Source organism: Alcaligenes sp. GW821-FHT11D07 (assembly GCF_058808495.1).
The window spans coordinates 864,740-980,082 of sequence record NZ_JBXART010000002.1; the positions used below are offsets into that span (position 1 = coordinate 864,740).

The window sequence follows — 115,343 nt, forward strand, 5'->3', positions numbered from 1 at the left end:
GTGTAGCAGCCTATGTGTTCTCGGGGCATGCAGGTATCTATCATGCGCAGCGCGTGGGGCATCGCAAGTTCAAGCGCTGTCGGCCTGTTTGAGCTGAGTCCGTCCGTCAGCTAGTTAGTTAGTCGGTCTGTTGATGAGTGGGAGGCGGGTGACACCTTATATGCATGCTTTAAAAAAGAGCCTCTTTTTTAAGCTGGCTTCCAGCCTCCTCGTTTCGCAAACTACTATATGGCTTGAAATTAAAAGACAAAGGCAAAGCGATGGAAGGCCCCAAGTTCAAAGATCACTTTTCCCAGGTTGCGGCCGACTATGCCAACTACCGCCCCAGCTATCCACAAAAGCTGGCTGATGTATTGGCCGAACTCAGTCCCGCACAAGATAGAGCACTGGATTGCGCCTGCGGAACAGGGCAGCTTTCTGTGCTGCTGGCCAAGCGATTCAAGGAAGTGATCGCCACGGATGGCAGCGCCGATCAGATTGCTCAGGCGCAGCCGCAAAAGGGTGTGAGCTATCGTACCGCCCTGGCTGAAAACAGCGGTTTGGCCGGTGGTAGTGTGGATTTGATCACCGTCGCGCAAGCAGCTCATTGGCTGGACCTGGAGCTTTTCTACGCCGAGGTTCAGCGTATTGCCCGACCGGATGCCGTGCTGGCTTTGATCACCTACGGCGTGCTGCATGTGGAGGGCGAGGTGGATAGCGTGATGCAGCACTTCTACTATGAAACCATTGGTGCTTATTGGCCGCCGGAGCGTCGTCATGTGGAGGACGGTTATCGCAGTTTGGCCTTTCCTTTTCAGGAGCTGAGCTTGCCTCCTTTGGCTATAGAAGTGGATTGGAGTCTGCCGCAGTTATTGGGATACATCAGAACCTGGTCTGCTGTGAAAGCGGCGGAGAAGGCGCTGGGCAATAGCGTCTTGAGCGAGGTGGAAGCAGAACTGCGTCAACAGTGGGGCGATCCCGATCAGCGGCGTCGAATCGCTTGGCCTTTGTCTGTGCGCGCAGGGCGAGTGCAAAAGTAGACTGCTTACGTGTCCAGAGGCATATAGAGTTGTCTAGAAACAAGCCTGTACGCACCTTCTGCACGCCAAGCGTCGTAACCCATCAAACAATCCAAAATAGATCAATTTGATTGGAAATGAAAAATAATTGATTGGATCTGGTGTCTTGGGCGAAAGCCTGCGTTCTTAGAATAGTTATCTGTTGTACGCAGAGCGGTACAACATCAACTATTCAACAAGCACCAGACGAAACTTCACATGCAACTTATCAGTCAAAGCTTCCAAGACGGCCAGGCAATTCCTGGCGAATTTGCTTTTGCAGTGCCAGATGCAAACACGCACGTTGCGCAGTCCTCCAATTGCAATCCGCACCTTGCCTGGAGCGATGTTCCCGCAGGCGCTCAATCCTTTGTCATCGTTTGCCACGACCCAGACGTGCCAAGTCGCGGGGACGATGTGAATCAAGAGGGCCGTCAAGTGCCTGCTGATCTGCCGCGAGTCGACTTTTTTCACTGGCTGCTGCTCGACATTCCCGCCAGTACGACGGAGATCGCACCTGGCTCGCATTCCAGCAGCGTTACGCCGCGTGGCAAGCCCGGCCCTGATACTGAGGGCGGTTTGCGCCACGGCATCAACGACTACACCGCCTGGTTCGCCAGTGACGAGCAAATGAAGGGTGATTACTACGGCTATGACGGTCCATGCCCGCCCTGGAATGACATACTCGTTCATCGCTATATCTTCACGGTCTATGCCTTGGCTACACCTGTACTTGAGGTGGACGGGCCAATCACAGGCGCCAGCGTGCGTGCGGCACTGGCCAACGCTCCGGTGCTGGGACAAGCCAGTCTGACCGGCTTGTATAGTCTCAACTCAGCCGTGCCACTTGGCTGAGCGGTGAGTCAGCTCAAGTGGGGCAGGGCAGAGCCACGGCAAGCTGCTCAAGCAATCGCCAAGGCAACTGCACAATCTGAGCCTTGCCGTCACTGGCTGCTGCCATCTGGCACGCCAGTGCTTCGGCGTGGTTTGTGCGCGTTGGCGCAGCCAGTGTTGACGCAGGTTCAGCACACACCACGCTTTTTGTTCCACGACGCCACCGTACTGCTTGTTGCTGCGGGGCAGCTCGACTTGAATGACCATATCCAGCCGCTCACGATTGACACACCAACGTCGCTGTTGCTCATCGAGCCGGGCACCTGCGTTGACTTGTTGAAAACGCCAGAAGGCCCGGAGAAGCGCTTTCGCTCCATCTTCTTGACGCTTTCGATAGGCTTATTGGAAGCATTTCGGCGAGATCGAGCCGCTCCAACGCCAGCTAACGGCAGCCTAGCGCCTTATCAGCTGACAGCGCTGGACGAGGACCTTGAATCAACGTTCAGTCGGGTACTCGACAGCGTGGATGCCAAGCGTGTGAGCGATGAGCGGCTCCAGTGCCGACTGATGGATTTCCTCTTTGCGCTTGCTGAGCGCGGGCATGTCTTCAAAGGCGTGAAACAGATCGGGACCGCCGGGCGCTTGCGCACCTTGATTGGCGAAGCACCGGGCCAAAGCTGGACAGCGCACGAAGCTGGCCGAGCATTGGCGATGAGCGAGGCTACCTTGCGGCGACGTCTTGCCGGTGAAAGTGTGCGCTTTGAGGAGCTGCTGATCGACACTCGCATGCACCATGCCCTGATGTTGCTCCAGACGACCTCCTGGACCATTCCGCACATTGCACAGGCCTGCGGATACCAGTCCCGTGCCCGTTTCTCCGACAGATTTCGCGCCCGTTTTGGTTATTTGCCATCTGCTGTCCGCTGACGGGTATCGATCTACTCAGCAACCTGCGCGAATCTGCGATATTGCTTTCTTATGGATTGCCCGTCGGGCTGCGTCAGAGCCTGCGACATGAGCACTTCGCGGCTGACGGAGCGATCTTGCTCAAGATGCCGGGCACCAGGTAGCCCGGAGAGAGAGTGCGTGCCTGTGCTGTGTCCAGTGTGAGCTGAACGAACTTGATCTTGACTATTGATACCTCTGATCAGACGACAGCTCTGCTCATTGAAACTGGGTGCTGGAGTCAACAGGGAATAAAAAAAACCGGATGCAGCGTAAAGCCGCATCCGGTTTTTAGTTAGCTAAACAGGATTAGCTGTTTTGCTGGGCTTCTTGCTGAGCATCCACAACAGCCAGGGCTGTCATGTTGATGATGCGACGCACAGTCGCGCTGGTGGTCAGGATGTGGATGGGGCGAGCCGCACCCAGCAGGATGGGGCCCATGGCCACACCGTTGCTGCCTGTCATCTTCAGCATGTTGTACGTGATGTTGCCAGCGTCCAGATTAGGCGTGATCAGCAGGTTAGCCGAACCGCGCAGCGTGCTGTCAGGGAAGGCTTTCAGGCGGATCTTCTCGGACAAGGCGGAGTCAGCATGCATTTCGCCGTCCACTTCCAGGTCTGGAGCACGTTCGGCCAGGATCTGACGAGCCTTGGCCATCTTGCGGGAAGACTCGGTCTGGCGGCTGCCAAAGTTCGAGTGCGACAGCAAGGCCACGCGAGGCACCACACCAAAGCGACGAACTTCCTCGGCTGCCTGGATCGTCATGTCGGCGATCTGTTCAGCGTTGGGGTTTTCGTTGACGTGCGTATCGCAAACAAACAGGGTTTGCGTAGGCAGCATCAACACGTTCATGGCGGCAAAGGTTTGTGCTTCCTGCTTCAAGCCAATTACTTGCTCAACGTATTGCAGTTGGCTGTCGTAGTTGCTGGCCACACCGCAGATCATGCCGTCCGCATCGCCGCGTTGCAGCAGCATTACGCTGATCAGCGAGTTGTGCTTGCGAATCATGGCTTTGGCGATGTCAGGAGTCACGCCTTCACGAGCCTTGAGCTTGTAGTAAGCGGTCCAGGTTTCGGTGAAGCGATCATCGTCCTCTGGGTCAACGATTTGCACGTTTTTACCAGCTTCCAGACGCAGGCCCGCTTTCTTGACGCGCATCTCGATCACGCTGGGGCGACCCACTAGGATAGGCTGAGCCAGCTTCTCGTCCACCACCGTTTGTACTGCGCGCAATACGCGCTCGTCTTCGCCATCGGCGTAGATGATGCGCTTGGGAGCTGCCTTGGCCTGCATGTACAACGGACGCATCAGCGGGCCGGTGTGGTAGGTCATGGCGATCAGTTTCTGACGGTAGGCGTCCATATCTTCGATAGGACGGGCAGCAACACCCGAATCCATCGCAGCTTGGGCTACGGCAGGAGCGATCTGAACGATCAGGCGGGAATCAAACGGCTTGGGAATGATGTACTCAGGACCAAAGCGCAGATCTTCGCCGCCGTAAGCGGTGGCCATGTCGTCGCTTTGCTCGACCTGGGCCAGTTCGGCAATGGCTTTCACGCAAGCCAGCTTCATTTCTTCGTTGATCACGCTGGCGCCAACGTCCAGGGCACCACGGAAAATGAAGGGGAAGCACAGCACGTTGTTGACCTGGTTCGGGTAGTCCGAACGGCCGGTTGCGATGATGCAGTCAGGGCGAGCAGCCTTGGCCACTTCAGGGCGGATTTCAGGTTCTGGATTAGCCAGAGCCAGAATCAGGGGCTTGTCAGCCATGGTCTTGACCATGTCGGCAGACAGCACGCCAGGAGCCGAGCAACCCAGGAACACGTCAGCGTCAACGCAAGCATCAGCCAGCGTACGGGCATCGGTGTCTTGAGCGTAGCGAGCCTTGTTGGGCTCCATGTTTTCGTCGCGGCCTTTCCAGATGATGCCACGCGAGTCAGCTACAAAAATGTTGCTGCTCTTCACACCCAGGGCAACCAGCAAGTCCAGGCAAGCAATGGCAGCAGCGCCAGCGCCCGAGCAAACCAGTTTGATGTCGCCGATGTTTTTGTTAACGACTTTCAGGCCGTTCAGAACAGCGGAAGACGAAATAATCGCGGTGCCGTGCTGGTCGTCGTGAAAGACGGGAATGCTCATGCGTTCGCGCAGCTTCTTCTCAATATAGAAGCACTCGGGAGCTTTGATGTCTTCCAGATTGACGCCGCCCAAGGTGGGCTCCAGCGCTGCAATGATATCGACCAGTTTGTCAGGATCGGTTTCGTTCAGCTCGATATCGAACACGTCGATGCCGGCAAACTTCTTGAACAGGCAACCTTTGCCTTCCATGACAGGCTTGGCGGCCAAAGGACCGATATTGCCCAGACCCAGTACAGCGGTACCGTTAGTGACGACGGCCACCAGATTGGCACGCGAGGTGTATTTTGCTGCGGCTTCTTCACCTTCAGCGTAAATGGCCATGCAAGCAGATGCGACGCCGGGAGAGTAGGCTAGCGAGAGGTCATCTTGATTGGCCAGGGTCTTGGTGGGAACCACCGAGATTTTCCCGGGAGTGGGATACGCGTGATAGTCCAGCGCAAGTTTGGCCAGATCGGCGTTGGCATCCATTTTGGTAAAGCTCCTGATAGGATTTTCTAGTGTAAAAGTGAATCTAATTTATAAGAAATACAGTCACCAGGTAGGTGCTGATTTGTTATAGGCAGCATATGTCATGGCAACGCTTAGTACCCGCCAGAGGATGGTCAAGGGCAAAGTGGGCTCGGTTTGGTGGAAAAAGGGCCCGCGAAGCGCATACGTGCTGCACCCGATTAGCATATCGGAATTTTTCCTTCATGTGGGGCAGCCAAGGGGCGTCAATCATGATTTGGAGTCGTTCTTTTGTAAGAATTCGCCCCTGTGATAGATCGATGTGTTTGTTAATGCCAACGGTCTAGTGCCCCGTCCAAGCATTTTAGATGTCATTAATTGCGCCTTTTGTGTGCGGCGTTATACTAGATCAATACGGCTTGTATAAGGCGTCATACGTTGCCTTCTGCTCCTGCTATCCGCTAACCGGCGAGGTCCGTGTCGCGGAAGGTTTTCCTGCATCTCAACACGAGTGAAACACTCGGCTAGGTGAAGCGTAATAATGTCATCGCAAAAAGAACTGCTCAGTAACTCCTATTTGTTCGGGAGCAATGCTCCTTACGTCGAAGAACTCTACGAGTCCTACCTCGACAATCCAGGCTCCGTCGCCGACCAGTGGCGCGAGTACTTCGATCAGCTGCAGCATCAGCCTGCTACTGACGGCCGCGATAGCACACGCGACCAAGCTCATGCTCCTATTGTTGAGTCGTTCGCCCAACGTGCCAAAGCCAATGCCTTCCTGACCAGCGCCCAAGCACCGGACCTGACAGTTGCCATGAAGCAAGTGTCGATTCAGTCCATGATTGCTGCTTACCGCTCGCTGGGTGCACGCATTGCGGATCTGGATCCCTTGAAGCGTTCCGAACGCCCCAGCATCCCTGAACTGGACCCTGCTTTCTACGGTTTGACCGAAGCAGATCTGGACCAGGTCTACTCCGCCACCAATACCTACTTCACCAAAGCTGACACCATGACGCTGCGCGACATGCTCAAGGCCTTGCGTGATACGTACTCGCGTTCGGTGGGCGCAGAATTCATGTACATCTCCGACCCTGTCGTCAAGCGCTGGATTCAACAGCGCTTGGAGTCGGTGCATGGCACAGGTTCTTTTGACGTTGACCAAAAACGCAACATCTTGCAGCAGTTGACCGAGGCCGAAGGCCTGGAGCGCTTCCTGCACACCAAATACGTTGGTCAAAAGCGTTTCTCCCTGGAAGGTGGCGAGAGCTTCATCGCATGTATGGATGAAGTCGTGAACCACGCTGGCGAGAACGGCGTTCAGGAAATCATCGTGGGCATGGCTCACCGTGGTCGTCTGAACATGCTGGTCAACATCATGGGCAAAATGCCCGCTGACCTGTTTGCCGAATTTGAAGGCCGTCACGCAGAAGGTTTGACCGACGGTGACGTGAAGTACCACAACGGTTTCTCCAGCGACCTGTCCACCCGTGGTGGTCCGGTTCACCTGTCCTTGGCCTTTAACCCATCCCACCTGGAAATTGTGAATCCTGTGGTTGAGGGTTCGGTTCGTGCTCGCCAGGATCGTCGTAGTGACGAAGACGGCAGCCAGGTTCTGCCTGTGCTGGTGCACGGTGACGCGGCATTTGCCGGTCAGGGCGTGGTAATGGAAACACTGAACCTGGCCCAGACTCGTGGCTACGGTACCGGTGGCACACTGCACATCGTCATCAATAACCAGATTGGTTTTACCACCTCTGACCCCCGCGATACACGTTCTACGCTGTATTGCACGGACGTGGTCAAGATGATTGAAGCTCCTGTCTTCCACGTAAACGGTGACGATCCTGAAGCCGTCGTGTTCGTGACTCAGCTGGCTCTGGATTTCCGCCGCGAGTTCAAGCATGACGTCGTGGTTGATATTGTTTGTTTCCGTAAACTGGGCCATAACGAGCAAGACACTCCCTCGATGACCCAGCCGCTGATGTACAAGAAGATTGGTCAGCACAACGGTACACGCAAGCTGTACGCTGAAAAGCTGGTTGCCCAAGGCATTCTGTCCGAGAACGAGCCGGAAGATCTGGTCAAGGCCTACCGTCAGTTGATGGAAGACGGCAAGCGCACGGTTGAACCTGTTCTGACTGACTACAAGAACAAGTACGCCACTGACTGGTCCGCATTCCTGGGCGCCAAATGGACTGACCAGGCTGACACCGCCTTGCCACTGTCCGAATTGACACGCATCGGTGAAAAGCTGACCACCGTTCCTGAGGACTTTACAGTTCACCCGCTGGTTAACCGCATGCTGAACGACCGTCGTGCCATGGCACGTGGCGAAGCTCAGGTTGACTGGGGTATGGGCGAGCACTTGGCCTTCGCCACCTTGGTGAACAACGGCTACGCCATTCGTATCACGGGTCAGGACTCGGGTCGCGGCACGTTTACGCACCGTCATGCTGTATTGCATGATCAAAAGCGTGAACGCTGGAACGACGGCACCTACATTCCTTTGCAGAATGTCTCCGAAAGCCAGGCCGGTTTCACGGTGATTGACTCGGTCTTGTCCGAAGAAGCCGTGCTGGCATTTGAATACGGCTACGCTTCGGCTGAACCTAACATTCTGACTATCTGGGAAGCCCAGTTTGGTGACTTCGCCAACGGCGCCCAGGTTGTGATCGACCAGTTCATTACATCCGGTGAAGCCAAGTGGGGCCGTCATTGCGGTCTGACCTTGATGCTGCCACACGGTTACGAAGGTCAAGGTCCAGAGCACTCCTCGGCCCGTATCGAGCGCTTCTTGCAATTGTGCGCAGACAACAACATTCAGGTTGTCCAGCCCACTAACGGCGCCCAGATCTTCCACGTGCTGCGTCGCCAGATGATTCGTCCTTTCCGCAAGCCCTTGGTCATCATGACACCCAAGTCCTTGCTGCGTAATAAAGACGCTACATCGCCACTGAGCGATCTGGCCGAAGGCCACTTTATGCCTGTGATCGGTGAAGTCGATCAGGCTATTGATGCCGCAGCCGTCAAGCGCGTTCTGGCGTGTTCGGGCAAGGTCTACTACGACCTGGTCAACCACCGCAAAGAGCTGGAGCGCAACGACATTGCCATTATCCGTGTGGAGCAGTTGTATCCGTTTGCCCACAAGGCTTTCCAGGCAGAGCTGGCGAAATACAGCAACGCCAAGGAAGTGATCTGGGTTCAGGACGAACCTCAAAACCAGGGTGCATGGTTCTACGTTCAGCATCACATCTACGAGAACATGACCGAAGGTCAGAAGCTTGGTTACGCCGGTCGTGCCGCGTCCGCTTCGCCCGCTGTTGGTTACCTGGCCAAGCACCAGGAACAACACAAGGCGCTGCTTGAGCAGGCTTTCGGTGTTCGCAAAGGCTTCATGCTGACCAAATAACGCATCCCAAAATTTAAATACGGAAAATATAATCATGGCAATTACCGACGTTCTGGTTCCCCAACTCTCTGAATCCATCTCCGAAGCCACTTTGCTGGAGTGGAAGAAACAACCTGGCGAAATGGTCCAGGCCGATGAAATCCTGATCGAAGTTGAAACCGACAAGGTTGTGCTGGAAGTTCCAGCTCCTGCCTCGGGCATTCTGAGCGAAATCGTCAAGGCTAACGGCAGCACTGTTACCTCCGGCGACGTGTTGGCTCGCATTGACTCCGAAGGCAAAGCCAGCGCAGCCGCTCCTACTGCCGCCGCTGAAGAAGCTGCTCCCGCTGCTGCTGCGCCTGCCGCTGCTGCACCTGCTGCCGGCTCCGCTGCGTCGTCCGTCGCATCGCCTGCTGCTGCCAAGATCCTGGCAGAAAAAGGCGTGGAAGCCAGCTCCGTGGAAGGTTCGGGCCGTGGCGGTCGCATCACCAAGGGTGACGCACTGCAAGCCGCTGCTCCTGCTGCCAGCAAGCCAGCTGCCGCTCCTGTTGCTCCTCCAACACTGTCCCTGGACGGTCGTCCAGAGCAGCGCGTGCCCATGAGCCGTCTGCGCGCTCGTATCGCCGAGCGTTTGCTGCAGTCGCAATCCGAAAACGCCATGTTGACCACGTTCAACGAAGTCAACATGCAAGCGGTTATGGATCTGCGTAAAAAGTACAAAGATCAGTTTGAAAAAGAGCACGGCGTCAAACTGGGCTTTACCTCCTTCTTCGTTAAGGCTGCAGTTGCTGCCCTGAAGAAATTCCCCGTACTGAACGCCTCGGTTGATGGCAAAGACATCATCTACCACGGCTACTTTGACATTGGTGTGGCAGTGGGTAGCCCACGCGGTCTGGTGGTGCCTATTCTGCGCAACGCCGACCAACTGACTATCGCTGAAATCGAACAGCAAATCGCTGACTTCGGTGCCCGTGCTCGTGACGGCAAGCTGACACTGGAAGAGATGACTGGCGGTACCTTCTCGATCTCCAACGGTGGTGTGTTCGGCTCCATGCTGTCCACTCCCATCATCAACCCACCTCAGTCGGCCATCTTGGGCATTCACGCTACCAAGGACCGCGCTGTTGTGGAAAACGGCGAGATCGTAATCCGCCCCATGAACTACCTGGCCATGTCCTACGACCACCGCATCATCGACGGTCGCGAAGCTGTGCTGGGCCTGGTGGCCATGAAAGAAGCGTTGGAAGATCCTCAGCGTTTGCTGCTGAACGTCTAAGCACGCGGTAGTTTCGGTCTAGTATGTTTACGGCCAAGTGCTTGCTTCTAAGCCTTGGCCGGCTTTGTTTAAGGCCCTGGGGGTTGGCGTGTGCCACCTGATTATTTCCCGTCTGATATTCGGATGGTCCAGGGTGCCTTTTCACATTTATGGGATTTTTTATGGCTAAGCAATTTGATGTTGTCGTAATTGGTGCGGGCCCTGGTGGGTACATTGCCGCCATTCGTGCTGCTCAATTGGGTATGAGTGTTGCTTGCGTGGACGCTTGGTCCACCGCTGATGGCAAACCCGCTCCTGGCGGTACTTGCACCAACGTAGGTTGCATTCCTTCCAAAGCGCTGCTGCAGTCTTCCGAGCACTTTGAGCACGCCAACCTGCATCTGGCCGACCATGGCGTGGATGTCAAAGGCGTTTCGCTGAATCTGGACAAGCTGGTTGGCCGCAAAGATGTGGTCGTCAAGCAAAACAACGACGGTATCTTGTACCTGTTCAAAAAGAACAAGGTCACCTTCTTTCACGGCACTGCTACCTTTGGTGCCAAGGTTGACGGCGGTTGGTCGGTGAACGTGGCAGGTGCTGCTGCAGAAGAACTGGTTGCCAAGAACGTCATCATCGCCACCGGTAGCTCGGCACGTGCCTTGCCAGGCGCCGAGTTCGACGAAGAGCAAATTCTGTCCAACGACGGTGCACTGCGTCTGCCCAAGGTTCCCAAGAAACTGGCCGTTATCGGTGCTGGTGTGATTGGTCTGGAACTGGGTAGCGTGTGGCGTCGTCTGGGTGCCGAAGTGACCATCCTGGAAGGTGCTCCCGAGTTCCTGTCCGCCGTGGACCGCGACGTTGCCAAAGAAGCCTTGAAGGCCTTCACCAAGCAAGGTCTGAAGATCAATGTTGGCGTGAAAGTTGGCGAGATCAAAAAGACGGCCAAACAAGTCACCATCAACTACGTGGATGCCGCTGGTGCAGAGCACAAGCTGGAAGCCGACAAGCTGATCGTATCTATCGGCCGTGTGCCTAACACGGCTGGTCTGGGTGCAGAAACCATTGGTCTGAAACTGGACGAGCGTGGTTTCGTAGTCGTGGACGACGATTGCGCAACCAGCCTGCCTGGTATCTGGGCTGTGGGCGACGTGGTTCGTGGTCCTATGCTGGCTCACAAGGCCGAAGAAGAAGGTGTGGCAGTGGCCGAGCGTCTGGCTGGTCAGCAGCCTCACGTCAACTTCGACACCGTGCCTTGGGTTATTTACACCTCGCCCGAGATCGCTTGGGTTGGCAAGACCGAGCAGCAGCTCAAGACCGAAGGCCGCGCTTACCGCGCTGGTAGCTTCCCCTTCCTGGCTAACGGTCGCGCGCGTGCCTTGGGCGATACCACCGGCTTTGTGAAGGTGTTGGCCGATGCCAAGACCGACGAAGTTCTGGGCGTCCACTTTGTGGGTCCTGTGGCTTCCGAGCTGGTTGCTGAAGCCGTTGCCATCATGGAATTCCGTGGCGCGTCCGAAGACATCGCCCGTATTTGCCATGCACACCCCACCTTGTCTGAAGCACTGAAAGAAGCTGCTTTGGCTGTGGACAAACGCGCTCTGAACTTCTGATAGACTTTCAGGGTGTTGTTGGAAAAGGGCGGGCACGGGCTCGCCCTTTTTTTCGTCGTATGTCTGGCTTGTTTCAAGCCTGGCTCTTGATAGGTGATGGCGCGGGATCGTAAGCAGTATTGCGTATCCACACTTTGCGGGATGAATGGCACAGGTTTTGCCCTGGCACCTTTGTCGCAGACCCATACCTGTCATGGACAGCTTATTTTATTTTCAGTGATATGAATGTTCGCGAGTATTACCATCAGGCTTTAGCGGAAAAAGGCTACCGTGCCGACAGTGCGCAGGAGCAAGCCATTGACCGTCTGCAACGCTATTACGATGATTGGCTGCAGTATCGCCAGCAGCGCTCCAGCACCTTGCGTCGCATGTTCTCCCGTCCAGAAGTGCCGCGTGGCGTCTACCTGTGGGGTGGAGTTGGGCGAGGCAAAAGCTTTTTGATGGACGCCTTCTACCTGACGGTACCGCTCAAGCGCAAAACGCGAATTCATTTTCACGAGTTCATGCGGGGCGTGCACAAAGAGCTGGATCTGGTCAAAGGCATGAGCGATCCGCTGGATGAAGTTGCCAAGCGTATCGCCAAGCGTTACCGCTTGATCTGTTTTGACGAGTTTCACGTCTCTGACGTGGCCGATGCCATGATTTTGTACAAGCTGCTATTGGGCTTGTTCGAGCGTGGAACCTCCTTTGTCATGACCTCCAACTACGAGCCCTCCACGCTGTATCCCGATGGCTTGCACCGCGATCGCATTTTGCCTGCCATTGCCTTGATCCAAAAAAACATGGATATCATGAACGTGGACACTGGCGTGGACTACCGCCGCCGCGCCCTGGAGCAAGTCAAAACGTATCTGACACCGTTAGGGCCGGAGACCACCGCAGAGCTGCAGTCCATGTTCTCAGCTTTGTCGGACACAGCACCGCTGGAACCCGTACTGACGGTTGAAAACCGCGAGCTAAAGGCAGTGGCCTTGTCCGGTTCGGCTGTCTGGTTTGATTTCGAGACCTTGTGCGTCAGCGCCCGGTCACAAAACGATTACCTGGAATTGGCTAACCGGTTCCAGACCGTGATTTTGTCTGATGTGCCGCGCATGACGGTGCGTGATGCTTCCGCCGCGCGACGCTTTACCTGGCTGGTCGACGTTTTTTACGATCACAAGGTCAAGCTCATCATGTCCGCCGCGGTGCCCGAAGAAGAATTGTATGTGGATGGCCCGATGGCCAATGAATTCCACCGTACTGTCTCGCGTTTGATGGAAATGCAATCGCGAGAGTACCTGGAGTCAGAACGGCGCCAGGCAGTTATTTTGTAGGGTTCGGGCGCGGCCGATGGCCAATGTGCCTGATCCCTGAACCCTGACACGTAGTTTTATAAGCGTATTTTTTATCATGACGACACGAGTACTGACCGGCGTTACCACGACCGGTATTCCACACTTGGGCAACTATGCTGGGGCGATTCGTCCTGCTATCCGTGCTAGCCAGCAAGCCGATGTCGACGCATTTTTCTTCATGGCTGATTACCACGCCTTGATCAAATGTGACGACCCGGAGCGCGTAGCCATCTCTCGCCGCGCTATCGCGGCGACCTGGATTGCTTGTGGCCTGGATGTGGAAAAAGTAACGTTCTACCGTCAATCCGATATTCCAGAAATTCCGGAACTGTCCTGGATGCTGGGCTGTGTGACCGGCAAGGGCTTGATGAACCGTGCCCACGCGTATAAAGCGTCTGTCGATAAAAACGAAGCGGCTGGCATTGAGCCTGATGATGGCGTCACCATGGGCTTGTTCAGTTACCCCGTGCTGATGGCTGCCGACATCCTGATGTTTAACGCGCACAAAGTACCGGTGGGCCGCGATCAGGTGCAGCATCTGGAAATGGCTCGTGACATCGCCAAGAGCTTCAACCACTTGTATGGCCGTGGCAAAGATTTGTTTGTCTTGCCCGAAGTGCAGGTCGAAGAAGATGTGGCACTGTTGCCTGGCCTGGATGGTCGCAAGATGTCCAAGAGCTACGACAACACCATTCCTTTGTTCGAAGGTGGCGCGAAGGCCTTGAAGTCAGCGATTGCCCGTATCGTGACGGACTCCAAAGGCCCAGGCGAACCTAAAGACCCGGACGGTTCGCATTTGACGGCCTTGTACAAGGCGTTCGCCACTCCCGAGCAAACCCAGGCTTTCCGTCAGCAGTTGATCGAAGGTATGGCTTGGGGTGAGGCCAAAGAGGCGTTGCATCAGGTGCTGGAAACCATGATCGCCCCGATGCGCGAGCGTTATGAAAGCTTGATGGCTCGCCCTCAAGACATTGAAGAACTGTTGCAAGTGGGTGCTCGCAAGGCACGTGCTCATGCAACCCCCTTTATTTACGAACTGAAGGCGGCGGTTGGCCTGCGTGATCCTTTGACCGTGGCGGCCACCAAGTCTGAGTCCAAGGTTCGCAAAGCCCGCTTTGTGAACTTCCGCGATGAGGATGGCACCTTCCGCTTCCGTTTGCAGGACGCAGCAGGCCAAGAGCTGTTCCTGTCCCGCTCTTATGCAGACCCTAAGCAAGCTGGTGTGGCGATCAAAGGCTTGCAGACCGAAGCCTTTGCCGATGTGGTCAAGCAAGACGGCCAGGATCTGCAAATTCATTGTGCCGGCGACGAAGTGGCACGTGTATCGGCAGATCTGCGTGATGCAATCGAAACCGCCCTGGATTCGATGCGCGACTAAATAGTTTGCTCTTGGCCCCGCCTTTTGATTGAAGGCTGGGCCATAGCCAACGCCAAAGCAAGAACCAGAACCAGAACCAGAACCAAAGCAGTAGGGGACGAACGCCTTTGTTCCCCTGCTAGCTAAGTTTCAGTACAGGCAGTAGTTAAAAAAGCCCTGACAAACAGATACTTATCTGTTTGTCAGGGCTTTTTACATCGCTCATGGCTAGCGTATAAAACTGCAGTCCAACAAGCCTAAAAGTGAGTACTCTAAGGGGCATTGGATCACTTCAAGGCCCCGTTTTTGAGTCGAGCCTATCTCTTTAGGTGCTCTGCCGCTGGTCCCAATCCTGACTGGCCCGTTCCAGAGCCACAATATCTTCAGCGCAGATTACTTCACGCAAGGCAGTGAATTTTTCTTCTGGCCACTCGTAGATTTTCAGAGTCAGTAGCCGCGCTATTGTGGCCTCATCAAAACGTGTGCGCACTGGGACAGCAGGGTTACCCGCCACGATCGTGTAGGGAGGCACATGCTTGGTGACGATCGCGCCTGATGCGATCACAGCACCTTCACCAATCACTACGCCTGGCATGATCATCGCCCGCATGCCGATCCAGGCACCGTCATGGATATGGGTGTCGCCCTTACCCACATAGGCATCGCTAATTTTGTCCACAAACGGATAGAGGCTGAACCAGTCCATGCGGTGAGTGTGATTGCCGCCCATCAAGATGACAGCCTCTGCACCAATGCACACATAGTCGCCAATATGCAGCTCGTCCACGTGCCACAACGAGGTCCAGGCTTTACGACTGTACTCATCCCCGTACAGGTAGCGCACCACGCTTTGTTCAAAGGTCCCGGTCCAGGCACCGCTGTAATAGCTGTGGGTCCCACGTACGTGAATATGCGGGTTGGAAACGGTTTCGTGCAGGAGCTCGACCTGCGACCAGTGCTTTTGCAACATGCTTCTCCTTCTGGACCTTGCCGCGCTGGTTCTGGCTTTGCGCCAGTCACGGCAAAGTGGGATGTTTCTGTTTGGGCCAAGCAGCCAGGCAAGTACAGGAGGCTCGCTTTGTTGAGGCTGATGGCGGGACTAGTCTAATGCGCTTTGAAGCGCTTTGCATTCAAGCGGGCCAAAAGCATCAAGCCCCGCATGAATATTCATGCAGGGCTTGATGAAGGGCTTGGGCCAGAAGTAACGGCCTTATTCGGCAAGCTGGGCGGGAATACCTAATTGCTCGCACAGGCTCAGAATTTCATCCAAATGCTCGCGCTTGATGACGATCAGTTGGAATTCTTCGTCATAGCTTTGGGCAAATTCCAGCAAGCAGTAAGCAGGGTGAAACTCCTGCAATTGCTCATTGGCCCATTGGAAAAAGCCATCAACATCCTGAAAAGGCATGTCCTCGTAGGGAAAGGCGGGTAGCTCGCGGTTTTCAAACGCAGCCAGGATCTCTTCCCACAGTTCGTCCACCGTGTCGGCCAACGCCAGGTAGTCGTCCAGTTCGTAGCTGATAGCCAAGATCAAAGCGCCCTCAGGATCGTGCTCCATCAGGTTCTGGGCATGTTTGCCGTAGGTTTCCCCCATAGCAGTCGGGCTGGCGCTGGCGGTCAGCACGGCTTGGCTGATGGTTTGAATATCCTGTTCCTTCTGATCAAATCCGGTCAGCAGATTGAGCAGACGCGTCAGTTGGGAAAGGCGCTCGGTCTCAGTCATGGCTTATCTCCGAAGTTTGCTAAAGGCGGCTGCCATCGCACCGCTAGGTGCCGCTTCAGCTTGCCGGTTAGGGCGGTTGTTTCCGGAGCGGCGCGCAGGAGCGTTATTAGCGCTGCTGGAACCACGAACCGGGGCACTGTCATCGTTCAGGCGCATGGTCAAACCAATACGCTTGCGGGCTACATCCACTTCCTGGACTTTAACCTTGACGGTCTGGCCTACGCGAACCACATCACGCGGATCTTTGACGAAGGTGTCTGACAGGGCCGAAATATGCACCAAGCCGTCCTGATGTACACCCACGTCCACAAAGGCACCAAAGTTGGCCACGTTGGTGACTACGCCTTCCAGAATCATGCCAGGGGTCAAGTCTTTCAGGGAGTCAATGCCTTCCTGGAACTTGGCCGTAGTGAATTCAGGGCGAGGGTCGCGGCCGGGCTTTTCAATTTCGTTAAAAATATCACGCACAGTCGGTAAACCAAAGCGTTCATCGGTAAAGTCGGATGGCGACAGGCCTTTCAGGGCGCCGGATTTACCCATGATGGAGCTGGCCTCGACCTGCAAACGCTCCAGAATACGGGCAGCAACCGGATAGGCTTCGGGGTGAACCGAGGAAGAGTCCAGGGGGTTTGCCGCACCAGGAATGCGCAAAAAGCCAGCCGCCTGTTCAAAAGCTTTTTCGCCAAAGCGGGGAACATCACGCAATTGCTTGCGGCTTTGGAAAGCGCCGTTTTCATCACGCCAGGTCACGATGTTCTTGGCCAGGGTGTTGTTCAAGCCAGACACACGAGCCAGCAAGGGAGCCGAGGCGGTGTTGACGTCCACACCCACCGCGTTCACACAATCCTCAACCACAGCGTCCAGGCTGCGAGCCAATTCGCGCTGATTGACGTCGTGCTGGTATTGGCCCACACCAATAGATTTGGGGTCGATCTTGACCAGTTCGGCCAAGGGGTCTTGCAAGCGACGGGCAATGGAGACCGCGCCACGCAGGCTTACGTCCATATCCGGGAATTCCTGGGCCGCCATTTCGGAGGCCGAGTAGACCGATGCACCCGCCTCAGAGACCACGACACGGGTCAGGGGCAACTGCGGGAATGCCGACTGCAGGTCAGCCACCAGTTTTTCCGTTTCGCGGGAGGCAGTCCCGTTACCAATAGCCACCAGCTCAACCTGATAGCGGGTAGCCAGGCCAGCCAATGTGCGGATCGACCCTTCCCTGTCACGGCGGGGCTCAAATGGATACACCGTTGCCGTGTCCAGAACCTTGCCGGTCGCATCGATCACAGCGGCTTTCACGCCAGTACGAATACCGGGGTCCAGGCCCAGCACGGCTTTATTGCCAGCCGGGGCAGCCAGCAGCAGATCGCGCAGGTTGGCCGCGAATACGCGGGTTGATTCTTGCTCTGCTTGTTCACGCAGGCGACCAATCAGCTCGGACTCAAACGCTGTCAGCAATTTCACCCGCCAGGTCCAGCGGCAGACTTCGGCTAACCAGTGGTCACGTGGGTTGGCGTCGGCGGAGAAGTCGGCACCAATATCGGTCAATTCAGCCACTTTCAGCACACACGGGTGTGGCAGCAACTGGTCTTGCTCGGGGTTCAGGCCCAGACGCAGGTCCAGAGCACCTTGCTGGCGGCCGCGCAGCAGGGCCAGAACGCGGTGCGAAGGCAATTGGCGCAAGCCTTCATTAAAGTCGAACCAGTCGCGGAATTTGTCGCCGTCTTGTTCCTTGCCTTCGGCTACCTTGGAATACAGGTGGGCAGACTTCCACAGGAAGTCACGCATGGACTCCAACAGGTCGGCCTGTTCAGCAAAACGCTCGGCCAGAATGTCGCGGGCTCCGTCCAAAGCGGCTTTTGGGGTGTCGAACTTGGCTTCGGCATTCAAGTAGCCTTCGGCCAGTGCCAGGGGATCTGCGTCCTGCTGCGCCAGAATGGCATCAGCCAGCGGCTCCAGGCCCGCCTCACGTGCAATCTGGGCACGGGTACGGCGCTTGGGCTTGTAAGGCGCGTACAAGTCCTCCAGACGCTGCTTGGTGTCTGCGGCCAAAATGGCCTGCTCAAGCTCGGGCGTCAGCTTTTCTTGCTGCCGGATCGATTCCAGAATGGCATGACGACGCGATTGCATATCGCGCAAATAGATCAGGCGCACTTCCAGATCACGCAGGACATTATCGTCCAGGCCTCCGGTGGCTTCCTTACGGTAACGTGCGATAAAAGGGACCGTGGCCCCGTTGTCCAAGAGCTCAACGGTAGCGTCAGCTTGTTGGATGCGGATATTCAGTTCAGAGGCCAGTAGCGCCAGAATCTGCTGGTGATCCTGTTGCTGGGCGAGGGTTTCCACAGTCATTTCAGTCATGGGTCCATCGTTGTAAAAGGGTCTGCAAGCGCCGCATTTTGCCATAAAGACCGGCAGCGACACAGGATTGGCAGGTATCATCTTGTATGTATTCCACTGTGATTGTAGACAGTTCTGTCAGACGTCACCTATCCCTTAGCGGTTTTGCCCCATGTTGTTGCAGGATTATTCCGATATATTTTCCCCTCAAGGCCCCCTGGCGGAGTCTGTCTCGCACTATCGTCCGCGGCAGGCCCAACTGGAGCTGGCTCAAGCCATTAGCGAAACGGTCGCCGACTCGGGCGTGCTGATCGCCGAGGCCGGTACAGGAACAGGCAAAACCTGGGCCTATCTGGTGCCTGTGTTTATGCAAGGTGGCAAAGCGCTGGTCTCAACCGGTACGCGCACCTTGCAGGACCAGTTGTACCGTCGCGATATTCCTCACCTGCGCAAAGCACTGGCATTGCCGGTGGATGTGGCTCTGCTCAAGGGCAGAAGCAATTACGTCTGTCACTACCATCTGGATCGCCTGGGGCAGGACGACCGAGCCTTGAAATCCCGGGCCGAGATTGCCTATCTGCGCGCTATCCAGCTTTTTACAGAACGCAGCCGCAGTGGTGACAAAGGTGAACTGGCCGAAGTGCCCGAGGACGCCGATATCTGGCACCGGGTAACCTCCACCCGAGACAACTGCTTGGGGCAGGACTGTCCTTTTGTGCGTGACTGCTTTGTGATGAAAGCCCGCCGCCATGCGCAGGATGCGGATGTGGTGGTGGTGAACCATGCTTTGTTCATGGCCGATCTGGCCTTGCGTGAAGAGGGCGTTACTGATTTATTGCCCAACGTGGATTTGGTCGTCTTTGACGAGGCGCATCAATTGCCGGATGTCGCGACGCGCTTTCTGGGCAGCAGTGTGTCCTTGTATCAGCTAACTGACCTGTGCCGGCAGATCGAAGCGGCTGGTTTGGCCCAGGCTCGGGAAACCGTGGACTGGAGCCAGGTCGCCCGCAAGCTGGAACAAGCGGCTCGCGATCTGCATTTGCGTACCGCTGCTTTGGCGGCGCAAGGTGGCCGAGCCACCTTCCAGGCCTTGCCAGAGCCAGAGCGCTTTGATGAAGCCTTGGAGAACTTGCTCGAAACGTTCGATAAGGTCATCAAGATGCTGGCTATGGTGGCGGAGCGCCACCCGGATTTGGCAGCAGCCCATAAAAGTGCTTTGGAGATTCGTGCGCGCTTGTTCCAGTGGAGCCAGCCGGACCGCCAAGGCCGCCACGCCTATTTGCCGGACAGCGAAACAGATGAAGACCAGCCGGACGAATTTGTGCGCTGGGTAGAAAGCGGCCAGCACTATTTGCGTCTGCACAGTGCACCTTTGTCGGTGGCAAAGATCTTCTCGCGGTACAGAGGCAAGGAGCAGGCCTGGGTGCTGACTTCGGCCACTTTGTCCGTACACGGGGATTTCAATCACTTCAAACGGCAATTGGGCCTGTTTGATGCGCGCACTGAATCCTGGGCCTCGCCCTTTGATTACCCCAATCAGGCGCTGTTCTATGTTCCCAGCACCTTACCCCTTCCTAGTCACCCTAATTTCAATCAGGCCTTTGTGGATGCGTTGATGCCGTTGATCAAAGCCGGACAGGGTGGTGTGCTGGTGCTCTGTACGACATTGCGCTCGGTGGAGCGGATTGCGGACATGCTTCGGGATCGATTCGACCAAGAGGATATAGAACGTAATGTGCTGCGCCAGGGTGAGCGGTCCCGGCAAGTCCTGCTGGACGAGTTCCGTGCCCGTGGGAATGCGGTACTGGTCGGGAGCGCCAGCTTCTGGGAAGGCATCGACCTGCCCGGTGACGCTCTGACCTTGGTGGCTATCGATAAACTGCCCTTTGCGCCACCCGATGATCCTGTGCTGGAAGCGCGGATTAAAGAGTGCAAGGATAGGGGCGGTAATGCGTTTATGGAATATCAGTTGCCTGAAGCGGCCATCGCCCTGAAACAAGGGGCAGGGCGCTTGATCCGTACCGAGCGTGATTGGGGTGTGCTGATGGTGGGGGATACTCGCATTGTCGAGAAACCTTATGGCAAATTGCTGTGGCGCGGCTTGCCGCCCTTTGCCCGCACGCGTGATCCCTCTCGCGCCTTGGCGTTTCTGCGTGAGCAGAAGGCCAAGCGGCAAAATGCGGATCTTCCTGATGTAGGCGTGGAAGATGGGGCAGAGCAGGTTTGACGGCCAACGCCCGACACCACGCGAACTTCTGAGTACAATCACGGCTATGGCTACTCTTGCTTACCTCACACTAGCACCGGTTAATTACCGGGGCTCAGCCATGCCTCGCGGACACTTCCACTCCGTTACACCGCCCTAAGCGGGCACCGACGCCGCAAGAGCGATCTCTTCTTGCAAACCCACATTTGTTGACTTGTCCGTGGCCTTTTCTGGCTTCGGACTTGTTCTTGTTTGTCTAGCGTCCCCCGCTTTTTACAGAGCAGGGTTTGTGGGCGCGTCTATCCCTTTTTTGCCAAGGGTGGTGTATCTATGTTTATTGAAAAAATTCGAACGGAGTGGTTCTCTAACGTTCGGGGTGACTTGTTGGCGGGCCTGGTGGTGGCTTTGGCACTCATTCCTGAAGCCATCGCTTTCTCCATCATTGCAGGTGTGGACCCTAAAGTTGGTCTGTACGCATCGTTTTCTATTGCCACGTTGATTGCTTTTGTGGGGGGGCGACCTGGAATGATTTCGGCGGCGACCGGCGCGATGGCCTTAGTGATGGTGACGCTGGTAAAAGAGTATGGGCTGGACTATCTCTTAGCTGCGACTATTCTGGCGGGCATCCTGCAAATGTTGGCCGGGTTTCTGCGTCTGGGCCAGCTCATGCAGTTTGTCTCTCGCTCGGTGATAACCGGCTTCGTTAATGCCTTGGCCATTTTGATTTTTATGGCTCAATTGCCCGAGCTGACCAACGTAAGCTGGCCGGTTTATGCCATGACGGCGGCTGGACTGGTGATTATTTATGGGCTGCCGTATCTCACCAAAGCTATCCCTTCGCCCTTGGTCGCCATTGTGGTCTTGAGTGTCGCCTATATGGTTTTGGGGCTGGATATTCGTACCGTTGGCGATATGGGAGCATTACCCGACAGCTTGCCCAGTTTCCTGATTCCGCAGGTTCCATTGAGCTGGGAGACGCTGACCATCATTCTTCCGTACTCGGCTACGCTTTGTGTAGTCGGGCTGCTTGAGTCTTTGATGACGGCCACGATCGTGGACGATATGACAGATACGAGCAGCAATAAGGACCGAGAATGCGTGGGTCAAGGTATCGCCAACATTACGACTGGCTTTGTAGGAGGCATGGCAGGTTGCGCCATGATTGGTCAGTCCGTTATCAACGTGAAGTCGGGTGGCCGTGGCCGTTTATCCACCTTGACGGCAGGGGTGGTGCTTTTGATTCTGGTCGTCTTTCTGGGAGACTGGGTTGCACAGATCCCCATGGCTGCCTTGGTTGCCGTGATGATTATGGTCTCTATCAGTACCTTTAATTGGGGCTCAATCAAAGACTTGGTGACGCATCCCAAAACATCCAGCGTGGTTATGCTGGCAACTGTTGTTGTCACTGTGGCAACACATGATCTGGCTAAAGGCGTGCTCACGGGCGTGTTATTTTCCGGCGTGTTTTTTGCTCACAAGGTGCGCCGCATCCTTCAAGTCAGCTCCAGTCTTAGTCCGGACGGACAGACGCGTACCTATGTTGTTCTGGGACAGGTGTTTTTTGCATCGTCTGAAATCTTTGCGACTCAGTTCAATTACCAAGAACCTGTGGCGCGCATCTGCATTGATGTCAGTCAAACACGATTTTGGGACTTAAGCTCGGTCGCGGCTTTGGACCGGGTAGTGCTCAAGCTGCGCCGTGGCGGTGCCCATGTCGAGGTATTAGGTCTGGATGACAGCAGCACCACGCTGGTGGAGAAGTTCGCGTATTACCCCAGGAAAGACAGCACGGGCTACGTGAACCTTCATTAATTCAAAAATCCGGAGTCACGTACTCCGGTTTTTTTTGCCACTTCAGTTCCCCAGCAGCGCCTCAGAAAACCATTCAGGTTTAAACCAATTGCCGACCTGAACGCAGGGTAATCCCCATCTCCCACTGCATTGACGCCTCAAATTTGGCTCTTTATTATCACCACATACAGATATGTATGTTCTAAATCCACTTGTGTTTGGTGATCCTAATGACTATTGAAAAGACCTTGCCTCGGGTGATGCGTTTTGCTGATCTGGCGTTCCAGCCCCGACAGGAAAAACCGGAGATGGCGCAGTTGGCGGAGATTGTCGGGGAACAGGATGGCACCCCTCTGAGCGCCGGTTATGCCCGTCTGAGCAATGCCCGGATTGAATGGACCGTGTTGTATGACGAGGTCGTTACGGTGATTGAGGGCAGCGTCAATATCCACACGCCGCAAGGCGTGTTGACAGCGGGGCCTTTGGATTGCATTTGGTTGCCTGCTGGCACGCCCTTGATCTACGAGGCGGAATCCGCCCTGATCCATTACTGCTTGCACCCCAGTAACTGGGCCAGCGCCAGGGCGGCTGCATGACAGTAAAAAGAATCAAACAGCTTCCCGAGAACGATAAGACCAACGGTTGGAGCCGCTTGCTGGCCCCTCGTACTCCCAACGCAGCACTGACTCAAGATGTGCAGGCGGATTGGGTTGTTGTCGGGGGCGGCTTGGCGGGTCTGGCCGCTGCGCGTCGCCTGGCAGAGAACCGCCCTGGGGACAGCATTGTGGTGCTGGAAGCGGACCTGGTTGGGGAGGGTGCCCAGGGTCGGAATTCAGGTTTCGCAATTGATAGTCCTCATAACGTGGGCAGTTCCATGGGGGAGCTGGATGCTGCGCGCTCGCATCTACGTTTGGCACGTACCGCTATCGCTTATCTGAAAACTCAGGTGGAGCGCTACGACATCAAGTGCGATTGGAGCCCGATCGGTAAGTTCCATGCTGCCGTGTCGCAGGAGGGGGTAGAGAAAACCTTGAAGCCGACCCGTCAGGTATTGGAGTCCCTGAAAGAGCCCTATGAGTGGCTGGACGGCAAAGCCTTGCATGACAAGCTGGGTTTTACGCATTTTCGCACCGGCATTTACACCCCCGGCACCGTGCTGCTGAACCCGGCAGGTTTGTCCCGTGGCCTGGCTGACAATATGCCCGCCAATGTCACTGTTTATGAAAAAACACCGGTTTTGTCTTTAGAGCAGGGCGATGGTGTCACGCTGGAAACACCGGGCGGCAAGGTGCGTGCAGGCAAGATGATTTTGGCCGTTAACGTTTTTGCGGAACAGTTTGGTTTTTACAGCGGCAAGTTGATGCCTATGGCCGCTCATGCCAGCTTGACCCGCTGCCTGACTGAAAGTGAACAGCGCGAACTGGGCGGTTTGCCTAGCTGGGGTCTGACTCCTGCCAATGCGTTTGTGGGCATCACCATGCGGCGCACCAATGATCAGCGCATTTTGATTCGTCAGCATATGACTTACGCGCCCAATCTGCTCAGTGATGATGAGAGTCGTCGGCGGGTTCGCATCGAACACAAAACCCTGTTTGACGAGCGCTTCCCAAATCTGAAGAACGTAGAGATGGAACACACTTGGACTGGCTTTATCTGCTTATCCCGTAATGGTGCACCGGGTTTTGGGCAGGTGGCGCCGCATGTGTATTCCGCCGTGTGTCAAAACGGGGTGGGCCTGACCAAAGGCACCATCTCCGGCATGCTGGTGGCCGATTTGGCTTGTGGATTGGACAACCCTTTGATTCAAGAGATGCAGGCCTTGGGAGAACCTGATGCTTTGCCACCGCGTCCATTTCTGGATGTAGGGGTGCGGGCTCGTTTGGGTTGGGAGTTGTGGCGGCACCGGGCAGAAGCTTAGTACAGATTATTGAACAAGAAATTTAAAAAATACCCAGGAGGAGTTATGAAATTGTTGAGCAAGACATTGCTGACGGTGATGTTCAGCCTGAGCGCGGCCACCGTGTCCGCACAAACCATGCGCATTGCGACGGACTCGGGGGCGCAAGGTTCACCCAGTGGCGCGGCCATTGAAAAGTGGGCTTCCTTGATCAAGGAGGGAACCCAAGGGGCGGTGGCACCACGAGTGTTCTATCAAAATCAGCTGGGTGGGCAGGAGGAAGTGTTTGACCAGCACGTCGCCGGGGATGTGCAGTTGATGCTGAACTGGCCCATGACGTCTTACGACAAACGCATTGCGGTGATCTACACCCCCTATATGTTCACCACCTGGGAGCAGGCCTTGGCCGCCTATAAACCCGGCGGCTGGCTCAATGAAACCTTGGGTGGGATTTACAAAGAAAACGGTCTGAAGTTTTTTGGTGCCTGGCCGGAAGGTTTTAACGGGGTGGCGACCAAGGGCAAACATGCTCTGACGGTAGAGGGAGCCAAAAACATCAAAGTGCGTGTGCCTCCTATCTCCATGATGCAGCAGTCCGTGCAAGCCATGGGTTATCAGACGGCGGCCATTGATTGGGGCGAAGTGTTTACGTCTATTCAGACCGGTGTGGTCGATGGGGATGCGGCCAACGTCATCTTCTACGACTACGAGTACTTTCGCGACACGCTGGATTATTACGTGCGCAGCAAGCAGCAGTTCATCACCGGCGTGCTGTCCATGAATCTGGAAGCCTGGGAAGCCTTGTCGCCCGAGCATCAGAACGTCGTGGAGGCATCTGCCCTCACCATCATGGAAGAGCAGTTTGCGAGTGCTCAAGTGGCGGATGATGCCATCGTTGAAAAATGGAAAGCCCTAGGCAAGCAGTACATCGAGCTCGATAAGGATCAGTTGGCAGAGCTGGGTACGCAGGTGCGCGCCAAGGTCTGGCCGGCGATGCGAGCAGAGGTAGGCGAGGGCATCATGGCGCATATCGAGAAAAATGCCTCGGCTCTTCAGTAAACACCTTGGATCAAGGGAGTATGACCATGAGTGAGGACATTCCGATTAGGCGCGGCCCGGCCTTGATCGCCCTGGAATGGCTGGCCATTGCGTCCAGCATTGTGGTGGCGGCGGGCCTGGCCTATGTGGTCGCGGCTCGTTATTACCTGAATTGGCCGGCTACCGGTGTACATACCATCGTGATGGTGGCTGCGATCTGGCTTTATATGACCGGGGCGCTGATTGCCAGCCAGTCGCGTCAGCATCTGGTGGTGGATTATCTGTCGCATCGTTTGCGCACGCCCAGGGCGCGGGACATTCACCGTTTCATCGTTTCGATATTGGTACTGGTGATTGTGGCGGCCTTCGCCTATTGGACCTTGCGCATGTTCATGTGGGGCTCGCGCTTCTCGACCACCATGCCGGAGCTGGGCATCCCAATCTGGGTGCCACAAATGGCAATTGGCTTGAATGCGGCAGGCAGCCTGTTGTATGCGCTGCGCGATTTGTATCAGTCTTTGATGGCCTTGCGCCGTGGAGGCCATTAATTATGCATGCGGGATTCTCTGTTCTCTTGCTCTTGTTCCTCCTGGGCGTCGGTGTGCCGGTGGCCTGGTCTTTTGCCGGTACGCTTTTGATGCTGACGCTGGTGTATGACGTCAATCTGAACACCTTGATGCTGCAAGGCTTTCGTTCCTTGAACTCCCTTGTCTTGCTGGCCTTGCCGCTGTTTATTATGGCGGGCTACTTGATGCAGGCCGGGGGCATTGCTCATCGTCTGGTGGGCTTTGCGGAAATGCTGGTGAAAAATCGCCGGGGCGGTATGGGTGCCAGCATGGTGCTGGCGTCGGGGGTGTTCGGGGCGATTTCAGGCACGGCCTCGGCTGCGGTTGCCTCGATAGGCACGATCCTGGTGGACCCGATGGAGCAGCGTGGCTATCCGCGTCAGTATTCGGCTGCCTTGCTGGGAATTTCCTCTTTGCTGGGCATTTTGATTCCGCCGTCCATCACCATGATTTTGTTCGCCGTGGTGACGCAGCAATCAGTTGTGGCTTGTTTTGCAGCCACCATCGGCCCGGGCATGCTTTTGATGGTCGGTTTGATTCTGTTCAATTATGTGGTGGCAGGACGCTGGTTCAAGGAGCTGCCAGCACCCGAAGTAGATCAGAAAGATCGTCGTTCCTCCCTCAAAACCTTGTTGTATGCGGTCCCGGCCCTCTGTATTCCAGCGTTGATTCTGGGTGGTATTTATGGCGGCGTGTTTACGCCAACGGAAGCTGCTGCGGTTGCCGTGGTGCTGGTGATTGGTATCGGGTGTTTTGTGTACCGCGAACTGACTCTGCGCAAACTGTGTACCAGCTTTGTACGCACGGCTGAAACCACGGGAACGGTCATTCTGATCCTGCTGTTTTCGTTTCTTATTGGGCGGATTTTAGTGGCCCAGGGTGTGCCGCAGGATTTGACGACATTTGTGACGGGTCTGGTGGATAGCCCGATCGGCATTCTCTTGATGGTTAACGTTTTTCTGATTGTCGTGGGCATGATTATTGACGATGTGTCGCTGACGGTGGTGGTGGCCCCCTTGCTCTTGCCTTTGGTGGGAGTAGCGGACGTCAATCCGGTGCAGTTTGCCGCCATCGTGGCTTGTGCGGTCATTGTTGGCTCCAACAGCCCGCCTATGGCCCCTGTGCTGTACATGTCTTGCCGCATCAGCAAAGTCGCTGTGCATCGCTCTTTTGGCCCCGCCATTGCCATGATTGTGTTTGTGGCTATTCCGATTCAATTGATTACCACTTTCGTGCCCGCCGTCTCCTTGGCGTTTCCACGAATGCTGGGCCTGTTATAGAGGAGCGCCGTTATACTTTGGCGACTAAAGCGACTCGACAAGCAGGTGATATGAGCGATAAGGAACTGATTGAAAGCGTGGCCCGTGCGGGAGCTCTGACTGAGCCGAATGTGCATTTGACACGGGCGGACTGGCTGGAGGCAGCCATTCGCCTGTTTATGCGCGAAGGGGTAGAGGCAGTTCGGATTACCCGTCTGGCTCAAGTCATGGCCGTGACACGTGGCAGCTTTTATTGGCACTTCAAAGACCGGGACGATTTGCTGGACGGACTGGTGGGATTTTGGGAGCAAAAGAATATGCGCTCCACCATGCTGGCACTGGAGGATGTGGACAATTTGCAGGATGGCATGTTGTCCCTGTTTTCCACCTGGCTGGATGTATCCCGTTTTGAGCCCGGTCTGGATATGGCCATGCGCGATTGGGCCAGGCGCTCGGAGCGTGTGCGTCAGGCGGTCGTGCGGGCGGATAAAGCCTGTATGGAGGCCCTGGCCAGTTTCTTTCGTCGTATGGGGATTGAAGCGATTGAGGCCCAGGTTCGGGCGCGTACTACCTACTTTTGTCAGATTGGGTATTACTTGATCGGCTTGCAAGAAAATCTGCAGGACCGCATGGTGTATCTGGACGACACCATGAAGATCTTGAGCGGTCAGCCTATTGATCCGGCTAAAGCCAAGGCCTTTGCAGAACGTATGTACAGTTTGCAGCAGAACAACGCCCAGAAAACTGAGTGACTATACGACAGCAAGGTCTATGGGCTTAGAAATATCAATATGAAGCAGGCAAGAAAAAGGCCGAATCCATCATTGGATTCGGCCTTTTTCTTTGTGGCTTGCTTGTCTAGCGCTTACTGCCAGCCTGACCAAACAAGCCCATGTCCCTGCCGGGGCGAATGCCACTAGGCTTAGAACCAGTTAATGGGGTTCCAGTAGTTCACCTTAACGGACAGACCATCCTTGAAGTAATTCGAATCAGGGAAGTTCTGGTCCATCACACGCTTGGTGGTGTCACGCAGATCGGTCTGACCCATCTTGTCGTAGGACAGATACATCAGGTACAGGGCGCGTTCTGCAATAGGCACGCCTTTGAAGTCCGTGATCACGGCTTGGGCACGGTTCACCGCAGCCACATAGGCACCACGCTTGTAGTAGTACTCGGCGACGTGCACTTCGTTCTGGGCAATCGTGCTCACCAACCAGGTCAGGCGCTTGGCGGCATCGGGCGCGTAGCGGCTGTCAGGGTAGCGTTGCAGTAGTTCGTTAAATGCCTCGTAGGATTCGCGCAGACCTTTGGGGTCACGCTCGCTGGGGTCTTGTTTGGTGATGTTCGACAAGGCCGCGCTAGGAGGCGTAAACGAAATCAGCCCCTTCAGGTACAGCATGTAATCTGTACCGGGGTGGCTGGGGTATTGCTTTTGAAAGCGATCAATGGCGGCCAAGGCTTTGGCAGGCTCTTCGTCCTTCCAGTTGATGTAGGCTTGGTCGATCAGCGATTGTTGCGCGAAAGTGCCAAAGGGATAGCGGGACTCGACCGCTTCCAAACGGGCGCGGGCATCTTTCCAGTTGCCAGCCGACATTTCTTCGCGGGCATCTTTATACAAGCGCTCGGCCGTCCAGCCCGAGGTCGGGTCAACTTCTTTTTTGGTCGTGCCGCAGCCAGCAAGCAAAGTGGCAGCCAGCATTAACGCGGCTACGTGGGCCAGCTTGGTACCACGAATGCGTGGCAAGTTCAGGTTCAGGCGAGTCACAAAAGCGTCCTTGGTGTTAGCATTGCTGCTCAATTATATGATTTGTCGCCATGCCTGACACAGATACTGAAAAAGATAGTGTTGTTTCTTCTGACGCACTGCGTTTTATCCTTCCCATTACTGCATCTCCAGACCGACTGGACAAGACTTTAGCGCGTTTATTGCCGCAGCATTCGCGCAGCCGTCTACAGTCCTGGGTCGAGAGCGGGCATGTTCTCGTTAACGGCCAGGCCGTCAAGGTCAAGCATACGGTTTACCCCGGTGACACCGTGCTGGTCTGGGAGCAACAAGCTCCCGAGGACATGGCTTTCGAGCCCGATGACGTGGACTTTGAGATTGTGGCCCAAAGCGACTCCTGGTTGGTCGTCAACAAACCCGTGGGTTTGGTGACACATCCTGGAGCCGGTAACTGGCGCGGCACCTTGCTCAATGGCCTGCTGTTTCGCTTTCCCAATTTGCGACAGGTGCCCCGTGCCGGTGTTGTACACCGGCTGGACAAAGACACCTCTGGCTTGCTGGTAGTGGCCCGCACAGAGGTCGCTCAAACTCACTTTGTCCGACAACTGCAAGAGCGTAGCATGGGACGCCAGTATCTGGCGTTGGTGCATGGCGTCTTGCCTGGGCAGGGCACCGTGGATGCCCCTATCGGACGTGATCTGCGCGTACCGGTTCGAATGAGTGCTGGCCCGGCTGTCGCCCCCAAAAATGCTTTGACGCACTATGAGATGCTGCGTCAGGGGTATCTGGGCGAAGAGGCGGTAACGGAAGTGGCCTGCCGTCTGGAGACAGGCCGCACGCACCAGATTCGTGTGCATTTAAGCTCGATCAAGCATCCGCTGCTGGCCGATACCTTATATGGTGGGCGGACGGTGGCAGGTGCTCAGCGTCAAATGTTGCATGCCCATGTCTTGGAGTTTGATGATCCTGATACGGGCGAGCGTCGCCGTTTTTCGGCAGCCCCTCCGTCTGACTATCAGTCTGTTGTAGAGACTATCGAATGGCACACTCAACGCTGATCCCTTCTGTTAGCGGCCCCGAACAAGCGGGGCTGCTTTATTTTTGTACGACACGTGCGGGCGGCGTTAGCCAGCATGAGCGCAACAGTCTGAATCTGGGTCTGAATACGGGCGATGAGCCGGAGCGGGTGCAGCGTAATCGCCAACGTGTCGCTGATTCCCTGGGGTCAGAACCGATCTGGCTGGCGCAGGTACATGGTACGGATGTGCTGGATGCCGATCAGGACGTTTTGCCGGATGCGCCACGGCAGTTCGATGCCGCAGTGACCACGCGCCAAGACCGTAGCCTGGCGATTTTGACGGCTGATTGCTTGCCCGTGGTGATCTGGGACGATCAAGCTCAGGTGCTGGGCGTGGCACACGCTGGTTGGCGCGGCCTTCAGGCCGGTGTGCTGGAGCGAACCTGGCAGGCCATGTCGGCACGTTGCCCCCAGGCTCAGTCCTGGCAAGCCTGGATAGGGCCTGCCATCAGCCAGGCGCATTTTGAGGTGGGGCAGGAGGTCTTTGATGCCTATGTCTTGCCCAACCCCTCATTGGCTGCCTTTTTTATTCCCGGCCAGCGCCCCGGTAAATGGCAGGCTGATTTACCGGGAATAGCGCGCCATCGATTAGAGCAACTTTGCCCCGGTAAGATGACCGTGCATTTAAGTGGCTTGTGCACATTTAAACAAGATGATGTGTTTTATTCCTACCGACGCTCGCCCTTAACGGGTCGGCAGGCGACCATTGCTCGCTTGGGCGCTGCGTAAGGTTTTTTGCTCCTGCTAAAGACCAATACTGGATCTTTGCTTCTGCCTATTGGCGTATCAGCCTAATTAATTACCCCAATTGACTGGTTTTGTTACGAACGTCATGCTCTAAGCGTATTTGCAATTCGTTTACAGGTGGCAGATGTCGAGTAATAACCGCGCTTTTCAAGGTTTTGGCAAACCGATGGATGCCGCCCGCTGTGCTGAACTTCAGGCTCGTTACATGCAGCAGTGGCAAGACTTGTGGGATCAGGCTCAGCGTGGTGCTCTGCCGCCGCCGCAAGATCGCCGTTTTGCGAATGCTGCCTGGCAAAACAATCCCAACGCTTTGTTCAATGCCCATATCTGGCAGCTCAGCGTTCAGGCCATGAACGAGATGCTGGACCAGATGGATCTGGAGCCAGCTCATCGCGAGCGCTTGGGCTTTTCCATGATGCAGTGGGCCGAGGCCATGTCGCCCAGCAATTATCTGATGTGCAACCCCCAGGCCTTGCAGACCATGATGGAGACCGGCGGCCAGTCTGTGCTGCAGGGTATGTCCAATTTCATGGACGACTGGCAAAAAGGGCGCATGACCCAGACGGACGAGAGCCAGTTTCAGCTTGGCCAGAACGTGGGAACCACGTCTGGCGCCGTGGTGTTTCAGAACGATATTTTTCAGCTGATTCAATACACCCCCACCACCAGCATGGTGCATGCGGTGCCCTTGCTGATTGTCCCCCCTTGCATCAACAAGTTCTACATTCTGGACTTGCAGCCCGAGAACTCTTTTGTACGCCACGCCCTGGATCAGGGGATGACGGTGTATTTGATGTCCTGGCGTAATCCACAACCAGACGACGAGTCCCATATCCAGAATCTGGGTTGGCAGGACTATCTGGAGCAGGGGGTGCTGGAGGCGGTTCGCGTCAGCCAGGAGCTGTCTGAGCAGGAAAAAATTAATACGCTGGGCTTTTGTATTGGTGGCACCTTGCTGGCCAGTGCCTTGGCACTGGCGCGCGACAAAGGCCAGGACCCGGCCGCATCCATGACCTTGCTGACTACGATGCTGGACTTCACGGACGTAGGCATGCTGAACGTCTTTATTGACGAAGCCCAGGTTGCGTTTCGTGAATGGCAACTGGGGCAGGGCGGTTTACTTAATGCGCGTGAACTAGCCAGTACCTTTTCCTTTTTGCGGCCTGCCGAGCTGGTCTGGAACTACGTCAACAGCAATTACTTGCAAGGCAAAAAGCCGCCGGCTTTTGACCTCTTGTACTGGAACTCCGATGGCACACATCTGCCCGGCCCCTTCTTTACCTGGTACTTGCGCAATACCTATTTGGAAAACCGCTTGATCCAGGATGGTGGCGTGCCTGTGGGTGCACATCGTGCGGATCTAAGCCGCCTGGACTTGCCTGTGTATCTGTATGGCTCCAAAGAGGACCATATCGTGCCCTGGCAGTCTGCCTACGCTTCGCTGCGGGCTTTGCCTGCGGCTCAGCATCGCTTTGTATTGGGGGCGTCCGGGCATATTGCTGGCGTGATCAACCCGCCAGCCAAACAGCGCCGTAATTACTGGGTGCTGCAAGACGGTGAGCCGGTCGCCACTTTGGACGCACAGCAGTACATGGAGCGGGCCCAGTCCGTTCCCGGAAGCTGGTGGTCGGACTGGATCGCTTGGTTGACTCCCTTGTCCGGCTCGCGCCGCCGTGCCAAACGCCGTCTGGGTCATCCCCGTTACCCGGTGTTGGAAGAGGCACCGGGCAGCTACGTAAAAGTGCGCGCCAGCTAAGCATTATCAAATTAATCAGGATTGGAAGAACGGGCGATCAGCCTGCTTCCTGAGTCCCGGTGTTGGCTTTTTAAACAAGCCCAGGCCAAGGGCGGGATTCGAGCTTTGTCACCCCTATCAGGAGAGGTCTATGAGCAGCAAAGTAGCTTACGTAACAGGTGGTATGGGAGGGATAGGGACAGTCATTTGTCAGCGTCTGGCCAAGGACGGTTTTACCGTGATTGCCGGTTGCGGGCCTAATCGTGATTTCCAAAAATGGTTAGGCGAGCAGGCTGATCTGGGCTACACGTTTCATGCCTCGGTAGGCAACGTGGCCGACTGGGACTCCACCGTCGAAACCTTTAAAAAGGTGTTTGGTGACTTTGGCCGTGTCGATGTGCTGGTCAATAATGCGGGCATTACGCGTGACGGCACCTTCCGTAAAATGAGCCAGGAAGATTGGCGCAGTGTGATCGATACCAACCTGAACAGCCTGTTTAACGTGACCAAGCAAGTGATTGATGGCATGGTAGAGCGTCAGTTTGGGCGCATCATCAATATCAGTTCGGTGAATGGGCAAAAAGGACAGTTTGGCCAAACCAACTATTCCACGGCCAAAGCCGGTATTCACGGCTTTACCATGGCCTTGGCACAAGAGGTTGCCAATAAGGGGGTGACGGTCAATACTATTTCCCCCGGTTATATTGGTACGGACATGGTGCGTGCGATTCGTCCCGATGTTCTGGAGAAAATTGTGGCAACCATTCCGGTTGGCCGTCTGGGCACACCGGATGAAATCGGCTCCATGGTGGCCTGGCTGGCATCGGGCGATTCGGGCTTTGCTACCGGCGCAGATTTCTCTTTGAACGGCGGTTTGCACATGAGCTAATTCTGGCTCACCGCTGTGCATTTCGTTTGTTTTTGTTTTATTGATTAGGAAGTAAGCACCAGCATGGGATCTCCTCGACTCATCAAGAAATACCCCAACCGTCGTTTGTACGACACGCAGGCCAGCGCTTACATCACCATGGTCGATGTCAAGCAGCTGGTGCTGTCAGCAGAGGACTTCGCGGTCGTCGATGCCAAAAGCGGCGAGGACCTGACGCGCAGTATTCTGTTGCAGATTATTCTTGAGGAAGAAAGCGGGGGGATTCCCATGTTCTCGACCCCGGTGCTGATGCAGATCATCCGCTTTTATGGCCATGCCATGCAGGGGGTGATGGGCTCGTATCTGGAAAAGAATATCCAGGCTTTCATGGAAATTCAGGAACGCATGACCGAGCAGTCCAAAGGCATGTACGGCGGGCAGTTTGGCCCGGAGGCCTGGGCGCAGTTCATGAGTGTACAAGCACCGGTCATGCAAACAGTCATGAACAGCTATATAGATCAAAGCAAAAACCTGTTCGTGCAGATGCAAGACCAGATGCAGGATCAGACTCGGCAAATGTTTTCGGTCTTTCCCTTTGTGCCGCCCGGTAAAGACAAAAAAGACTGATCTTTTTTTTAGCCTGCCAGCGTTTTAAACGGGGTGTGGCTGCTTAGCTCTTCCTGATAGCGGGCCACATGGCCCGCTTCTTCATGCAGGAACTCTTCGATCGCGTGGGCAAAACGCGGATCGGCAATCCAGTGTGCGGAGCAGGTTGACGTGGGCAAAAGCCCGCGTGACAGCTTGTGTTCTCCTTGAGCACCGCCCTCAAAAAAGCGTAGTTGCTGCGCAATGCAGAACTGAATCGCCTGGGTGTAGCAGGTTTCAAAGTGCAGCCCTGGAACGTACTGTGTACAGCCCCAATAGCGCCCGTATAAAGAGTGTCCGTCGCTCAGCGACAGGGCACAAGCGACGTTCCGCCCCTCTTGCCGAGCCAGAATCAAAATCATGGCCTCTGGTCTTTGGCTATGAAGATGAGCAAAAAAGTCCCGATTCAGATACGGGTGCTGACCACGTTCCTGGTAGGTATTGGCATAGCATTGATAGAAATAATCCAGGTCTTCAGACGCAATGGCTTGGCCTTGCTTGTGCTCAAACACGATGCCGTGCTCGTGAATCTTGCGGCTTTCCTGCCGCATTTTCTTGCGTTTTTGCTGGGTCAGGGAAGCCAGAAAATCGTCATACGTCGTGTAGTCCTGGTTCTGCCAGTGAAATTGCACATCGTGGCGAATCATAAAACCAGCCTGCTCCAGCGCCTGCATGTCGTCTGGGTTCGGGAACAGGACATGCACAGAGGACAACTGGTTGCTCTGCGTCAGCTGGATGAGTTGCCGGGCCAATAGAACGCGATCTTCCTGAGTACGAGCCAACAGGCGTGGCCCGCTGACAGGCGTAAAGGGAATGGCACAGAGCAGCTTGGGGTAGTAGTCCAGTCCATTGCGCTGATAGGCCTGGGCCCAGCCTTGGTCAAACACGTACTCTCCCCGAGAGTGGTGCTTCAGGTACAGCGGCACGGCACCACACAGATCCTGTCCGCGATGCATCAACAGGTAATGTGGCGCCCAGCCTGTGCGCTGAGTGGCGCAACCGGTTTCATGCAAGCTTGCCAAAAAAGCATGGCTGAGCAAGAGGTGATGGCCGGATAGTGCGTCCCAGTGTCCCGCGTCGAGCTGGCTCAGTTCTGTGCAAAGTGAAAATCGGATCGGTTCAGTGCTGACCATGGCAATAGGGGCGTCGAAAAAACCATCTTGAAACAGGGGCTGGGTATAGGCCCTGGCGGCTTTGTATACTAGCCAGCGTTTCATGCAAAGGGAAGGCTTATTCGGCATTGTTGCCAAGGCTCGCCCAATATGAGGAATTCATGAAGAAAATTGCTTTGACGCTGGGTGTCATGATGGTGCTGGCGGGTTCCGCTCAAGCAGGGCCTGCCTGCGAGTATTTGCGTAACTATGTCGCTTTGCAGCCGCAGTCTGGTACCGAGCTACAGATGCAGGACGAGGATGGGGTTTGTCGAGTTCAGAACGCTCAATGGTCGACAGGTTCTTCCTTGATGTTGTTGGCCTTTGACGAGTTGGTTTTACGTGATGCGGGTTTAGCAACAACTTCCGAGCAGCAAGAAATTCCTTCGTCTATGGAGTTAGCGGTAAGCGGCATTTATATTTTGACGGGGCAGATGCCGGCGCAAGACTACGTGATGCGTCTGCAAGCTAAGCCGATGGATTTTTCCCTTAAATATCGGTGGGATTCGGCCTCGGCGCAACTGTACCTGGAACAGGCTCGGCTGCGTAGCCAGTCCCTGCGCGAGGTTCGTGTTCAAGCGCAGTTGGGGCTTGAAGCGGCAGCAGGGCGTGCATTGAGCATGGACGATTTTGAACAGGCGCAACTTAAAAGTCTGAGTCTGTACCTGGATAATCAAAGCCTGATTCAGTCCATGATTATGCCCGCAGTGGTACTAAACATGGATAGGTACGAGGACCCGCGCCCTGGCATTGAGAAGGCTCTGTTAGCCGCACGCAGTTCTGTACAGCTTATGCCTGACTCGGTGGCAGACCGGGACAGTCGCGATGCCTTGCTGGCATTTATCGCTCAACTGCCCACACCTGATGGGCGTTTGTCACTGGACATCAAGATGGATCCGCCTTGGTCTGTGGCGCATCTTGAGTCGGGCTTGTCTGTGAAGCAAGTGCGTCAATTGCTGTCTGGCCTGAGCCTGCAAGCCAGGTTCGATACAGGGGAAGTTCCCGCGGCGTATGTCTGGTTGCGCGATTACCTGCGATCTGGCTTGCACTTGCTGAGTTCTCGCAAGGCTGCCGCATTGCAATAGTCGGCGCTAATTCTTATTGGCTTGTTTTGGTCTTGCAGTGCTTTTATGGCGTGCAGCATGAAGAATGCTGCTGCCTTCAAAGATCTGCGGGCTTGGCTCGGGGCACATAGCGTGCCCGAGTCTTGCAAAGAGCCCATCGCGTTGTGAGCCGCATATTAGGCGAGCGCCTAAAAGCTAGACGAAAAAAAACCGCCGCATAAGCGACGGTCTTTTAAATTTGGTTGCGGGGGCAGGATTTGAACCTACGACCTTCGGGTTATGAGCCCGACGAGCTACCATGCTGCTCCACCCCGCGTCAGAAAAGTAACTATAACATGATTTCTGATTATGTACATAGTGTTTCGGGTTTATTTCGCTTTTATTCGCTTTATGGCCGAAATAGGTAGATAAATCGGTCCTTCAATTTTCTTGCGTCTTGCCGGTCGCAATGGTGTAATAAGGCTTGTGCTTACAGGTTCAGCCGGATTGGCATTTCTAATAGTTCAAACGCGCAAGCGGCTCCCTGTATAGCGACCAGATCTTGATGGTCTGGCATCTAGCTGTAATGGCAGTCGGCTCCCCACTAGGCGGGATGTCCCGGCAAACGAATTTCTCTGTTTCTGGCTCTACTTCAGGTTTAGGCAATCGATGACCCATGCTGTGGTCCTTCGTGCCTTGATGTTGGCATTTGACAATGTAGACCTGTACTGCCCCGATCAGTTATTGCCCCAAAAGTTGTTGTGCGGTTTTCGCGTTCTTGAATTAGAAACGCCAATTCAACCCAGTCCGTTAGGGCTTGCGGACATACTCATCATCAGCATGTGTGCTTACACAAACCTTTTGCTCGTTATTAGTGCAGCCTTTTCTGGTGTGAGCCAGGGCTGTGTCGCCGTGCGTGCTGCAAGCGTTGCGGGTGGTGGTTTTGTGGGTGCCTGGTTCAAGGCGTCGGCACAGGCGGGTGCTGTTGTGGCTACTGCCGCGTTTGCCGCTGTGCGTGTTGTGATGGTTGCGGCCCTGCGTGTGCTGTCCGCAGGATTGGCATTTAATTTTTCGGGCAAGGCTGCTGCTATTCAAAACAGCGGGCAACAAAAAAGCCAGCACGTAATGGCTGGCTGTTTCGATGTATCTGCTAAGCAGTTCTGGCTAGTGGTTGCGGGGGCAGGATTTGAACCTACGACCTTCGGGTTATGAGCCCGACGAGCTACCATGCTGCTCCACCCCGCGCCAGAGAAAGTAAATATTAACATGGAATTTTCGTTTTATGCAAGTACCGCTAGTAAGTGAGGCTTCCCAGCAGTGACTGAAAGTGAAATAATCCGAGTCTTGGAGACGGCTTTGCTGTGTGCGCAGCAGCCTATGAACAGCGCCGAGTTGCGCAAAATGTTTGTCTCTCCGCCGCTTGGCGCGGATGATCTGCGCCGATATCTGGCTATCTTGCAACTGGATTGGAAAGAGCGTGGCCTGGAATTGGTCCAGGTTGCTTCGGGCTGGCGTTTTCAAAGTCGCCCGGCCATGCAGGTCTTTTTGTCCCGCTTGAATCTGGAACGTGCGCCCAAGTATTCGCGGGCCGTGCTGGAGACCTTGGCAATTATTGCCTGGCGGCAGCCCGTAACCCGTGGTGATATTGAAGATATCCGTGGCGTCAGCGTTTCCACGCAAATTGTGCGTACCCTGGAAGATCGGGGTTGGATCGAAGTGTTGGGATACCGTGATGCTCCAGGCCGTCCCGCTTTATTGGGTACGACCCGCCAGTTTCTGAATGATCTGGGTTTGCGCTCTTTGGATGAACTGCCCTCTGTGGAGTCCTTGGATTCCCTGGATGCGCTGGCCTCTTTGCCTGACGGGCAAGCGGCCTTGCTCAAGGAGCAGGTACTAGATGCGCAGCAGCAGGCTGAGCCAGCAATGCAAGAGGCGCAAGAGCCAGCAGAAGAACAACAAGCAGAGCAGGGCGCTGCTTTAGAAGTCAGTATGGGGTCTGAACAGACTCCCTTTACCGAGCTTGAGCCGGAGTCCGAATTGGACGCTGTGCCAGGCAGTCAGACCGATTTTCTTGAGACGGTTACCGATACGGAGCCGTCGCAATCCGAACAAGCTGAAGTGAATACGACACCGGACCCTATAGATGAGGCCCAGGCTACGGCTGGCCTATTAGAACCACAGGATCCGGAAGAAATAAAAAACTCTGGAGTAAATGATTAAAAATGACTGATTCGCACGAGACGAACACAGCCTCTATGCCCGACGCCTCCGGCGCGGCCGATCCGAAAAATCCACGCGCCAAGGGCCAGGGTCGCAAGTTGCGTACCCCGTTCCGTCGTCGTCGCGGCGATGCGGTGCAAGAGTCTGCGCCCCGCCAAGGCGAAGAAGCTCAGGCTGCCGCTCCTGGCGAAGCCAAGGCTCGCCCAGCCCGTCCACAGAGCCAGAGCCGTCGCAAACCGGTAGCGGCCAATGGTCGTCGTCCTGCTGCGCAGGGTGGTGCTGCTGGCAAGCGTCCCACATCTTCCCCTCGTTACAACAATCCTGCTGACGACGCTCCTGTTGTGGTGCTGGATGGGGATGACGATATTGCCTTCAGCCACCTGGACAAGCAAAACCGTTTGTCGCAGCGTCTGGGCAAGTACATGGGCAGTGATTTGGTGCAACCTAAATTGCACAAGGTGCTGGCTGAGGCCGGTATCGGTTCGCGCCGCGATATGGAAGAGCTGATTGTGGCGGGCCGAGTGTCTGTCAACGGTGAACCAGCTCACATTGGTCAGCGTGTTAGTGCGGACGATAAAGTGCGTATTAATGGTCAGTTGGTCAATCGTGCCAATGCCAAGCGTCCGCCGCGCGTCATTCTGTATCACAAACCGGCTGGCGAAATCGTCACCCATGATGATCCTGAGGGCCGTGCCACTGTCTTTGGTCGTTTGCCTTCCTTGAAAGTGGGCAAGTGGCTGTCCGTTGGCCGTCTGGACTTGAATACGGAAGGTCTGCTGATCTTCACAACCTCCGGTGATATTGCCAATCGCATGATGCACCCCCGCTATGGCGCCGAACGTGAATATGCGGTGCGCGTGCTGGGTGAGCTGAGCGAAGACCAAATGCAGACTCTGCGTGATGGCGTGCAGCTGGAAGATGGCTTGGCCAAGTTCGGCGCGATCGAGTTTTTGGGTGGCGAAGGCAGTAACCGTTGGTATCGCGTCACAATTCACGAAGGCCGTAACCGCGAAGTACGTCGCATGTTCGAGGCAATGGGCGTGACGGTTAGCCGTCTGATCCGCACCCGCTTTGGTGATGTGGGTCTGCCCAAGAGCGTGCGCCGTGGTCGCTGGGAAGAGTTGGATGCCGATTTGGTAGTGGCCTTCATGCTGCGCCTGGGTCTGATGAAAGAGTCGGACGAAGAGGGCTCTAACCAGCGTCGCGAGCGTCAGCCTCTGTCGCATGACAGTGCTTTGCCTCCCGGTTTTGGTACTTTGGAACACAATGGCTTGAGCGGTGCCCGTATGGGCCGAGGCGGTCGTGTGGCCAGTGGCCGCGGACGGACGTCCAATAATGTGCGGGTCAATGAATCTGTCAGTGGTGCTTTGTTCATCAGCGGTGGTCTGGCCAATGGCCATCCCGATGGTGGTCGCCGTGAACACGGTGCGCATCGTGAGCCGGGCGCTCATGGACGTGGCGCTCCTCGCTCCGGTCAAGGCGGTCGTCCTCAGCAGCGTGGCCGTTCCTCGGAAGGGCGTTCGCCAGAAGGTCGTGGTGCTCAAGAAAGCCGTCCACAAGACGGCGCGCGTGTCCACAATGGCCGCCGCCCTGCTCGTGGTGACCAGCCGCGTGGGGCTCAGGAAGGGCGCGGCCCCTCTGCGCGCCGTGGTGCTGGCGATCGTGCCGGTGCTGGCCAGGCTCCCAAGGTTCAGGTCAAGAAAACGACTGTGGTGCGTCGCACCAGCCGTCGTGATGATGACTGGCAACCGGCGAGCTCGGCAGCCCACGAGTCCCACCTGGGACGCGGGCGTCGTTAAGGCCAAGTCACACGGACTTTGAGTTTGTGGCCCGAACCCTGCGGTTTGGGCCTGTAAGCTCGTGTGAATGCACGTATTTTCCGGTTTTCTGGTAGAATATAGAACTTGGCTCAGAGACGTTTGTGTCGGCTGGGTCTTTTTTGATGCTGCGCGCCAGCGAATAGTCCGGCCTTTCCCGGTAAAGGCCGCTTGGATCATCCGGTTCGGTTGCGCCTGCAACTACCCCCGTTTGAACGCTGGCAATGCGCAAGACCAGGGCACGCTTGACCTTCAAGTGAGCATGGTGACCATGGGCTGGCGTACAGCCCATTTTTTTTGGATTTTATGGCAGACATTCTAGCTTTGGCACAAGAGACCCTGGCGGGTACCGAGTACGAACTGGTGGACGTGGAGCGTGCGCCGCTTGGCTTGTTACGCATCGTCATCGATCACCCGGAAGGGGTACGTATCGAACACTGTGAATGGGTGTCTAAACAACTATCGCGCGTTTTCGAGGTCGAAAACGTGGACTACACACGCATGGAAGTGACTTCGCCAGGGGTAGATCGCCCCTTGTTGCGCGTTGGCGATTACGTGCGTTTTGCGGGTGAGCGGGTGCAGGTGCGCCTGCACGAAGCAGTCGACAATCGGAAATTATTTGTGGGTACGCTCCACGCTCCTGAGGGAGCGCTACCGGCTAGTGTTCCGCTGGATACCGTTTTTAGGCTGGAACTGGACGAAGCATCGGGCAAGCTGACGCAGGTCGAATTCACCTATGACCAGGTGGATCGTGCCAAATTGGATCCCGTTCTTGATTTCAAGGGTAAGAAGCGATGAGTCGCGAAATTCTATTGCTGGTCGATGCGCTGGCGCGTGAAAAATCTGTAGCGCGTGATGTCGTGTTCAGTGCGCTTGAAAGCGCCCTGGCCTCGGCCATGAAAAAGCGCTTCAAGGAAGACGTTGATATCCGTGTGGATATTGACCGGGAAACTGGCGCCCACGAAGGCTTCAGGCGTTGGCTGGTCGTGCCCGATGAGGCCGGCCTGCAAGAGCCTGATAAGCAGGAAATGCTGTCGGACGCCCAGGAAATCGATCCCGAACTGCAAGTGGACGATTACATCGAAGAGCCGCTCGAGCCTATCGAGTTTGGCCGTATTGGTGCTCAGGCTGCCAAGCAGGCGATTTTGCAAAAAATCCGCGATGCTGAACGCGAACAAGTACTGAACGACTTCCTGGAACGTGGTGAAACCATTGTTTCGGGTACGGTCAAGCGCATGGATAAGGGCGATGCCATTATCGAAATGGGCAAGATCGAAGCGCGCCTGCCACGCTCGGAAATGATCCCCAAGGAAAATATCCGTGTGGGTGACCGCGTTCGCGCCTGGGTACAAAAAGTGGATTACGCCGCTCGTGGCCAACAGGTCATCTTGTCGCGTACCGCTCCGGACTTTATTAAAGAACTGTTCGAGAACGAAGTTCCTGAAATCGAACAGGGTCTGCTGGAAATCAAGGCTGCTGCACGTGATGCCGGTGTGCGCGCCAAGATCGCCGTTATTGCTTACGACAAACGTATCGATCCCATCGGTACATGTGTCGGTATGCGTGGTTCGCGCGTTACTGCAGTCCGTAACGAGCTGGGCGGCGAACAGGTCGATATCGTGTTGTGGGCTGATGACCCAGCCGAGTTTGTAATCGGTGCCTTGGCACCGGCTCATGTCGAATCCATTTTGGTGGACGAAGACAAGCACGCCATGGACGTGGTGGTAGACGAAGAAAACCTGCCCAAAGCGATTGGTTCGCGTGGTCAGAACGTGCGTCTGGCCTCCGAGCTCACTGGCTGGCAGATCAATATCATGACCCCGGAAGAAAGCCAGAACCGTCAGGACGAAGAGCGCGAAGAATTGCGCGCTACGTTCATGTCCCGACTGGATGTGGATGAAGCCGTGGCCGATATTCTGATCGATGAAGGATTTACCGGTCTGGAAGAAATCGCTTACGTGCCTATGCAGGAACTGCAGGACATCGAAGCCTTTGACGAAGAAACCGTCAATGAGCTGCGTGCCCGCGCCCGCAATGCTTTGTTGAGCGAGGCCATTGCCAAAGAAGAATTGGTACAGACTGCGGTTAAAGAACTGGCTGGAATCGAGGGCATGACGCCTGAGTTGATCGCCGTCTTGGCCGAAAACGAGATTACAACGCTGGATGAACTAGCGGAACTGGCAACGGACGAGCTGTCCGAGATGACAGGCCTGGCCCAGGAAGAGGCTAGCGATCTGATCATGCGTGCCCGTGCCCACTGGTTTGACGACGAGGCCTGATATGTCTAGCTAGGTCCCGCGCGTTGTATTCATTAAGAATAGTTGTAGTAAAGCAAGAGAGAGTCGAATGTCGAGTAACACTGTCGCCCAGTTCGCTCAAGAACTGAAAATGCCTGCGAATGTTCTGCTAGAGCAGTTGCGTAGCGCAGGTATTGAGCTCAAATCAGTTGATGACGCCATCACTGATTCGGATAAGGCGAAGCTGCTTGAATCGTTGCGCCGTTCGCACGGCAGTCAGGAGGGGAATAAAATCACCCTGACTCGCCGTCAAACATCGGAGATCCGTCAAGATGACGGATCGGGTCGCTCCCGCACAATTCAGGTGGAGACACGCAAAAAACGTGTGTTTGTAAAGCGTGATCCGTCCGAGCTGGTGGCAGAAGCCAATGCGGCATTGGCGCAGGAAAATGCCCGGGAGCAAGCTGCTCAGGCCCAAGCGGCCCAGCAGGAGCAACCCGCTGCTGAACAGGCGCCTGTCGCGCCTGCCAGTGAGCCCGTTGCTCCAGTTGCAGCCCAGCCCGAGGCACCTGTGAAGGTCGAAGCACCCGTCGAGTCCAAGCCTGAGCCCAAGCCAGAGCCTGAACCCGAAGTGGTTGCTGCGCCCGAAACGACTCCTGTTGCTGAGCCCGCGCCTGCACCTGCCGCTCCTGCCCAGCCCGTATCCGCTGCACAGGAAAGCCCAGCCCAACCCGAGCCACAGCCTCAGGAAGAAGCAACTGCTGCACCGGAGCCATCCGAAGCCGCCGCCGCTCCTGCCAAGGAACAGGCCGATTCGGCTCCCTCTCCTCAGGCCCAAGAAAAGCCCGTGGAACCTACTAAATCTGTAAACGACGCCCGTCCATCTAACTCTGTGAATAAAAATCAGCACCCTCAAGGGACTAAGACGCCCACTTCGACTGGAAAACCTCGGGATATGGCCGCGCCGCCTACTAGCCAGCGCCGTGCTGCGCGTGGCCCGGTAATTCCGCCTGTTGCCGCCGATTTGGAGCAAGACCAGGATCGTGATCGCGCCCGTAAGGCTGCAGAGGCTGAAGCCGCTGCCCTGCGCGATATGTTGAACCGTCCTCGTAAGGTCTTGCGTGCTCCTGAGCCCGAGGCTGACAGCAAGACTGGCGCCAAGGGCGCTGTGAAAAAAGACGTGAAGGGCGCCAAGACTGAAAAAGTACCTGGCAAACCCGTCAAGACTGATACCACGCCTGGTTGGACCAGCGATGCCAGCCGCAAAAAGCAGCCTTCCAAGGCTGATGTAGCGTCGGCCGGTGCCGGTGGTGGTCGCGAAGGCTGGAAAGCCAACGCCAAGGCAGGTCGTGGCAAGGGTGGCCGTGGTGGCCGTAACGCTCAAGCCGAGCGTCGCGAACCACAAGTGGCAGAATTTATCGCCCGTGAAGTACACGTGCCTGAAACCATTTCGGTCAGCGATCTGGCTCACCGGATGGCCGTCAAGGCCGCCGAGGTCATCAAGCATTTGATGAAATTGGGCCAGATGGTCACCATCAACCAGGTTCTGGACCAAGAAACGGCCATGATTCTGGTCGAAGAGCTGGGGCACAAAGCCATTGCTGCCAAGCTGGATGATCCGGAAGCTTTCCTGGTCGATACCGATGCTCAGAACGACGCCGAACTGAAGCCGCGTGCTCCAGTGGTTACCGTGATGGGTCACGTTGACCACGGTAAAACGTCCTTGCTGGACTACATCCGTCGCGCCAAGATCGCCTCGGGCGAAGCCGGTGGTATTACTCAGCACATTGGTGCGTACAACGTTAAAACCGATCGTGGCACCGCCACTTTCCTGGACACCCCCGGTCACGAAGCCTTTACGGCCATGCGTGCTCGCGGTACCAAGGCAACGGACATCGTTATCCTGGTTGTGGCCTCCGATGACGGTGTGATGCCTCAAACACGTGAAGCGATTCACCATGCTCGCGCCGCTGGCGTGCCGCTGGTGGTTGCGATCAACAAGATTGACAAGCCTGAAGCCAACCCGGAACGCGTCAAGCAAGAACTGGTTGCCGAGCAAGTGGTGCCAGAAGAATACGGTGGCGATGTGCCCTTTATTCCTGTGTCGGCCAAAACCGGCCAAGGCATTGACGAGCTGCTGGAAAACGTTCTGCTGCAAGCCGAAATGCTGGAATTGAAAGCACCGGTCGACGCACCTGCCAAAGGCACCGTGATTGAAGCCCGTCTGGACAAGGGCCGTGGTCCTGTCGCTACCATCCTGGTTCAAAGCGGTACCTTGAACCGTGGTGACAGCGTGCTGGTTGGCGCATCCTTCGGTCGTATTCGTGCCATGTTGAACGAAACAGGCAAGTCGCTCAGCTCCGCGGGTCCTTCGATTCCGGTCGAAATCCAAGGTCTGACAGAAGTGCCTGCCGCAGGTGATGAACTGGTTGTGATGGCTGACGAGCGTAAAGCCCGTGAAATCGCACTGTTCCGTCAAGGCAAGTTCCGTGACGTGAAACTGTCGCGTCAACAGGCCGCCAAGCTGGAATCCATGTTCGACAACCTGGGCGAAGGCACACAAACGCTGTCGCTCATCATCAAGACCGACGTACAGGGTTCGCAAGAAGCACTGGTGCAGTCGCTGGTCAAGCTGTCTACCGACGAAGTGCGCGTGGTGGTTGTACACGCCGCTGTGGGTGGCATCTCCGAGAGCGACGTCAACCTGGCTATTGCCTCCAACGCGGTGGTGATCGGCTTTAACGTGCGTGCCGAGCAAAGTGCCAAGAAACTGGCCGAAGCCAACGGTATTGATCTGCGTTACTACAACATCATTTACGATGCGGTTGACGAGGTCAAAGCGGCTCTGTCCGGCATGCTGGCTCCTGAGCAGCGCGAAGAGATCATCGGTATGGTTGAAATTCGCGAAGTCTACAACGTGTCGCGCATCGGTAATATTGCCGGTTGTATGGTCACCGAAGGTGTGGTGCGCCGCGACTCGCAAGTTCGCTTGCTGCGTAACAACGTTGTCCATTGGAGCGGTTACCTGGAATCCCTGCGCCGCTTTAAAGATGATGCCAAAGAAGTGCGTTCCGGCTTCGATTGCGGTATCACGCTGCGCGGTAACAACGACATCCAAGTGGGCGACCAGCTTGAGATCTTCGAGATCAAAGAGATCGCCCGGACACTGTAATTTATGGCACGACACAAGTCCAAACCAAACCCAGGGCGCAACCTGCGCCTGGCCGACCAGATCCAGAAGGATCTGGCGGTCCTGATCCAGCGCGAGATCGACATGACCCGCGCTGGTCTCATCACCTTGACTGGCGTGGAGTTGTCACCAGACTACGCACACGCCAAAGTGTATTACTCGGTGCTGGGCGCCGAGCCCGAAGCTGCTCAAGCCGCTTTGACCGAGAAGGCCGGTTGGTTGCATTCGCTGTTGTTCAAGCTCTTGCACATCCATACCGTCCCCACTCTGCATTTTCATCACGACCGACAGTTGGAACGCGGCATGGAGCTGTCCAAGCTCATCGACAGCGCCAACCAGGCCGATAGCGAATTGGCTGGCTCTGCGCCCAAAGCGGACGAGCCAGACGAACAGCCCTGACGCGGCTGTTGTTTCTTCACGGATTGACACACAATGGCTACGCGAAAACGCGGGCAGTTGATTGATGGTGTGCTACTACTGGACAAGTCCGACGGAATGTCCAGCAACCACGCCTTGCAGCGTGCCCGCCGCACACTGGACGCCCGCAAAGCTGGCCATACAGGAACCCTGGATCCGTTTGCAACGGGTCTGCTGGTTTGCTGTTTTGGTCGGGCTACCAAGATTTCCGCCACGATGCTGGAAGCGGACAAAGCCTATGAAGCCACACTACTTTTTGGTCAGGAAACCGATTCGGGTGACTTGACCGGTAATGTGGTGGTCCAGGCTCCGGCAGATTATGCCGGCGTTACCCTCGAGGCGCTGGAGGCAGTACTGCCTGCCTTTCGAGGACCTATTACCCAGGTGCCGCCCATGTACTCCGCGCTCAAGCGCGATGGCAAGCCCCTGTATGAATATGCCCGTCAGGGTATAGAGCTGGAACGTGAGGCACGACATCTCGTGATTCACGATTTGCAGGTGCAAGACTTTACGCCGCAATCGGCGCGTTTATTTGTACGTTGCAGCAAGGGAACCTATATCCGAACCCTGGCGCAAGACATCGGACGTGCTCTGGGGTGTTTTGCCCATCTGACGGCCTTGCGCCGGACAGAATTAGGACCTTTTCATATCGACGATGCCTACACCCTGGATGGGTTGCAGGCGATGGAAGACCCGATGTCGGCCTTGCTGGCCATCGAGAGCTTGCCTACCGAGATTTTGCCCAAAAAACTTCAATCAGAAGGATGAGTTATGAGACGCGCATTGCGCAATGTGGCCATTATTGCCCACGTTGACCATGGTAAGACCACCTTGGTCGATCAATTGTTGAGACAGGCAGGTACGTTCCGTGACAACGAACATATCTCCGAACGTGTCATGGACTCGGGCGATATCGAGAAAGAACGCGGCATTACCATTCTGGCAAAGAACTGTGCCGTCGAATACGAAGGTACCCACATCAACATTATCGACACCCCCGGTCACGCTGACTTCGGTGGCGAGGTCGAGCGCGTACTGTCTATGGTTGACGGTGTGTTGCTGTTGGTGGATGCGGTTGAAGGCCCTATGCCTCAGACCCGTTTTGTGACTCGTAAAGCCCTGGAACTGGGTCTGCGTCCGATTGTGGTGGTCAACAAAGTTGACCGTCCCGGCGCCCGTCCTGACTTTGCGATCAACGCAACCTTCGATTTGTTCGACAAACTGGGCGCAACTGACGAACAGCTGGACTTCCCCATCATTTACGCATCGGGCCTGTCTGGCTACGCCGGTTTGACCGACAGCGTGCGTGAAGGCGATATGCGTCCTTTGTTCGACGCTATTTTGCAGCACGTTCCTCAGCGTGAAGACGACGTTAACGCGCCGTTGCAGCTGCAGATTTGTTCCCTGGACTACAGCTCCTACGTGGGCAAGATCGGTGTAGGCCGTGTGAACCGTGGTCGCGTGCGCGCTGCTCAGGACGTGATCGTTAAATTCGGTCCTGATGGCGAAGTGATCAAAGGCCGCATTAACCAGGTACTGAAGTTCAAAGGTCTGGAGCGTGTATCGGTTGATGAAGCGGAAGCTGGCGACATCGTTCTGATCAACGGTATTGAAGAATTGGGCATTGGTTGCACCGTCACTGATCCTGCTGCGCCTGAAGCACTGCCTTTGCTGCGCATTGACGAACCTACACTGACCATGAACTTCATGGTGAACACCTCGCCTCTGGCAGGCCGTGAAGGCAAGTTTGTGACCAGCCGTCAGTTGCGTGACCGTCTGGACCGCGAACTGAAGTCCAACGTGGCTTTGCGTGTTAACGAAACCGACGACGACACCGTGTTTGAAGTGTGTGGCCGTGGTGAATTGCACTTGACCATTCTGATCGAAAGCATGCGTCGTGAAGGCTACGAAATGGCCGTTTCGCGTCCACGCGTGCTGATCCGTGAAGAAAACGGCGTCAAGATGGAGCCCTACGAGCAACTGACCGTGGACGTCGAAGACGGTCACCAAGGTGGCGTCATGGAAGAGCTGGGCCGCCGTCGTGGCGACCTGCAAGACATGGTGGCTGATGGTCGTGGCCGTACCCGTTTGGAATACCGTATTCCTGCGCGTGGCCTGATCGGCTTCCAGGGCGAATTCATGACTCTGACCCGTGGTACTGGCTTGATGAGCCACACCTTTGACGAGTTCCGTCCTATGCGCGAAGGCACAGTAGGCGAGCGTCGTAACGGTGTGCTGATTAGTCAGGACGATGGTGATGCGGTGGCTTACGCTTTGTGGAAGCTGCAGGACCGTGGTCGCATGTTTGTGTCCCCTGGTGATGCCCTGTACGAAGGCATGATCATCGGTATTCACAGCCGTGACAACGATTTGGTGGTCAACCCCATCAAGGAAAAGAAACTGACCAACGTGCGCGCTTCCGGCAAGGACGAGCACATTGATCTGGTTCCACCGATCCGCATGAGCCTGGAATATGCGGTGGACTTCCTGGATGACGACGAGCTGGTGGAAGTGACTCCTAAGTCCATCCGTCTGCGCAAGCGCTACCTGAAAGAGCACGAGCGCCGTCGCAGCCAACGCGAAAGCTAATCTTTCGAGTTTAGCGATACGAGAAAACGCCTGCTTGATGCAGGCGTTTTTTTTGTCTTACTATGGTTGGCGTCACGTCAGATTTGGAACATGATTAAAAAGTTGGGCGCTTGTTCATCACTACCCCAGCTTGATTTTTAAAATCAAAATAGGGTGAGGAATAAATAAAATTGATTAAGTGGCTTATTAGACGGATTAGACCGTTTTAATTTCCGCTTAATGCCTGTTTGATACAGACTGGCTGGACACATTACCAAGCTCGCTTTGCAAAGTCTCAGTTACGGCTGCGTATTGCCTTGTTTTCAATGAGTTTTTCTTGTTGGTGCTGGCTATTCGCAGTGGTCCCCTTAAGGAGAATACTGATGGTGCAGCATATTGTGATTGTAGGTGGTGGTATTGGCGGCACAATGACCGCCAATCATCTGGTGACCAAGTTGTATCCGGAAATACGTTCTGGAAAAGTCCGTATTACCATGTTGTCCAATTCGCCCTGGCATTATTACAAGCCCGCTTTTATGTATGTGGCTTTTGATGCTTTTTTTCGGGATGAATTACGGCGTCCACAAATTTCTTTGTTGCGCCCCGAAATTGATTTTCAGCTGGAGGAGGTCTCAGGCTTTGATTTCAAAGCAAGTCGCCTGCACTGCGCCAGTGGCAAGAAAATTGATTACGACTATCTTGTGCTCTCTACCGGCTGCGTCCCGTCTCCGGAAAAAATCGAAGGCCTGAAAGAGGGCGGGGACCATTTCTACCAGCATGCTCCAGCTCGCCAATTGGCCGATCGGCTGAGCAAACTGGAAAAAGGTCGGGTACTGATCACCGTGACCTTCCCCAAAACGCACAACGTGCCGCACCAATGCGGTATTGCTCCGGTTGAAACCACGCTGATGCTGGACGAATACCTGCGTCGTCGTGGGGTGCGCGATAAGGTCGAGATCTCCTACACCTATCCCACCACATCTCAACTGCTGCGCAATTGCCTGTTCATGCAAAACGAAGTGTGTCAGGTTTTGCCTCCCATCTTCGAAGGCCTGGATATCAAGCACCAGCGAGGCTTTACCTTGAGCCGTGTGGACCCGGAACGCAAGATTGCTTACTCCGCTGAAGGGGGGGAAGAGCCTTATGACCTCTTGATGGCAACTCCTCCGATCACTGCCGTGCCAGCAGTCCGGGATTCCGGCATTTCACAAGCGGCCGACAATGAAGGCTGGGTGCCGACCGACCACCAGACCTTGAAAGTGCTGGGTCTGGACAATGTGTACGTGCTTGGCGACACCGTGGATCTGCCCATTAGCAAGGCGGGTGGATCTTGCCATAGCCAGTCCCCGGTCATCGTCAATAACCTGGCCTCTGAGCTGCGTTTTGGCCGTACTAGCGATGAGTACGACGGCCGGGTGGTTGCGGTAGCCCAGATGGGTCTGGAGGGCGGTATGCCCCTTTGGTACAACTACAAGGAGGACGTGCATCCTACGCCCCCCACCAAGCTGGGTGGCTTGCTGCGCAAGGGCTTTAACCGGGGTATCTACTGGGCTGTGGCCCGTGGTCTTGTGTAATTCAGGAGAGACAGATGAATTCGGTACCAGAAAATGCAATTGGCCCGGAAGACACCGGCGCTGCTCCAAAGAAACCATCTGCCCTGGAAAGCTTGTTGGGAGAAGACCCTGGCATCAAGGGCCTGGAGGAATTGATCGCCAAGATTGAGCCTTTATTGGCGGGTGGACGTTTGAACCGTGTGGTGGATCTTGCCTCTTTGATGGCGGATCTGGTCGACATGAGTGACGACTACATGCTTGAAAAAGTCATGAAAGGCTTTGAAGAAGGCATAGGGGCAGCTTGGTCTGTCGGAAATGCGGCGCGCATGGCTTCGGATCAGTTGCGGGCAACCGAGACGACACCGACCCTGATGGGCTTGATCCGCTTGGCGAAAGAGCCAGAGGTTCGCCGTGGTCTGACGTTCTTTTTGTTGATGGCCGGGGTGATGGGGCGTCAGATGCGCTATCAGAACCTGGATCATACGGCAGACTAAAGGCGGCTCTTTTATTGGCCGCTCAAGAAAAAGGGCACCTGATATCAGGTGCCCTTTTTGTTATGTTCAATGATTCAGAAAAGCCATTTGGCGTTTTTCAAGAATCCTGAATAGTCCCACCAGGATAAAGGACACGCTCAGATAAATCAGGGCAGCGATCCCGTAGGAGGTAAAGGTCTGGTAAGTAGCCGCATTCGCATCCCGTGCGATCTTGAGCAGATCGGGCACGGTGGCGGTAAAGGCCAAGGAGGTTGCATGCAGCATCAAGACCACTTCATTGCTATAAGCCGGCAGTACACGGCGTAGCGCCTGGGGCAGGATGACGCGTCGGTACAAGGTCCAGCCAGACATACCATAGGCGCGGGCCGCTTCGACCTCACCGGAGGGCATGGAGCGGATGGCACCAGCAAAAATTTCGGTGGTGTAGCCCACGGTATTGAGCGTCAGGGCCAGAATCATGCAGTTAAAGCCGCTCAGGAAAAAGGCTTCCAGAGCAGGCACGGACTTGATGATGGCCAGCTTGTACATGGCGGTGTAGATCAGCAGGATCTGCACGTACAGGGGCGTACCACGGAAAAAGTAGGTGAAGGCGCCAATGGGGCGCGATAGCCAGGCTTTACCGGAGACACGGGCGATGGCTAGAAAGACAGACAGAAAAAAACCGATGGTGACCGAGATCACCAGCAGCCATAGCGTCATGGCCAGACCCGAGAGCTGCCCATTGCTTTCAAACAGATAGGCGCGCCAGAATTCGTTCAAGACATCCATTAGAACTGCGCTCCTTTCACGCCGATGTTATAGCGTCGCTCCAGATAGCTCAGTCCAATATTGCTAAAGGCAGTCAGGCCCAGGTAGATCAGGGCGGTGATACCGACAAACAGAAAGGAGTTAAAGGTGGCGTTACCCGCGTTTTGTGCAATCTTTACCACATCACTTAGGCCAATCAGGGACACTAGCGCAGTGGATTTGAGCAAGATTTGCCAGTTATTGCCCAGACCGGGCAGGGCATAGCGCATCATTTGTGGGATCTGGATGCGGTGCAGAATTTGCCAGGCGCTCCAGCCACAGGCTTTGCCTGCCTCCATCTGTCCTTTGGGAATGGCCATCAATGCACCCCGAAAGGTTTCGGCAAAATAAGCGCCGTAGATAAAGCCCAGCGTGACGACACCCGCACCAAAGGGATTGATCTCGATCATGTCCCAGTCCAACCAGTCGGTCAGCTCATTGAGCCAGATTTGCAGGCTGAAAAAGAACAACATCAACAACACCAGATCCGGAACACCACGAATCAAGGTGGTATACAAACCGCCCGCCCAGCGCAGTGGCGAGCGGCGGGACAGTTTCATCAAGGCAGCCGCCAGGCCCAGCACCAGAGATACCAGCAGCGACAGGACTGCCAGCTTGATGGTCTCCCAGGTGCCTGCCAGCAACTGTGGCCCATAACCGTAAAGCAACATGGTCAGATATCCAGGTCAGGGCGCGATGCGAATGTTTTCTTTTTGGAAGTACTTGTCGGCGAAGCTCTGCATGGTGCCATCGGCCTTCATGTCGCGCAGGACTTGATCAACGGTTTGCTTGAGTTTTTTATTGCCTTTGCGAATGCCCATGGCAATGGGTTCGTTCAGGATAGGGCTGTCGTCCACGGTGGCGCCCGTCAGTTCAAATTCCGCACCAGCTGGCTTCTTTAAAAAACCTTCCACGGCATTTTGAGCTTCCTGGAAGGTGGCATCGACACGGCCACCGGCCAAGTCATTGAACGCGTCGGTGTAGCTGGGGTAGGCCACCACAGTGATGCCATTATTAGCCCAGTTCTGGCGGGCGTAGGTTTCCATGGTGGTGCCTTGCTGCACACCCACGCGCTTGCCTTTCAGGGATTCGACCGTGGGTTCCAGGCCGCTGCCTTTGCGGGCTGCCAGACGCACGGGAACGATATACATGGGTTCGCTAAAGTCGATGACTTTTGCACGCGCCTCAGTGGCGGTCATGGTGGAGTTGGCCAGGTCGAACTTGCGCGCTTGCAGGCCGGGGATCAGGCTGTCAAAGGACTGGTCAATCCAGACGCATTTGGCTTCCAGCCGTTTACAGATTTCATTGCCGATGTCGATGTCAAAGCCTTGCAGCTCGCCGCTGGGGTCCAGATACTCAAAGGGCGGATAGCCAGCTTCAGTAGCAAAGCGGATTTCGGACGGCCCGGCTGCGTGGGCAGCGGGCACCAAGGCACTGCAAAAAGCCACCATCAAGAGGCGGGCAAGCATTTTGTTCATGTGGGTAACTCCGGCAAATATCGACTAGCTTGTGGCATTCAATACAAATTCGGCCCTGCTGATGGAGGGCCGAAGAAAGACTGCAAATTTAACCCGTACGCCTTACTGGGGCAATGCGGGTTCCGCCCTAGGCAGTACGCAGCACTGATTGATGTAGCCCATGACCTCGTTCAGATCATCGGTTACGACCAGCAAATTCAGGTCTTTGGGGCCAATCAAACCCATCTCCATCAATTGGTCACCAATCCAGTCGATCAGGCCGGACCAAAAGGAAGTGCCGATCAGTACAATGGGTGCGGGTGGTACTTTGCCTGTTTGAACCAGGGTCATGACTTCAAACAGCTCATCCAGGGTACCGAAGCCGCCGGGCAGGGCAATATAGGCCCAGCTGTGCATGAAAAAGGTGGCTTTGCGCGAGTAAAAGTACTCGAACTGCAGGCTTTGAGTCTGGTAGGGGTTGTTGGTGGTTTCATGGGGCAAGCGTATATTCAGGCCAATACTTTGCCCGCCTGCTTCATAGGCGCCTTTATTGGCTGCTTCCATCAGGCCAGGGCCACCACCGGCAATCAGGGTGACGCCGGCTTCGGCCAGACGACGGCCCAGCTCTTGAGCCAGTTCGTAGTAAGGATGGCCGGGTTTGATGCGAGCGCTGCCAAATACACTGACGCCAGCACCCATTTCTTTTAATGTATCGACCGCAGTTTGCAGCTCCTTCATGATGGTAGGAATCTGCTCAGAGGCCGGTAAACGGACGATTTTATTGTTAGACATGAAAAAAACCTTGTTGCTCGTTGATGGTTCCAGCTATCTGTACCGAGCGTACCATGCGATGCCCGATCTGCGAAACGCGCAAGGCCAGCCCACAGGCGCCTTGTACGGTGTCATCAATATGCTGCGCCGCTTGCTACAGGATTATCAGGCGGACTATATGGTGTGCGTCTTTGATGCCAAAGGCCCCACCTTCCGGGACGATCTGTACGACCAATACAAGGCTAATCGACCTTCCATGCCCGAGGATATGGCTGTTCAGATAGAGCCTATTCACAAAGCAGTACGTGCCATGGGCTGGCATCTGATTTGTCAGCCCGGCGTCGAGGCCGATGACATCATTGGTACGCTGGCCCGTCTGGCGGCTGAAAATGGCATTGAAACCGTGGTCTCCACCGGGGACAAGGATTTGGCCCAGCTCGTCAATGAGCATGTGCAACTGGTCAACACCATGAATAACGAGAAGCTGGATGTAGACGGCGTCACCGCTAAATACGGTGTACGCCCGGACCAGATTATCGATTATTTGATGCTGATTGGCGACACTTCGGACAATATTCCCGGTGTGCCCAAGGTCGGCCCCAAGACTGCTGCCAAGTGGCTGGGTGAATATGACAACCTGGATCAGTTGTTGCAGCACGCCGACAAAATCAAGGGTGTGGCTGGCCAGAACCTGCGCGACTTCAGCTCTAATTTTGAAATGACGCGCAAGCTGGTGACGGTCAAGCTGGATTGCGATGTGCCAGGCTTCACGGGCGATTTTGCTGCCCTGACTCCAGAGCCGCGAGACAAAGCGGTCTTGAAAGATATTTACGAGACCTACGGTTTTCGCACGTGGCTGCGTGAGTTGACCGATGACCCCGATCGCGTACCGGCACAAGATGCCCGTGTAGAAGCGCAGATACCGGAGGCCCCGGCTGAACTGGATTACCAGACCGTCACCACCGAGGAGCAATTGCAGTCTTTGCTGGCCTTGCTGGAAAAGTCCGATCTAGTCGCTTTAGACACAGAAACAACTTCGCTCGATCCTTTGCAGGCGCGTTTGGTGGGCCTGTCCGTATCGGTCAAACCTGGGCAGGCTTTCTATGTGCCTGTGGCCCATCGGGGCTCCTTGGATGTCGAGCAGCTGGACAAAAAACTGGTGCTGGAAACCTTGCGTCCCTGGCTGGAAAACAAAGCAGCTGCCAAGGTTCTGCATAACGCCAAGTACGACACGCATGTGTTGCTCAATGAAAAAGTAAGTTTGCGCGGTATCCAAGAGGACACCATGCTGCAAGCTTATGTCTTGCAGTCGCACAAGCGAGTCAGTATGGAAGAGCTGGCTTTGCAATGGCTGGGCCTGAAAGGCGCTTCCTATGAAGACATTTGCGGCAAAGGTGCCAAGCAGATTTGTTTTGATGAGGTCGATATCCCAGTAGCGTCGCAATATGCCTGCGAAGATGCAGACTACACCTTGCGTCTGCATCATTGCCTGCGCCCTCAAGTGAAACAGGAAGAGGGGCTAGAGCGTATCTATTTGCTGGAGGTTCAGGCCTCTGACGTGCTGACTATAGTGGAGCGCAATGGCGTCAAGATTGACGTTCCCACCTTGGCGCGTCAAAGCCACGAGCTGGGCCAGAAAATGCTGGAACTGGAAAACAAGGCCTATGAGCTGGCCGACCAGCCCTTCAATATGAATTCGCCCAAGCAGGTTGGCGAAATTCTATTCGGCAAGCTGGGCATTCCGGTAGTGCGTAAAACCGCCAGCGGTGCACCGTCCACCGATGAAGATGTTTTGACGCGGCTGGCGCAAGACTATCCTTTGCCGCAAGTCCTGCTGGAATACCGTGGCCTGTCCAAGCTCAAATCCACGTACACCGACAAGCTGCCCAAGATGGTTAATGCAGAAAGTGGCCGCGTGCATACCCGGTATGCTCAAGCTGCGGTGATTACGGGCCGCTTGGCGTCCTCTGATCCGAACTTGCAAAACATTCCCGTGCGTACTGCTGAAGGCCGCCGTGTACGAGCTGCATTTGTCTCGGACCTGGGTAAGGTGGTTTCGGCTGACTATTCCCAAATTGAATTGCGTGTGATGGCACATGTGTCAGGCGATAGCAATTTGCAGCAAGTCTTTGAGCAGGGCGGGGACGTACACACCGCCACGGCTGCCGAGATTTTCGGGATTGATGCCAAAGACGTTAGCTCGGACCAGCGTCGTGCTGCCAAGGCAATTAACTTTGGCCTTATTTACGGTATGGGCGAATTCGGCTTGGCCAGCAATCTGGGTATTACTCGTGATGCGGCCCGTGCTTATATTGATCGCTACTTTGCTCGCTACCCCGGTGTCGCCAGCTACATGACTCGCATCAAGGCCCAGGCCCATGAGCAGGGTTATGTGGAAACCGTATTCGGTCGCCGTCTGTGGTTGCCTGAACTGAAAGGCGCGAAAGGGCCGCGTATGGCGGGTGCTGAACGCGCCGCGATTAACGCACCCATGCAGGGCACCTCTGCCGACTTGATCAAGATGGCCATGGTGGCGGTGCAGCGTTGGCTGGAAGAGAAAGGCTTGCGTACGCAAATGGTCATGCAGGTACATGATGAACTGGTATTCGATGTACCCGAGGACGAGCTGGATGTGCTGCGTGAAAACTTGCCTGGTTTGATGTGCAATGTGGCCAAGCTGGATGTGCCCTTGCTGGCCGAGGTAGGGGTGGGCGATAACTGGGAACAGGCTCACTAATAGTGACAGGCGCTGTTAACGCATAGCCACGGCGGCTGAGTCAGCAAGATAGCCTTAGCCGGCTGCTATAAAAAAAGGGCGACATGGATATGTCGCCCTTTTTCTTTTGCCCGGCAGAACCTAGTCGTCGTTGGATCGAACACGGTTGGGGAGCAGTTCGTCGTGCTTGGCCAGAATCGGGTAGGCGGCAGCACTGACCAGATAGGAGTTGATTGTGCGCACATCGCGCAAAATCTCCAGGTATAGAGAGCCCTGTTCGGCCGAATCCAGCTGGCCGGATTTGATCTTGCGGATATGACGGTCTGCGGCGGCTACTTCCAGCTCGCGGAAGAAGTCTTTTTCAAAGGCCAGGAAACGGGCTGTTTTCACATCCTCGGCTACAAACAGTGCCGCTGCCTGACGTTGGTTGCGGATCAGCCTGTCCATGACCTTACCGATTTCCGCTTGTTCTTCCGTTTGCAGAATCCAGCCTTGCTTGCGCAGCTTGGCCGTATGACTCAGCAAGCCATTCACGCTAATCGTGGCCGCATGCGAAATATTGGTGGAGAAGGTCAGAATATCGTTCAGGCGACGCGTGTCTTTTTTGCTCAGGTTTTCTTGATCGAGACTGGCCAGATAGGTGGTGATCAAGGGTTCCAAGCGGTTGACGGCATTGCTGATGTAGCGTGCATGGTTAATGCTCTGCGCACTATTGTTCAGCATGTTCTGGCGGGCGGTGTCCAGAATCTCCTGCAGCATGTCGGACAGGCGCAGCGCTTCACGTGAGGCATTGCCCAACGCCACTGCAGGGACTTCCAGTGCGGACTGGTCCAGATACAGCGGCAGGCCAGGATCGTCCGGGTCGGTGCGTCGGGGCAGGTAACGGCTCAGCAGTCGGGAATAGGGCTTGAGCAAGGGCAGGAACAGCGCTGCTACCGCCAGGTTAAAGAAGGTGTGGAAGTTGGCCACCGCGCGTGCCGGGTCATCGGTAAACCAGCCCATCAGATCAGGAATCCAGGGCAGGATAATCATGCCGATCAAACAGCCAAACACACGTGTGCCCAGGTTGCCGATGGGCAGGCGTTTGTTGGCTGGGTCTTTGGTGCCGCCCGCGCCTTCCAGAATCGGGTTGATAGCGGTACCTACGTTGGCCCCCAGAACCAGCGCATAGGTCAGTTGCGGGTCCATGTGCTGGTGGCTGGCCAGGGAAATGATCAGCACCACAATGGCCACGCTGGAGTGTGCGGCCCAGGTCAGCAAGGCGGCCAGCAACATGCCGGTCATGGGGCTGCCTGCCAAGGCTTCCAGAATGGTTTGCAGCAGGGGAGCATCTTGAATGGGCGAGAACAAGCCCACCAGCTCATGCAAGGACAGCAGCAAGAGGCCCAAGCCAATAAAGACACGGCCCAGGTCACGGCGGCGGCCCGGCTCCTGGGAGCGGAATAACCAGACTCCCAACAGAATCAGGGCAGGGGCCAGGGCTGTCATCTTGAAAGACAACAATTGCACGATCAGCGTCGTGCCTACATTGGCGCCCAGCATGGCCGCCAAGGCCGGAACCAGGGCGACCATGCCGGTGGCTGCAAAGCTGGTGATCATCAGTCCGGTGGCGGTACTGCTTTGAATAGCGGCCGTAATGGCGGCACCGGCAAAAAATGCGCGGCGGGGGCGCCCCAAAGCGTGTCCCATCCAGACGCCTAGTTCGGCGCCGAAGGCACGCTGCACACCACTTTGCACCATGTGGATTCCCCACAGAAGCAAAGCGATGTATCCCCCGAAATCGAGAAGTGCGAAGATTTCTTTCATTGCTAAATAATAGCCCAGCGCATCTTACAAGCGTGAGTCGTATGTCACCGTGCAGCGATTAGTTGTTGGAGGAGCGCTGCGCACTCATCTGCCAGGGAGCCGTCGCAGTGTGCCTGACCGGGATTCTCTGTGGGGCAGTTGGCTTATTTTCTCCATCGAATCTTCATCTTTCTGTGCCACGATGCGTGCATGAATAGGCTTTCTACTTCAGCCCGGCTGGTGGGTATTTCTTTATTCGTATCGATGAGCAGCTTGGCGCAAGCCCAGCCGCAGGCGAAGGTGTTGCCGCGCGCGGATGGCAGCCTCATTAACTATTATCTTCAGCCGCCTTCTCAGCCTCCAGAGGGAGAGCAAGAACTGCTGCTGATCGTGCAGGGCTCCGATTGCAATAGCGTTGGACACAAGGCGGTGGTGTGGCAGACCTTGTCGCAGGCACGTCCCCAGGCCCACGTACTGGCTGTTGAGAAATACGCGCTGACGATGGCCTTGCCCTACAGCGATCAGGCGGAACGAAGCGATTGCCCGGCTGCTTATGTTCAGCACGATGGCCCCAAACAGCGGGTGGCCGACCTGAATGCCGTGTTAAAGCGGGTGCTGGATCAGCAGGCTTATCGCCATGTGTTTGCCCTTGGTGGCAGCGAAGGCGCTGTGATTGTGCATATGCTGGCCGCTGAACAGCCCGGTCTGGACGCCGCTATCAGTTTTAACGGCGGCGGTCGTTGGTTTGAAGAGGATGTGCTTCATAGCGCAGCAAGGCAGGATATGCCAGCAGAAGACAAGCAAGCCATGCTGGCAGGGCTGCGTGGTTTTCTAAGCCAGGCTAGAGACGGTATGGACACGACGATGAGTGACCATGGTCGTATCTGGTGGCAAGAGATGTTGAACATCGATCAGGCGACGCTATTAGGCCGCATCCGTATTCCCGTATTGGTGATTCAGTCTGGACGCGATACCTCTGTGTCCCCGGAGGCGGCGGTCCGGATGCTGGCTCAGGTCGATAACAAACATTTGTCGTGGCGCAGCTACCCCGATCTGGATCATGGCCTGAATCAGCCGGACGGGCAGTCAGCGATGGCGAGCGTGGTTGCGGATATGGCGCAGTGGCTGAATCAAACTGTGTTAACGAAATTTTAATTGGAGTTGTGAATGAGCAAGACAGTCTTGCGTGCGGCGGTACCTGATGATGCGGCAGAGTGCCTGCGTATTCGTGGCCTGACCCGCGAGAACGCGTTTTCCGAACAGGACTTGGCCGATTTGGGTATCACTCCTCAAAGTTGGGGCGAAGGTATAGCGGATGGCAGTTGTCCCGGTTATGTCGCGATGGTGGAAGACAAGATGGCAGGCTACTGCTTTGCCGACAGTGAAAGCGGTGAAATCATGGTGCTGGCACTCTTGCCCGAGTATGAAGGCTTGGGTTTGGGTCGCAGCTTGCTGGAACGCATGGTGCTGGACTTGCAGCAACGGGGTTTCAAGCGCTTGTTCCTGGCCTGCAATAGCGATCCCCAAGTTCGATCCTACGGGTTTTATCGCCATCTGGGCTGGACGGAAAGCGGACAACGTGACGAATTTGGCGACGATATTCTGGAGTACCACTTTGCTGCCTGAACCACGGGCAGATAAAGAAGGCGAGTATGTCTGATGAGACCCTGATTGATTTGAGCCAGGATGTGGCTACGCTCAAGACGCTGTATGCGCCCTTGCAGCACCATTTTCGCGTGCTGGATGTGCCCACCTTGCCCTTTGCCATTCTGGATGGAAAAGGCGTGCCTGACCGCTTGCTGGTAGGGGCGGCAATTCGGACCTTGCAAACGGCTATTGAGCCTATACGGCGTGAAGCGCGCCAACGCATGGGACGCGCTTTCGTGGAAGCACCGGTGGAGGTCTTGTATTGGGCCGCTGACCCACAGGATCTGGTCGAAGGACGGCGGGAGCGTTGGCAGTGGCGTGTACAAATTACCCTGCCTGTGTGGGCCGATGCCTTGCGTCTGGAGCAATCCGTTGCGCTGATGCGTCCTGTCCTGGGAGAGCAGCCCGTACTTCGCTGGGAAACAGTGACCGAAGGCAAGTGTGTACAGGTGATGCATGTGGGCTCCAGAACGGAGCTGTCGGCCATGCTGGATTACTTTTACACGGTGCATTTGCCCAAGGAGGGCTTGGAACCCCTGGGCGTGTATCACGAAATCTATATGGATGACGGATACAAAACGGCTTCGGGAAGTAGCAAAGTTATTGTGCGCCAGCCCGTGCGTTGATCCTGCATTTTGTAGTCGCTCTATAAAAACACCCCGAAAGCGGATGAGCTTTCGGGGTGTTTTATTGATGCCTTGCCGCCAAGGCGGCTTGTCAGGTTTTAGACCGACTGAGCGTTTTGCAAGGCGTGAATACGGGCAGGAATAGGTGGGTGGGAGGAAAAGAGGGCGCTGATTGCACGGCCACCCGAAATACCCGCCGCTTCAAAGTTCTTGGGCAGCTCGCCCGGAGCCATGCCACCCAAGCGGGCCAAGGCGTGAATCATGGGCTGACGCGAACCCAGTAGTTGAGCGGAGCCTGCATCGGCACGGTATTCACGCTGACGCGAGAACCAGGCCACGATGATGGACGCCAGCACGCCGAAAATCAGTTCGAACACAAAGACCGAGGCGTAGTAGCCAATACCCACATCACGTTCGTTGCGCAGCAGGACGCGATCGACAAAGTAGCCAGCCAGACGAGCCAGGAAGATCACAAAAGTATTCACCACACCCTGGATCAGGGTCAGGGTCACCATATCGCCATTGGCAATGTGCGCCACTTCGTGACCCAGCACGGCCATCACTTCTTCTTCAGTCATGCCGCGCAGCAGGCCGGTAGACACGGCCACCAAGGCGTCGTTCTTGAAGGCACCGGTAGCAAAAGCATTGGGCTCGCCATCGTAAATAGCCACTTCAGGGCGGCCAATGCCAGCACGGTCCGCCAATTGGTGCACCGTGTCGACCAGCCAGGCTTCTTCTGCGCTGCCGGGGGCGTTGGGATCAATCACGCGGGCGTTCACGCTTTGCTTGGCCATCCATTTGCTCATCAGCAAAGAAATAATGGCACCGGTAAAGCCGATGATGGCCGAGAAAATCAGCAATTGCGTCAGGTCCAGACCTTGTGCGTTCAGGTAACGTCCCACACCCAGAATATTCATGGAGGCGCTTAGCACCAGCATGACGGCCAAGTTGGTTATTAAGAAAAGGACAATTCGTTTCATGAATGCAGATTCCGGAATGACAGAAAAAATCGTGATCGTGTCAGCACGATCCGTGCAAATTTTAGCCTTGATTTCAGGCGTGAAAACAAAAAATTCAGCTTTCAGTCAGCTTTTGGGCAGAGCCACTTGCCAACAAGCCTGAGTACTGTTGTGTAAGTGTTCTGGATATGGGGTTAAGGGGCCATATTTACAAGGTGGGGGAGTATAGTAATGGCTTTCCCTTATACAGAATCTTGGTTTGATCACATGCAGTCATTATGGATGCTGGTAGCCTGCGCCATGTTTGCCATTATGGGGGCCTGTGTCAAAGTGTCCGCAGATGCCGGGGCGTCGATGGCACAAATCGTTTTGTTTCGGGGAGTGCCCTCCGTCCTGCTCTTGGTGTTTTGGGCCAAAAGCCGCGGACTGAGGCTGGCACCTCAAAGCTGGAAACTGCACATACGGCGCAACGTATCCGGTGTGAGCTCCATGTGGCTGGGTTTTCTGGCACTGGCTAACCTGCCTTTGTCGACCGCTGTCAGCCTGAACTACACCGCTCCCTTATTTATTGGTTTCTGGATGCTTGCCTGGGGCGGCACCCAGCGTGATCCTGTGCGCCTGATTGCCGTGTTATTGGGTTTCCTGGGTGTGGTTGGAGTTCTTCGCCCCAGCATCACCCCCGATCAGTGGTGGGCTGCCATGCTAGGTTTGACAGCCGGCGCCCTAAGCGCAGTGGCCATGATGCAAGTGCGAGCTCTAGGGCGCTCGGGAGAGCCCGAATGGCGCACGGTTCTGCTCTTTTCCTGTTTTGTGGTTTGTTCCAGCGCGGTTGGTTTGCTGTGGGATGGCTGGCGTGAGCTTAGCTGGCGCGCTTGGCTGGCTTTGCTGGGCGTAGGCTTGTCCGGTTTGTTTGGTCAATTGACCATGACGCGTGCTTTTGGTCTGGGCTCGGCCTTGTTGACCGCAGCGTTGCAATACACCACCATTATTTTTGCGGCCCTGATTGGCATTGCCTTCTGGGGTGACGTACCTGACTGGCTCGCCTGGGCAGGCATGGCATTAATTATTGGGTCTGGTTTGTTGTCGGCCTGGCGTACCTATAGCGAGGATCGTATCTTGCGAGGCCAGAACGCAGCAGCAGAGCAGGCTCCCGTCAAGGAGGCATAAGGTGTTCGAATTTCTGATTAGCGCAGAACAAGTCCAAGCCAATCTGAATAATTCCGATTATTTGATTCTGGATGTGCGCCACGATTTGGCAGACCATCAGGCAGGGCGTCGTGCTTACGAGCAGGGCCATATTCCCGGTGCCGTGTTCCTGGACCATGAGGTGGACCTGGCAGCGCCCAAGACGGGCTCCAATGGCCGTCACCCTTTGCCCAGCCGCCAGGAACTGGCGCAGTTATTGCAGAAACACGGTCTGCGTGATGGCATGCAGGTGGTCGTTTATGACGCCCAGGGTGCTTTGTTTGCCAGCCATGTGTGGTGGATGCTGCGATGGCTGGGGCACCCTCAAGTCGCCATTCTGGATGGTGGCTGGCAAGCCTGGCAGCAACTGGGTGGCGCCGAGCAAAGCGGTGCAGCTCAGGCGGCTCAGGCTGCCTCTGGTTTGAGCATCCCGGAACAGCCCGCCATGCCAACGGTGAACACCGATCAGGTGCTGAAAAATCTCTCTACGCCGGTGTTTACCGTTCTGGATGCCCGTGCCGCAGAGCGCTATCGCGGTGATGTGGAACCTATGGACCCGGTTGCCGGCCATATTCCCGATGCTATCAACCGCTCGCACGTGAACAATCTGGGCGAGCAAGGGCGTTTCAAGTCTCCCGAACAATTGCGTCAGGAATTTACGGCGTTGCTGGGCCAGACTCCTGCGGAGCAGGTCGTCCATCAATGTGGTTCCGGTATTACAGCTTGTCACAATCTTTTTGCGATGGAACTGGCCGGTTTGCCCGGCTCCCGTATTTACCCCGGTTCCTGGAGCGAGTGGGTTAGCGACGCCAGCCGGCCTGTGGCTCGTAGTTAAGGCTCGTAGCAAGCGCCCGCCTGCTTGGACAAGCCGCCCCAGGGCGGCTTTTCTGTTTGTACGCGACTGTCTGGCGCAGGCTCCCGTACAATGCCACTTCCAATCGGGCGTCAGGTGGTCCGGACAGCCCTTATTGATCAGGAATAGTTATGGTTAAATCTCGCGATGATAATCAAAGCGCCCAGGCGCCAGCCCAGCAGGATTTCGAGTCCGCTCTGGCACAACTGGAAGCGCTGGTCGCTCGTATGGAAAGCGGAGCACTACCGCTGGAGCAGGCTTTGCAAGCTTATGAGCAGGGCGTGGAATTAGCCCAGTTATGTCAGCGCAAACTGGACCTGGCGCAAGAGCAGGTCAGCGTATTGCAAGGCAATTTGTTGCGTCCCTTGTCCGGGGATGAGGCAGTTGGAGATAGTTAAGATGAGTTCTACCAGTTTTTCTGATTGGCTTTCCGCACGGGTTGAGCAGACCGAGGCGGCACTGGACCAGCTATTGCCACCAGTTAGCCAAGAGCCCAGCCGTTTGCATGAAGCTATGCGCTACTCCGTATTGGGTGGCGGCAAGCGTGTACGTGCTGCTCTGGTGTATGCCGCTGGTGAAGCGGCACTGCAAGGCAAGCCTATGGCTGCAGCGCAGTTAAAGGCTCTGGAATTGGCCGCTGCCGCAGTGGAACTGATCCATGCCTACTCCCTGGTGCATGATGATCTGCCCTGCATGGACGACGACAAATTGCGTCGCGGGCGTCCCACGACCCATGTGCAATTTGATGAAGCCTGCGCCATGTTGGCAGGCGATGCCTTGCAGCCTTTGGCTTTCGAGCTGCTGGCGCAAATGCCTATTGCCCCTGCACTGATTGTGCAAGCTATCACTCAGTTGGCTCAGGCCGCTGGTAGCGCTGGTATGGCGGGTGGTCAGGCGATTGACTGCGAAAGTGTGGGCATTGCTCTGGATCGAGACCAGTTGCAAGAGATGCACAGCATGAAGACAGGTGCCATGTTGCAGGCCAGCGTTTTGCTGGGCGGCATCGTAGCGGGCGCTTCGTCTACAGTGCGCAATGGCCTGGAAGAGTATGCTCAGGCTGTTGGCCTGGCCTTTCAGGTCGTAGACGATATTTTGGACGTGACAGCGGATACGGCCACGCTAGGTAAAACGGCGGGTAAAGATGCTGCTGACAACAAGCCGACCTACGTATCTATCCTGGGGATGGATGGTTCGCGGGAATTGTTGGGGGCTTTGAATGAGCAGGCGCAACTGGCCTTGCGTCCGTTGGGACCTGCCGCAACACGCTTGACGCAGCTGGCAGACTACATCGTCGGCCGCAATCACTAAGCCAGGCAAGCTGGTCTTGATACAAGACTGGCTTGTGTAATAGGGCCTTTGTGGCCAGAATGGGACGCCCGGCTTGCTAAGGACCTGGCTCCTGTTCTACAGGTTTAAGCTTTCTAAGCCTTAAGTTTTTCCAGGTCGGTCTTGATGCTCCTGTAGCTGGGCTTGCCACGCAACTTTGGCACAGGCAGCGAAGCGTTTTACAATAGCCGATTGGCGATTGTTTTTAGACAGTCGTTTCACTTATTTGCCCGGATAGACGTCTTTTAGTATGACAACTGTTTCCCTAGAGCAGATCCACTCTCCCGCCGACTTGCGCCAGCTTGATCCCCGTGATCTTCCCGAGCTGGCCCGCCAATTGCGCGAGTTTGTTCTGCAATCCGTATCCAAAACCGGTGGGCACTTGTCGTCCAATCTGGGCACGGTTGAGCTGACTACTGCCTTGCACTATGTGTTTGAGACACCCCACGACCGTATCGTGTGGGATGTGGGGCATCAGTCCTATCCGCATAAAATTTTGACGGGTCGCCGCGAGCTCATGTCCGGCTTGCGTCAGCAGGACGGTATTTCCGGTTTCCCCAAGCGTTCCGAGTCTGAGTACGACGATTTTGGCACTGCGCATTCCTCGACTTCAATCTCTGCGGTGTTGGGGATGGCCGTGGCGTCGCGCAATGCCGGTATCGAGCGCCAGCATATTGCCGTGATCGGTGATGGCGCCATGACGGCCGGCATGGCCTTTGAGGCTTTGAACAATGCGGGTGTCACGCCGGATGTAAATGTGCTGGTGGTGCTGAACGACAACGATATGTCGATCTCCCCGCCTGTGGGCGCTTTGAATCATTATCTGGCACGTTTGATGTCGGGCCGTTTTTACGCAGCCGCCAAGAACGTAGGCCGTGCCGTGCTGCAGCATGTGCCGCCTGTTCTGGATTTGGCGCGCAAGTTCGAAGGACACGCCAAGGGAATTTTGACCCCGGCAACCTTATTTGAGGAATTGGGCTTTAACTACGTGGGCCCTATCGACGGTCACGATCTGGATGCCTTGGTAGATACCTTGAGCAATCTGCGTGAACTGGGCGGTTTGCAGTTCCTGCATGTGGTTACGCGTAAAGGTCAGGGCTACAAGTTGGCGGAGGCCGACCCGGTGCTTTATCACGGCCCCGGCAAGTTCGACCCTTCAGTGGGGTTGGTCACGCCAACTACCAAGCCGCGCCCGACATTTACGCAGATTTTTGGCCAGTGGCTTTGCGATATGGGCAAGCAAGATCAGCGCCTGTACGGTATTACCCCAGCCATGCGCGAAGGTAGCGGCATGGTGGAGTTTGAACAGCAGTTTCCGCAGCGTTATTTTGATGTGGGCATTGCCGAGCAACATGCAGTGACCTTTGCTGGCGGTCTGGCCTGTGAAGGACAAAAGCCGGTAGTCGCGATCTACTCCACTTTCTTGCAACGTGGTTACGATCAGTTGATCCACGATGTCGCCTTGCAAAACCTGGATGTGACCTTTGCCCTGGATCGCGCCGGAATTGTGGGGGCTGACGGGGCTACGCATGCCGGTAATTACGACATCGCGTTCTTGCGCTGCATTCCGAACATGGTGGTTGCAGCCCCATCGGACGAAAATGAAACCCGTTTGCTCTTGACCTGTTGCTATCAGCATCCTGGTCCCAGCTCGGTGCGTTATCCGCGCGGGGCCGGTATTGGGGCGGCGGTCGATCAGGAGCTCAATACGGTTCCCTTGGGCAAGGCCAATTTGCGTCGTCAGGGTAAAGACCTGGCCATTTTGGCATTTGGTCCTGTGTTGCACGAAGCCTTGAAAGCAGCCGAAGCACTGGATGCTACGGTAGTGGACATGCGCTTTGTGAAACCCCTGGACGAAGGCTTGTTGCAGGAACTGGCACAAAGCCATCAGGCTTTTGTAACGGTGGAAGAGGGCTGTTTGATGGGTGGGGCCGGAAGCGCTGTGCTGGAATTTGTCAGCCGCGATTGCCTGACCATGCCGGTTTTGCAGTTGGGCTACCCGGATCAGTTCATTGACCACGGCGACCAAAAGAAGCTGGCTCAGGATCTGGGACTGGATGCAGCGGGTATTGAACGCTCTATTCGTGAGCGTTTCTCAAGCTTGTTTGAGGCTTGATGCAATTTCCGCTCATTTGAGGCATTAAATACCTCAATATGCGCGTAGTTATTAAGGTTATCGAACCTCGCTTGCGATAAGCGTAAGATAATAATTCATTATTGTTTTTATTTGCGGTTGCGGCTCTGTCGTAGCTGAACCTGATGGATATGAATACAGTGTCGGAATCGCCTTTGGTCATGCCAGATGTGCAAAGCAGCATGGACACACGTCGTGTTGCGATTCAGCGCGTGGGTGTGCGCGGGGTGCGGCATCCGATGATGCTGGACCTGCAAGGACAGGCCGTGCCTACCGTGGCGCAATGGGAGTTGACGGTGGCCCTGCCACCTGAAGAGAAAGGCACCCATATGTCGCGCTTTGTGGCCTTGCTGGAAGAATACCGCCGTCAAGCGATGACGCCAGTCGGTTTCGTTCAGATGGCTCAGGCCATGTTGCCTTTGCTCAATGCGGGTCGGGGTGACATCACCGCTACCTTCCCCGTGTTTCTGGAAAAAGTGGCCCCCGTGTCGGGCGTGGCCAGCTTGATGGATTACACCGTCAGCTGGACGGCACGCGTCGGCGTGGATGCCGAGCCGGAGTTCGAGCTGTCCGTGCTGGTGCCTGTCACCAGCCTGTGCCCTTGCTCCAAGGCTATTTCTGAATACGGTGCGCATAACCAGCGTTCGCACGTTACCGTGCAAGCGGTGTTTGCGGACCCGGCTGCCTTGGACCTGCCTGCCTTGATCAAATCGGTGGAAGAGCAGGCCTCCTGCCAGCTGTGGGGCTTGTTGAAACGTACTGACGAGAAATACGTCACCGAGTACGCTTACGACAATCCTAAATTTGTTGAAGACTTGGTGCGCGATGTCGCGGTCAGCGTTCGTGGCTTGCCCGGAGTGTTGCGTTATAGCATCGAAGCCGAGAATTTCGAGTCAATTCATAACCACTCTGCCTACGCAAGCGTGCAGGGATAAGGCTTTTGGCTTGTCAGCCAGCCTTTCTTGGTGCTAGTATCTATGGTTTCTTGCTCGACCCGGAATGAATGGGCGGGCTGTCGCGCTTGGTGCCTGGCTGTTTTGACAGCAGGTAGTAGGCGATATCCACAAGGAGTTGTTCCATGCGTCACTACGAAGTAGTGTTCATTGTGCATCCCGATCAAAGCGAGCAAGTGCCCGCCATGATCGAGCGCTATTCGGCGATTGTCACTTCCGAAGGCGGTGCTATTCACCGTCTGGAAGACTGGGGCCGCCGTCAACTGGCATACCCAATCCAGAAACTGGTTAAGGCTCACTACGTGTGCCTGAACATCGAATGCGGTCAGTCCACACTGGACGAACTGGAGCATTCCTTCCGCTACAACGACGCTATCTTGCGTTACCTCGTCGCTGGCACGAAGAAAGCCCCTGAAGGCGCTTCGGTCATGATGAAGTCTGTCGAACGCGAAGAAGCACGTAAAGCAAGCACCGAAGCCAGCGCCCCTGTGGCCGCTGAAGCTGAAGCTCAAGCTGAAGAGTAATAGCTCCGACTACGTGAACCAGTTCACCCTTGACGGGCAGCTTATCGATATCAAGCCGTTGCGTTATACGCCGGCCGGTGTCCCTGCCCTGGAATTGGTACTGGAACACGAATCTTCCGTAATGGAAGCCGGCCACGCCCGGCAGATCGCTTTGGCGATGCAGGCAGTGGCTCTGGGTAATAATGCGCTGGGTCTGGCAGACACTCCTTTGGGAGCTCGTTTGCAACTACAGGGTTTTATTGCTCCCGCCCGCAAAGGCTCGACGCGTCTGGTGCTGCATGTACAGCAATATCAGCGTCATTTTGCCGGGCAGGGCTCTGTTACGGTTTGACTGGTCTGGCTCAATCGTCGCGAAGTGTTCAACACCTCGCTTCACACTGAATTCTTCCGGGCACTGCCCGGTTACTAACGAGGCACAAAATGGCTTTCCGTAGAGGCAAAGACAAAAAACGCAAATTTGCACAACAGAACCCACTGTTCAAGCGCCGCAAATTCTGCCGCTTCACCGTCGCTGGCGTTGAAGAAATTGATTACAAAGATCTGGACACCCTGCGTGATTTCATCCAGGAAAATGGCAAGATCATTCCTGCACGTTTGACGGGCACTAAAGCTCACTACCAGCGTCAGCTGGATACCGCTGTCAAGCGCGCCCGTTTCCTGGCTCTGTTGCCGTACACCGACAACCACAAATAATCCAGAGGAACCTTAGTCATGCAAGTTATTTTGCTCGAAAAAGTCGCCAACCTGGGTAATCTGGGTGATGTGGTGCGCGTACGTGATGGTTACGCTCGTAATTTCCTGTTGCCACGCAAAGTTGCTCGCCGTGCTACGGCCGCTGCTCTGCAAGAGTTCGAAGCACGTCGTGCCGAACTGGAAAAGCTGCAAGCTGAAAAGCTGGCCGCTGCTCAGGCTCTGAACGAAAAGCTGAACGGTCAAACTTTCACACTGGTTCAAAAAGCCGGCGTGGACGGCCGTTTGTTCGGTTCCGTGACCACCATGGACATCGCCACTGCATTGAACAATGCTGGCTTTGCTGATCTGGTCAAGACCCAGGTTCGTCTGCCAGACGGTCACCTGAAAGCTATCGGCGAGTACCCTGTTCAGGTTGTTCTGCACCCTGACGTTACCGCTGAAATCAATGTTGTAGTTCAGGGCGACGTAGCCTAAGACTAGTACGTTGACGCATGGTACATTCTTTCTTGGAGTGTATCTGCCAAGCTCAAAAAAGCCGGTGCAAGCCGGCTTTTTTGTTGGCTGTTCAGACCAGTGCTGAACACGCCGCGATGCGGCCTAGCTCCGTATCGCTTCATATACTGGCAGGCCAGACATCCTGTTTGCAGCCTGCCCCAGCCGTAGATACACAGACACAGTAGAAGACCGCAAGCAAATCATTGCTGGCTGCGGCACAGATTTTTTCCTTGATTTGAAGGTAACTACATGGAAAGCAAGTCAGCCAAATCCGATGCAACCTTGGATTATCTGCGGGTCCCGCCTCATTCCATTGAAGCGGAGCAGTCGGTGCTCGGTGGCTTGTTGCTCGATAATGCCGCGTTTGACCGGGTGGCGGATATCGTCACCGACGAGGATTTTTATCGCTTTGATCACAAGCTGATCTGGCAACACATTACCCGTTTGATCAGTCTGGCCCGACCTGCCGACGTTGTGACCGTTTTTGAGTCACTGTCCGTAGCGGGCAAGCAAGAAGAGGTGGGTGGCCTGGCGTATTTGAATGCCTTGGCCCACAACACGCCCTCGGCGGCCAACATCCGACGCTACGCTGAAATCGTACGAGAGCGCTCCACACTGCGCAAGCTGGTTACAGTCGCGGATGATATTTCTTCGGCAGCCTTCAACCCGCAAGGCAAAGAAGCCCGCCAGATTCTGGACGAGGCCGAAAGCCGCGTGTTTCAGATTGCACAGGAAGGCGCGCGCGGTTCGCAAGGTTTTCTGGAAATCCAGCCTTTGCTGAGCCAAGTTGTAGAGCGTATTGACGAGCTCTACCACCGCGAAGGGGACTCTGAAGTAACTGGGGTACCTACCGGCTTTGCGGATCTGGACAAGATGACCTCCGGCTTGCAGGCCGGTGACCTGGTGATTGTCGCGGGTCGTCCTTCCATGGGTAAGACCTCTTTTTCCATGAACATTGGCGAACACGTGGCGATTGCACAGGGTTTGCCCGTTGCCGTGTTCTCCATGGAAATGGGCGCGGTGCAGTTGGCCATGCGTATGGTGGGCTCGGTCGGTTTACTAGACCAACACCGTATGCGTACCGGTAAGCTGACAGCGGACGATTGGCCGCGCCTGACGCACGCGGTACAGCAGGTGCAGGAAGCCCAGATTTATATTGATGAAACCCCCGGTCTGTCCTCTATGGAAGTCCGTGCCCGTGCTCGTCGACTAGCCCGTCAGTGTGGTCAGCTTGGCTTGATCATCATCGACTATTTGCAGTTGATGTCCTCAAGCGGCGGTGAGAACCGGGCCACCGAGATTTCCGAGATCAGCCGATCCTTGAAAGGTCTGGCCAAAGAGCTTAACTGCCCTCTGATTGCCTTGTCGCAGTTGAACCGAAGTCTGGAACAACGCCCCAATAAACGCCCCGTCATGAGTGACTTGCGTGAATCGGGCGCTATTGAGCAGGATGCTGACTTGATCTTGTTTATTTACCGTGACGAGGTCTATAACCCGGACTCGCCGGACAAAGGCACCGCAGAAATCATTATCGGTAAACAGCGTAACGGCCCTATTGGCGCGGTTCGTCTGACCTTTGCGGGTGCCAGCACACGCTTTTTGGATCATATGCCGAACTAGGTTTGCCTGCTTTTGCTGCCTGGTGGCAGCAGGCGGCGCCGCAGCGCAATCAAAAGGGGGGAGGGCATGAAGATGCCCGCCCCTTTTTTTTAATCGCCCTGACGGGCAGCCAGGCGTTTAGCCAGCCAGGCGCAGACCAGTAACTGCCACTGGTGAAACAGCATGATGGGCAGAATGATGGGGCCCACCATGGCGGTCGGGAAAATCACATTGGCGATAGGAATGCCACTGCTCAAGCTCTTGTTGGACCCGCACATCAGCAGGCTGACACGGTCTGCCGTCGAAAAGCCTAGCCAACGTCCCAGGTTCCAGGCCAGCAACTGCGCCAATGTCAGCAAAACTGCGTTGGACAGGATAATTAGACCCAAAGCACTAAGCGGGGTGGACGACCACAAACCACCAACCACCGCCCCTGAAAAGGCCGTATAGACCACCAGCAAGATAGAGCCTTGGTCTACGACCTTAAGCAGTTTTTGCCGCTTCATCACCCAATTGCCTATCCAAGGGCGCAGCAAGTGTCCGAAGACAAAGGGGAAGAACAGCTGCAGCATTATCTTGCCCACCGCCTCCAGCGAAACAGTGGCTTGGGCACTGGTTGCCCCCGCAAGCACAATGCCCACCAGCAAGGGCGTGATAAAAACCCCCAGCAAGGTGGACGCCGAAGCGCTGCAAATCGAGGCAGGCACATTGCCTCGTGCCATGGCGGTCAAGGCGACAGCAGATTGAACCGTACTGGGCAGACAAGCCAGGAACAGAATGCCGAGGTACAGATTGTCGGTCAGCCAAGGTCGCAATACGGCCGCCACACCGCTGCCCAAGATAGGAAAGAGCAGAAAGGTGACAGACAGAATTAGCAGGTGCAAACGCCAATGAGACAAGCCGCCCCAAATGGCTTCGCGTGAAAGGCGGGCTCCATGCAGGAAAAACAGCAGAGCAATGGCAATCTGAGTAGCGTGTTGAAACAAGGCCACGCCCCAACCTTGCGCGGGCAAGAGGCTGGCAAGCGCCACAGTGGCAAACAGCTTCAGTAAAAACGGGTCTATGGGCAAACGCTTGATCATGCTGGATGCGCACTCATAGAAATAGCCATGCGGTAGGCGTAGGCCAACGAGGAGGCATCAGCCTTGCCTTGTCCGGCGATATCGTAAGCGGTGCCGTGATCCACGCTGGTGCGGATAAAGGGCAGACCTACCGTCACGTTCACGCCTTCGTCCAGACCCAAGAGTTTGATGGGGATTAGACCTTGATCGTGATATTGGGCAACAACGATGTCGAACTCGCCTTGCCGGGCTCGCATGAAAATAGTGTCGCCAGGCCAGGGGCCGCTGGCGTCTATGCCTTCCAGACGAGCTTGTTCAATGGCCGGGCTGATTTGCCCTTGGTCTTCAGAGCCAAATTTCCCGCCTTCACCCGCATGAGGGTTCAAGCCAGCGACGGCCACGCGGGGCTGGGCAATACCGGCTTGATGGCAGGCTAGTTGTGCCAGCCGTATGGTTTGCAGCACTCGCTCTTGGGTGATCAAAGAAGGAACGCGGGAAATGGGTTCGTGGATGGTGACCAAAATAGAGCGCAAGTGCTCGTTGGCAAGCATCATGGCGTAGTGTTCAGTTTGGCTGCGCTCGGCCAAAATTTCGGTGTGACCGGGTGCATCAATGCCGCCTTTTTGCATGGCCAGCTTGTTCAGCGGGGCCGTCACAATGGCGCGAATCAGGCCAGCCTGGGCATCGTCAATGGCATGACACAGGTACTCATAGGAGCCGCGTCCGGCCAGGGCATGGATCTGGCCATAAGGCAGGTCCTCCGGCAAGGCTTGCCAGCGGTTCAGAACGGCAATCACGCCAGGAGGCGTACAGACTGGCTGCTCCACTTCCTGCACCTGCCAGTTCTGATCGGCGCCGATCAAGATCAGGGCACGACGCATCGCACCCGCATCGCCATAGACCACTGCCGGGTGCGGCAAGCCTTCAACAATCAGGCGGGCAATGATTTCAGGGCCTATGCCCGCGGCATCGCCCATGGTGAGCCCAATGGGCTGATTGGAACGTTTCAACATAGTGGTCTAGCCATAAAAAAGTGCCCCCACGCCGCGCCTTCGGCTTGCTGCCCCCCGAGGGGGCATTTTTGCCTTGGGACGGCCCGGCGGTAAAAAGTGCCCCCACGCCGCGACTTCGGCTTGCTACCCCCCGAGGGGGCGTTTTTGCCTTGGTGCGGCCCGGCGGTAAAAAAAAACCGGGTACAAGACCCGGTTTGTGTGAGTAGGGATTCGGCTTAGAGTGCGTCGCTGGCGTAATCGGCCAGACGGGAGCGCTCACCACGTTGCAAGGTGATATGGCCTGCATGCGGCCAGCCTTTGAATCGGTCTACCACGTAGGTCAGCCCCGAACTGCCCTCGGTCAGGTAGGGCGTGTCGATCTGGGCAATATTGCCCAAGCAGACAATTTTAGTTCCTGGACCGGCGCGCGTCACCAGTGTTTTCATCTGCTTGGGCGTCAGGTTCTGGGCCTCGTCGATGATCAGGAACTTGTTCATGAAGGTGCGTCCGCGCATAAAGCTTAAGGATTTGACCTTGATCTTGGAGCGCACCAATTCCATGGTGGAATTGCGCGGAGCCGCTTCAGCCCCTTGTGGGTTGTTCAGATTACCGGAAGATTTCCCTGTGCCCAGATGCAGCACTTCTAGGTTGTCTTCCAGCGCCCCCATCCAGGGCTGCATCTTTTCTTCCTCGGTGCCGGGCAGAAAACCGATGTCATCGCCAACCGGCACGGTGGCACGGGTAATGATGATTTCGTTGTAGCGCTTGGTCTCCAGGGTTTGGGTCAGCGCACTAGCCAGAGCCAGCAGCGTCTTGCCCGTACCGGCATGGCCTAGCAAGGAGACAAAATCAAAGTCCGGATTCATCAACAGGTTCAGGGCAAAGTTCTGCTCGCGGTTGCGAGCGGTAATGCCCCAGACGTTGTTTTTGCCGTGGCTGTAGTCGCGCAGGGTTGCCAGCACGGCGGTATTGCCGGCTGTCTCGCGTACTTGAGCGACCAGAGGATCATCGCCTTCCGTAAAGACAAACTGGTTGACCATGAACTGGCTGCACAGCGGCCCGCTGATGCGGTAGAAGGTGGTGCCGCCCTGTTGCCAGGACTCCATGTTCTTGCCGTGTTTGGTCCAGAAGTTGTCTGGCAAGGGCATGACACCGTCATACAGCAAGTCGGAGTCATCCAGCACGTGGTCGTGACGGTAGTCTTCCGCCAGCAAGCCTAATGCCTTGGCCTTCAAGCGCATATTGATGTCTTTGGACACCAGTACAACTTCACGCTTGGGCATGCGCTGGCTGAGCGAATGCACGACACCCAGGATGGCGTTGTCTGCCTTGCCCATAGGCAATTGAATAGGCAGGGAAATATCCAGGGCTTCGGTTTGAAAAATAACCGCGCCCAAAGCTTCGGTATTGCCGATGCCATCCAGGTTAAGCGGTTTTTCCAGATTGTTGTCACCCACCAGACCTTCCAGCGACCGGCTGACCTGTCGGGCGTTGCGAGCCACTTCAGACAAGCCCTTTTTCTGGTGATCCAGCTCTTCCAGCACCATCATGGGCAAGAAAATATCGTGCTCTTCAAATTTGAACAGCGAGTTGGAGTCGTGCAGTAAGACGTTGGTGTCCAGCACGAACAGCTTGCGCTGGGCTTGGGCTAGACGGATGCGTTTGGGGGCAGAGCCGGCCACCGGCTTGGGTCGAACAGGATTAGGGGTGGTGCTTTTGCTGGGGGCGGTTTTGGCCTCGCTGACCGGCGCCGCAGCAGGCGCTACGGGGGCAGGTTGGGCGGGCGCTGTTTTCTTGGCGCGTGGGGCAGCAGCGGTTTTGTTCGGTGCAGCTTTGGGACTGGCGGGTGGATTGCTTGTTTCGGCTAGTGGTACGGGTGGATCGGCAATGATGACACTGTCATCTTTTTCGCTAAGCAGGGTTCCCAGCTTGGTGGGCAACGTCGGTAGCGGCATATAACTCGTACTCCTGGTTGTGTGCCGGCTCGCGGGCCGGCACGATAAGGTTTCAGGCCGCTTGCTGGACAGCCTGTAATACAGCCTGCACATGGCCGGGCACTTTCAGGCCACGCCATTCTTGAATCAACACACCTTGGGCGTCGATCAAAAAGGTGCTGCGCTCTATGCCACGTACCTGTTTACCGTACATGTTTTTCATTTTCATGACCCCAAACAGTTCGCACAAGAGCTCTTGGGTGTCGGCAAGCAAAGGGAAAGTCAGGGCTTGCTTGTCGATAAAACGTTCGTGCGAGCTCAAGGAGTCGCGTGAAACGCCAATAATTTGCGCGCCAGCGGCCTGGAATTCGGGCAAGGCGTCGCGGAAATTCTGGGATTCGGTGGTGCAGCCCGGCGTGTTGTCTTTGGGGTAAAAGTACAACACCGTCATTTTTCCTTTCAGGTCAGCCGCGCTGAACTCGCCCTGGGTGGAGGGGACGGAAAAGTCGGGGATGGGGGCACCAATTTGTACGGCAGTCATGCTTGTTCCTGTATCAGTAAGGCGGCGACCACTTTGCGGCCTTCCGCCATGAGGATATTGTAGGTTCTGGCAGCGGCTTGGGTATCCATGATTTCCACACCTATGCCCAGCTGCAGCATTTCCTGCGTGACAGCCGGGTGCAAAAAGTGCTGGCGCTGGCCGGTACCAATCAAAATCAGCTCGGGGGCGTTGTCGGGACGCGTCATCGGTGCGTCGTCCAGAAACGCCATAGGGTCTTGCTTGACCGATTCCAGCCCGGCAATCCGGCGCAGCAAGTCTGCTGTCAGCTCGGTGGCACTTTGAATGGCCAGGTCCTGAATCGGACCTTCGGGGCTAAAGAAGATGGAATGATCGTGGTTTTTAAAGTTAATGGCCACATAGTCGTCACCGTACGCGGTGATGGCATTCATGGCTGGATTGTGTTCGCGTTGCAGTTGCACGATGAGTCTCTCCCGTTACAGGGTCGATAATAGCGCAAAGCGCCAGGTACGATGCGGCACCTGATCTGTTTGCGGTGATTCTCAGTAAGTCAATCATGGATTAAACTCTTTGATTAACTTTTGCCTTTTGGTTTGGTTCTTCGCTTTTTTTCTATCAGGGAATATCATGATTCGCTTTCCGCGCATCGAGCGTTTGCCGCCTTATGTGTTCAATATTACCGGTGAGCTGAAAATGGCCGCCCGCCGTCGTGGCGAAGACATTATTGACATGTCGATGGGGAACCCGGACGGCGCAACACCGGCGCACATTGTGGAAAAGCTGGTTGAGGCGGCCACCCGCCCTGACACACATGGTTATTCTGTCTCCAAAGGCATCCCGCGTCTGCGTCGGGCTGTGACTAATTGGTACGAGCGCCGCTACAATGTGCACTTGGACCCGGATAGCGAAGCGATTGTCACCATCGGTTCCAAAGAAGGTCTGGCTCACTTGATGCTGGCAACGCTGGATAAAGGCGACACCGTATTGGTGCCCAACCCCAGCTACCCCATTCATATTTATGGTGCCGTGATTGCCGGTGCCAATATCCGTTCGGTGCCTATGGTGCCCGGCGTGGATTTTTTCGATGAAATCGAAAAAGCCGTGCGCGAGTCCATCCCTAAGCCCAAAATGATGATTCTGGGTTTTCCCAGCAATCCGACGGCACAATGTGTAGAGCTGTCCTTTTTTGAGCGAATTGTGGCGCTGGCACGCGAGCACAATATTTTGGTGGTGCACGATCTGGCCTATGCCGACATCACCTTTGACGGCTATGTGGCCCCGTCCATCATGCAGGTGGAAGGTGCGCGTGATGTGGCCGTCGAGTTTTTTACCATGAGCAAAAGCTACAATATGGCAGGCTGGCGTATTGGCTTCATGGTGGGCAATGCGTCGCTGGTCAATGCCTTGGCGCGTATCAAGAGTTATCACGATTACGGCACCTTCACACCGATTCAGGTGGCGGCCATTGCGGCACTGGAAGGGCCACAGGATTGCGTCAGCGAAGTGGTGGAGCAGTACCGCCGTCGTCGCGACGTGTTGGCCAAGGGCCTGCATGAGGCAGGCTGGATGGTCGATGTCCCCAAGGCATCAATGTATATCTGGGCCAAGATTCCCGAGTTCTACAAGGACATCGGTTCGCTGGAGTTTGCCAAGCGCTTACTGAGCGATGCCAAAGTAGCCGTATCCCCCGGCATCGGCTTTGGTGAGTATGGCGACAACTATGTGCGCTTTGCGCTGATCGAAAACGAGCAACGTACCCGTCAGGCGGTACGCGGCATCAAAGAAATGTTCCGTAAGGACGGATTTGTTCAATGAGTCCTATCAAAGTAGGTTTGCTGGGTTTGGGTGTGGTTGGCAGCGGCACCTGGAACGTATTGAAACGCAACGCAGATGAAATCGCTCGCCGCGCCGGTCGCCGTATTGAGGTGGTGGCTATTGCTGTGCGTGACCTGGAAAAGGCACGCGCGCTGGTAGGGGACGAGGTGACCCTGACCACAGACGGCATGGACGTGGTGCGTAACCCCGAGATCGATATTGTGGTCGAGCTGGTGGGGGGCGACACGCTGGCCCGCGAGTGGGTCATGGAAGCGATTGCCCAGGGCAAGCACGTGGTCACTGCCAACAAGGCTTTGTTGGCCAAGCATGGCAACGAGATTTTTGCTGCTGCTCACGAGCGCAGCATCATGGTGGCTTTTGAAGCTGCCGTGGCCGGTGGTATTCCTATCATCAAAGCCATTCGCGAAGGCCTGTCGGCCAACCGTATTCAGTGGCTGGCCGGCATTATTAACGGCACCACCAACTACATCCTGTCCGAAATGCGCAATCGTGGCGTGAGCTTTGCCGAGGCACTGGCTGACGCACAGCGTCTGGGCTACGCCGAAGCTGATCCTACCTTTGACATTGAAGGTGTGGACGCGGCTCACAAGTTGAGCCTGCTGGCTTCCCTGGCGTTCGGTATTCCGGTGCAATTTAGCAAGGCCCATGTGGAAGGCATTACCAGCCTGGCACTGGAAGACCTGCAACACGCACAGCGCCTGGGCTACAACATCAAGCTGCTGGGTATTACCCGTGCTCGTGACGAAGGGATCGAGCTGCGCGTTCACCCCACCTTGGTGCCTCTGGACAGCATGCTGTCCAATGTACAAGGTGCCATGAACGCCGTGCTGGTACATGGCGATGCCGTGGGCCAGACCGTGTACTACGGCGCCGGTGCTGGTGCTTTGCCAACCGCCTCGGCGGTGGTGGCCGACCTGGTGGATGTGACTCGTTTGCAAACTGCCGAACCCGAGCATCGTGTGCCTTACCTGGCTTTCCAGCACAATGCGATGGCCGACACACCCATCTTGCCTATGGATGAGGTGCTGTCCTCTTACTACCTGCGCTTGCGTGTGGATGATCGTCCTGGTGTATTGGCGGACGTGGCTCGCATTCTGGCTCAAGCCTCGATTTCGATTGGTTCCATGTTCCAGGAACCGGCCGGTGAGCAGGCCGATATCATCTTCCTGACGCACGAAGCGCGTGAAGGTGCCATCAATGGCGCGATCAGCCAGATCCAGAACCTGCCTTTTGTGCGTTCTGCTGTGACCCGTTTGCGCGTGGAGAATCTGTAATGAATTACGTGTCCACCCGTGGCGGCATGAAGGCTCAGCCGTTCTCGGACATCTTGCTGGAAGGCTTGGCTCCGGATGGCGGTTTGGCCATGCCAGAAAGCTACCCGCAGGTCAGCGCTGAAATGCTGGAATCCTGGCGCGCCCTGAGCTACCCCGAACTGGCCGCTAAAGTGCTGGGCCTGTTTGTCACCGATATTCCGGCTGATGAACTGTCCGCCTTGACGGCACGTGCTTACGCCCCCGGCGTGTTCGACAGCGAGCAGGTTGTACCGGTCAAGGAACTGGAGCCCGGTTTCTCCTTGCTGGGCTTGTCCCAAGGTCCAACTCTGGCATTTAAAGACATGGCCATGCAGTTTCTGGGCCAGGTTTTTGAATACGTGCTGACACAGCGCAACAGCACCTTGAACATTGTGGGCGCCACTTCCGGCGACACGGGTTCGGCGGCTGAGTACGCTTTGCGCGGCAAGCGTGGCGTCAGCGTCTTCATGCTCTCGCCTTACGGCCGCATGAGCGCTTTCCAGCGCGCCCAGATGTACTCTCTGCAAGACGAAAACATCCATAACCTGTCGGTGAAGGGTGTGTTCGATGATTGCCAGGACATCGTCAAAGCCTTGGCAGGTGATCTGCAATTCAAGTCTCACTGGCATTTGGGTGCCGTGAACTCCATCAACTGGGCGCGTATTTCTGCTCAGGTGGTGTATTACTTCTGGGGTTGGCTGCGCAGCACCACAGCCGCCGGCCAGAAGGTGTCTTTTGCCGTGCCTTCGGGTAACTTTGGCAATATTCTGTCGGGCCACATTGCCCGCCAGATGGGTCTGCCTATTGCCAAGCTGGTTCTGGCCACTAACGAAAATAACGTGCTGGAAGAGTTCTTTCGCACGGGTATTTATCGCCCGCGTGGTTCCGAGCAAACTTACGCTACGTCCAGCCCGTCCATGGACATTTCTCGTGCCTCCAACTTCGAGCGCTTTGTGTTTGATCTGCTGGGCCGTGATGGCAGCAAGGTCAAGGCATTGTGGGAACAGTTAGCCAGGGAAGGCCAGTTCGACCTGAGCGAGCATTTGCCACGCTTCCAGGAAGAGTTCGGCTTTGTGGCCGGTGCCAGCTCCCACCAGGATCGTCTGAACACCATTGCTCAGGTGAATAAGGAATACAAAGTCTTGATTGACCCGCACACGGCAGACGCTGTGAAGGTCGCTCAGGATTTCCGCGAGCAGGGTGTCCCTATGCTGGTGCTGGAAACTGCACTGCCTGCCAAGTTCTCCGAGACGATTGAGGAAGCCATTGGACAGCCCGCTCCGGTGCCAGCGCACTTGGCTGGTCTGGCTGATCTGCCTCAGAAGGTCGTTGTCATGGACGCGGATCTGGCGCAAGTGCGTAGCTACATCGAAGCGCACGCTCCTCGCTAATCATAGTCAAGGGTGCCGGCATTTTTTGCTGGCGCTGTTCTTGAGCTTGGCGGGTAGCGTCTAAACCCCGATTTTTCTTTTTCTGCTGGCCTGAATGATATTCAGGATGAGGTGCAGGAAAGTGAAAGTCGGGGTTTTTTTGCGTCTTTACTGCCGGGAAATGGGCGATAAAGCAGGCAAATCCTTACTTATCTGAACTTTTTCTATCCGGTCTTCATCAAAAAAACACGATTCAAAGGCATGATGTCTATGGCCTTTGGTATAGGCGGATAGGCAGATGGCCTATCAAATGTAGAGAAAGGATAGAAACACCATGAGTAAAACGACGCTTGTTAAGTTACGCCCTCTGGAACGCGAAGATTTGCGTTTTGTGCATTTGCTGGACAATAACGCCAGCGTGATGCGCTACTGGTTCGAGGAGCCCTACGAAACTTATGGCGAGCTGGCTGCCCTGTACGACGAGCACATTCACGACCAGCGCGAACGCCGCTTTGTAGTGGAGTGGGAAGGGCAGCCTTCGGGTGTGGTGGAGTTGGTTGAGATCGACTATGTGCATCGCCGGGCTGAATTCCAGATCATTATTGCGCCGGAGTTCCAGGGCAAGGGTATTGCCTCACGTGCCACGAAAATGGCAATCGAGTACGGTTTTGGAGTCTTGAACCTGTACAAAATCGTGCTGATTGTGGACAAGGAAAACCACAAGGCCATTCACATCTACCAGAAGTTCGGTTTTCAAGTGGAGGGCGAGCTCAAGCATGAGTTCTTCATCAATGGTCAGTACCGGGATGTGGTGCGCATGTGCTTGTTTCAGCCCGAGTTCCTGGCAGCTCATAAGCCCCCACAAACCTTGTTGACGCCTGCTGCGCAGTAAGCGCGCCAGAGGGTAGTGATGTTCAAACCTAGTATTGAAGTGCTTGTGCAAGCTTGGGTTTGCCGCCAGCTTGAACCGCCCTGGTGCTCAGCCTAGATGGGCTGCTTTCAAACCGCTGCGTACGGCCCCTTCCAGCACTCCGGGGTAGCCGGTATCAGTCCAGTCTCCTGCCAGTCGAATGGCAGGCCAGGGCGTTGTGACTGGGGGGCGACGCAGCCCGGGGACCGCTGCGAAAGTGGCGCGTTTTTCGATGATCAGTTCGCTGGCGCGTACCGCGGGCATGGCTTTGATCTCTTGAGTTTGAGTTCGAACTTGATCAATGATGGTGTCAATCGCTTCTTGGCGGTCCAGCTCTTGGAGCCGTACTGCGTCGCTGATGACGATGCCAACCAAGGTTTCTCCGCTGCCGGGCTTGAGTGCGCTGTGATCAAACAGCCATTGCCCGCCCATGCCCTGGAGATCGTCCAGCATCAACATAGGCTGGGGCAGATTCCAGGCTTGTTCCAATTCCAGGTACAAGGTAGCAATAGGGATGTACTCAAATGCCTGCAGATCGGCCAGGAGCCGTTCACTGGCAGGGTTGCTGGGCAAGTTCTGCAGCAACCGTGCCGCCTGCACAGGCGGGCAAGCCACAATCGCAGCGTCAAAGTGCAAACCATCCACCAGTACTCTGGACTCGTCCAGTTCCAGCCTTTGGACTCGGTGGCCTAGTTGCAGCTGTATATCGCGCAGCGCCGGTTCGCACCAAAGCTGGCTTAGGTCGGTCAAAGGAATCAGGGTTTGGCTGGCTTGGCGGGCACCGCCCAGGCTATCGCGCAAGACATGGGCAAACAACTGGGCGCAGGCTTGTTCAATAGGGGTATTCATGGCGGCCACACATAAGGGCTGCCAGAAAAGATGAATCACCTGGCTGTCTTGCTGCTGTGCTTGCAATAGTTGCAAGACCGTCAGTCCGGCAGGCGTGCGCCATTGGTGCTTCATCAGCCAGCGGCAAAAACGTGCCAGCCTGATTTTTTGAGACCAGCTTAGCCCTTGTGCTCCCAGCAACCCTGCCAGCAGATGAAAAGGGGCGGGCAAAGCCCGGTTACGCAGACGAAAGCGACCATCCGCCGAGACGACATCCAGATCTTGGCGCTGCAGGCGGGATGATTCGTCCAGGCCAATTTCTTTCATCAGCCCCAGTGAAACGGAATAGGCACCCAGCATGATGTGCTGGCCGTTATCGGTATCGCGTCCCAAGTTGGGACTATGGATGCGGCGGGCCCGTCCGCCTATGTGGCGCGAAGCTTCAAAGACACTGGCCTGATGGCCCAAGGTCTTTAAACGCCAGGCGGCAGCACAGCCCGCCCAGCCTGCTCCGATAACCGCGACCTTCATTTGCCTAGTTTGCGTTGCAAGCTACGTCCGCCCGATACCCAGGTTTTCCAGGCCAGCCAGAACTTGCGAATAGGGGTCAGCGAGATGCGCTGCTCCAGCACATGCCAGCGGTCATTGGCAATCTCCACCAGCAAAGCATGGTAGATGGCCGCCATCAGCAAACCAGGGCGCTGTGCACGGCGATCCGCGGCGGGCAGGGCTCGCATGGCCTGTCGGTACAAGTCCTGGGCACGTTCGGTTTGAAAGGCCATCAAGGCTTCGAAGCGCTCAGAATGCTGTTGGTCCAGGATTTCGTGAGGGGCCACCGCAAATTTGTCCAGATCTTCTTGGGGCAGGTAGATGCGGCCGCGGCGAGCGTCATCGCCCACATCACGAATGATGTTGGTCAACTGAAACGCCAAGCCCAGTTTTTGGGCGTAGTCGCTGGTTTGTTCGTGGGTTTGACCGAAAATACGCGCCGACAGCAAACCCACCACGCCGGCAGCGTGCCAACAGTAGCGCTCCAGATCCGCCCAAGTTTCGTAACGCACCTGGTCCAGATCCATTTCCATGCCGTCAATGACAGCCAGCAGCTCGTCCTGGGGCAGACCAAAGGCCTTCACATGGGGGGTCAGAGCCTGCATCACAGGATGGTGAGCGCGGCCTTCATACAGGTCCGCTACTTGCGTGCGCCACCACACCAGCTTCATGCGGGCTACCGACTCTTCGTGAACCTCGTCCACCACGTCATCGACCTCGCGGCAAAACGCATACAAGGCCGTGATGGCGCGGCGGCGTTCGGGCGGCAGAAACAGAAAGGCGTAGTAAAAGCTGGAGCCACTTTGGGCTGCCTTGTTCTGACAATACTCGTCTGGGCTCATGAACGTTCAGGGTCGGTAAGGGGTGCGGCTCAGACCGCGGGCAATCAGACGCAGCCAGTCCAGGCGGGACAAGGTGGGGCGTTGACTGAAGACGTCAAACTGCACCGCTTCAAGGCGTTCCAACACACGCAGACCACCCAGCACCATCATCTTCAGCTCCAGGCTGATGCGTCCGGGCAGGTGCGAGGACAAGAGCAGTCCGGCCTGCAGGCGTTGACGGGCATCGGTGACCAGCAGTTGCATCATTTCTTTCCAGCGCTCGTCGGCCTGGGGCTGACGCTGCAGCTGGCAACGTGCCTGAATGTAATCGTCATCCAGATCGTATTGTGCCAGCAGATCCTGCGGGATGTAGACCCGGTTTTTATGCCAGTCCAGGGCCACGTCCTGCCAGAAGTTGACCAGTTGCAGCCCCGTACAGGTGGAGTCGGCCATCTCGACCAGCTCCGGGCTGTGGGCTTGATACAAATGCAGCATCAGGCGGCCCACTGGGTTGGCTGACCGCGTGCAGTAGTCCAGCACCTGGGCCATATCGGCATAGCGATGCGTAGTGACATCCTGGCGAAAGGCAGACAGCAAATCCAGAAAAGGCTTGAGTGGCAACTGGAAGTTACTGATGCTACTGGCCAGCGGGACAAATATCTGGCTGTGGGGCGTGTCCGCCAGAACGGGCTGGTGATATTGCAGTTGTTCAATGCCGGCTTCGAACTGTGCCAGCAATTCCAGGCGTTCAGCGGCGCTTAAGTCGCCTTCGTCGGCGATGTCGTCGGCGCTGCGGGCAAAACGATAAATATCAAGTACGGGTCGGCGGAGCCGACGAGGCAGCAGCACAGAGGCGACAGGGAAGTTTTCATAGTGCTCGATTGACATAGTCCGCCAGTATACGGCTTTCGTTTCCACTAGGGCTGGTTTAGACTTTCGTATTGCTTCGGGGAGAACCATGCCACGTCCTATCTCGGCCACCATTCATATTGCGTCACTGCGTCACAATCTCGATATGGTTATTCAGAGCCTGAATAACGCCACGGCTCCATCCGGGGTGAAGCGGCCCCATATCTGGGCCGTCATGAAGGCCAATGCTTACGGTCATGACATTGAAAATGCCGTGCGAGCCCTTCAGGCCGCCGAAGGCATGGCGATGCTGGATCTGAAAGAGGCTGTGCGCTGCCGCGCCGCCGGCTGGACAGGTCCCATCATGCTGCTGGAGGGTTTTTTTCAGCCGGAGGATCTGGATGTCCTGGCTGAGCTGGGCCTGACCACCGTTCTCCATTGCCACGAACAGCTGAAAATGCTGGAGCAGTGGAAGGGCGGCGTGGCCTTGAATGCCATGGTCAAGCTCAATAGCGGCATGAACCGCCTGGGCTTTAGCGTGGATGATTATCCTGCCGCCTTTGAACGCGCCCAGCGTTTGCAAAAAGCGGGCAAGCTGGGTTCAGTCGGACGCATGACACACTTTGCGCGCGCCGATGACAATATTGACGCGACGCTGGAACAGATTCGCTGCTTCAACCGTATTACTGACGGTTTGCCCGGCCCGGTCAGCGTGTGCAACTCGGCAGCGACACTCAGTCCTGATCTGGGGGTTTATATGCCTTCCGGTCCAGACCATTGGGTGCGTCCCGGTATTTGCCTGTATGGCAGCTCCCCCTTTGCGGATATGAGCGCCGAAGATTTTGGTTTGCAACCCGGCATGACCCTGGCGGCTGAAATTATCAGTGTGCGCGGCGTCAAGCAAGGTGAAGGCATTGGCTACGGCCATACGTATATTGCAGAGCAGGCTATGCGCATTGGCGTGGTGGCTTGTGGTTATGCCGATGGTTACCCGCGTCACGCTGGCACCGGCACCCCGGTTACCGTCAACGGTGTTCGCACCCGTTTGCTCGGTCGTGTCTCTATGGACATGCTGGCCGTAGACCTGACCCCGGTGCCCGCCGCTGGAGTCGGTAGCCAGGCGGTGTTGTTCGGTCAGGGCGGACCCAGTGTGGACGAGGTTGCGGCGGCGGCTGGAACCCTGGGCTACGAATTGATTTGTGCGGTCGCCCCTCGCGTGCCGCGCATCATCCAGGATTAACACCACCAAAGGCACAGCCATGAAAAATAAATGTGTATTAATTACCGGCGCTACCAAAGGAATAGGCTGGGCAATCAGCCAGCGACTGGCCGATGCCGGGGCTCACGTAGTGGGTCTGGCCCGTCACACCGAAAATATTGATTTTCCAGGGTATCTGTATTCCTGCGATTTGAGTAATGCGGGTGAAACCGAAGAAATGCTGCGCGTGATTCGCGAAAAGTATCCCGTGGATGCCGTCGTGAATAATGTCGGTCTGGTGGCGCCTGAGCCTATTGGGCAGGTGGATCTGGGCAATCTTTACCAAGTGTTCGACCTGAACGTGCGCGTCGCCGTGCAAGTTGCACAGGCTTTCATTCCTTCCATGAAAGCGCGTAAAGAAGGGCGCATCGTCAATATTTGTAGCCGTGTGGTGCATGGCGGTTCTGACCGCACCAGCTACGCGGCAGCTAAAAGCGCTTTGCTCGGTTGTACCCGTACCTGGGCGCTGGAACTGGCTCCCTACGGTATTACGGTCAACGCCGTATCGCCCGGTCCGATTGAAACAGAAATGTTTCGTGCCAATCACCCCGTAGGCAGTGAAGCGGAGCAACGCAGCTTGTCCTCCATTCCCCTGGGACGTTTTGGGCAGGCAGCCGAAGTGGCTGCTGCCGTCACCTTTTTGCTAAGCGACGAAGCGGCTTACATCACCGGCCAGAATCTGGGCGTGGATGGCGGTGGCAGTTTGGCCGGACGCTAAGGAGTTTCTATGGCCACCAGTACTCGTGCGGCCCGCAAGGCCAAAGTGGTATTTGTTTGCACAGAGTGCGGGGCAGATACTCCCAAATGGGCGGGTAAATGCCCGGCCTGCGGGGCGTGGAACAGCCTGCAGGAAACGGTAGAGGCCACACCCACGGCAAGCTCCCATCGTTACGCTTCTTTGGCCGGCTCCAGTCCAGTCCAAAGTCTGTCTGATGTACAAGCGCGTGAATTGCCGCGAGTGCCCACTGGCATTGGCGAGTTTGACCGTGTTTTGGGCGGTGGTCTGGTCGAAGGGGGGGTGATCCTCATCGGGGGCGATCCCGGTGTCGGTAAATCCACCCTTTTGCTGCAGGCCATGGCGGCCCTGGCCCAGCAGACCAAAGTGCTCTATGTCACCGGCGAGGAATCTGCCGAGCAGGTTGCATTGCGGGCCCGACGTTTAGGCGTGCCCACTGAAGGTGTGGATTTGTTGGCGGAAATACGTCTGGAATCCATTAGTCAGGCTTTGCTATCGCACAAGCCCAGCGTGGTGGTGATCGACTCTATCCAGACCTTGTATTCGGATCAGCTCAGTGCGGCCCCCGGCTCGGTGTCGCAGGTGCGCGAATGTGCTGCCCAACTGACGCGCCTGGCTAAGCAAAGCGGTACCTCCATGATTTTTATCGGTCACGTCACCAAAGACGGGACCTTGGCCGGTCCTCGTGTGCTGGAGCACATTGTGGATACCGTCCTGTATTTTGAAGGCGACACCCATTCCTCTTTCCGTATGGTGAGAGCGTTCAAGAACCGCTTTGGTGCGGTCAATGAGCTGGGCGTATTTGCCATGACGGAAAAGGGTCTGAAAGGGGTCAGCAACCCGTCGGCCTTGTTCTTGTCTCAGCATTCTCAAAGTGTGGCGGGCTCTTGCGTCATGGCAACCCAAGAGGGCACCCGCCCTTTATTGGTGGAAATCCAGGCCTTGGTGGACACGGCTCACGTGCCTAACCCACGCCGCTTGTCGGTGGGTTTGGAAAGCTCGCGCTTGGCCATGTTGCTGGCTGTCATGCATCGCCACGCCGGGGTCGTCACTTATGACCAGGACGTGTTTGTGAATGCGGTGGGCGGGGTCAAGATTACCGAACCGGCTGCTGACTTGGCAGTGCTGCTGGCTATTTTGTCCTCTCTGAATAACCGGCCACTGCCACGCGGCCTGGTGGTCTTTGGTGAAATCGGACTGGCTGGCGAAATCCGTCCCGCCCCGCGTGGCCAAGAACGCCTGCGGGAGGCCGCCAAGCTGGGCTTCAGTATTGCCCTGATCCCCAAGAGCAATGCCCCCCGCCAGCCTGTAGAGGGCTTGGAGATCTGGGCAGTTGACCGGGTAGAGGACGCCGTCGAGCGTCTACGTAATCTTTAGTCGCCATGATAAGTTTTCAATTGATCCTGGCCTGCATGCTGGGAGGCGCGCTTATTGGCTATGCCGGCGGCGTCCTGGGCATTGGCGGTGGCTTGCTGGCGATTCCTTTGCTCGGTCTGATTCTGGGCATGGACCAGCAAACCGCACAGGGGACAGCCTTGATTATGGTGGTGCCTGCGGTCTTGCTGACCGTGCGCCAGTACCACCGCCGCAATCACATTGATTTTCGCCGGGCGGCCTTGGGGGCGATCTCCTCGATCATCTTTACCTGGTTAGGGGCACGTCTGGCGTTGGGCATGGATGCAGTTTTGCTGCGCCGTATTTATTCGGTATTCGTGCTGGCGATTGCTTTGTATTATTTTGACCAGAGTTTGGGTTTTTCCCGGCGCCGTCGTCGCAGTGATGCCAAACGTCCGGACCCGGACTCCTTCGGTCAGCTTTGGTATATCGCCGTTGGCATGATGGCCGGTTTGGCCGGTGGTGTCTTTGGGGTAGGCGGTGCGGTGTTGGTCGTGCCGTTTTTGACCAGCCGCATGGGATATAGCCAAACAGGAGCCCAGGGCTTGGCCTTGTCCATGATTATTCCTGGCACGCTGGTCGCTTTGGCCACCTATGCTTATCACGGCCAAGCTACATGGCAAGTCGGGATACCGATGGCCATGGGCAGTTTGCTGCTGGTGCCTTTCGGTGTGCGTTTGGCATACCGCCTTCCTGAAAACCGTCTGAAGTTTATCTTTGCCTGCATGCTGGTGCTGATCATGGCTTTATTGCTGGCCCGTGCCTAAGGAGCTGCTGTGAACGAAACATCCGATTCTGTTTACACCTTGCCCGGCGGCGGCGCTTTGCTGGCACCGGAAATGGCAGACAAGGTAAATCTGGAACCTGTCGCTTTGCAGCGCTGGTTCGATGCCTCCTCCTATGGCGACCAAGCCAGCAAAGTCGGTCAGGGCGGGCGTCAGGCTGCCTGGTTTGTTAACGGACCATTCGGGCAGGCTGTGCTGCGCCATTACCGCCGGGGCGGTTTGGTAGCGCGATTCAATGAGTCCAGCTACCTTTGGCAAGGGGCCTCGCGTACCCGCAGCTGGCGTGAATTCCAGGTGATGTCTTATTTGCACCACAAGGGTTTGTCGGTTCCTAAAGTCCTGGCGGGCGCGTGGTGGCAGCAGGGTTTTTGGTACCATGCGGCGCTGATAAGCCAGCGGGTGCCCAATGTGCAGCCTTTGAGCATGTGCCTGGATCGCGCTTCGCCCGAAGCGGTAGCGCACGAGATTGTCCGCATGCACCAATTCAAGGTTTGGCACGCCGACCTTAACGCCTACAATATTTTGCTGGATGCGAATGACAAAGTCTGGCTGATCGATTTTGACCGTGCACGACAAGGGCCAGTCAGCCCTGCCCAAGCGCTGGGTAATGTGCAACGTCTCAGGCGATCTTTGCTCAAAGTGTGTGGGCCGCGTGGCGATATGTGGTGGCAGCAGATGTTTTCTGCCTACCGTCACGAAACGCAGCGTTAATTACGACTACGGGCGTTAAAAAAGCTTTATCATCTCGCCTTTTGGGTTTTTCGCTTTCGATAGGAAGGGGACTCGTGATGTCTTTTGGGATGAACACACCACAGGTACTCGCCGGCCTGCTGGCCGCTGCTGCCATCATGCCTGTTGCACAGGCACAAAATCAGGTTGTTAACGTCTATAACTGGGCTGAATATACTGCGCCCGACACCTTGTCCGGCTTTCAGAAAGCCACGGGCATTACGGTGCGTTACGACGTTTATGATAATAACGACACCTTGCAAGCCAAGCTGTTGACGGGTAAGTCGGGTTACGACGTGGTGGTTCCCTCCACGCACTACGCAGCGCGTCAGATTGAAGGTGGCCTATTCCAGAAGCTGGATAAAAGTCAGATTCCGAACTGGTCCCATCTGGACCCGGACATCATGGCCTTGCTCTCGGATGTGGACCCCGGCAACGAATATCTGATCCCTTGGGGCTACGGCACCAACGGTTTGGGCTACAACGTCACCAAAGTCAAAGAAATCATGGGTGAGCAGGTGGACCTGGGTAACTGGGACATGCTGTTCAAGCCCGAAAACGCCGAAAAGCTGAAAGGCTGTGGCATCTCCATTCTGGACGAGGCGGCCCAGGTCTTCCCGGCCGTGCTGCACTATCTAGGCAAAGATCCCAATAGCAGCAATGAAGCGGATTACCGCGAGGCGCTGGACCTGCTCAAGCAAGTTCGCCCCTATGTGCGTCAGTTCAGCTCCTCGGGTTATATCGATGAGCTGGCGGCGGGTGATCTGTGCATGGTCTACGGTTTCTCCGGCGACGTCATGATCTCGGCTGACCGTGCGCGCCAGGCTAAAAAGCCTTACGCCATTGATTACTTCATCCCACAGGGTGGGGCACCGGTCTGGTTTGACACCATGGCCATTCCCAAGAGCGCCGGCAATGTGAAAGAGGCCCACGCCTTTATCAACTACATTGAAACGCCGGAAGTACACGCTGCCATTACCAACACCATGTTCTATCCGAACGCCAATAAAGATGCGCGCGAGTTCGTGGTCAAGGAAGTGGCGGACAACCCCATGATTTACCCGTCGTCCGAAGTCTCCAAGACTTTGTTTGTCATCAAACCGCAGCCATTGAAGGTGCAGCGTTTGCAAACGCGCCTGTGGGCTGAACTCAAGTCTGGACGTTAAGGCATCATGCAAGATATCCGTACCGGAACCTCGCCCTGGATGGACGGCGAGGATGCATTTGTGCGTGTGGACGAAGTCGTCAAAATCTTTGGCGACACGGTAGCGGTCCAGTCTGTCAGTCTGGACGTTGCCCGCCACGAAATTTTTGCACTGCTGGGCAGCTCGGGGTGTGGCAAGTCCACCTTGCTGCGCATGCTGGCAGGTTTTGAGGAACCGACTTCCGGTCGGATTTATCTGGACAACGAGGACATCACGGATCTGCCGCCTTACCGGCGGCCGGTCAATATGATGTTCCAGTCCTACGCCTTATTCCCGCATATGTCGGTCGAAGCCAATGTGGCTTTTGGCCTGAAGCAGGAAGGCGTGCCCCGCAACGAAATCCACGAGCGTGTATTTGAAGCGTTGGATCTGGTGCAGATGGCCGGTTTCTCGCGCCGCAAGCCCAGCCAGCTATCGGGTGGACAGCAACAGCGGGTGGCCTTGGCACGCAGTCTGGTCAAGCGTCCCAAGCTGCTTTTGCTGGATGAACCCATGTCCGCCCTGGACAAGCAGATTCGCCAAAAGACCCAGATCGAGCTGGTCAAGATTTTGGAGCGCGTGGGTGTGACCTGCATTATGGTTACCCACGATCAGGAAGAGGCCATGACCATGGCCAGCCGCTTGGCGGTGATGTCTGACGGGCAAATCATTCAGTCCGGCACACCGTACGATGTGTACTCCTTCCCGAACTCGCGTTTTGTAGCGGGCTTTATCGGCTCTACCAATCTGTTTACCGGCGTGGTAACGGTGGACGAGCCTGATCACGTGCATATCGAGTGCGAAGAATTAAGTCGTCCTTTGTATGTCAGCCACGGGATCAGCGAGCCCTTGGGCATGGACGTGTATGTGTCTGTTCGTCCCGAACAGATCAAGGTGAGCCGTGACTTGCCTACGGAAGATACCAACTGGGGCCACGGCATTGTGACTCACGTGTCCTGGATGGGCAGCTACACCCGCTACCAGATTCGTCTGGATGCCGGGATGCTGATCGAGGCGCAGATGCCCAGTGGCACGCTGGCCCAGCCAGATGCACCCGGTGTGGACGAAGAGGTTTATGTGTCCTGGTCCGATGACAGCGCAACGGTATTGAGCACATGAAGAACCTGTCCTGGCGCAAACTGCTGCCCACCAGTCGCACGCTGGTGGTCGCACCCACATTCTTGTGGATGATTCTGTTTCTGCTGGTGCCGTTTTTGCTCGTGCTCAAGATCAGTTTTGCTGATCTGGACTTCGGGGTGCCGCCCTATACACCGCTGGCTCAGTTTGCCGAGGAAAGCATTTCCTTTGTGCTGAATCTGCGCGGCTATATCCTGCTGTTCAGCGACAATCTTTATTTGGCCACCTACGTCAGCTCGTTGAAGATGGCCGCGGTCACCACGATCTTTTGTATCCTGATCGGCTACCCGGTGGCGTACTACATTGCGCGTTCGTCCCCGGCGGTACGCAGCTTGTTGCTGCTGGCCGTTATCCTGCCGTTCTGGACTTCCATGCTTTTGCGTGTGTATGCGTGGGTAGGCATTTTGCGTGGGGATGGCTTACTGAATCAGGTGCTGCTATGGATAGGGCTGATTGATACGCCTTTGGAAATCTACCGTACCGATCTGGCTGTCTATATTGGCTTGATCTACGCTTATTTGCCGTTCTTCATTCTGCCCCTGTATGCCAATTTGGTGAAGCTGGACATGCGTCTGCTGGAAGCAGCCTACGATTTGGGCGCACGCCCCTGGTCGGCTTTCTGGAATGTCACCTTGCCCATGTCCATGTCTGGCGTGATCGCCGGTGCCATGCTGGTCTTTATTCCGGCAGTCGGTGAATACGTCATTCCGGAAATGCTGGGTGGTGCCGATACCTTGATGATGGGCCGCGTCATGTGGACGGAGTTCTTCAATAATGCGGATTGGCCGATGGCCGCTGCGGTTACCTGCGTGATGGTCTTGTTGTTGATCATTCCTTTGATTTTGTTCCAGTACAGCCAGATGCGGCAGATGGAAGCGCAGCGAGGAGGTCGCTCATGACCAAGCCGAATCCTTGGCTGCGCGCCCTGGTTTTGACGCTAGGGTTTGGCTTTCTCTACGTGCCGATTCTGTTCCTGATCGTTTTTTCGTTTAACGACTCGGCCATCATGACGTCCTGGTCGGGCTTTTCGTTTCGCTGGTACGAGTCTTTGTTCAAAGACCAGGCTTTGCTGAGCGCTGCAAAACTGTCGTTTTTAATAGCCGTTCTGACGGCCACCATGGCTACCATTCTGGGGACCTGGGCCGCTTATGTGCTGGCTCGTATGGGACGCTTCAAAGGCTTTGCCTTGTACATCGGCCTGGTCAGCGCGCCATTGGTCATCCCAGAAGTTGTGCTGGGTATTTCCTTGCTGCTGATGTTTGTGGAGTTGAACTCCCTGTTTGGCTGGCCGGAGCAGAACGGTATTTTCACGATCTGGATTGGCCATGTCGTGCTGTGCACGGCCTACGCCACCGTGATCCTGCAATCGCGTATGCGTGAGCTGGATCGCTCTCAGGAAGAGGCCGCGCTTGATTTGGGCGCCACGCCCTTGAAAGCCTTTTTCCAGGTTGTGCTGCCCTCGATTGTGCCCGCCTTGATGGCGGCCTGGTTGCTGGCCTTTACCCTGTCGCTGGACGATGTGGTGATTGCCTCTTTCCTGTCCGGACCGGGTTTTACCACCTTGCCGGTGGAAGTGTTTGCACGCGTACGCTTGGGGCTGAAACCCGAGATCAATGCTTTGGCGACCCTGCTTATTGTGGTGATTGGTATTTTTGTGATCGTGGCCAATCGCTTGCAGGCGCGCCGTGAGCGTCGCGTCTGATTGATAAGGAGTATTGCTGTGTTCACCATGTATGGTCTGAAAAACTGTAGCACTTGCCAGAAAGCGGTCGCCTGGTTTGAACAGAACGGCTTGCCGCTGACCTTTGTTGACTACCGCGAACACCCCCTGGAGCCTTCTCGCTTGCATCAGTGGGCGCAGGAGCTGGGCGGCTGGCCCAAGCTGGTCAACCGTGCTTCTATGACCTGGCGTCAGTTACCTGCAGAACGTAAAGAACCGCAGGACGATGCTCAGTGGCTGACCTTGATTGCTGAATTTCCCGCCTTGGTCCGACGCCCCTTGCTGATTACGCCCGAGGGCGAGGCCAGCGTGGGGTTCAATGACGGCAAGTTTGCAGCCCGTTTTCTTAAATAAACCAAGGGGGGCTAAACCCCCCGTTTTTTATAGCTACCATGTACTCACAGTCCGAACTTAAACAACAGGTGGCTCAGGCCGCTGTTGACTACGTCCTTCCTTTCCTGACCCCTGATTCCATTTTGGGTGTGGGTACAGGCTCCACCGTTGACCTGTTTATTGACGCTCTGGCGGCTCACAAGCACGCCTTCAAAGCAGCCGCCTCCAGCTCCGAGCGCTCGACCGCCCGCCTGCAAAGCCTGGGTATTGAAGTGCAAGACCTGAACACCATCGAACGCATGGACTGGTATGTGGACGGTGCTGATGAAATCGATGCCGCTTTAAACATGACCAAAGGTGGTGGTGGTGCACTGACCCGCGAAAAAATTGTGGCTTCGGTGTCGGACAAATTCCTGTGCATTGTGGATGAAACCAAGCTGGTGGAACGTCTGGGTGCCTTTCCCCTGCCAGTAGAAGTGATCCCCATGGCCAAGAATGCCGTGGCGCGTCAGTTGCGCGAGTTAGGCGGCAAGCCCGTTGAGCGCGAGGGCTTTGTGACCGATAACGGTGGCCTGATTCTGGACGTGTCCGGTTTGTCGATTGCAGACCCGGCCGCCTTGGAAGCGCAGATCAACAATATGCCCGGTGTGGTGTGTTGTGGATTGTTCGCTATTGCCCCGGCCAGTGTGGCTTTGATCGCCGGTCAACAGGGTGTTCGTACTCTGTCGGGTGCCGGTTTCTGAATTTTAATGTCTCTGTCATAATCGGTGCTTAATCTATCTGGGGATTAAGCGCTGGCGCGAGCCATTTTGCTGTTACAGAAGGCCACTATGAACGAACATACCAATAAGCAGTTTCACTCCGATCTGGAGGCCACCCGTTCGCTGTTTTTGCAGATGGGGGGCATCGTTGAATCTATGGTCCGGAGTGCGACCGAAGCCCTGCAAACAGGGGATATGTCGCTGGTCGATCAGGTTCGCGAGCGTGAAAAAGAAATCAACCGTCTGGAAGTTGAAATTGACGAGCGCATCACCAATCTGATCGCCCGCAATCAACCGACCGCCATTGATTTGCGCTTGCTTTTGTCCATCTCCAAAATGCTGACCGATATGGAGCGCTGTGGTGACGAGGCTGAACGCATTGCCAAGATGGCACGTCGTTTGCACGAAGGCACTGCCGGTTACGAGCCCGTCGTGGAGTTGCGTCACATGAGTTCCTCAGTGGCTGGCATGATTCACGATGTGCTGGACGCGTTTGCGCGCCAGGATGCCGTGCACGCGGCACAAATTGTGCGCAGTGACAAGGAAGTGGATCGTGAATGGAAGGGTTCGCTGCGTCACATCATCACTTACATGATTGAAGACCCACGCACCATTTCGCACTCTATTGACCTGATCTTTATCGCCCGTGCGCTGGAGCGCATTGGTGATCATGCCAAGAACATGGCTGAACGCGTGATCTATATGGTTCGTGGCGACGACGTACGTCACACCGGTGTCAAAAACACCGAACGTACTGCACGCGGTGAGCCTTTGCCAGAGCCAGAAGACAAAGTCTGATTCTGATCCGGGCCTTCCGTTTGCTTTTCAAGCCTTGCATGTTGCCATGCAGGGCTTGAATACTTTTGGGGCGGAGAAAAGAGATTGTCTTTAGCGATAGCGCGGCGATTGCGGGTTTAGAACCTAAGGCCATAATCCGCCATAGGTTGGCCAGGGTAGAACTGTGTGCGGGCGTACACCGCGTCCTGAACCGTAATCAGGGCAGGGGCCTCCAGCCAAGGCGGGTTTATAGACGGCAAAGCCAGCAAGAAGCCCTGTACGCCATGTGCACCGGCTTGGCGCACAAACTCCAGGTCAGCCTCATCTTCCACGCCCTCGATAACCACATACGGACTGTAGTCCGCACAAACATTAACCAGATTACGCAGTAAATGGGCGGGCTGCCCGGGAGTACGCGCCCGCAACAAAATAGAGCGATCAATTTTGATGATGTCGGCATGGGTTTGGACTAGAAAGGCCAAGGTGCTATTACCAGAGCCGGTGTCATCCAAGGCAATCCGCACCCCTAAATTTTGCAGTTGAGCGATTAAGCGCAGGGCAGTAGGTTTGTGGGCGATCGTGCCTGTTTCCGTCACTTCCAGAATGAGTCGCTGCGCAACATCGGGGCGGCTATCCAGAAAGCTGAACAGATCTTGCCACCACAAATCGTCTTGCAACGACCCGGCAGACAAATTGGCGCCCAGGCACAGGGCGGGCCTGGCGCTCAGCAGCTCAACCACACTTTTGAGCACACTGCGATCCAGACGGGAGATCAGGCCCAGCCGCTCCATGGCAGCAATCGCTTCCGGCAAGTTATAACCCGCCTGCCCTTGATGCCGGATCAGCACTTCTTCATAAAAATATTTGTTCTTGTGCTTGTCACTCAGATGGTAGACAGGCTGGAAAGCCAAGGCCAAGCTACCGGCTTGCAGATCATCCAGCATTTGTACTGCCAGTGTCATGTCGTCCCGGTACGTCTTGGCCCACACCCTGTGCCAGGCCGCCAAGGTCGCAGGATGGTTGTGAGAGCAGGGATTGGGGGCGGGGGCGTGCAACAGATCCGTATCGTACTGGCGGCTGTCAAAGTGATAGGCCACCTGCGTATGCAAATAAATACGCGTGTCCGCGTGGGTGATGGGGTCACACTCCAGAGCAGCACCCAGCAATTGAGCCAAGGCGGTGGGGTGGGCACGCTGAAACCGGACTTGCTTGCCTAACTGCTTGATGGCAATCAACACAAAATCGCCTTCAATAAAAACCTCGTCCGCTCTCAGGCCGCAATCCAGAAGTCTTTGCTGCACGGTATCCAAAACAAAAGCATGGAACTGCGTGCCATACAAAGCTTGCATATAGCTGAGATTGACCAGCCACAGGCGCAAATGGGTGGAGCTTTGATCAATCACGGGTAATTCTAAGCGGCTCATGAACTTCTATTCCTGTGGGTAAAGCGGTAAGCGGCTGCGCAGTATAAAAGCACGGCTATACACACATGCCTGGCTGCTCAGATAGGGGCAAGGGATGGAGAACCCGTTTAGCTTCAGAGAGCTAAGCTTGCCTACGCGCACCCCACGAGTGCATCAAGGCCACCCGTGATTCTGTGCCTTAGAAGCGGGAATAAGCGTGAAAATAGTCCATTTCATTTGATTATTGACCATTCGGAGCCAAAATTGTTGCGCTACGTTGCGGTTTTTTACGGTTTGTGTGTGCTTAGGCTACGGAAGATGTGGAATAAACCGAGCTTTGAACTTCGGGAGGTCTTTGTATGGCGCGGATAATTGTTTGTTTTTAAAGGTTTTTGAAAGACTGTTTTGATGTGAATGATGAAAAACCTTTTCATGGATCTATGTCGTCTTGATAAGGTGATCGCCTGTGTTTTTTTTGCAATGGATTTCTTGTGACCTGATCTGTTTGCTATGTACTAGATCTGTTGGTCTGGAATTGAAAAAGCCGTCAATGCGGATTTCAAGTGAAGTGCTATTGAAAGAGAAGTAGATATCGAAAAAAATCAAGTGTCTGCTTGCTGCAGTCTTAAAAAATGACACTGTGAAAGTGTCAGTTTAAGCACGCTTGATTTTCTTTGACCTAGAGAAGCTGCAGCTACGAGCCTGGATTGCTTGTTGTCGACTCGAAATGCAAGGCGCGGGAGGGGGGCTGAAAATTAGTGGCAACTAGACTGTTTAAATTAAAGGGTTTTAACGTGTTAGCTGAAAGTTATGCTGTGAAACTTCAGTGCTGAATTGTGTTTGCTCTGGTCATGTGAACGCTTCACGGATTTAAGCGATATTACAGACACCATGGTTGTTTAGATAAAGGTTCGATCTATAGCTGTTTATCGAGTAGCCTAGCAATTAAACCTATGTTCTTTCTTGTTTGAATGTCGATCTGTTTTGATAGTGATTTGATACTTAGGGCATGGATAAATTTCACGACCGTATATTTATCTGATTTTGGATTAATTGGATTTGGCTGCAAGCGGCCGACCTTCGTCGACATTGCACCGCATCAAATAAATAAACCCCTGAGCATGTCAGTCATGCTCAGGGGTTTTTCTATCCGTATTCCGCTAGATCTTAAGCGTCAGGCGCTCGGAAACCGTCGGCTTCCACATCCTTGTCTTCAAACAGATACTGCTCCATCTGTTCTTTCAAATAGCTGCGGGCGCGGGCATCAGCCAGGTTCAGGCGGTTTTCGTTGACCAGACGGGTTTGCACCTCCATCCAGTTTGCCCAGGCTTGCTTGGAAATCGAGCGCCAGATTTTGGTGCCCAGATCGCCAGGGTAGGGTGGAAATTCCAGGCCCTCGGCTTCCTGTTTCAGCTTCACACAGTGAATCATGCGTGCCATATGCTTTCCTTTCTAATCAAATGCTTGAATGGGCGTATTGTACTGAGGGCATGAGGGGCGTCAAACCGGCTGGAGAGCCGCTTGCAGCTTGCGCTGAAATTGTGCCGCCCATCATGCCTGGGGTGGGGGACAGCAAGGTGATGAGTAGTCAGCACCTTGCTGTTCTTATTGAGGACTCTTGGGGTGCTGGAACGTCAGCACTCAGGCTCAGAGCTTTTTGATGAAGACCATGCTGTTGCGTGAGCGGTTGTAGTGCGACTGCTTGCCTTTAGGCAGGTCAGACACGCCGCCTTGCACAAACCCGCGCTTGATGAACCAGTGCGAGGTGCGTGTGGTCAGCACAAATAGGCGTTTGAAGCCGGCAGCGCGGGCTTTGGCTTCGGCGTGACGCAGCAAGATTTCGCCTTCGCCCGAACCTTGCCATTCAGGATGCACGATCAGACAGGCCATTTCGGCCATGCTGTCTTCTTCGTAAGGAATCAGGGCAACACAGCCGTAAATGATCCCGTCGTGCTCCAGCACGGTAAAGCGTTCTACTTCGCGCTCGATCACCGAGCGCCCGCGTGGAACCAGCGTGCCGTCTATTTCCAGGGGTTCGATCAACTGCACAATCGCCCCCACATCATCCAGATTCGCGGGGCGCAGGTCGTCCAGCGTGTCTTCCACCACCATGGTGCCGACCCCGTCGTGGGTGAAGATTTCCAGCAGGATGCTGCCGTCTTGCTTGTAGGGCACCAGGTGCGCACGGGCAATACCGCGTTTGACGGCCTGCGAGGCATAGCGCAAGAAGGTGGAGCAGTCCTCGTCCAGCTTGCCCGAAGCCAGCAGGGAGTCCGCATCGGCACGGGCCAGTTCCGAGTCAATATCCAGATTATTGGAGTGACCAATATGTTCTGGCGTCAGGAAAATCAGTTTTTCGGCACGCAGGGCAATCGCCGTGCTGGTGGCCAGATCTTCCATGTCCAGGGTAAACGCCTCGCCAGTTGGAGAAAAACCCAATGGGGAGAGTAGAATAAGCGCTCCTTGGCTCATGATCAGACGCATGGCGTCCACGTCCAGCTTGCGCACAGCGCCAGAATGCTTGAAGTCCAGGCCGTCAATAACGCCCACCGGACGCGCGGTCACAAAGTTGCCCGAAATAATGCGAATCTGGGCGTGCGACATGGGAGTGTTGGGCAAACCCTGGCTGAAGGCGGCTTCAATATCCAGGCGGATTTCACCGGCGGCTTCCTTGGCGCATTCCAGAGCGACGGCACTGGTCGGTTCCGTACCACGGCCAAATTGCGTGGTTTCGCCTTTCAGGCGCAGTTGCTCATTGACCTGGGGACGTGAACCGTGCACCAGCACCAGCTTGATGCCCAGAGCCGACAGCAGCGACAAGTCCGGGATCAGGGTATTGAGCAGCCCGTCATTGATGAGCTCTCCCCCAAAGGCCACCACGAACGTCTTGCCACGAAAGTCGTGTACATAAGGCGCCACCTCCCTGAACCATCGCACAAATTGTGCTTGGAGTTCGTCGGGTGCTTCGATGGCGTTGTACGAGTCGGGGGTGTCTGTGTTCATTGCGGGGGATCTTTGCGTCCAAATGGCTTGAAGCCAAAATTATAATGATGTCTGTACCAGAAACTACCTTTCATGCACGAGTCCGACGAATTGACTGAAAACCCACACTCTTTACCAACAATTTCTTATCCTGATGACCTGCCTGTCAGCGCTCGCCGGGCCGAAATTGCCCAAGCGATCAAAGACCATCAGGTGGTCATTGTGTGCGGTGAGACGGGCTCGGGCAAAACGACACAGTTGCCGAAGATCTGTCTGGAGCTGGGGCGCGGGCTGCAGGGCAAGATTATTGGCCACACGCAACCCCGTCGTCTGGCTGCTACCTCGGTTGCCAAACGGATTGCGCAGGAGCTGCAATCGGAGATCGGTGACTGGGTAGGCTACCAAATCCGTTTCAATGATAAGACAGGACCACGTTCGGCCATCAAATTGATGACGGACGGTATCTTGCTGGCCGAATCGCAGCGCGACCCTTTATTGAGCCGCTATGACACCATCATCATTGACGAGGCGCACGAACGCAGCCTGAACATCGACTTCTTGCTGGGCTTTTTAAAGCAGTTGCTGCCGCGACGTCCGGACTTGAAGCTGATTATTACCTCGGCCACGATTGATGCCGATCGCTTCTCGCAGCACTTTGCTCACAAAGGCAAGAATGCGCCGGTGATCGAGGTCTCCGGCCGGCTGTACCCCGTTGATATTGTGTATCGCCCGATTCAGGACCCGTCCTTGGTCGATACCGAAGACCGGCGCTCCGCTTCGGAAGAAGAGCGCGATTTGATGCAGGGCATTGTGGATGCCGTGCAAGAGTGCGCGCGTCATGGCATGGGCGATATTCTGGTCTTCCTGCCCGGTGAGCGCGAAATTCGGGAAGCGACGGAAGCGCTGGAAAAAGAAAAACCCATCAATACGGTGATCCTGCCCTTGTTTGCACGTTTGTCGCAGGCTGATCAGGAACGTATTTTCCGGCCCAAGGGTAATGCCCGGCGTGTCGTGCTGGCGACCAACGTGGCCGAAACCTCCCTGACGGTGCCGGGTATTCGCTTTGTGGTTGACAGTGGTTTGGCGCGTATCAAGCGTTACTCCTGGCGCAACAAGGTTGAACAGCTGCGTATTGAGGCCATTAGCCAGGCTTCGGCCAGTCAGCGGGCAGGGCGTTGCGGTCGTATTGGGCCCGGTATCTGTATTCGTCTGTATGACGAGCAGGACTTCAAAAGCCGTCCTCCTTTTACCGATCCGGAGATTCTGCGCTCCTCCTTGGCCTCGGTGATTTTGCGCATGAAGGCGCTGCATCTGGAGGATGTGGAAACTTTCCCCTTCGTGGAGCCGCCCACCGGGCGTGCAATCGCCGACGGCTATCAAATTTTGCAGGAACTGGGGGCGCTGGATGAACAGCAGCGGCTGACCAAAGTGGGCCGCTCCCTGGCGAAGCTGCCCGTGGACCCGCGAGTCGCCCGGATGATTCTGGCCGGCAATGAACACCATTGTTTGACGGAAATGCTGATTATTGCCTCGGCCATGTCGGTACAGGACCCGCGAGATCGTCCTGTGCATGAGCGCGAGGTCGCCAATCAGGCCCATGCTCGTTTTAATGATGACAAGTCCGAGTTCCTGTCCTACGTGAAGCTGTGGAACTGGCTGGAAGAGCTGACGCAGGAACAAAGTTCGCAGCGCAAGTTCGCCAATAGTGTCAAACAAGCTTTGCTTTCCCCACTGCGTATTCGGGAGTGGCGAGATGTATACACCCAATTGCGTAGTCTGGTGCAGGAGCAGCGCTGGGTGGCGAACCCCTCGGCGGCCACTTACGAACAGGTCCATCTGGCCTTGTTGACGGGGTTGATCGGCAATATTGGCTACAAGAGCGAAGAAACCGGCGTGTACCAAGGTACGCGTGAACTGCGTTTTGTGATCCACCCCGGCTCAAAGCTGGTAAAAAAAGCAGGCCGTTGGATCTTGGCAGGCGAGTTGATGGAAACTACGCGCCTGTTTGCGCGCTGTGTTGCCCGTATCGAGCCTCTGTGGATCGAAAAAGTCGGGGCGCACTTGCTGCGTAAAACCTGGGGAGACCCGCGCTGGGAGAAAAAGGCAGGTCAGGTGGTCGCTAATGAGCGTGCCACCCTGTACGGGTTGCTGATTTACAGCGGACGTCGCATTCATTTTGGACGTATTGACCCGGTTCAAGCCCGCGAGCTGTTTTTGCGACAGGCGCTGGTGCCGGGCGAAATTGATTCCAATCTGCCTTTCTTGCGTCATAACCGTCAGCAGATTCAAGCGGTAGAGCGTTTGGAGCATCAGTCCCGTCGTCCCGATATTTTGGTGGACGAGGAGCTGATCTATGCTTTCTACGAACAACGCATCCCCCAGGATGTCTATCAGACGGCTACCTTGGAGAAATGGTTTAAGGGCCTGTCCAAGGAAGAGGCTAAAGGGCTGGAACTGAACCGTGACGAGCTGATGCAGCACGACGCGGCAGGCATCACAACCGAGGTATTCCCGCGCTCTGTGGAATGGCAGGGCGTAAAGATGGCGCTGGATTATCACTTTGAGCCCGGTTCGGTGCGGGATGGTGTCACGCTGAGCGTGCCCTTGTTCGCCTTGAACCAGATTGAAGCGGCTCGCTGTGAATGGTTGGTGCCGGGCATGCTCAAGGAAAAAGTACTGGCCTTGCTGAAATCGTTGCCGCAGCGTATTCGTCGCCACTGTGTGCCTCTACCCGATTACGCAGCCGCCTTTCATCAACGCTGGTTCGAGAAAGCCGCTGATCCGGGCATGAGCCTGCTGGATGCGATTTCTCAAGATATGTGGGAACACGTCAAGCAGCGCCCTCAGCGTAATGATTTCAAGCCAGAAACCTTGGCGACTCACCTGTTCATGAATTTCCGGGTGATTGATGAGCACGGCCGCATGTTATCGGGCGGGCGCAATCTGGATCAGCTCAAGGCGGAACATGGTCGTCAGGCTCAGGCTTCTTTCCAGCAAATGGCTGCCGGTGACGAACAGGTGGCGCAGGTGCTGGACCACGAGCAACTGACCAGCTGGAGCTTTGGCGAGTTGCCAGAGCTTATGGAGATCAAGCGCAAGGGGCGCAGCTTTATTGGCTACCCGGCTTTGATCGACAAAAAAACGCACTGCGATCTGGACGTGTTTGATGACCCGGCCCAGGCCCAGCGCCAACATCGACAAGGTTTGCGTCGCTTGTTCCGTCTGGCCTTGCGTGAGCAAGTGCGTTTCCTGGAAAAGAACATCACGGATCTGACCCGTATCAGCATGCTGTATATCAGTCTGGGTACGCAGGAGCAATTGCGCGATCAGATTATTGATGTGGCTCTGGAGCAGTCGTGCATGATGGACCCTTGGCCCAAAAACCAGGCTGAATTTGATGCGCGGGCCCACGAAGGCCGCAGCCGTCTGGGCTTGGTGGCACAAGAGGTCGCCCGTCTGGCGGGGCAGATTCTGACAGAGTGGAGTGGGGCCCAGAAAAAACTGGTGCAGATCAAAGCCCATCCTGACGCCTTGAAGGATATTCAGCAGCAATTGAATACCTTGATGCCAACGATGTTCTTGGAAAGTAACGAATACGCGCAATTGGCACATATGCCCCGTTACTTGAAGGCGGTGCAGATACGCGTGGATAAATTACGCGCTGATCCTGCGCGTGACCAGCGCTTGATGCAAGATATGTCGGTGTTGCTGAGCAAGTACCAACGTGCAGTGGCCGCCCTGAAAGGGGCGACGGATCGCGGCTTGCGCGATTTTCGCTGGATGCTGGAGGAGCTGCGTGTGTCCTTGTTTGCACAGGAGTTACGCACGCCTATGCCGGTATCGGTCAAACGTCTGGAGAAAGCCTGGGCTGCGCTGCAGCGCTAGGGTTTCATCAGTTCTGGGTCTGTGTGGGGGCGTCGGGCTTTTAGTGCGCCCATGCAGACCTTAAGGTTTGGGCTTGGCTGGCTTGCAATACTTTGCAGCGTCTTATTCAGTCAGAGCGCCATTCCAGGGTCACCAATGTCCATTGGCTTAAGTACAATTCCATCATGAGCGAAATCACCCCTTCCTTTGTCCATTTGCGATCCCACTCGGAGTTCTCCGTGGTGGACGGTATCGCCCGTATTCCCGAAATGATCAAAAAAGCACAGGCCTATGGACAGCCTGCGCTGGCTTTGACGGATCTGTGCAACTTGTTCGGACAGATCAAGTTCTATACTGCGGCCCGTAAAGCCGGGTTGAAAGCCATTATGGGTTGCGACATCTGGCTGCAGAACGAGGAAGATCGTGAAAAACCGTCGCGCTTGCTTTTGCTGGTGCAAAACGAGGCGGGTTATTTAAGCCTGTGCGACATTTTGACCCGTGCCTGGTTGGGCAACCAATACAAGGGACGGGCCGAGGTACAACGCGCCTGGTTGAAAGAGTGCAGCGGTTTGATCGCCTTGTCGGGTGGCCGCATGGGTGATATAGGCCAAGCCTTGGCCGACGGCAACCTGGATTTGGCGCGAGACTGCGCGCGCCATTGGCAAGATTTGTTTCCCGGTGCGTTCTACGTTGAACTGCAACGCGCCGGTGCGGACGGGGATGAACTTTATGTGCAGGCTGCCATGCGCGTGGCCGCTGATCTGGATTTGCCTGTGGTGGCAACGCATCCGATCCAGTTTATTTCCCCAGATGATTTTCGCGCTCATGAAGTGCGTGTGTGTATTGCGGACGGCGAACAGCTGGCCAATCCCAAACGTACTAAGCGCTTTACGCCCGAGCAGTATTTCCTGAGCTCGGACGATATGCAGCAACGTTTCGCAGATGTACCTGCAGCCCTGGCCAATACGCTGGAAATTGCCAAGCGTTGCAACCTGGAAATGGAACTGGGTACGCCGTATTTGCCGGACTTCCCCACCCCTGAAGGCATGTCGCTGGGCGACTTCCTGATCCAGCAAGCCCAGGAAGGACTTGAAAAGCGTTTGTTGCAGTTGTATGCCGATCCGGAAGAGCGTGAAAAGCAGCGCCCCACCTACGAGGAGCGTCTGGCCTGGGAGTGCAACACCATTATTTCCATGGGTTTTCCCGGCTACTTCCTGATCGTGGCGGACTTTATCAACTGGGGTAAGCACAACGGCGTGCCGGTAGGGCCGGGCCGGGGCTCGGGTGCGGGCTCTTTGGTGGCCTACAGCATGGGCATTACCGATCTGGACCCCTTGCGTTATGACTTGCTGTTCGAACGTTTCCTGAACCCCGAGCGGGTTTCCATGCCTGACTTTGACGTGGACTTTTGCCAGGATAACCGCGAACGCGTTATTGATTACGTCAAACAAAAGTATGGCCGTCAGGCCGTGAGCCAAATTGCCACTTTTGGCACCTTGGGCGCAAAGGCCGTCGTGCGCGACGTGGGTCGCGTCCTGGAGTTGCCGTATAGCTTGTGCGATGGCTTGTCCAAGCTGATTCCTTTTAACCCCGCCGACCCCTGGACGCTGGAGCGTGCGCTGGCTGATGAGCCCGCGTTTCGCGAGCGTTATGAGAACGACGAGGAAGTAAAAGCGCTGATTGACCTGGCGCGTCCGCTAGAAGGCTTGACCCGCAGCGTAGGGATGCACGCCGGGGGCGTCTTGATTGCCCCCGGCAAGTTGATTGATTTTTGCCCCCTGTACGCACAGCCTGGCCCGGATGCCAACGCCGTGTCCCAGTATGACAAGGATGACGTGGAGGCTGCAGGCCTGGTCAAGTTTGACTTTCTGGGCCTGCGTAACTTGACGATTCTGGACTGGGCCGTGCGTTACGTGCGCCAGTTCAATGCGGACAAGCGCGACTTCGACATCATGGCTTTGCCTCTGGATGACGAGGCTTCCTACAAAATTTTGTGCGAAGGAAATACCACTGCGGTGTTCCAGCTGGAATCGCGTGGGATGAAGGAGCTGCTGCGCAGCCTGCGTCCGTCTACCTTTGAAGACATTATCGCTATGCTGGCCCTGTATCGCCCGGGGCCGCTGGAATCGGGCATGGTGGTGGACTTCGTGAACCGTAAGCACGGTAGAGCCGAAGTTGACTACTTCCACCCGGATTTGGAAAGCACGCTCAGCAGTACCTACGGGGTCATCGTCTATCAGGAACAGGTGATGCTGATCTCGCAGATTATCGGTGGCTACTCGCTGGGTGGCGCTGACTTGCTGCGTCGGGCAATGGGTAAGAAAAAACCCGAGGAAATGGCCAAGCACCGTGTCCTGTTCGAGGAAGGGGCGGTCAAGAAAGGGCACGATCCGGAGTTGGCGGTCAAGCTGTTTGACTTGATGGAGAAATTCGCAGGTTACGGCTTTAACAAGAGTCACTCGGCCGCTTATGCTCTGATTGCGTATCAAACGGCCTGGTTGAAAGCACACCACCCCGCCGAGTTCCTGGCCGCGACCTTGCTGTCCGATATGGACGATACCGACAAGGTACAGATTTTCTGGAAAGACGCGCTGGCCAATGGGGTGGAGGTCTTGCCACCCGATATCAATGCGTCCAACTATCGCTTTGAGCCTGTGCAGGACAGCTACACCGAAAAAGGTTTGCCACCGCGCACCATGCGCTTTGGCTTGGGGGCGGTGAAAGGCACGGGTCAGGCTGCGGTCGAGGCCATTGTGCAGGCCCGCAAAGAAGGTGGTCGTTATACCAGCTTGTTTGATTTCTGCCGCCGTGTGGATCGTCATCAGGTGAATAAGCGCACGATCGAAGCCCTGGTGCGTGCGGGAGCGTTTGATTCCATCGACGAGAACCGTGCAGCCCTGTTGGCCAGTATCGCTGCTGCCACTGAGGCGGCCGATCAGGCTGAGCGCAGTGCGAATCAGTGTTCTTTATTTGCAGACGACTCTAACGATATTGTGGAAGGCGAGGTCGCTAAGGTAGCGCCTTGGAGTCTGCAGGATCGTTTGCGTCAGGAAAAAACAGCGCTGGGGTTTTATTTCAGCGGCCACTTGTTTGATGCCTGGCGCGATGAAGTGCGTCGCTTTGCTCCTACGCCGCTGGCGCGTCTGGAAGCCTCGCGCAGTCCGCAGTGGTTTGCGGGGGTGCTGTCTGCGGTACGGGTGCGCATGACGCGTCGTGGCAAGATGCTGTACGCCATGCTCGATGATGGCTCAGCCCAGCTGGAAGTGGCGATCTTCAATGAGTTGTTTGAAGAGCATCGCCAGCGCCTGAAAGAAGATCATTTGGTCATCATCCAGGGCAAGGTCAGTAACGACGATTACACCGGCGGTCTGCGTATCAACGCTGATTCAATCTTTGATCTGCAACTGGCTCGTGAAGCCCGTGCCAGCTGCTTGAGCATCGGGTTGAACAATAATGCGGACGCCAAACGCTTGCAGACATTGCTGACGCCGTATCGTGCCGAGGAAGTAGGTGGTGTTCCCGTAGAAGTTCAGTTGCAGCGTCCGGACTATGAGTGCGTGGTGCAGTTGGGCCAGCAGTGGCGTGTGCGCCTGGCGGACTCCTTGCTGGAGCAGCTGGAAGAATGGGATGCCACACACGAGGTGGAGATCAGCTACCGATGAGGCCTTTGCGCATTCTGCACTCGGAAGCCGCTACCAGCTTTGGCGGTCAAGAAAACTACATTCTGCGTGCCATGCGCATTTTGCGTGAGCGTGGGCATCAGGTGGAGGCCGCGTGCCAGCCCCATGCTCAGCTCACCGAGCGGCTGCGCGACGAAGGGTTTACGGTTCACACTTTGTTGATGGACGGGCCGGCCAACTATATGCGTGGCGTACGTCAGTTACGCCGGGTATTGCGCCAGGGCCAGTTTGATGTGCTCAACAGCCATAGCCGCCGCGACACCATGCTGGCTGGCATGGCCGGGCGTCTGGCCGGAACGCCATTGATTGTGCGTACCCGTCACCTGGCTAAGAAAGTGGGCTCTTTAATGTCCTACACCATCGTGCCCAAGCGGGTGATTACGCCCAGCGACTACGTGCGTGAGCACATGATTGAACGCGGTGTAAAACCCGAGCATGTGCAGGTGGTGTATCCCTGTGTAGACCCTGCTGTGATTGATTCCGCGTCTGTTTTGGATTTGCGGGCGGAATTGGGTTTGGCTAACGATAGTGTGCTGGTGGGCTGTGTTGCCGTGCTGCGGCGCGAGAAAGGCCACCATGAGCTGATCGCTGCCATGCAGCCCTTGTTTGGCCGCTACCCGGATTTACATCTGGTTCTGGCCGGTGGCGGATCGCCCGGCTACGAGCAACTGCAGGCTTTGATCACGGAGCAGGGCTTGCAAGGCCGAGTTCATTTATTAGGTACGCGTTCGGATGTGCCCTCGATCCTGCGCAATCTGGACATCTTCGCTCTGGCAACGCATATGGAAGCCTCGGGAACGGTTTTTGTGGAGGCTGGCAGTGCGGGCATTCCTGTTGTAGGAAGCCGCGTGGGGGGTGTGCCTGAAATGATGCAGGAAGGGCGTAGTGGTTTTCTGGCTGATTTGCAGGACCCGCAGGCCTGGCGTGATGCGTTGGAGGAACTGATCCAGAGCCCGGAATTGCGTCATGAAATGGGAGCCGCGGGACGAGTTTTTTGCCGTAGCGACGAGCGCTTTACGCCCATTGCCATGGGCGATAGGCTGGAGGGCGCTTATTACCGTTGGTTAAAGGAGCTTCAGGGATGAAAGTGGCCAATACGGTGCCCGTCATGATGTACCACCATGTCACCCCTGAAGGGGGCATGATCAATGCCAGTCCCGAGCATTTCGAGCAGCATTTGCAGTGGTTAAAGAAGCATGGCTGGACAAGTCTGAACTGCGAGCAATTCGTGGCGCACTTGCAGGGACAGGGCGTCCCACCCAAGTCCGTACTGATTACCTTTGACGATGGCTATCTGGATAATTGGGTCTATGCCTATCCCTTGCTGAAAAAATACGGTTTCAACGCCGTTATTTTCTTGGTGACTGACTGGATTAAGGATGGTCCTGTCAGGCCGTATCTGGGGCAAGGCCAGGATGTGCCGGCGTGCCCGGAGCATCGCGAGTGTGAAGCTCGAATTGAACAAGGGCGCAGCGACGACGTTATTTTGCGCTGGAGTGAAATCCACGCCATGCAGGCTGATGGTGTGTTTGAGTTCCACAGCCACACACACACGCATACTCGTTGGGATCTGGGCGAGTTTCGCGACCAGAAAAACGAAAAAATGCGCTGGGAGCTGGAGCAGTCCCGTAAAACCTTGAAAGCCAATATGGGGACGGTATCGGATCAACTGTGCTGGCCACAGGGCTACTTTGATCCGGACTACGTGCAGATTGCTCAGCAAGCCGGTTTCCGTTACCTGTATACGACGCGCGCGTTTGGCTCTAATCAGCCCGGTACGGACCCACTGCATATTTATCGTTTTGCAGTGCGCGATACCACTGGTGTATCGGTAGGGCGCAGGCTTAAGGTGGCGGTACACCCGGTGATAGGTCCCATATTCAATAGGTGGAAAGCATGGCGCCGTCGGCAAAGACAGAAGTAGGCAATAGCGGGGCCAGCGGCTCGGGCAAACGTCTGTCTGTCATTTTGATTACCAAAAACGAGCAGGCTCATATACGGGCCTGCCTTGAGTCTGTCGCTTTTGCAGACGAGATCATCGTCGTGGATTCAGGCAGCACTGACGACACCGTGGAAATTGCGCGGTCAATGGGCGCGAAAGTGACCGTCACGCAGGACTGGCCAGGCTTTGGGCCGCAAAAGAACCGCGCTTTGGATCAAGCAAGCGGTGACTGGGTGCTGTCGATTGATGCTGATGAACGGCTGACACCAGAATTAGCCCAATTAATTCAGCAAGAAATTCAGCAGCCTCGTGGTACTGCTTTCCGGATGGCCCGCCTGTCGGAGTTTGCCGGGCGTTGGATGCGTCATAGTGGCTGGTGGCCGGATCTGGTTTTACGCTTGTTCAAGCGTGGAACAGCCCGGTTTAATGACGCCAAAGTGCATGAAAGTGTGCAGACTGATCAGCCCGTGCTGATTCTGGATGGCCACTTCCTGCATTACCCCTACGCTAGTCTTGAAGTGTTTATCGACAAGATCAACCGTTATTCCACTGATGCGGCGCGCCAAATGCAGGCCAAGGGCAAGACCACCAGCCTGCCGGGCATTGCTGCTCATGCCAGCTGGACCTTCGTGCGGCACTACGTCGTTAGACGCGGGTTTCTGGACGGGCCACAAGGTTTCATTCTGGCGTGTATGGCGGCTTCGGGCAGCTTGTTTCGATATAGTAAGCTCTGGTATTACACACGTCAGAAGTCTGATTAGCCCCTTATAATGCCGCCTATGATTCCGATTCTTATGTATCACCAAATCGGGGTGCCCGCTCCTAAAGGGTCACCGTATCGCGGTTTGACCGTGCACCCCACCGATTTCCGACGCCAGATGACCTGGCTGAAGCGTTTGGGCTATCGTGGTTTGTCGATGGCGCAGCTGATGCCGTATTTGCGGGGTGAAAAGCAGGGCAAGGTGATTGGAATCAGCTTTGATGACGGCTATCGCAATGTTTTTCAAAACGCCATGCCGGTGCTTGATGAGTTGGGCTTTACCGCCACCAATTACATCGTGGCCCGACATCTGGACGGCTCCAATTTCTGGGACCAACCTAAAGGTGTACCGCATTCTGGGCTGATGTCTCTGCCGGAACTGCGAGCCTGGGTCAATGCCGGTCACGAAGCGGGTTCACACACGCTGGACCATGTGCACCTGACGGATGTCTCCTCCGAAATTGCCCTTTATCAAATCGCGCAGTCCAAGACCGAGCTGCAGGACGCCCTGCAAGTTGAAGTCAACGCCTTCTGCTACCCCTATGGGGATCAAAATCAGGCGATTCGAGATTTGGTACGTCAGGCAGGTTACCTGAATGCCACCACCACAAACCGGGGGTTGGCTCGTTCGGACGATGATTTGTTTGATCTGCCCCGCGTCACGGTTGCGCGTTCCACCAATATTGTGCGCTTCTTGCAAAAGTGCGTGACACGCCTGGAAGACAAGCGCAGAACGGTTTCCCGCTCATGAGTTCAGACCAGCCCCACGACACCACATCCCCTCAGCGCTTGCGTATTGCTTTTGTCGTCGACCGTTTCGGCAACCGCTTTGGCGGTGCCGAGGCTTATGGCGTGGAGTTGATGCGTGAACTGTCCCAAAGGCACGAAATTACCGTTTTTGCCCGTGAGTACGACACTCGCTGTGATTTGAAGCTGGCCTATGTGCCTATCCGCCATTGGTCACACTGGCCAGGCTGGATACGTGGCATTTTGTTTGCCCGCCAGGCCGCTAAGGCCACTGCTCAAGGCTTTGACATTGTGCATTCGCACATGAACGGCTGGTGCGGTGATGTGGAAGTCGTGCACGTGACTCCCGTGCGTTTCAATTGGCGCGTGCGGCCTTTGCCGCTGCTCAAGAAACTGGGTTCGTATATCAGTCCGCGTGTATGGGGTTATTTGGGCTTGGAAAAACGACGCTTGCGTCCTGGCCCTCATGAGGTGGTTGCGGTGTCTGGCCTGATTGCTGAACAACTGCAGCAAGCCTACGGCAATGTGCATGAATATCCGGTTATTGCTCCCGGTGTGGCCTTGCCACAAGCCGATCATCAAGGTGAAGAGCGCGCCAAAGTGCGTGAGTCCTTGGGGTTGAGTGATACGCAGGTAGTGTGCCTGTTGGTCGCCCGTAATCCTTTACGTAAAGGCTTGAATACGGTGCTGGAAGCTTTGGCCAAACTACCCGAGCATTACCGCTTATTGGTGGTAGGCGGAAAGCCAGGGTTGCGGGACCAGATACGCCAGCAGCTGCAGGCGCTGAATATGCAGGACCGCGTTATTTTGCAAGGTGAGACCTCTGATGTTGAACCCTTTTATCGCGCTGCGGATATTTACGTACATCCCACGTTAAATGACAGCTTTGGCATGGCACCCTTGGAAGCCATGTCTTACGGCTTGCCAGTCGTTTTGAGCCCCAGCCCCTGGTGTGGCTTTGCTCAGTACGTGCAAGCTGGCTATCACGCTTTGCTCTTGTCTCATCCAGAAGATGCCCAAGAACTGGCTGACGCCATCGTCAAGATCAGCAAGGACCCAGCACTGACGCGCAATCTGTTGGAGAATTCGCGCGAGCTGCTGGTTCAATTCAGCTGGCCTGCGGTTGCCAGCCGCTATCAGGACCTTTATCAGAAAGTGTTGCAACGGCGCCAAGCTTGAGCCTGATTCCGGCGCTGTTTTCTCTTTTACTGATAGTAAAACGCTCAAATTTCTGTTCAGTTATTGTTCAGTTTACGCAATAGCGGATACACTCTGTGGCCTATCGCAGGCAGATGCTCGCCCTGAGCGTCTCCCATTTCTGGCGGCTGGCGGAGCATGATTTGAAGGTTCTGATCACTGATATTCACCACGGTAACGGTGGCGGACACGTAACTTACATTTTGGGCCTGCTGCGTGGCTTGGCCGGTCAATGCGAGTTCACTTTGGCCGCGCCGGCAAGCGGACGGCTCTATCGTGAAGCCTCCCAGCTAGCGGGTGTGCGGGTGTTGCCCGGCCTTTATACCGCTCGTATCGGAACAGCCTTGAGCGAGATCTGGCGCTTGCGCCGTTTTCTGCAGCAAGAAGCCTTTGATATCGTGCATTGCAATGGCAGCACTGATCATCGTCATGTCATGATCGCCTGCAAGACATTGGCCAAGCCCCCCGTCATTATCTGGACCAAACACAATACCAATCGTCTCCATAGTTTGGGCAACCGCTTGCGTGCCCGCTTTGGGACGAATCTGTGTATTGCTGTCAGCGATTACGTGGCGGGGCAATTAGCGAAATCAGATTACCGGCACTGCCGCGTCGAACGTATTTATCACGGCCTGGATCTGGACCACTACCGTCCCGTGTCACTTCAAGAGAAACAGGCAGCCCGTCGTGAGCTTTTTGGAGCGGACTTGCCGGACGACGCCTTGGTGCTGGGTTCGGTCGGGGGGACTGATCTGGAAAAAGGCTGGCTCCTGCTGGTCCAGGCAGTTGCCAGCCTTGAACCTGAGCTCAAACGGCGTATCCGGATTCTGGTGGCGGGTGATCCACCTGCCGCGGCCGTTTGTGAGCAGGTGCGAGCCCTGGGTTGCAGCAAGCAAGTCATTTTCCCCGGCCTGGTTAAAGACGTTCGCTCTGTGTTGGCTGCGTGTGATGTGGGCTTTGTGCTGTCTTACAAAGAGTCAGCCTCGTATGCCTGCTACGAATCCTTGGCGCTAGGTCTGCCTGTGCTGATTTCAGATGCCGGTGGTCTGCCGGAAAGCATCAGTAACCAAGAAGAGGGTTGGGTCGTGCCTTGCGGCGACGTGGCGGCGATTGAATATCATCTACGCGCCATGCTCTGCCAGCAGTACTGCCTGAAAACTGCCGGCGAACGGGCTAGGATGCGCGCAGAACAGAATTTTGACATGCGACGTTTTTCGCTCGATACCTATCAGGCTTATCTGAAGGCACGCGCACAGTCGTAAAGACCTAAAAAAGAGGCGTGCCGATTTTTGATCGGCACGCCTCTTTTTTATTCCTGGTTCAAGGTGCTGTCAGGGTTTCCAGTTCGCCCAGCCAGACCAAGGCATCTTCCCGCCTGTCCCCACACATTTCCAGCGACGCCTGTAAACCTGAACAACAGGCCGGCCGTTCTGGCTGACCAAAAATCCGGCAGCGCATTTGTTCATCTAACTGGATACAGGGCACACCCGCCGGTTTTCCGTCGGGCATGCCGGGTATGGGGCTGGAAATGGAGGGGGCAATGCAGCAGGCCCCGCATTCGGCACGGCAAATCATGCCCAGCCTCGGGACCAATACACTAAGATTCCCACGTATTCCTTGATGATGGAACGGCTGGACTGCAAAGCCATCAGGTTAGGCTTCCACATGGAGAAATCAGGGCTGTCAGGCACAGTGAGCTGGGGAGCGGCACCCGCAGCAATTACATTCACGCCTTGTTTGCGGAAAATGGCCATCGCGCGTGGCATATGCAGGGCAGACGTCACGAGCAAGACCTGCTTGGCCTGTTTCTCCTGCAACAACTGGGCGGTGTACTCACCGTTTTGCTGGGTGGTCAGGCTATTGTTTTCCATCACCGTAGCCGACGCAGGCACATCCAGATTTTTCAGGGTGTTGGCCATCATTTGGGCTTCACTGACCCCGCCATCCAGAGCTGCACCGGACAAAACGATGTAGGGTGCACGACCGGCTTTATAAAGATCCGCAGCACGTTCCACCCGCGCCGAGGTTTTCTGGGCGGTTTGCGGCAAGAACCAGTTGCTGCGGTTCTGCGCGGTGTGCCCACCCAGCACGACAATGGCGTCGCCCGGAGCAACTTGCTCCGCGGGTTGGTAGGGATACATTCGTTCCAGATATGCACCGGCATACAGGCTGGTGGCCGGCAGCGACCAGGCCGCAGTCCAGAGCAAACCTGCCAGAGCCAAGACCACGGCGGTCTTGCGTAGTCGCACGATGAACAACAGTACCGCCAGCAATAAGAGGGCGGCAAACAGATTCAGAGGGATGACCAGGCTGGTCAGGATGCTCGATAGACTCATGGGCGCTCCCGCTCTGACTCCAGCACGTTCACCACTTCATCCAGCGTAGGCCATTGGCCGTCACGTCCCAGGCAGATCGCCCTTGGTGACCAGGGGCCAGTGTCTTCAGGATTGGTGACGCCACATAAGGTCAGCTGCTGGGCCTTGATGGCCGCGGCGACATGTGAGACGCCAGAGTCATTGCAAATAACCCACTGGGCCTGCTGGCAAAGTCGTGCAAACGCACCCAGGGGCAGGGGCGGCAGACAACGTGCGCTGGGCGCATTGGTCAGGGCAGCCTCATGCTCGTTCGGGGGGGGGCACATAATGACGGTTTTGCCTTGGGCTTGCAGATGGCGGGTCAGTTGGTCGAAATAAGGCCAGACTTTGACGCGACCCTTGTGCAACCCTGTTGCGGTCGGGGCGATCAGAATGTAGTCACCGGGGCGCAAGGCAGCTTGGCGCAAACTATTGTCGCCTTCTTGCCGTTGCAGGGGGCTAAGCGTCAAATCCAGGGTGGCCGGGGCCTGTTCAGGGGCTGGGCCAAGATTCCACAGGTCCAGCGCCTGCTGAACAATATAGAACCAGGATTGCACCGCATGCAACTTGTTTTGGGGCTTATTTAAAGGCCAACGTAATAAAAGGCTACGGCCGTCGTCCCGATACCCGCAAGCGGGCAGGCCAGCCAGTTTGAAGCTGAGCGCACTGCTGAGCGAGTCCGGCAGCAAGACTCCATAGGCTTGGCGATGACCGTGCTGGCGACGGTAGCGTCGTATGGCCTTGGCGTCTTGGCGCCATTGGCTGGTCATGGGCACAAAGCCATGCAAGGGGTAGGCGGACAGCAGCTCGCGGGCCCAGGGGCGAGCACAAACAACCACTGGCAAGCCAGTGTCCAATAGAGCCTGTAAACACGGCAGGCTCATGCATACATCGCCTAGCCAGTTAGGCAATCGTAAATAAAGGGCAGAGGGATCAGACATGAACAGGACAACTAGGCTGAACGAACCAGAGCAAGGACGCTCGATTCAGGGAATGAGCGTTAGAATAAACACAATTAGATAGTATATAGGTGTCCTCGTTGTCCAACGCCATAGAAACCAAAATCAAGCCTGCTGGGCACGATCCCGTCAAATCCGATCTCTGGAAGCGCATTTACAGTCGTTTGCTGCCTTATTGGAAGGTTGCAGCGCTGGCGCTGTTGCTGGTTAGTATCTCCTCAGCCACCCAGCCCGTGCTGGCGGTGATCATGAAACCCCTGCTGGATGACGGCTTTACCGGTGCCAAGCCGCACTATATGTGGTCCATCCCCCTGGCGGTGATCGGGCTGATGTTTGTGCGCGGGGTAACCAGCTACGGCAGCTCGTATTTGTTTGCCTGGATCGCCAACAAAATGTTGCTGACTTTACGTGGTGACATGTTCTCTCGCCTCTTGGGTTTGTCGGATTCAGAGTTCAAGCAGGGGGATACAGGCCGTCTGCTCAATCGTTTTACGATTGACGCGGGCACTATGACCGGGGT

99 protein-coding genes and 2 tRNA genes (2 of these 101 running past the window's edge) are annotated in these 115,343 nt (G+C 55.8%); 73 read left to right on the forward strand and 28 right to left on the reverse strand.

Annotated features, from left to right (window positions below; genetic code table 11):
• From AC1RSM_RS12540 to AC1RSM_RS12555, 4 genes are all read left to right on the forward strand, one after another.
• A protein-coding gene (locus tag AC1RSM_RS12540) for a voltage-gated chloride channel family protein (RefSeq protein ID WP_492932869.1) crosses the window boundary here: on the forward strand, positions 1-92 show its end. The gene continues 1,150 nt to the left of window position 1, outside the view; 92 of the gene's 1,242 nt are visible here — the last part of the coding sequence; its start codon lies beyond the left edge, outside the window; it ends in the stop codon at positions 90-92.
• A 168-nt stretch (positions 93-260) separates the two neighbouring features.
• Positions 261-1,019 carry a class I SAM-dependent methyltransferase gene (locus AC1RSM_RS12545; protein ID WP_492932870.1) on the forward strand — a complete coding sequence of 253 codons (759 nt, stop codon included), beginning with the start codon at positions 261-263 and terminating at the stop codon, positions 1,017-1,019.
• A 237-nt stretch (positions 1,020-1,256) separates the two neighbouring features.
• Entirely contained in the window at positions 1,257-1,892 is a 636-nt protein-coding gene (locus AC1RSM_RS12550; protein WP_492932871.1) for a YbhB/YbcL family Raf kinase inhibitor-like protein, read from the forward strand.
• A 3-nt stretch (positions 1,893-1,895) separates the two neighbouring features.
• Positions 1,896-2,798, forward strand: a complete 903-nt coding sequence (locus tag AC1RSM_RS12555; protein ID WP_492932872.1) for a helix-turn-helix transcriptional regulator — start codon at positions 1,896-1,898, stop codon at positions 2,796-2,798.
• 327 nt (positions 2,799-3,125) lie between these two features.
• Here AC1RSM_RS12555 and AC1RSM_RS12560 read toward each other — a convergent pair whose 3' ends face one another.
• Positions 3,126-5,420 carry an NADP-dependent malic enzyme gene (locus AC1RSM_RS12560; RefSeq protein WP_492932873.1) on the reverse strand — a complete coding sequence of 765 codons (2,295 nt, stop codon included), beginning with the start codon at positions 5,418-5,420 and terminating at the stop codon, positions 3,126-3,128.
• A 520-nt stretch (positions 5,421-5,940) separates the two neighbouring features.
• On the opposite strand from AC1RSM_RS12560, the gene AC1RSM_RS12565 reads away from it, so the two are divergent.
• The 5 genes from AC1RSM_RS12565 (at position 5,941) to AC1RSM_RS12585 (ending at position 14,364) form a co-directional block, all read left to right on the forward strand.
• Positions 5,941-8,808, forward strand: coding sequence for a 2-oxoglutarate dehydrogenase E1 component (locus AC1RSM_RS12565; RefSeq protein WP_492932874.1), 2,868 nt, complete (start codon positions 5,941-5,943; stop codon positions 8,806-8,808).
• Positions 8,809-8,842: 34 nt separating this feature from the next.
• Complete coding sequence (gene odhB / locus AC1RSM_RS12570; RefSeq protein WP_492932875.1) at positions 8,843-10,063, forward strand: 2-oxoglutarate dehydrogenase complex dihydrolipoyllysine-residue succinyltransferase; 1,221 nt, start codon at positions 8,843-8,845, stop codon at positions 10,061-10,063.
• A 161-nt stretch (positions 10,064-10,224) separates the two neighbouring features.
• The gene (gene lpdA / locus AC1RSM_RS12575) at positions 10,225-11,652 is read left to right on the forward strand and encodes a dihydrolipoyl dehydrogenase (protein ID WP_492932876.1); all 1,428 of its coding nucleotides are present in this window, start codon (positions 10,225-10,227) and stop codon (positions 11,650-11,652) included.
• Between the two features lie 221 nt (positions 11,653-11,873).
• Positions 11,874-12,965, forward strand: coding sequence for a cell division protein ZapE (zapE, locus tag AC1RSM_RS12580; RefSeq protein ID WP_492932877.1), 1,092 nt, complete (start codon positions 11,874-11,876; stop codon positions 12,963-12,965).
• Between the two features lie 76 nt (positions 12,966-13,041).
• Entirely contained in the window at positions 13,042-14,364 is a 1,323-nt protein-coding gene (locus AC1RSM_RS12585) for a tryptophan--tRNA ligase (protein ID WP_492932878.1), read from the forward strand.
• Positions 14,365-14,668: 304 nt separating this feature from the next.
• On the opposite strand, the gene AC1RSM_RS12590 is transcribed toward AC1RSM_RS12585, so the two are convergent.
• The 3 genes from AC1RSM_RS12590 to AC1RSM_RS12600 form a co-directional block, all read right to left on the reverse strand.
• Positions 14,669-15,313, reverse strand: a complete 645-nt coding sequence (locus tag AC1RSM_RS12590; RefSeq protein WP_492932879.1) for a CatB-related O-acetyltransferase — start codon at positions 15,311-15,313, stop codon at positions 14,669-14,671.
• A 240-nt stretch (positions 15,314-15,553) separates the two neighbouring features.
• Positions 15,554-16,066, reverse strand: coding sequence for a hypothetical protein (locus AC1RSM_RS12595; protein WP_492932880.1), 513 nt, complete (start codon positions 16,064-16,066; stop codon positions 15,554-15,556).
• A gap of 3 nt (positions 16,067-16,069) precedes the next feature.
• Complete coding sequence (locus AC1RSM_RS12600) at positions 16,070-18,418, reverse strand: Tex family protein (protein ID WP_492932980.1); 2,349 nt, start codon at positions 18,416-18,418, stop codon at positions 16,070-16,072.
• A gap of 160 nt (positions 18,419-18,578) precedes the next feature.
• Here AC1RSM_RS12600 and yoaA point away from each other — a divergent pair, with 160 nt between their 5' ends.
• The 8 genes from yoaA to AC1RSM_RS12640 all read left to right on the forward strand — a co-directional run bounded on the left by yoaA (position 18,579) and on the right by AC1RSM_RS12640 (position 27,915).
• A complete protein-coding gene (gene yoaA, locus AC1RSM_RS12605; RefSeq protein ID WP_492932881.1) occupies positions 18,579-20,633 on the forward strand; it encodes a DNA repair helicase YoaA in 2,055 nt (684 codons plus the stop codon).
• 309 nt (positions 20,634-20,942) lie between these two features.
• On the forward strand, positions 20,943-22,424 hold the full coding sequence (locus AC1RSM_RS12610; protein WP_492932882.1) for a SulP family inorganic anion transporter: 1,482 nt from the start codon (positions 20,943-20,945) through the stop codon (positions 22,422-22,424).
• Positions 22,425-22,633: 209 nt separating this feature from the next.
• Positions 22,634-22,999: an ethanolamine utilization protein EutQ gene (locus AC1RSM_RS12615; RefSeq protein ID WP_492932883.1), complete on the forward strand. Its 366-nt coding sequence runs from the start codon at positions 22,634-22,636 to the stop codon at positions 22,997-22,999.
• On the forward strand, positions 22,996-24,321 hold the full coding sequence (locus tag AC1RSM_RS12620; protein WP_492932884.1) for an NAD(P)/FAD-dependent oxidoreductase: 1,326 nt from the start codon (positions 22,996-22,998) through the stop codon (positions 24,319-24,321). The genes AC1RSM_RS12615 and AC1RSM_RS12620 overlap by 4 nt, the downstream gene beginning before the upstream one ends.
• 45 nt (positions 24,322-24,366) lie before the next feature.
• Positions 24,367-25,359, forward strand: coding sequence for a TRAP transporter substrate-binding protein DctP (gene dctP / locus AC1RSM_RS12625; protein ID WP_492932885.1), 993 nt, complete (start codon positions 24,367-24,369; stop codon positions 25,357-25,359).
• 26 nt (positions 25,360-25,385) lie between these two features.
• Entirely contained in the window at positions 25,386-25,886 is a 501-nt protein-coding gene (locus AC1RSM_RS12630; protein ID WP_492932886.1) for a TRAP transporter small permease, read from the forward strand.
• Between the two features lie 2 nt (positions 25,887-25,888).
• A complete protein-coding gene (locus AC1RSM_RS12635; protein ID WP_492932887.1) occupies positions 25,889-27,184 on the forward strand; it encodes a TRAP transporter large permease in 1,296 nt (431 codons plus the stop codon).
• 50 nt (positions 27,185-27,234) lie between these two features.
• Positions 27,235-27,915 (forward strand): TetR/AcrR family transcriptional regulator, encoded by a 681-nt coding sequence (locus AC1RSM_RS12640; RefSeq protein WP_492932888.1) that lies wholly within the window; start codon positions 27,235-27,237, stop codon positions 27,913-27,915.
• Between the two features lie 170 nt (positions 27,916-28,085).
• Here the strand turns inward: AC1RSM_RS12640 and AC1RSM_RS12645 are convergent, their stop codons facing one another.
• Positions 28,086-28,883, reverse strand: coding sequence for an outer membrane protein assembly factor BamD (locus AC1RSM_RS12645; protein ID WP_492932981.1), 798 nt, complete (start codon positions 28,881-28,883; stop codon positions 28,086-28,088).
• A 95-nt stretch (positions 28,884-28,978) separates the two neighbouring features.
• On the opposite strand from AC1RSM_RS12645, the gene AC1RSM_RS12650 reads away from it, so the two are divergent.
• The 5 genes from AC1RSM_RS12650 to phaR all read left to right on the forward strand — a co-directional run bounded on the left by AC1RSM_RS12650 (position 28,979) and on the right by phaR (position 33,941).
• Positions 28,979-29,944, forward strand: a complete 966-nt coding sequence (locus AC1RSM_RS12650; RefSeq protein WP_492932889.1) for an RluA family pseudouridine synthase — start codon at positions 28,979-28,981, stop codon at positions 29,942-29,944.
• Positions 29,926-30,693 carry a peptidoglycan editing factor PgeF gene (gene pgeF, locus AC1RSM_RS12655; RefSeq protein WP_492932890.1) on the forward strand — a complete coding sequence of 256 codons (768 nt, stop codon included), beginning with the start codon at positions 29,926-29,928 and terminating at the stop codon, positions 30,691-30,693. The genes AC1RSM_RS12650 and pgeF overlap by 19 nt, the downstream gene beginning before the upstream one ends.
• 142 nt (positions 30,694-30,835) lie before the next feature.
• Positions 30,836-32,467 (forward strand): PHA/PHB synthase family protein, encoded by a 1,632-nt coding sequence (locus tag AC1RSM_RS12660; RefSeq protein WP_492932891.1) that lies wholly within the window; start codon positions 30,836-30,838, stop codon positions 32,465-32,467.
• Positions 32,468-32,597: 130 nt separating this feature from the next.
• Positions 32,598-33,335 (forward strand): acetoacetyl-CoA reductase, encoded by a 738-nt coding sequence (gene phbB, locus AC1RSM_RS12665; protein WP_492932892.1) that lies wholly within the window; start codon positions 32,598-32,600, stop codon positions 33,333-33,335.
• 63 nt (positions 33,336-33,398) lie between these two features.
• Complete coding sequence (gene phaR, locus AC1RSM_RS12670; RefSeq protein WP_492932893.1) at positions 33,399-33,941, forward strand: polyhydroxyalkanoate synthesis repressor PhaR; 543 nt, start codon at positions 33,399-33,401, stop codon at positions 33,939-33,941.
• Positions 33,942-33,949: 8 nt separating this feature from the next.
• Here the strand turns inward: phaR and AC1RSM_RS12675 are convergent, their stop codons facing one another.
• Entirely contained in the window at positions 33,950-35,092 is a 1,143-nt protein-coding gene (locus tag AC1RSM_RS12675; protein ID WP_492932982.1) for a GNAT family N-acetyltransferase, read from the reverse strand.
• A gap of 140 nt (positions 35,093-35,232) precedes the next feature.
• Here AC1RSM_RS12675 and AC1RSM_RS12680 point away from each other — a divergent pair, with 140 nt between their 5' ends.
• A complete protein-coding gene (locus AC1RSM_RS12680) occupies positions 35,233-36,195 on the forward strand; it encodes a hypothetical protein (RefSeq protein WP_492932894.1) in 963 nt (320 codons plus the stop codon).
• A 218-nt stretch (positions 36,196-36,413) separates the two neighbouring features.
• Here the strand turns inward: AC1RSM_RS12680 and AC1RSM_RS12685 are convergent.
• Positions 36,414-36,490, reverse strand: a tRNA-Met gene (locus AC1RSM_RS12685).
• A gap of 831 nt (positions 36,491-37,321) precedes the next feature.
• Positions 37,322-37,398: transfer RNA gene (locus AC1RSM_RS12690), tRNA-Met, on the reverse strand.
• Between the two features lie 72 nt (positions 37,399-37,470).
• Between AC1RSM_RS12690 and scpB the strand changes: the two genes are divergently transcribed.
• The 10 genes from scpB to AC1RSM_RS12740 all read left to right on the forward strand — a co-directional run bounded on the left by scpB (position 37,471) and on the right by AC1RSM_RS12740 (position 50,649).
• Positions 37,471-38,373, forward strand: a complete 903-nt coding sequence (gene scpB, locus AC1RSM_RS12695) for an SMC-Scp complex subunit ScpB (protein WP_492932895.1) — start codon at positions 37,471-37,473, stop codon at positions 38,371-38,373.
• 2 nt (positions 38,374-38,375) lie between these two features.
• Positions 38,376-40,172, forward strand: a complete 1,797-nt coding sequence (rluB, locus tag AC1RSM_RS12700) for a 23S rRNA pseudouridine(2605) synthase RluB (RefSeq protein ID WP_492932896.1) — start codon at positions 38,376-38,378, stop codon at positions 40,170-40,172.
• A gap of 324 nt (positions 40,173-40,496) precedes the next feature.
• On the forward strand, positions 40,497-40,988 hold the full coding sequence (rimP, locus tag AC1RSM_RS12705; RefSeq protein WP_492932897.1) for a ribosome maturation factor RimP: 492 nt from the start codon (positions 40,497-40,499) through the stop codon (positions 40,986-40,988).
• Positions 40,985-42,469: a transcription termination factor NusA gene (gene nusA / locus AC1RSM_RS12710; RefSeq protein ID WP_492932898.1), complete on the forward strand. Its 1,485-nt coding sequence runs from the start codon at positions 40,985-40,987 to the stop codon at positions 42,467-42,469. Before rimP ends, nusA begins: the two co-directional genes overlap by 4 nt.
• A 67-nt stretch (positions 42,470-42,536) precedes the next feature.
• The gene (infB, locus tag AC1RSM_RS12715) at positions 42,537-45,599 is read left to right on the forward strand and encodes a translation initiation factor IF-2 (RefSeq protein ID WP_492932899.1); all 3,063 of its coding nucleotides are present in this window, start codon (positions 42,537-42,539) and stop codon (positions 45,597-45,599) included.
• A gap of 3 nt (positions 45,600-45,602) precedes the next feature.
• Positions 45,603-46,016: a 30S ribosome-binding factor RbfA gene (rbfA, locus tag AC1RSM_RS12720; RefSeq protein ID WP_492932900.1), complete on the forward strand. Its 414-nt coding sequence runs from the start codon at positions 45,603-45,605 to the stop codon at positions 46,014-46,016.
• A 33-nt stretch (positions 46,017-46,049) separates the two neighbouring features.
• A complete protein-coding gene (truB, locus tag AC1RSM_RS12725) occupies positions 46,050-46,802 on the forward strand; it encodes a tRNA pseudouridine(55) synthase TruB (protein WP_492932901.1) in 753 nt (250 codons plus the stop codon).
• Between the two features lie 3 nt (positions 46,803-46,805).
• Complete coding sequence (gene typA / locus AC1RSM_RS12730; protein WP_492932902.1) at positions 46,806-48,623, forward strand: translational GTPase TypA; 1,818 nt, start codon at positions 46,806-46,808, stop codon at positions 48,621-48,623.
• 362 nt (positions 48,624-48,985) lie between these two features.
• Positions 48,986-50,176 (forward strand): NAD(P)/FAD-dependent oxidoreductase, encoded by a 1,191-nt coding sequence (locus tag AC1RSM_RS12735; protein ID WP_492932903.1) that lies wholly within the window; start codon positions 48,986-48,988, stop codon positions 50,174-50,176.
• A gap of 14 nt (positions 50,177-50,190) precedes the next feature.
• Positions 50,191-50,649, forward strand: a complete 459-nt coding sequence (locus AC1RSM_RS12740; RefSeq protein ID WP_492932904.1) for a DUF1641 domain-containing protein — start codon at positions 50,191-50,193, stop codon at positions 50,647-50,649.
• A 66-nt stretch (positions 50,650-50,715) separates the two neighbouring features.
• On the opposite strand, the gene hisM is transcribed toward AC1RSM_RS12740, so the two are convergent.
• The 4 genes from hisM to AC1RSM_RS12760 all read right to left on the reverse strand — a co-directional run bounded on the left by hisM (position 50,716) and on the right by AC1RSM_RS12760 (position 53,684).
• Positions 50,716-51,417, reverse strand: a complete 702-nt coding sequence (gene hisM / locus AC1RSM_RS12745) for a histidine ABC transporter permease HisM (protein ID WP_492932905.1) — start codon at positions 51,415-51,417, stop codon at positions 50,716-50,718.
• Positions 51,417-52,106, reverse strand: coding sequence for an ABC transporter permease (locus AC1RSM_RS12750; RefSeq protein WP_492932906.1), 690 nt, complete (start codon positions 52,104-52,106; stop codon positions 51,417-51,419). The genes hisM and AC1RSM_RS12750 overlap by 1 nt, the downstream gene beginning before the upstream one ends.
• A 15-nt stretch (positions 52,107-52,121) precedes the next feature.
• Entirely contained in the window at positions 52,122-52,913 is a 792-nt protein-coding gene (locus tag AC1RSM_RS12755) for an ABC transporter substrate-binding protein (protein WP_492932907.1), read from the reverse strand.
• 102 nt (positions 52,914-53,015) lie between these two features.
• Positions 53,016-53,684 (reverse strand): LOG family protein, encoded by a 669-nt coding sequence (locus AC1RSM_RS12760; RefSeq protein WP_492932908.1) that lies wholly within the window; start codon positions 53,682-53,684, stop codon positions 53,016-53,018.
• Here AC1RSM_RS12760 and polA point away from each other — a divergent pair.
• A complete protein-coding gene (gene polA, locus AC1RSM_RS12765) occupies positions 53,683-56,400 on the forward strand; it encodes a DNA polymerase I (protein WP_492932909.1) in 2,718 nt (905 codons plus the stop codon). The genes AC1RSM_RS12760 and polA overlap by 2 nt on opposite strands.
• Positions 56,401-56,520: 120 nt before the next feature.
• Here polA and AC1RSM_RS12770 read toward each other — a convergent pair whose 3' ends face one another.
• The gene (locus AC1RSM_RS12770) at positions 56,521-58,185 is read right to left on the reverse strand and encodes a Na/Pi cotransporter family protein (RefSeq protein WP_492932910.1); all 1,665 of its coding nucleotides are present in this window, start codon (positions 58,183-58,185) and stop codon (positions 56,521-56,523) included.
• A gap of 189 nt (positions 58,186-58,374) precedes the next feature.
• Between AC1RSM_RS12770 and AC1RSM_RS12775 the strand changes: the two genes are divergently transcribed.
• Genes AC1RSM_RS12775 through AC1RSM_RS12785 form a run of 3 tightly spaced genes read left to right on the forward strand, consistent with a single transcriptional unit; the run spans position 58,375 to position 60,437 of the window.
• The gene (locus tag AC1RSM_RS12775) at positions 58,375-59,319 is read left to right on the forward strand and encodes an alpha/beta hydrolase (protein WP_492932911.1); all 945 of its coding nucleotides are present in this window, start codon (positions 58,375-58,377) and stop codon (positions 59,317-59,319) included.
• Positions 59,320-59,331: 12 nt separating this feature from the next.
• Positions 59,332-59,790 carry a GNAT family N-acetyltransferase gene (locus AC1RSM_RS12780; RefSeq protein WP_492932912.1) on the forward strand — a complete coding sequence of 153 codons (459 nt, stop codon included), beginning with the start codon at positions 59,332-59,334 and terminating at the stop codon, positions 59,788-59,790.
• Between the two features lie 26 nt (positions 59,791-59,816).
• Positions 59,817-60,437 carry a GyrI-like domain-containing protein gene (locus tag AC1RSM_RS12785; protein ID WP_492932913.1) on the forward strand — a complete coding sequence of 207 codons (621 nt, stop codon included), beginning with the start codon at positions 59,817-59,819 and terminating at the stop codon, positions 60,435-60,437.
• Between the two features lie 98 nt (positions 60,438-60,535).
• Here AC1RSM_RS12785 and htpX read toward each other — a convergent pair whose 3' ends face one another.
• Positions 60,536-61,417, reverse strand: coding sequence for a protease HtpX (gene htpX / locus AC1RSM_RS12790; RefSeq protein WP_492932914.1), 882 nt, complete (start codon positions 61,415-61,417; stop codon positions 60,536-60,538).
• A 246-nt stretch (positions 61,418-61,663) separates the two neighbouring features.
• On the opposite strand from htpX, the gene AC1RSM_RS12795 reads away from it, so the two are divergent.
• The 11 genes from AC1RSM_RS12795 to AC1RSM_RS12845 all read left to right on the forward strand — a co-directional run bounded on the left by AC1RSM_RS12795 (position 61,664) and on the right by AC1RSM_RS12845 (position 71,179).
• Positions 61,664-62,563 (forward strand): DMT family transporter, encoded by a 900-nt coding sequence (locus AC1RSM_RS12795; protein ID WP_492932915.1) that lies wholly within the window; start codon positions 61,664-61,666, stop codon positions 62,561-62,563.
• A 1-nt stretch (position 62,564) separates the two neighbouring features.
• On the forward strand, positions 62,565-63,416 hold the full coding sequence (locus AC1RSM_RS12800) for a sulfurtransferase (protein ID WP_492932916.1): 852 nt from the start codon (positions 62,565-62,567) through the stop codon (positions 63,414-63,416).
• Between the two features lie 149 nt (positions 63,417-63,565).
• Complete coding sequence (locus AC1RSM_RS12805) at positions 63,566-63,832, forward strand: exodeoxyribonuclease VII small subunit (RefSeq protein ID WP_003802451.1); 267 nt, start codon at positions 63,566-63,568, stop codon at positions 63,830-63,832.
• A 1-nt stretch (position 63,833) separates the two neighbouring features.
• Positions 63,834-64,742: a polyprenyl synthetase family protein gene (locus tag AC1RSM_RS12810; RefSeq protein ID WP_492932917.1), complete on the forward strand. Its 909-nt coding sequence runs from the start codon at positions 63,834-63,836 to the stop codon at positions 64,740-64,742.
• Positions 64,743-65,010: 268 nt separating this feature from the next.
• A complete protein-coding gene (gene dxs, locus AC1RSM_RS12815) occupies positions 65,011-66,876 on the forward strand; it encodes a 1-deoxy-D-xylulose-5-phosphate synthase (RefSeq protein ID WP_492932918.1) in 1,866 nt (621 codons plus the stop codon).
• A gap of 149 nt (positions 66,877-67,025) precedes the next feature.
• Positions 67,026-67,829, forward strand: a complete 804-nt coding sequence (folE2, locus tag AC1RSM_RS12820) for a GTP cyclohydrolase FolE2 (RefSeq protein WP_492932983.1) — start codon at positions 67,026-67,028, stop codon at positions 67,827-67,829.
• A 143-nt stretch (positions 67,830-67,972) separates the two neighbouring features.
• Positions 67,973-68,371: a 30S ribosomal protein S6 gene (gene rpsF, locus AC1RSM_RS12825; RefSeq protein ID WP_492932919.1), complete on the forward strand. Its 399-nt coding sequence runs from the start codon at positions 67,973-67,975 to the stop codon at positions 68,369-68,371.
• A gap of 13 nt (positions 68,372-68,384) precedes the next feature.
• Positions 68,385-68,702, forward strand: coding sequence for a primosomal replication protein N (gene priB / locus AC1RSM_RS12830; RefSeq protein WP_492932920.1), 318 nt, complete (start codon positions 68,385-68,387; stop codon positions 68,700-68,702).
• Between the two features lie 89 nt (positions 68,703-68,791).
• Positions 68,792-69,064, forward strand: coding sequence for a 30S ribosomal protein S18 (gene rpsR / locus AC1RSM_RS12835; protein WP_003802444.1), 273 nt, complete (start codon positions 68,792-68,794; stop codon positions 69,062-69,064).
• Between the two features lie 18 nt (positions 69,065-69,082).
• On the forward strand, positions 69,083-69,538 hold the full coding sequence (gene rplI, locus AC1RSM_RS12840; RefSeq protein WP_492932921.1) for a 50S ribosomal protein L9: 456 nt from the start codon (positions 69,083-69,085) through the stop codon (positions 69,536-69,538).
• Positions 69,539-69,808: 270 nt separating this feature from the next.
• A complete protein-coding gene (locus AC1RSM_RS12845) occupies positions 69,809-71,179 on the forward strand; it encodes a replicative DNA helicase (protein ID WP_492932922.1) in 1,371 nt (456 codons plus the stop codon).
• Positions 71,180-71,268: 89 nt separating this feature from the next.
• Here AC1RSM_RS12845 and AC1RSM_RS12850 read toward each other — a convergent pair whose 3' ends face one another.
• The 5 genes from AC1RSM_RS12850 to AC1RSM_RS12870 all read right to left on the reverse strand — a co-directional run bounded on the left by AC1RSM_RS12850 (position 71,269) and on the right by AC1RSM_RS12870 (position 76,126).
• Complete coding sequence (locus AC1RSM_RS12850) at positions 71,269-72,240, reverse strand: bile acid:sodium symporter family protein (protein ID WP_492932923.1); 972 nt, start codon at positions 72,238-72,240, stop codon at positions 71,269-71,271.
• A complete protein-coding gene (gene pdxA / locus AC1RSM_RS12855; protein WP_492932924.1) occupies positions 72,237-73,232 on the reverse strand; it encodes a 4-hydroxythreonine-4-phosphate dehydrogenase PdxA in 996 nt (331 codons plus the stop codon). Before pdxA ends, AC1RSM_RS12850 begins: the two co-directional genes overlap by 4 nt.
• Before the next feature lie 215 nt (positions 73,233-73,447).
• Positions 73,448-75,166, reverse strand: a complete 1,719-nt coding sequence (locus AC1RSM_RS12860; protein WP_492932925.1) for a PhoH family protein — start codon at positions 75,164-75,166, stop codon at positions 73,448-73,450.
• A 52-nt stretch (positions 75,167-75,218) separates the two neighbouring features.
• The gene (locus AC1RSM_RS12865; RefSeq protein ID WP_492932926.1) at positions 75,219-75,686 is read right to left on the reverse strand and encodes a peroxiredoxin; all 468 of its coding nucleotides are present in this window, start codon (positions 75,684-75,686) and stop codon (positions 75,219-75,221) included.
• Positions 75,683-76,126 (reverse strand): Mth938-like domain-containing protein, encoded by a 444-nt coding sequence (locus tag AC1RSM_RS12870; RefSeq protein WP_492932927.1) that lies wholly within the window; start codon positions 76,124-76,126, stop codon positions 75,683-75,685. The genes AC1RSM_RS12865 and AC1RSM_RS12870 overlap by 4 nt, the downstream gene beginning before the upstream one ends.
• Before the next feature lie 166 nt (positions 76,127-76,292).
• Between AC1RSM_RS12870 and alaC the strand changes: the two genes are divergently transcribed.
• From alaC to speG, 4 genes are all read left to right on the forward strand, one after another.
• A complete protein-coding gene (alaC, locus tag AC1RSM_RS12875; protein ID WP_492932928.1) occupies positions 76,293-77,480 on the forward strand; it encodes an alanine transaminase in 1,188 nt (395 codons plus the stop codon).
• Positions 77,477-78,775 carry a homoserine dehydrogenase gene (locus AC1RSM_RS12880; protein WP_492932929.1) on the forward strand — a complete coding sequence of 433 codons (1,299 nt, stop codon included), beginning with the start codon at positions 77,477-77,479 and terminating at the stop codon, positions 78,773-78,775. The genes alaC and AC1RSM_RS12880 overlap by 4 nt, the downstream gene beginning before the upstream one ends.
• The gene (gene thrC, locus AC1RSM_RS12885; protein WP_492932930.1) at positions 78,775-80,184 is read left to right on the forward strand and encodes a threonine synthase; all 1,410 of its coding nucleotides are present in this window, start codon (positions 78,775-78,777) and stop codon (positions 80,182-80,184) included. Before AC1RSM_RS12880 ends, thrC begins: the two co-directional genes overlap by 1 nt.
• Positions 80,185-80,497: 313 nt before the next feature.
• Positions 80,498-81,055: a spermidine N1-acetyltransferase gene (gene speG / locus AC1RSM_RS12890; protein WP_492932931.1), complete on the forward strand. Its 558-nt coding sequence runs from the start codon at positions 80,498-80,500 to the stop codon at positions 81,053-81,055.
• A gap of 87 nt (positions 81,056-81,142) precedes the next feature.
• Here speG and hpnE read toward each other — a convergent pair whose 3' ends face one another.
• The 3 genes from hpnE to hpnC are packed head-to-tail and all read right to left on the reverse strand — an operon-like array spanning position 81,143 to position 84,159.
• A complete protein-coding gene (hpnE, locus tag AC1RSM_RS12895; protein WP_492932932.1) occupies positions 81,143-82,432 on the reverse strand; it encodes a hydroxysqualene dehydroxylase HpnE in 1,290 nt (429 codons plus the stop codon).
• Positions 82,429-83,292, reverse strand: a complete 864-nt coding sequence (hpnD, locus tag AC1RSM_RS12900; RefSeq protein ID WP_492932933.1) for a presqualene diphosphate synthase HpnD — start codon at positions 83,290-83,292, stop codon at positions 82,429-82,431. Before hpnD ends, hpnE begins: the two co-directional genes overlap by 4 nt.
• 6 nt (positions 83,293-83,298) lie before the next feature.
• Complete coding sequence (gene hpnC / locus AC1RSM_RS12905) at positions 83,299-84,159, reverse strand: squalene synthase HpnC (protein ID WP_492932934.1); 861 nt, start codon at positions 84,157-84,159, stop codon at positions 83,299-83,301.
• A gap of 70 nt (positions 84,160-84,229) precedes the next feature.
• On the opposite strand from hpnC, the gene alr reads away from it, so the two are divergent.
• The 12 genes from alr to phoU all read left to right on the forward strand — a co-directional run bounded on the left by alr (position 84,230) and on the right by phoU (position 94,956).
• Positions 84,230-85,360 (forward strand): alanine racemase, encoded by a 1,131-nt coding sequence (alr, locus tag AC1RSM_RS12910; protein WP_492932935.1) that lies wholly within the window; start codon positions 84,230-84,232, stop codon positions 85,358-85,360.
• A 19-nt stretch (positions 85,361-85,379) separates the two neighbouring features.
• Positions 85,380-86,096 (forward strand): SDR family oxidoreductase, encoded by a 717-nt coding sequence (locus AC1RSM_RS12915; RefSeq protein ID WP_492932936.1) that lies wholly within the window; start codon positions 85,380-85,382, stop codon positions 86,094-86,096.
• A gap of 9 nt (positions 86,097-86,105) precedes the next feature.
• Complete coding sequence (gene radA / locus AC1RSM_RS12920) at positions 86,106-87,491, forward strand: DNA repair protein RadA (protein ID WP_492932937.1); 1,386 nt, start codon at positions 86,106-86,108, stop codon at positions 87,489-87,491.
• A 5-nt stretch (positions 87,492-87,496) separates the two neighbouring features.
• Complete coding sequence (locus AC1RSM_RS12925) at positions 87,497-88,276, forward strand: sulfite exporter TauE/SafE family protein (protein ID WP_492932938.1); 780 nt, start codon at positions 87,497-87,499, stop codon at positions 88,274-88,276.
• Between the two features lie 9 nt (positions 88,277-88,285).
• Positions 88,286-89,005 carry a 3-deoxy-D-manno-octulosonic acid kinase gene (locus tag AC1RSM_RS12930; RefSeq protein WP_492932939.1) on the forward strand — a complete coding sequence of 240 codons (720 nt, stop codon included), beginning with the start codon at positions 88,286-88,288 and terminating at the stop codon, positions 89,003-89,005.
• 77 nt (positions 89,006-89,082) lie between these two features.
• Positions 89,083-90,189: a polyamine ABC transporter substrate-binding protein gene (locus AC1RSM_RS12935; protein ID WP_492932940.1), complete on the forward strand. Its 1,107-nt coding sequence runs from the start codon at positions 89,083-89,085 to the stop codon at positions 90,187-90,189.
• Between the two features lie 6 nt (positions 90,190-90,195).
• Positions 90,196-91,326 carry an ABC transporter ATP-binding protein gene (locus AC1RSM_RS12940; RefSeq protein ID WP_492932941.1) on the forward strand — a complete coding sequence of 377 codons (1,131 nt, stop codon included), beginning with the start codon at positions 90,196-90,198 and terminating at the stop codon, positions 91,324-91,326.
• Positions 91,323-92,243 carry an ABC transporter permease subunit gene (locus AC1RSM_RS12945; protein ID WP_492932942.1) on the forward strand — a complete coding sequence of 307 codons (921 nt, stop codon included), beginning with the start codon at positions 91,323-91,325 and terminating at the stop codon, positions 92,241-92,243. Before AC1RSM_RS12940 ends, AC1RSM_RS12945 begins: the two co-directional genes overlap by 4 nt.
• Positions 92,240-93,046 (forward strand): ABC transporter permease subunit, encoded by an 807-nt coding sequence (locus AC1RSM_RS12950; protein WP_492932943.1) that lies wholly within the window; start codon positions 92,240-92,242, stop codon positions 93,044-93,046. Before AC1RSM_RS12945 ends, AC1RSM_RS12950 begins: the two co-directional genes overlap by 4 nt.
• Positions 93,047-93,073: 27 nt before the next feature.
• The gene (locus AC1RSM_RS12955; RefSeq protein ID WP_492932984.1) at positions 93,074-93,418 is read left to right on the forward strand and encodes a Spx/MgsR family RNA polymerase-binding regulatory protein; all 345 of its coding nucleotides are present in this window, start codon (positions 93,074-93,076) and stop codon (positions 93,416-93,418) included.
• A 38-nt stretch (positions 93,419-93,456) separates the two neighbouring features.
• Positions 93,457-94,140: a ribose-5-phosphate isomerase RpiA gene (gene rpiA, locus AC1RSM_RS12960; protein ID WP_492932944.1), complete on the forward strand. Its 684-nt coding sequence runs from the start codon at positions 93,457-93,459 to the stop codon at positions 94,138-94,140.
• An 87-nt stretch (positions 94,141-94,227) separates the two neighbouring features.
• Positions 94,228-94,956 (forward strand): phosphate signaling complex protein PhoU, encoded by a 729-nt coding sequence (gene phoU / locus AC1RSM_RS12965; RefSeq protein ID WP_492932945.1) that lies wholly within the window; start codon positions 94,228-94,230, stop codon positions 94,954-94,956.
• A gap of 116 nt (positions 94,957-95,072) precedes the next feature.
• Here the strand turns inward: phoU and AC1RSM_RS12970 are convergent, their stop codons facing one another.
• The 3 genes from AC1RSM_RS12970 to argA all read right to left on the reverse strand — a co-directional run bounded on the left by AC1RSM_RS12970 (position 95,073) and on the right by argA (position 99,341).
• Complete coding sequence (locus AC1RSM_RS12970; RefSeq protein WP_492932946.1) at positions 95,073-96,359, reverse strand: EAL domain-containing protein; 1,287 nt, start codon at positions 96,357-96,359, stop codon at positions 95,073-95,075.
• Between the two features lie 1,146 nt (positions 96,360-97,505).
• On the reverse strand, positions 97,506-97,778 hold the full coding sequence (locus AC1RSM_RS12975) for an oxidative damage protection protein (protein WP_492932947.1): 273 nt from the start codon (positions 97,776-97,778) through the stop codon (positions 97,506-97,508).
• Between the two features lie 207 nt (positions 97,779-97,985).
• The gene (argA, locus tag AC1RSM_RS12980; RefSeq protein ID WP_492932948.1) at positions 97,986-99,341 is read right to left on the reverse strand and encodes an amino-acid N-acetyltransferase; all 1,356 of its coding nucleotides are present in this window, start codon (positions 99,339-99,341) and stop codon (positions 97,986-97,988) included.
• A gap of 72 nt (positions 99,342-99,413) precedes the next feature.
• Here argA and hrpA point away from each other — a divergent pair, with 72 nt between their 5' ends.
• The 8 genes from hrpA to AC1RSM_RS13020 all read left to right on the forward strand — a co-directional run bounded on the left by hrpA (position 99,414) and on the right by AC1RSM_RS13020 (position 112,772).
• Positions 99,414-103,205, forward strand: coding sequence for an ATP-dependent RNA helicase HrpA (hrpA, locus tag AC1RSM_RS12985; protein WP_492932949.1), 3,792 nt, complete (start codon positions 99,414-99,416; stop codon positions 103,203-103,205).
• Between the two features lie 164 nt (positions 103,206-103,369).
• Positions 103,370-106,846 (forward strand): DNA polymerase III subunit alpha, encoded by a 3,477-nt coding sequence (dnaE, locus tag AC1RSM_RS12990; protein WP_492932950.1) that lies wholly within the window; start codon positions 103,370-103,372, stop codon positions 106,844-106,846.
• A complete protein-coding gene (locus AC1RSM_RS12995; RefSeq protein ID WP_492932951.1) occupies positions 106,843-107,949 on the forward strand; it encodes a glycosyltransferase family 4 protein in 1,107 nt (368 codons plus the stop codon). The genes dnaE and AC1RSM_RS12995 overlap by 4 nt, the downstream gene beginning before the upstream one ends.
• Positions 107,946-108,788: a polysaccharide deacetylase family protein gene (locus tag AC1RSM_RS13000; RefSeq protein ID WP_492932952.1), complete on the forward strand. Its 843-nt coding sequence runs from the start codon at positions 107,946-107,948 to the stop codon at positions 108,786-108,788. Before AC1RSM_RS12995 ends, AC1RSM_RS13000 begins: the two co-directional genes overlap by 4 nt.
• Entirely contained in the window at positions 108,761-109,567 is an 807-nt protein-coding gene (locus AC1RSM_RS13005) for a glycosyltransferase family 2 protein (protein WP_492932953.1), read from the forward strand. The genes AC1RSM_RS13000 and AC1RSM_RS13005 overlap by 28 nt, the downstream gene beginning before the upstream one ends.
• Positions 109,568-109,600: 33 nt before the next feature.
• The gene (locus tag AC1RSM_RS13010; RefSeq protein ID WP_492932954.1) at positions 109,601-110,317 is read left to right on the forward strand and encodes a polysaccharide deacetylase family protein; all 717 of its coding nucleotides are present in this window, start codon (positions 109,601-109,603) and stop codon (positions 110,315-110,317) included.
• Positions 110,314-111,492: a glycosyltransferase family 4 protein gene (locus AC1RSM_RS13015; protein ID WP_492932955.1), complete on the forward strand. Its 1,179-nt coding sequence runs from the start codon at positions 110,314-110,316 to the stop codon at positions 111,490-111,492. The genes AC1RSM_RS13010 and AC1RSM_RS13015 overlap by 4 nt, the downstream gene beginning before the upstream one ends.
• A 95-nt stretch (positions 111,493-111,587) precedes the next feature.
• Positions 111,588-112,772 (forward strand): glycosyltransferase, encoded by a 1,185-nt coding sequence (locus AC1RSM_RS13020; protein ID WP_492932956.1) that lies wholly within the window; start codon positions 111,588-111,590, stop codon positions 112,770-112,772.
• A gap of 58 nt (positions 112,773-112,830) precedes the next feature.
• Here AC1RSM_RS13020 and AC1RSM_RS13025 read toward each other — a convergent pair whose 3' ends face one another.
• The 3 genes from AC1RSM_RS13025 to AC1RSM_RS13035 are packed head-to-tail and all read right to left on the reverse strand — an operon-like array spanning position 112,831 to position 114,748.
• Positions 112,831-113,085 carry a YkgJ family cysteine cluster protein gene (locus AC1RSM_RS13025; RefSeq protein WP_492932957.1) on the reverse strand — a complete coding sequence of 85 codons (255 nt, stop codon included), beginning with the start codon at positions 113,083-113,085 and terminating at the stop codon, positions 112,831-112,833.
• Positions 113,082-113,846: a YdcF family protein gene (locus AC1RSM_RS13030; protein ID WP_492932958.1), complete on the reverse strand. Its 765-nt coding sequence runs from the start codon at positions 113,844-113,846 to the stop codon at positions 113,082-113,084. The genes AC1RSM_RS13025 and AC1RSM_RS13030 overlap by 4 nt, the downstream gene beginning before the upstream one ends.
• Positions 113,843-114,748: a glycosyltransferase family 9 protein gene (locus tag AC1RSM_RS13035; RefSeq protein WP_492932959.1), complete on the reverse strand. Its 906-nt coding sequence runs from the start codon at positions 114,746-114,748 to the stop codon at positions 113,843-113,845. The genes AC1RSM_RS13030 and AC1RSM_RS13035 overlap by 4 nt, the downstream gene beginning before the upstream one ends.
• Positions 114,749-114,894: 146 nt before the next feature.
• Between AC1RSM_RS13035 and msbA the strand changes: the two genes are divergently transcribed.
• On the forward strand, positions 114,895-115,343 hold the start of the coding sequence (gene msbA / locus AC1RSM_RS13040) for a lipid A export permease/ATP-binding protein MsbA (protein WP_492932960.1). Its footprint extends 1,345 nt past the window's final position; 449 of the gene's 1,794 nt are visible here — the first part of the coding sequence; it begins with the start codon at positions 114,895-114,897; its stop codon lies off the right edge, out of view.

Coding starts and splice junctions, on each gene's coding strand:
- rbfA (WP_492932900.1), top strand. CDS start 45,603: ATGGCACGACACAAGTCCAAACCAAACCCAGGGCGCAACCTGCGCCTG.
- polA (WP_492932909.1), top strand. CDS start 53,683: ATGAAAAAAACCTTGTTGCTCGTTGATGGTTCCAGCTATCTGTACCGA.
- hpnE (WP_492932932.1), bottom strand. CDS start 82,432: ATGAAGGTCGCGGTTATCGGAGCAGGCTGGGCGGGCTGTGCTGCCGCC.
- AC1RSM_RS12945 (WP_492932942.1), top strand. CDS start 91,323: ATGAAGAACCTGTCCTGGCGCAAACTGCTGCCCACCAGTCGCACGCTG.
- phoU (WP_492932945.1), top strand. CDS start 94,228: ATGAACGAACATACCAATAAGCAGTTTCACTCCGATCTGGAGGCCACC.
- radA (WP_492932937.1), top strand. CDS start 86,106: ATGGCCACCAGTACTCGTGCGGCCCGCAAGGCCAAAGTGGTATTTGTT.
- phaR (WP_492932893.1), top strand. CDS start 33,399: ATGGGATCTCCTCGACTCATCAAGAAATACCCCAACCGTCGTTTGTAC.
- AC1RSM_RS12780 (WP_492932912.1), top strand. CDS start 59,332: ATGAGCAAGACAGTCTTGCGTGCGGCGGTACCTGATGATGCGGCAGAG.
- AC1RSM_RS12775 (WP_492932911.1), top strand. CDS start 58,375: ATGAATAGGCTTTCTACTTCAGCCCGGCTGGTGGGTATTTCTTTATTC.
- AC1RSM_RS12600 (WP_492932980.1), bottom strand. CDS start 18,418: ATGACTGTGGAAACCCTCGCCCAGCAACAGGATCACCAGCAGATTCTG.
- AC1RSM_RS12560 (WP_492932873.1), bottom strand. CDS start 5,420: ATGGATGCCAACGCCGATCTGGCCAAACTTGCGCTGGACTATCACGCG.
- AC1RSM_RS12565 (WP_492932874.1), top strand. CDS start 5,941: ATGTCATCGCAAAAAGAACTGCTCAGTAACTCCTATTTGTTCGGGAGC.
- AC1RSM_RS12675 (WP_492932982.1), bottom strand. CDS start 35,092: ATGGTCAGCACTGAACCGATCCGATTTTCACTTTGCACAGAACTGAGC.
- AC1RSM_RS12755 (WP_492932907.1), bottom strand. CDS start 52,913: ATGAACAAAATGCTTGCCCGCCTCTTGATGGTGGCTTTTTGCAGTGCC.
- hrpA (WP_492932949.1), top strand. CDS start 99,414: ATGCACGAGTCCGACGAATTGACTGAAAACCCACACTCTTTACCAACA.
- AC1RSM_RS12950 (WP_492932943.1), top strand. CDS start 92,240: ATGACCAAGCCGAATCCTTGGCTGCGCGCCCTGGTTTTGACGCTAGGG.
- AC1RSM_RS12940 (WP_492932941.1), top strand. CDS start 90,196: ATGCAAGATATCCGTACCGGAACCTCGCCCTGGATGGACGGCGAGGAT.
- thrC (WP_492932930.1), top strand. CDS start 78,775: ATGAATTACGTGTCCACCCGTGGCGGCATGAAGGCTCAGCCGTTCTCG.
- lpdA (WP_492932876.1), top strand. CDS start 10,225: ATGGCTAAGCAATTTGATGTTGTCGTAATTGGTGCGGGCCCTGGTGGG.
- dnaE (WP_492932950.1), top strand. CDS start 103,370: ATGAGCGAAATCACCCCTTCCTTTGTCCATTTGCGATCCCACTCGGAG.
- alaC (WP_492932928.1), top strand. CDS start 76,293: ATGATTCGCTTTCCGCGCATCGAGCGTTTGCCGCCTTATGTGTTCAAT.
- AC1RSM_RS13030 (WP_492932958.1), bottom strand. CDS start 113,846: ATGAGTCTATCGAGCATCCTGACCAGCCTGGTCATCCCTCTGAATCTG.
- AC1RSM_RS13000 (WP_492932952.1), top strand. CDS start 107,946: ATGAAAGTGGCCAATACGGTGCCCGTCATGATGTACCACCATGTCACC.
- AC1RSM_RS12660 (WP_492932891.1), top strand. CDS start 30,836: ATGTCGAGTAATAACCGCGCTTTTCAAGGTTTTGGCAAACCGATGGAT.
- infB (WP_492932899.1), top strand. CDS start 42,537: ATGTCGAGTAACACTGTCGCCCAGTTCGCTCAAGAACTGAAAATGCCT.
- AC1RSM_RS12970 (WP_492932946.1), bottom strand. CDS start 96,359: ATGAGCCGCTTAGAATTACCCGTGATTGATCAAAGCTCCACCCATTTG.
- rpsR (WP_003802444.1), top strand. CDS start 68,792: ATGGCTTTCCGTAGAGGCAAAGACAAAAAACGCAAATTTGCACAACAG.
- rluB (WP_492932896.1), top strand. CDS start 38,376: ATGACTGATTCGCACGAGACGAACACAGCCTCTATGCCCGACGCCTCC.
- hpnD (WP_492932933.1), bottom strand. CDS start 83,292: ATGAGCCCAGACGAGTATTGTCAGAACAAGGCAGCCCAAAGTGGCTCC.
- AC1RSM_RS13025 (WP_492932957.1), bottom strand. CDS start 113,085: ATGATTTGCCGTGCCGAATGCGGGGCCTGCTGCATTGCCCCCTCCATT.
- AC1RSM_RS12810 (WP_492932917.1), top strand. CDS start 63,834: ATGAGTTCTACCAGTTTTTCTGATTGGCTTTCCGCACGGGTTGAGCAG.
- AC1RSM_RS12880 (WP_492932929.1), top strand. CDS start 77,477: ATGAGTCCTATCAAAGTAGGTTTGCTGGGTTTGGGTGTGGTTGGCAGC.
- rpsF (WP_492932919.1), top strand. CDS start 67,973: ATGCGTCACTACGAAGTAGTGTTCATTGTGCATCCCGATCAAAGCGAG.
- folE2 (WP_492932983.1), top strand. CDS start 67,026: ATGAATACAGTGTCGGAATCGCCTTTGGTCATGCCAGATGTGCAAAGC.
- dctP (WP_492932885.1), top strand. CDS start 24,367: ATGAAATTGTTGAGCAAGACATTGCTGACGGTGATGTTCAGCCTGAGC.
- AC1RSM_RS13035 (WP_492932959.1), bottom strand. CDS start 114,748: ATGAGCCTGCCGTGTTTACAGGCTCTATTGGACACTGGCTTGCCAGTG.
- AC1RSM_RS12640 (WP_492932888.1), top strand. CDS start 27,235: ATGAGCGATAAGGAACTGATTGAAAGCGTGGCCCGTGCGGGAGCTCTG.
- AC1RSM_RS12785 (WP_492932913.1), top strand. CDS start 59,817: ATGTCTGATGAGACCCTGATTGATTTGAGCCAGGATGTGGCTACGCTC.
- pgeF (WP_492932890.1), top strand. CDS start 29,926: ATGGCACACTCAACGCTGATCCCTTCTGTTAGCGGCCCCGAACAAGCG.
- AC1RSM_RS12975 (WP_492932947.1), bottom strand. CDS start 97,778: ATGGCACGCATGATTCACTGTGTGAAGCTGAAACAGGAAGCCGAGGGC.
- AC1RSM_RS12995 (WP_492932951.1), top strand. CDS start 106,843: ATGAGGCCTTTGCGCATTCTGCACTCGGAAGCCGCTACCAGCTTTGGC.
- hisM (WP_492932905.1), bottom strand. CDS start 51,417: ATGGATGTCTTGAACGAATTCTGGCGCGCCTATCTGTTTGAAAGCAAT.
- dxs (WP_492932918.1), top strand. CDS start 65,011: ATGACAACTGTTTCCCTAGAGCAGATCCACTCTCCCGCCGACTTGCGC.
- AC1RSM_RS12915 (WP_492932936.1), top strand. CDS start 85,380: ATGAAAAATAAATGTGTATTAATTACCGGCGCTACCAAAGGAATAGGC.
- AC1RSM_RS12635 (WP_492932887.1), top strand. CDS start 25,889: ATGCATGCGGGATTCTCTGTTCTCTTGCTCTTGTTCCTCCTGGGCGTC.
- AC1RSM_RS12845 (WP_492932922.1), top strand. CDS start 69,809: ATGGAAAGCAAGTCAGCCAAATCCGATGCAACCTTGGATTATCTGCGG.
- AC1RSM_RS12805 (WP_003802451.1), top strand. CDS start 63,566: ATGGTTAAATCTCGCGATGATAATCAAAGCGCCCAGGCGCCAGCCCAG.
- AC1RSM_RS12955 (WP_492932984.1), top strand. CDS start 93,074: ATGTATGGTCTGAAAAACTGTAGCACTTGCCAGAAAGCGGTCGCCTGG.
- AC1RSM_RS12595 (WP_492932880.1), bottom strand. CDS start 16,066: ATGACTGAGACCGAGCGCCTTTCCCAACTGACGCGTCTGCTCAATCTG.
- typA (WP_492932902.1), top strand. CDS start 46,806: ATGAGACGCGCATTGCGCAATGTGGCCATTATTGCCCACGTTGACCAT.
- htpX (WP_492932914.1), bottom strand. CDS start 61,417: ATGAAACGAATTGTCCTTTTCTTAATAACCAACTTGGCCGTCATGCTG.
- AC1RSM_RS12850 (WP_492932923.1), bottom strand. CDS start 72,240: ATGATCAAGCGTTTGCCCATAGACCCGTTTTTACTGAAGCTGTTTGCC.
- truB (WP_492932901.1), top strand. CDS start 46,050: ATGGCTACGCGAAAACGCGGGCAGTTGATTGATGGTGTGCTACTACTG.
- speG (WP_492932931.1), top strand. CDS start 80,498: ATGAGTAAAACGACGCTTGTTAAGTTACGCCCTCTGGAACGCGAAGAT.
- nusA (WP_492932898.1), top strand. CDS start 40,985: ATGAGTCGCGAAATTCTATTGCTGGTCGATGCGCTGGCGCGTGAAAAA.
- phbB (WP_492932892.1), top strand. CDS start 32,598: ATGAGCAGCAAAGTAGCTTACGTAACAGGTGGTATGGGAGGGATAGGG.
- odhB (WP_492932875.1), top strand. CDS start 8,843: ATGGCAATTACCGACGTTCTGGTTCCCCAACTCTCTGAATCCATCTCC.
- hpnC (WP_492932934.1), bottom strand. CDS start 84,159: ATGTCAATCGAGCACTATGAAAACTTCCCTGTCGCCTCTGTGCTGCTG.
- AC1RSM_RS12770 (WP_492932910.1), bottom strand. CDS start 58,185: ATGAAAGAAATCTTCGCACTTCTCGATTTCGGGGGATACATCGCTTTG.
- AC1RSM_RS12615 (WP_492932883.1), top strand. CDS start 22,634: ATGACTATTGAAAAGACCTTGCCTCGGGTGATGCGTTTTGCTGATCTG.
- alr (WP_492932935.1), top strand. CDS start 84,230: ATGCCACGTCCTATCTCGGCCACCATTCATATTGCGTCACTGCGTCAC.
- AC1RSM_RS12795 (WP_492932915.1), top strand. CDS start 61,664: ATGCAGTCATTATGGATGCTGGTAGCCTGCGCCATGTTTGCCATTATG.
- AC1RSM_RS12925 (WP_492932938.1), top strand. CDS start 87,497: ATGATAAGTTTTCAATTGATCCTGGCCTGCATGCTGGGAGGCGCGCTT.
- AC1RSM_RS12740 (WP_492932904.1), top strand. CDS start 50,191: ATGAATTCGGTACCAGAAAATGCAATTGGCCCGGAAGACACCGGCGCT.
- AC1RSM_RS12935 (WP_492932940.1), top strand. CDS start 89,083: ATGTCTTTTGGGATGAACACACCACAGGTACTCGCCGGCCTGCTGGCC.
- AC1RSM_RS12650 (WP_492932889.1), top strand. CDS start 28,979: ATGCCTGACACAGATACTGAAAAAGATAGTGTTGTTTCTTCTGACGCA.
- AC1RSM_RS12860 (WP_492932925.1), bottom strand. CDS start 75,166: ATGCCGCTACCGACGTTGCCCACCAAGCTGGGAACCCTGCTTAGCGAA.
- AC1RSM_RS12545 (WP_492932870.1), top strand. CDS start 261: ATGGAAGGCCCCAAGTTCAAAGATCACTTTTCCCAGGTTGCGGCCGAC.
- AC1RSM_RS12620 (WP_492932884.1), top strand. CDS start 22,996: ATGACAGTAAAAAGAATCAAACAGCTTCCCGAGAACGATAAGACCAAC.
- AC1RSM_RS13015 (WP_492932955.1), top strand. CDS start 110,314: ATGAGTTCAGACCAGCCCCACGACACCACATCCCCTCAGCGCTTGCGT.
- pdxA (WP_492932924.1), bottom strand. CDS start 73,232: ATGTTGAAACGTTCCAATCAGCCCATTGGGCTCACCATGGGCGATGCC.
- AC1RSM_RS12610 (WP_492932882.1), top strand. CDS start 20,943: ATGTTTATTGAAAAAATTCGAACGGAGTGGTTCTCTAACGTTCGGGGT.
- argA (WP_492932948.1), bottom strand. CDS start 99,341: ATGAACACAGACACCCCCGACTCGTACAACGCCATCGAAGCACCCGAC.
- AC1RSM_RS12760 (WP_492932908.1), bottom strand. CDS start 53,684: ATGTCTAACAATAAAATCGTCCGTTTACCGGCCTCTGAGCAGATTCCT.
- AC1RSM_RS12550 (WP_492932871.1), top strand. CDS start 1,257: ATGCAACTTATCAGTCAAAGCTTCCAAGACGGCCAGGCAATTCCTGGC.
- AC1RSM_RS12750 (WP_492932906.1), bottom strand. CDS start 52,106: ATGTTGCTTTACGGTTATGGGCCACAGTTGCTGGCAGGCACCTGGGAG.
- AC1RSM_RS12735 (WP_492932903.1), top strand. CDS start 48,986: ATGGTGCAGCATATTGTGATTGTAGGTGGTGGTATTGGCGGCACAATG.
- AC1RSM_RS12585 (WP_492932878.1), top strand. CDS start 13,042: ATGACGACACGAGTACTGACCGGCGTTACCACGACCGGTATTCCACAC.
- rpiA (WP_492932944.1), top strand. CDS start 93,457: ATGTACTCACAGTCCGAACTTAAACAACAGGTGGCTCAGGCCGCTGTT.
- rimP (WP_492932897.1), top strand. CDS start 40,497: ATGGCAGACATTCTAGCTTTGGCACAAGAGACCCTGGCGGGTACCGAG.
- AC1RSM_RS12590 (WP_492932879.1), bottom strand. CDS start 15,313: ATGTTGCAAAAGCACTGGTCGCAGGTCGAGCTCCTGCACGAAACCGTT.
- AC1RSM_RS12865 (WP_492932926.1), bottom strand. CDS start 75,686: ATGACTGCCGTACAAATTGGTGCCCCCATCCCCGACTTTTCCGTCCCC.
- yoaA (WP_492932881.1), top strand. CDS start 18,579: ATGTTGTTGCAGGATTATTCCGATATATTTTCCCCTCAAGGCCCCCTG.
- zapE (WP_492932877.1), top strand. CDS start 11,874: ATGAATGTTCGCGAGTATTACCATCAGGCTTTAGCGGAAAAAGGCTAC.
- AC1RSM_RS12630 (WP_492932886.1), top strand. CDS start 25,386: ATGAGTGAGGACATTCCGATTAGGCGCGGCCCGGCCTTGATCGCCCTG.
- rplI (WP_492932921.1), top strand. CDS start 69,083: ATGCAAGTTATTTTGCTCGAAAAAGTCGCCAACCTGGGTAATCTGGGT.
- AC1RSM_RS13005 (WP_492932953.1), top strand. CDS start 108,761: ATGGCGCCGTCGGCAAAGACAGAAGTAGGCAATAGCGGGGCCAGCGGC.
- AC1RSM_RS13010 (WP_492932954.1), top strand. CDS start 109,601: ATGTATCACCAAATCGGGGTGCCCGCTCCTAAAGGGTCACCGTATCGC.
- AC1RSM_RS12680 (WP_492932894.1), top strand. CDS start 35,233: ATGAAGAAAATTGCTTTGACGCTGGGTGTCATGATGGTGCTGGCGGGT.